Origin of the sequence: Staphylococcus taiwanensis (assembly GCA_020544305.1) — a bacterium.
Classification (GTDB): Bacteria; Bacillota; Bacilli; order Staphylococcales; family Staphylococcaceae; genus Staphylococcus; species Staphylococcus taiwanensis.
In genome coordinates this window covers 1,614,797-1,730,139 of sequence record CP058667.1, presented here as the reverse complement: position 1 = coordinate 1,730,139, position 115,343 = coordinate 1,614,797, and the positions used below count along the sequence as shown (strand labels likewise).

Below are 115,343 nucleotides of genomic sequence, written 5' to 3'. Positions count from 1 at the left end.
AAACGGAGCGATTTCAATGTCAAAATTAGTACAAGCAATTTCAGATGCAGTACAAGCAGGACAAAACCAAGACTGGGCTAAATTAGGTACTAGCATTGTTGGTATCGTAGAAAACGGTGTTGGCATTTTAGGAAAATTATTCGGTTTCTAAGTTTTAAATTATAAGTACTTTTAAAAATATAAATAAACAATACAAAGGAGATATTTATCATGGAAAAAATCGCAAACGCAGTAAAAAGTGCAATTGAAGCAGGACAAAACCAAGATTGGACTAAATTAGGTACAAGCATTTTAGATGTTATCTCTAATGGTGTAACAGAATTAAGTAAAATCTTTGGCTTCTAATCATAAAGCAATTAATAACTAATCAATTTAAAAAAGAAATGGAGCGATTTCAATGTCAAAATTAGTACAAGCAATTTCAGATGCAGTGCAAGCAGGACAAAACCAAGACTGGGCTAAATTAGGTACAAGCATCGTAGGTATCGTAGAAAATGGTGTTGGCATTTTAGGAAAATTATTCGGTTTCTAAGTTTTAAATTATAAGTCAATTTAAATGTATAAATAAAGAATACAAAGGAGATATTTATCATGGAAAAAATCGCAAACGCAGTAAAAAGTGCAATTGAAGCAGGACAAAATCAAGATTGGACTAAATTAGGTACAAGCATTTTAGATGTTATCTCTAATGGTGTAACAGAATTAAGTAAAATCTTTGGTTTCTAAATTATAGCGTTATAGACAATTTATTTAATTAAAAAAGAAATGGAGCGATTTCAATGTCAAAATTAGTACAAGCAATTTCAGACGCAGTACAAGCAGGACAAAACCAAGATTGGGCTAAATTAGGTACAAGCATCGTAGGTATCGTAGAAAACGGCGTAGGTATTTTAGGTAAATTATTTGGTTTCTAAGTTTATGACTGAGTAATCAATTTCTTAATAATAATTTGAATGGAGAGATTATAATGCAAAAATTAGCAGAAGCAATCGCAAACGCAATCCAAGCAGGACAAAACCAAGACTGGGCTAAATTAGGTACAAGCATCGTAGGTATTGTAGAAAACGGTGTTAGTGCATTAGGTAAAATCTTCGGTTTCTAATTAATCAATTTTAAAACATATATCACATAATAAAAATGAATGGAGAGATTATAATGCAAAAATTAGCAGAAGCAATTGCAAACGCAATTCAAGCAGGACAAAACCAAGACTGGGCTAAATTAGGTACAAGCATCGTAGGTATCGTAGAAAACGGTGTTAGTGCATTAGGTAAAATCTTCGGATTCTAAGTTATATGATTATAAGATGGACTAGGGCAAGCGCCCTGGTCTTTTTTTATTGTTATAAAATAATCTGGTACAATAAAAATGATTAATTGAAACGAATATAAGGATGGCAAAGATGAAGTATAACACTATTTTATTAGATTTCGACGATACTTTAGTAGATTTTTATGATGCTGAAGACAAAGCTTTTCATAATATGGCTAAACATTATTGTCATTTTCCAACTGAAGAAGACTTTCAATATTTCAAAAAAGTAAATCAAGCACATTGGGAAGCTTTTCAAAAAAATGAATTGACCAAAGATGAAGTATTGTCTAATAGATTTATAGAGTATTTTGATCATTATGGAATTAAAGTAAATGGTAAAGAAGCAGATATTTCATTTCGAGATGAATTGGCAAAGGCACCACTAAAATACTTTAATTCTACCAAAGAAACTATAAACCGATTATCTCGAAACTGTAAACTTTATATTGTTACAAACGGCGTAACAGATACTCAAAAAAGACGTATTGCTCAATTAGAATTTAAAGATTCATTTGAAGCAGTATTTATTTCAGAAGAAACAGGTTATCAAAAGCCAATGGTGGAATTCTTTGATTATATCTTTAATGAAATTGGAGAAGATAAACGTCATTACTCTATAATAGTAGGCGACTCTTTGACTTCCGATATTCTTGGAGGTAAAAATGCCAATATCGCAACGTGTTGGTTTAATGTGAGAAATAAAAATAATGAATCAAATATACATCCAGATTATGAAATTAATAATTTGAAAGATTTAGTAAGATTGGTTGAAGAATCATAAATTATAAAAAATAGAAGCGCCAAGTAGTTAATCAACATTAATCAACTACTTGGCACTTTTTAATTTAAGGCATTAATTATATTTTCTGTGCTTTTATTATTTATTTTTAGGATCCCAAACTAATACATCATGTCCTTCAGGATTCTTAGCTTGAACATCTTCAAAATTGTGGTTAAGTAAAAAATCTTTAGAGTTCTGACGTGCTATTGCTTTAATAGGCATATCAAATGATTTAGCATAATCTATTAATGTTTTACCATAGCCACGATTTTTATAATCTTCTAAAACTTCTAATTTCCATAGTAATAAGTAATCGTCATATTTAGGAAAATAAATTTCCTCAACATCACCTTTTTTCATCAAGGCCATGCGAGCGACTAAGTTTTCACCATGGAAGATACCATAGAATGGTGATTCTGCACTGGCATCAATTAACTGACCTTGTAATTCTTCAACCATATATAAATCTTTATTACCATATTCTCTAAATGCTTCAAAAAGTTTATCAGTTTTAAAATTGATATCAAGATGACGTACTTCACTCATATTGCATCTTCCCCCTTATACCTTTTCTCTTATTATAACTCAAATATTATGTAAATTTCATTTAATTATATTTTAAATTATCAGTGAAATTTGGAATACAATTTAAATTTTTAATATTTAAGCCGTTAAATTGTCAGATGGAACTATAATCTTTATACTATATGAGTAATAGTTATGTTGGAGGAGTACAAATATGGACTGTCAAGTAACATATTTTAAAGAAAAAGATTCGTTTATCTCACGATTAAAAGAAAGTGATGAACAACTATTAAAGTTTTATCAATATGATCCTATGGAGCAAAGCAGCTTTGTTAATAGATTGCAACGTCCAAATAATGGAAGAGAGCGCCAATTAGCGAACGTCATAAAAGCATATATGTCTGATTTAGTATTAACGTCTTCTCAAGAAGATAATATAAAAGCATTAGGGAATGGAGCTAAAGTTGTAATAGGTGGACAACAAGCTGGGTTATTTGGCGGGCCACTTTATACATTCCATAAAATTCTTTCAATTGTAACACTTAGTAATCAATTGAAAGGTGAACACGGGCAAGATATTGTACCGGTCTTTTGGATTGCAGGTGAAGATCATGACTTTGATGAAGTAAATCATACATATGCATTTAATGCCAAAGATGCAAAGTTGTATAAAACTAAATATCATACTATGACGCCACCTGAAACCAATGTCTCAAGATATCAATTTGATAAAGAATCAATGGTTGAAGCTTTAAATCATTTCTTTAAAACTTTAAAGGAAACTAAACACACTAAAGGACTTTATGACATGTGTATAAGTATCATTGATACAAATGATACATGGACAGATGTATTTAAAGCCTTGTTGCATGAAATTTTTAAAGAACATGGATTATTACTCATTGATGCGCAATTTGATAAATTACGTCAACTTGAAAAACCATTGTTAAAAGAAATCATTAATATACATGATGAAATTGATAATGCATTTAGAAATACACAACAGAAGACGATAAATTCTGGATTGGCACAAATGATACAAACAGATACAAACGTTCATTTGTTCCTTCATAATGATGATATGCGTCAACTGTTAACTTCAGATGATTACATGTTTAAACTAAGTAAATCTGGCACGTCATTTTCAAAAAAAGACATATTGAATTTGATAGAAGCAGAGCCGGAACGGTTTTCAAATAATGTTGTAACGAGACCAGTAATGGAAGAATGGCTGTTTAACACGGTGGCATTTATTGGAGGACCTAGTGAAATTAAATACTGGGCAGAATTAAATGAAGTATTTAAGCTTTTAAGCGTTGAAATGCCAATTGTATTACCTCGGATGAAAATGACTTATATGATGGATAGAACGTCAAAACTCATTAAGCAGTATGATCTTGAAGTCGATAATGTAATAGAAAATGGCATTGAAGAAGATAGAGCTAAATTCATACGTGCTCAAGCATCCGAAAAAGTTATTCAAGAAGTAGAGGAATTAAAAAAACAACATGCAAAAGTGTATCAACAATTGTATGATGAAGTGAATGATAATCAAGACAATATGAATTTAATATCTAAAAATAATGAAATCCATAATAAACAATTTGATTACTTAATCAAACGTTATTTGCTTAACATTGAAAGAGAAAACGAAATAAGTATGAAACACTTTAGAGAATTGGAAAATGTATTACATCCTCTCCATGGTTTACAAGAAAGAGTATGGAACGCACTTCAAATTATGAATGATTTTGGGATAGAAGTGTTCAGTCCCTCCACCTATCCACCACTTGAATACACTTTTGATCAAATTATTATAAAACCTTAATATCACTGGCTTTAGGCCCATTTTATCAGAATGATAAAATGGGCCTTTTTTTGTTTATATAAATAAATTTAAGATATTTTACAGAATTAGTGGAGGATAGTGGTGAGATGTGGTAAATTATAAATAAGGTGAGGTGATAATAATGTTCATGGGAGAATACGAGCATCAATTAGATGCTAAGGGACGTATGATAATTCCATCTAAGTTTAGATATGACTTAAATGAACGTTTTATTATCACACGAGGCCTTGATAAATGTTTATTTGGGTACACGCTTGAAGAATGGCAACAAATAGAAGAGAAAATGAAAACCTTACCTATGACTAAGAAAGATGCACGTAAATTTATGCGTATGTTTTTCTCAGGTGCCATCGAAGTCGAACTCGATAAACAGGGGCGTATCAATATCCCTCAAAATTTGAGAAAGTACGCCAAACTTACTAAAGAATGTACTGTAATTGGCGTTTCAAATCGAATTGAGATTTGGGATAGAGAGACTTGGAATGATTTTTATGATGAATCAGAAGAAAGTTTCGAAGATATTGCTGAAGATTTAATAGATTTTGATTTTTAATGGAGGAATTAACCGTGTTTCATCATATAAGCGTAATGCTCAACGAAACAATTGATTATTTAGACATCAAAGAAGACGGCATCTATGTAGATTGTACGCTTGGTGGAGCGGGACATGCACTTTATTTATTAAATCAATTGAATGACAACGGCAGATTAATTGCAATTGACCAAGACACTACTGCTTTAGAGAATGCTAAAGAAGTGTTAAAAGATCATTTGCATAAAGTCACGTTCGTACATAGTAACTTTAGAGAATTAACTGACATTTTAAAAAACTTAAACATTGAAAAAGTAGATGGTATCTATTATGACTTAGGTGTTTCAAGCCCACAACTTGATGTTCCAGAACGTGGGTTTAGTTATCATCATGATGCTAAGCTTGATATGAGAATGGATCAAACTCAAGAGCTAAGTGCTTACGAAGTTGTAAACCATTGGTCATATGAAGCGCTTGTTAAAATTTTTTATCGCTATGGTGAAGAAAAATTTTCGAAACAAATAGCAAGAAGAATTGAAGCGCATCGTGAACAACATCCTATCGAAACTACTTTAGAACTTGTTGATATCATCAAAGAAGGCATACCAGCTAAAGCAAGAAGAAAAGGTGGTCATCCTGCAAAACGTGTCTTTCAAGCTATACGTATTGCTGTCAATGATGAACTATCTGCATTTGAAGATTCAATTGAACAAGCGATTGACCTAGTTAAAATAGGGGGCAGGATTTCAGTAATTACCTTTCATTCATTGGAAGATAGGTTATGTAAGCAAATATTCCAAGAATATGAAAAAGGTCCTGATGTGCCTAGAGGATTACCAATTATTCCTGAAGCATATACACCTAAACTAAAAAGAATAAACCGTAAACCTATCACGGCAACTGATACAGATTTAGATGAAAACAATAGAGCGCGTAGTGCGAAGTTACGTGTGGCAGAAATTTTAAAATAAGGAGTAATTGAAGATGGCTGTAGAGAAAATATATGAACCATATGAAGAGACCCAGCACAATAGTATTCCGAAACAACAACCGAAATCGAAACCAGAAACACGAACAGTAACTAAAAAGGTTGTTGTCCAACTAACAAGGTTTGAAAAGTTTTTATACATAACGCTTGTTACTGCAATTGCTGTGATTGCTATCTATATGCTATCTTTAAAAATGGATGCGTATGATACGAATGGGAAAATTGCAGATTTAGATACTAAAATAGAAAAACAATCCAGTGAAAACAGCGCAATCAAATCTGAAATTAAGAAAAATTCTTCTTACCAACGCATTTACGATAAGGCAAAAGAACAAGGAATGAGCCTAAATAACGACAATGTAAAGGTAGTGCGTACTAATGGCGAAGCGAAAAATTAAAATTAGAAAAAATAAATTAGGAGCAGTCCTCCTTGTTGGTATATTCGGACTGCTCTTTTTTATATTGGTTTTAAGATATTCATATATTATGGTAACTGGACACTCAGACGGACAAAACTTAATTATGCGTGCAAATGAAACATATCTTGTTCATAGTCAAGAACAGGCTGAACGTGGAAAAATTTATGATAGAAATGGTAAAGTTCTTGCTGAAGATGTGGAAAGATATAAAGTTGTAGCGGTAATTGATAAAAGTGCTGGAAAAAGTGGGGATAAACCTCGCTATGTAGAAGATAAGAAGAAAACAGCAAAGCAATTATCTAAAATTATTGATATGAAGCCAGCAGAAATTGAAAAACGTTTAAATCAGAAAAAAGCATTCCAAGTAGAATTTGGACAAAAAGGGACAAATCTAACTTATGATGATAAACAAAAATTGGAAAAAATGAATTTGCCAGGAATTACATTATATCCTGAAACAGAGCGTTTTTATCCTAATGGAAACTTTGCTTCTCATCTAATTGGTATGGCACAAAAAAATCCAGATACAGGAGAATTAAAAGGTGCTTTAGGTGTTGAAAAAATATTTGATAGTTATCTTAGTGGTACGAAAGGTGCACTATCGTATATTCAAGATATTTGGGGATATATTGCTCCAAATTCTAAGCATGAAACATCTCCTAAACGTGGAGATGATGTCCATTTAACAATAGATTCAAATATCCAAGTATTTGTTGAAGAAGCACTGGATGATATGGTTAAAAGATATCAACCAAAAGATATGTTTGCTGTAGTAATGGATGCAAAAACTGGAGAGATACTCGCTTACAGTCAACGACCAACTTTTAATCCTGAAACAGGAGAAGACTTCGGTAAAAAATGGGCAAACGATTTATATCAAAATACGTATGAACCTGGTTCAACTTTTAAATCATATGGTTTAGCCGCAGCCATTCAAGAAGGGAAATTTGATCCAAAGAAAAAATATGAATCAGGGCATCGTGACATTATGGGTTCAAGAATTTCTGACTGGAATAAGACTGGTTGGGGTGAAATACCAATGTCTCTTGGTTTCACATATTCATCTAATACCTTAATGATGCATTTACAAGATTTAGTAGGTACAGATAAAATGAAATCTTGGTATGAAAGATTCGGCTTTGGTAAGAAAACTGGTGGTCTTTTTGATGGAGAAGCATCAGGTAATATCGCTTGGTCAAATGAATTGCAACAAAAAACGTCAGCGTTCGGACAGTCAACAACTGTGACACCAGTCCAAATGATACAAGCACAATCAGCATTCTTTAATAAAGGTAATATGTTGAAACCTTGGTTTGTTGAAGATATCTCAAACCCTATTTCTAATAAAACATTCTATAAAGGTAAAAAAGAAATAGCAGGTAAACCAATTACAGCGAATACCGCAAGTAAAGTTGAAAATGAACTTGATAAAGTAGTAAATAGTAAAAAAAGTCATGCGATGAATTATCGTATAGATGGCTATGATATTGAAGGTAAAACTGGGACAGCCCAAGTAGCTGATTCTAATGGTGGCGGTTATGTAAAAGGAGAAAATCCTTACTTTGTAAGCTTTATTGGCGATGCACCTAAGAAAAACCCTAAAGTTATCGTTTATGCTGGTATGAGTTTAGCTCAAAAAAATGACCAAGAAGCGTATGAAATGGGTGTAAGTAAAGCGTTCAAACCAATTATGGAAAATACACTTAAATACTTAAATGTAGGTTCTAAAAAGGATGAAACAAAATCTGCCCAATATAGCAAAGTGCCAAACGTAGCTGGTCAATCTACTGATAAAGCTAAAGAAAGCCTTCAATCTGAAAACTTAAAAGCTGTTGTTATCGGTAGTGGTAATACCATCAAGTCACAATCAGTAAAAGCAAATAAAAAAGTATTACCTAATAGTAAAGTTTTACTATTAACTGACGGAGATAAAACAATGCCAAATATGAAGGGCTGGACGAAAGACGACGTACTTGCCTTCCAAGAGTTGACTGGAATCAATGTGACAACGAAAGGAAACGGTTATGTAACTAAACAGTCAATAACTAATGGCACAACATTGAAAGATAGCAGTAAGATTGAAATTGAATTATCTACTGAAGATCCAGACGATTCATCTAGTGACGCAACTAGTGAATCAGATAATACAAGTCAATCATCTGATTCAGAGAAAACTGATAAATCTTCTAAGTCGGACAAATCAAATCAATCATCAAAAGATAAATCAAAATCATCGTCAGAAAGTAAAGATTCAAATAGTAAAAATGATTCAAACTAATTAAACGTAAATGTGTATGAATGAAAGGTAAGGGGCTATGACAACGACAAAATGGTAATCTTGGTCCATTCAATCATAGCTCTTATCTAGATTTCATACTTAAATTGATGTGAATTCAATTCAAAAATTGATAAACTAAAAAAGATAAAATCAAATCTAAAATTACAGAGAATTATCTTAAAAATTAAATATACATAAAGGAGAATATTATGCTTTTCATACTTGCGATTATCGCGCTACTAATTACGTTCATATTAGTACCTGTATTAATCCCGACACTTAAACGAATGAAATTTGGACAAAGTATACGTGAAGAAGGTCCACAAAGCCACATGAAAAAAACTGGTACACCAACAATGGGTGGCTTGACTTTTTTAATTAGTATTATCATTACATCAATTATTGCAATTTTCTTTGTTGATAATTCTAATCCTATTATTTTGTTATTATTTGTAACTATTGGATTTGGATTAATTGGTTTTATTGATGATTATATTATTGTTGTTAAGAAGAATAACCAAGGATTAACAAGTAAACAAAAATTCTTGGCACAAATAGCTATAGCTATTATTTTCTTTATTTTAAGTGATGTATTTCATCTTGTTGAATTTTCAACAAACTTAAATATTCCATTTACAAATATTAGTATCCCATTATCATTTGCCTACGTGATCTTTATTGTATTCTGGCAAGTTGGTTTTTCTAATGCTGTGAATTTAACAGATGGTTTAGATGGTTTAGCAACTGGTTTATCAATTATAGGATTTACAATGTATGCCATAATGAGCTTTGTTTTAGATTCACCAGCAATCGGTGCATTTTGTATCATAATGATTTTTGCATTATTAGGTTTCTTACCATATAACCTAAATCCTGCAAAAGTATTTATGGGTGATACCGGTAGTTTAGCTTTAGGCGGTATTTTTGCTACAATTTCAATTATGCTAAATCAGGAATTATCATTATTACTCGTTGGCTTAGTATTTGTGATTGAGACTGCTTCAGTTATGCTGCAAGTCTCATCTTACAAACTAACTAAAAAACGTATTTTCAAAATGACACCAATTCACCATCATTTTGAATTAAGTGGTTGGGGAGAATGGAAAGTTGTAACAGTGTTCTGGACTGTTGGTTTAATTTCAGGATTAATTGGATTATGGATAGGAGTGCATTAAGATGCTAAATTATACAGGATTAGAGAATAAAGATGTTCTTGTTGTAGGATTAGCAAAAAGTGGTTATGAAGCAGCTAAATTATTAACAAAACTAGGTGCAAATGTAACAGTAAATGATGGCAAAGATTTATCTCAAGATCCACATGCTAAAGATTTAGAAACGCTAGGCGTTAAAATAGTTGACGGTGGGCATCCATTGTCACTGTTGGAGAATAATCCTATTATTATTAAAAATCCAGGTATACCTTATACTGTTTCTATTATTAAAGAAGCATACGACCGTGGTTTGAAAATTTTAACAGAAGTTGAATTAAGTTATCTTATATCAGAGGCGCCGATTATAGCTGTAACAGGTACAAATGGTAAAACTACTACAACTTCTTTAATTGGAGATATGTTTAATAAGAGTAGATTGACAGGTCGTCTTTCAGGAAATATTGGATATGTAGCATCTAAAGTGGCACAAGAAACATCAGCTAATGAATATTTGATTACTGAGTTATCTTCTTTCCAATTATTAGGAATAGAACATTATCGCCCTCATATTGCAATCATTACTAACATTTATTCAGCGCATTTAGATTATCATGAATCATTAGAAAATTATCAAAATGCAAAAAAACAAATCTATAAAAATCAAACAGAAAATGATTATTTAATTTGCAATTATCATCAAAGACATTTAATCGAATCTGAAAGTTTAAAAGCGAAAACATTATATTTCTCAACGCAACAAAAAGTAGATGGTATATACATTAAAGATAACTTTATTATTTATAAAGGTATTAGAATTATCAATGTCGAAGATTTAGTATTGCCTGGAGAACATAATTTAGAAAATATATTAGCAGCAGTGTTAGCTTCAATTTTAGCTGGTGTACCTATTAAAGCTATTATTGATAGTTTAACGACGTTTTCTGGTATTGAACATAGACTTCAATATATAGGCACAAACCGTACGAATAAGTATTATAATGATTCAAAAGCGACGAATACATTGGCTACACAATTTGCTCTAAACTCATTTAAGCAACCAATCGTTTGGTTATGTGGTGGATTAGATAGAGGCAATGACTTTGATGAACTCATACCTTATATGAAGAATGTCCGTGTGATGGTCGTTTTCGGACAAACCCAAGAAAAATTTGCGAAATTAGGTAATAGCCAAGGAAAATTAGTAATCAAAGCTACAGATATTGAAGATGCTGTTAGTAAAGTACAAGAAATCATTGAACCCAATGATGTAGTGTTATTATCTCCAGCGTGTGCAAGTTGGGATCAGTATAATACATTTGAAGAACGTGGTGAAAGATTTATAGAAAGTTTCCGTGCACACTTACCATCTTACTAAAGGGTGTGATACTAAATGGGTGATAAGAGAAGACGTAGAACCAGTAAAGTGAGTTCTATAAAAAGTACGATTGAAAGAAGAAATCGTGAATTGAAAGATTCAAACGACCAAGAAGAAATTGATAAATATGATGATTCAGATGATTTATATAAAATTAATAAAACGAATGATAGAGAAGACCAATCTACCAATGAAAAAAATGATAAGATAAAAACATCTGACGATTCCGATAAAGAACAGCATGAAGAACAAAATAACATTCAAAATTCAAATATTACTGATGAAAAATCACAAGAAGATGATTCAAATGAGGCTGATTCAACAACTGATGAATCAACAACAGATACATCTTTGAATTCAATGGAACATGATAATGAAAAAACGAATGAGCATAAGGGAAATAAAACTAAGAAACAAACACTTAATGATAGGTTAATACGCTTTAGAGATAATCGAAGAGCAAAACAACAGGAAAAAGAAGAACATCTTGCACATTTAACACCACAAGAAAGAAGAGAACATCAAAGAAAAGTGCGTAGAATACGCCAAAAAAGAATTCAGTACATTATTATTACCATTTTAGTACTTTTAATTTTACTGTTTCTAATTTATATGTTCACGCCATTGAGTCGTATATCTAATGTGAAAATTAGTGGTAATAATAATATTAGTGACAGTAAAATTGAGAAGGCATTAGACGTCAAAGATAGTTCTCGAATGTATACTTATAGTAAAAGTAAGGGCATTAGTAATTTAAAAAAGAATGATTTGATTAAAGATGTTAAAATCGAAAAACAATTACCAAACACTTTAAAAGTTCAGATTGTTGAAAATGAAGTAGTGGGTGTTGTTAAAGATAAAAATAATTATGTGCCTGTCATAGAAGGAAACAAAGAACTTAAAAATTATGACGGTGATATCGCTGGTAGTGGGCCTATTTTAGATGGTTTCAAAGGCGATGATAAAGATAACATGATAAAAGCATTATCAAAAATGCCTTCTGAAGTAAGAAATATGATTGCAGAAATAAACTATGCACCAGAACAAAATAGCCCTAATCGTATCTTGTTATATATGAAAGATGACATGCAAGTTGTTGGTAATATGAAGACGATTGCAAATAAAATTAAATATTATCCACAAATGTCACAATCATTATCAAAAGATAGTTCAGGAAACCTCAAAAATGAAGGTTATATCGACTTATCTGTAGGTGCTTCATTTATCCCTAATAATGAAAATAGTAGCGTAGATTCGAAATCTGATCAAAATGTACGTCAAAAATCACAACAAGAAACAGATGCAAAAGATGAGTTACAAAGTGCATTAAATAAAATTAACGAACAATCAGATTCAAATAATTAAAAAATTTCGATATTAATATGTGTTTATAGTTCACAAGCTTATCGACGTATTGTAAACTAAATATAGTGTATTTTAATAGTAATTTGTCAGGAGGTGCCTATCTATGGAGGAACATTACTATGTAAGCATAGATATTGGTTCATCAAGTGTAAAAACGATAGTAGGCGAAAAATTTCACAATGGAATAAATGTGATAGGTACAGGACAAACCTACACTAGCGGTATTAAGAATGGTTTGATTGATGATTTTGACATTGCTAAACAAGCAATTAAAGATACAATTAAAAAAGCTTCTATCGCATCAGGTGTAGACATTAAAGAAGTATTTTTAAAATTACCTATCATTGGTACTGAAGTATATGATGAAGCAAATGAAATTGATTTTTATGAAGATACTGAAATAAACGGCACTCACATTGAGGATGTGTTGGAAGGTATCCGTCAAAAAAATGACGTTGCTGATACAGATGTAATTGATGTATTTCCAATTCGTTTTATTGTAGACGGTGATAATGAAGTTTCAGATCCGAAAGAACTTATTGCTAGACATTCTTTAAGAGTGGAAGCAGGCGTAATAGCTATTCACAAGTCTATTCTCATCAATATGATTAAATGTGTTGAATCATGTGGCGTTGATGTATTAGACGTATATTCAGATGCATATAACTATGGTTCGATTTTAACTGCTACTGAAAAAGAATTAGGCGCTTGTGTGATTGATATCGGTGAAGACTTAACACAAGTTGCATTTTATGAACGTGGAGAATTAGTTGATGCAGATTCAATTGAATTAGCAGGTCGAGACATTACAGATGATATTGCTGAAGAATTAAATACTACATATGAAACTGCCGAAAAAATCAAACATCAATATGGACATGCTTTTGCTAACTCGGCGTCAGACCAAGATGTATTTAGTGTTGATCAAGTAGATAGTGATGAATTAGTAGAATATACTCAAAAAGATTTGAGTAAAGTTATTGAAAGAACAATGCAAGATATCTTTGATGAAGTTTTTGATGTGTTAGTTGATTTAGGACTAACAAGAGTAAACGGTGGATTCATTGTCACTGGTGGTTCTTCAAACTTATTAGGTATTAAAGAATTATTAAATACAATGGTAAATGAAAAAATTAGAATTCATACACCATCTCAAATGGGAATTAGAAAACCAGAATTCACTTCTGCTATTTCTACTATATCTAGTAGTATCGCTTTTGATGAATTATTAGATTATGTTACAATGAGTTATCAAGACAATGATGAATTTGAAGAAGAAGTAATCGAAGATGATGAAAGAGATACTACTTCTAAATCTGGTGGATTTGACTGGTTTAAACGTAAGTCAAATAAAAATGAAGATTCTTATGAAGAAGACTACAATGAACCTCGTGAAAGAGTGGAAAAGGTAGATAATCATGATAAGTATGATAACCAGGAAGTACATCAAGATTCTGAACAACATTATGATGATGAACATGAAAAACCTCAAAAAGAAGAGGGTAAATTTAAAAAACTTATGAAATCTCTATTTGAATGATTGGCCATTAAGACTAGGAGGAAATATAAATGTTAGAATTTGAACAAGGATTTAATCATTTGGCGACATTGAAAGTCATCGGTGTAGGTGGCGGTGGTAATAACGCTGTTAACCGCATGATCGACCACGGTATGAATAACGTTGAATTTATTGCAATTAATACAGATGGACAGGCTTTAAACTTATCTAAAGCTGAATCTAAAATCCAAATTGGCGAAAAATTAACTCGCGGACTTGGTGCAGGTGCTAATCCAGAAATTGGTAAAAAAGCTGCAGAAGAATCACGCGAACAAATTGAAGATGCTATCCAAGGTGCAGATATGGTATTTGTAACTGCAGGTATGGGTGGCGGTACTGGTACAGGTGCTGCACCAGTAGTAGCTAAAATCGCAAAAGAAATGGGAGCTTTAACTGTTGGTGTTGTTACTCGTCCATTCGGTTTTGAAGGACGTAAACGCTCAACTCAAGCGGCTGCTGGTGTTGAAGCTATGAAAGCTGCTGTTGATACTTTAATCGTTATCCCTAATGATAGATTATTAGATATCGTTGATAAATCAACACCTATGATGGAAGCATTTAAAGAAGCAGATAATGTATTACGTCAAGGTGTACAAGGTATTTCAGACTTAATCGCTGTTTCAGGTGAAGTAAACTTAGACTTTGCAGACGTTAAAACAATTATGTCTAATCAAGGTTCAGCATTAATGGGTATCGGTGTATCTTCAGGTGAAAATAGAGCTGTAGAAGCTGCTAAGAAAGCTATTTCATCACCATTACTTGAAACTTCTATTGTTGGTGCACAAGGTGTGTTAATGAACATCACTGGTGGAGAATCATTATCATTATTTGAAGCTCAAGAAGCTGCAGATATCGTACAAGACGCTGCTGATGAAGATGTAAACATGATTTTTGGTACTGTAATTAACCCAGAATTACAAGATGAAATCGTTGTAACAGTTATTGCTACTGGTTTTGAAGATAAACCAACATCACAAGGACGTAAAGCTTCAAGTACTGGTTTCGGTACAAGTGCTACTTCAAGTGCTTCAACACCATCTAGTGCGTCAAAAGATGAATCATATTCACAAAATGTTTCAAGTTCACGTTCTTCTGAAAGTGTAAGCGAAAGAAGTCACTCTACTAAAGATGACGATATTCCTAGCTTTATTAGAAATAGAGAAGAAAGACGTTCTAGAAGAACTAGACGTTAATTAAAATAAGTTTAGATAACATTTCGTTGTATGGTTTTAATAAATTAAATTTTATTGAATCATTCCTATTTGGGGGAGTAGAACGACGAATTCACTTGTGAATTCCAGTTTGCTCCCTTTTTTATATACTTTAAAATAAAGTGAATATTGTTATATAATATATTTATATTCATATTTAGAGTAAAGGTTATATCATTTGAATTTTGTTAATATAGAGAAACTTAATACAAGGTGGTTTTTTCACGTGTCTGAAAAATTTGTTAAGCATCCCCATTATTTGAATTATGAATCTGATGATCTTGAAACTGTTACGCTCGGTTTCACTACGCGTGAAGGTGGATATAGTTTATATCCAGAAAATGCCTTTAACATGGCTAGATATATTGATGACGATCCAGAAAATATTACTAAACATCAAGAAATTCTTGCCGAAGCAATACATTTTAATCGTTCGAGTTGGGTCTTCCCGATACAAACGCATGAAAATAAAGTTGTAAGAGTAACACAAAATGAACAAGGTACAAATATTGATAGTATAACAGGAGCACTTCATGGCGTTGATGGTATTTATACATATGATTCTGACGTGTTACTAACAATGTGTTACGCAGATTGTGTACCTGTTTATTTCTATAGTGAAGCGCATCATTTCGTGGGTTTAGCACATGCTGGATGGAGAGGTACATTTGGACAAATCGTAGTGGAAATGTTGAAACATATCGATTTTGATTACAATGATTTAAACATTGTTATAGGACCTGCTACCTCTAATACTTATGAAATCAATGATGATATCAAATCCAAATTTGAAACATTACCAATTGATTCAACTAAATATATCGAAACACGTAAGGAAGATTGCCACGGAATCGATTTGAAATACGCTAACTCACTATTACTTCAACATAATGGTGTGCCGAAAGAAAATATTTATATTACGAACCATGCTACTTCTGAAGACTTGACTAATTTCTTTTCATATCGAGTAGAAAAAGGACAAACTGGAAGAATGTTAGCATTTATTGGACAACAATTTGACAATGCATAATTTTTAATCATTTTATCTTTAACAATCAGGGTGTAATGATGTATAAGTTGAGCAAATATTTCAAAGGTTAAATGATTTAAAAGTAAGCAAACCAGTATTTAAGAGGTTGATAATAATATGGAAGTTAAACACAATTTAGAAATAATTGATAACGAGATTAAGACTCATTTTGAAAAAAGTGTTTCAGATACTATACCAAACGTGATTGCAGTGACAAAATATGTTACAATAGAGCGAGCTAAAGAAGCTTATGATGCAGGTTTAAGACACTTTGGTGAGAATAGATTGGAAGGTTTCCATGAAAAGAAAAACGCACTTCCAAATGATGTTACGATGCACTTTATAGGTTCTTTACAATCAAGAAAAGTAAAAGATGTTATTAATGAAGTTGATTATTTTCATGCGTTAGACCGTTTAAGTCTAGCTAAAGAAATCAATAAAAGAGCGACTCATGTTATATCATGTTTTTTACAGGTAAATGTTTCTGGAGAAGAATCAAAACATGGTATTGCATTAAGTGAAGTTAATGATTTTATTGAACAATTAAAACAATATGAAAATGTCAAAATTGTCGGATTAATGACAATGGCACCATACACAGAAGATACTGAGTATATTAGACAGTTATTTAAACAATTAAGAATAAAAAGAGACGAAATTAAAAACCTTAAATTAGATTATGCACCTTGTGAATTTTTATCTATGGGAATGAGTAATGATTATACAATTGCCGTAGAAGAAGGTGCTTCATTTATAAGAATAGGGACTAAACTTGTAGGAGAATAGGAGTGAGCCCCGTGGCTATTAAAGATTTATTTAATAATTTTTTTCTAATGGAAGATGAAGAAGAAGTAGAAGGCCCTGAAGAACGTCAACGTCGTGTTGTACAAAATGAAGAAACTGAATCAAACAATGTTCAACAAAAGCAAACGCAACAATCAGAAAGACAATACAATAATCAAACAAATTTAAAATCTGTTCCTCAAAAGAAAGCATCAAGAAATTATAACTCTGAAGAAAGGAATAATCGTATGAACAATACACCATCAAAGTCTAATACTAAGAATGTAGTTACTATGAATCAATCATCTCAAGGTTACAGTACTTATGAAAGTTCAAAAATGTGCTTATTTGAACCACGCGTGTTTTCTGACACACAAGATATTGCAGATGAATTAAAAAATCGTCGTGCAACTTTGGTTAATCTACAACGCATCGATAAGGTATCTGCTAAACGAATTATCGATTTTTTAAGTGGTACAGTTTACGCTATTGGTGGCGATATACAACGTGTTGGTAGCGATATTTTCCTTTGTACACCAGATAATGTAGAAGTTGCAGGTAGTATTACCGACCATATTGAACAGATGGAAACGCAACACTACGAATAAGGAGAATACTAGATGGATGTAAGTCTTTTAGCATATATATTTAAATTTATCCTTTTTTTAGTACAAATATATTATTTCGGTATGATTATTTATTTCTTTACGTCATGGGTACCAAGTATTCGTGAGTCTAAACTTGGGGAAATATTAGCTAAATTATATGAACCTTTTTTAGAACCATTTAGAAAGATTATTCCTCCAATCGGAATGATTGATATTTCATCACTTGCCGCACTATTTGTACTTATGTTGTTCCAAGCTGGTTTAAGAAGTATCTTTACTATGATTTTAAACTATCTAATATAATATTTTATATAAATTTAAGTGAGAGGCTGAAACAATTAAACTTGTTTCAACCTCTTTTGTCATTCGAACATAGATGAATAAAGATAATTACTAATAATAATGACACTATCATTTTAAACATTTTTAACTAATAAATTTTCTTGAAAAGGCGGTGAAAAACATCGATATTTATCAGCATTTTAGAAATGAAGAACATACTTTAATAGATCAATTATTGGGGAAATGTGAACAAGTTAATCAACAGTATGCACCCGTCTTAACTAACTTTTTAGATCCAAGAGGGCAATACATTCTTGAAGTCATTGTAGGAAGTTTTGATGATATGCATGTGACATTTTTCGGTGGACAATATTCTGAAAGAAAAAGGGCAATTATAGCACCAAATTATTTTGAAGCAAATGAAGATGACTTTGAAGTGTCTTTAATTCAAATCACTTATCCTGAAAAGTTTGTAAATATACAGCATCAACATGTACTTGGTACTTTAATGTCTTTAGGAATTGAAAGAGAGCAAGTAGGTGACATTATTACTGGTAGTACGATTCAATTTGTTTTGACAAAGCAATTAGAATCATATATTATGTTGGAATTAACGAAGATTAGAGGCGCTTCAGTTAAACTTAATTCTATTCCATTTAAAGATATGATACAATCAGAAGAGAATTGGAAGATTCATAGTAGCACAGTTAGTGCACTAAGATTAGATGTCGTTTTGAAAGAAATGATTCATAAATCAAGATCTATTGCAAAACAGCTAATTGAAAAGAAACGCGTGAAAGTGAATCATACCATTATTGATTCACCTGATTTTCAAATACAAATTAATGATTTATTATCCATTCAGGGATTTGGGAGAGCTCAAATTACCGACGTGGGTGGTAAAACCAAAAAAGATAAAGTTCATATTACGTATCGAACATTGTTCAAGTAAGAATAAAAAGTAAATCATAGATAGACTTAAGGAGGATGTAGGATGCCTTTTACACCGAGTGAAATTAAAAATAAAGAATTTACAAAAGTAAAAAATGGCTTAGAACCAGCTGAAGTTAGTGATTATTTATCGCAGTTAAGTAATGAAATTGAACGCTTAAAAGAAGAAAAAAAACAACTTGAAAAAGTTGTTGAAGAGAGAGATACTAATATTAAATCTTATCAACAAGTACATCAATCAGTAAGTGATGCACTTGTACAAGCACAACAAGCCGGTGAGGAAACTAAATTAGCTGCTAATAAAGAAGCGGAAGCTATTATTAGTAAAGCACAGGCGCAAGCAGATTTAATTGTAAATGATGCAATTGAAAAAGCAAGACACTTATCTTTCCAAACTGAAGATATGAAACGTCAATCTAAAATATTCAGATCTCGTTTCCGTATGTTAGTTGAAGCACAATTAGATTTACTAAAAAATGATGACTGGGATTACTTGCTAAATTATGATATAGATGCTGAACAAGTGACTCAAGAAAATTTTCAACATTTAAATAGCCAAGATATCACATCTTCAGAACAAGCAAATGCACAATCTCAACAATCTGAATCTAGTAGTGTTGTTTCTAATGCAAGTACAAGTAATAATATTGATTCATCTCAAAGTACTAGTGCATCAACTAGCACAAGTGAATCAATCACTAACAATGCTAGCGTTATTAATAGTGAATCTACATCAAAATAAATCTATCCATATATCAAGTTAGACACGTAAGAGATAATTAACTTTTTACAGCGAGTTAGGGTTGGTGGAAGCCTAATAAAAGTCTATGTCTTATATCACTAACTTGTATAAATTAATAATTGATTTGAGAGAGCTCTAAGTTGAGTTAACAAGGGTGGTACCGCGGTAATTCCGTCCCTTTTTAATTGAACTTAGAGTTCTTTTTATATTTAAGGAGTGAAATAAATTATGAACTATAAAGATACCTTATTAATGCCAAAAACTGATTTCCCAATGCGAGGTGGATTACCAACAAAAGAACCTCAAATTCAAGAAAAGTGGGAAGCCGAAAACCAATATCAAAAGGCTTTAGATAAAAACAAAGGCAACCAATCATATATTTTACATGATGGTCCTCCATACGCTAATGGTAACTTGCATATGGGTCATGCTTTGAACAAAATCATCAAAGACATCATCGTACGCTACAAAACGATGCAAGGATTTTATGCGCCATACGTTCCAGGTTGGGATACGCACGGATTACCAATCGAACAAGCTTTAACTAAAAAAGGCGTTGATCGTAAAAAAATGTCAATTGCTGAATTTAGAGAAAAATGTAAAGAATTTGCATTAGAACAAATTGAATTGCAAAAGAAAGATTTTAAACGTCTAGGCGTTCGTGGTGATTTCAAAGATCCATATATCACTTTGAAACCAGAATATGAAGCTGCTCAAATTCGTTTATTCGGTGAAATGGCTGACAAAGGATTAATTAACAAAGGTAAAAAACCAGTTTACTGGTCACCTTCAAGTGAATCATCACTAGCAGAAGCTGAAATTGAATACCATGATAAACGTTCAGCATCAATCTATGTTGCTTTTAACGTAAAAGATTCTAAAGGTGTCGTAGATGATGATGCACAATTTATTATTTGGACAACAACACCATGGACTATCCCATCAAACGTTGCTATTACAGTCCATCCTGAACTTAAATATGGTCAATATAATGTGAATGGCAAAAAATATATCATCGCACAAGCACTTTCTGACGATGTAGCAGAAGCTTTAGAATGGGATAAAGATGCAATTCAATTAGAGAAAGAATTTACAGGTAAAGAATTAGAGTATGTTGAAGCACAACATCCATTCTTAGATCGTGTATCACTTGTAATTAACGGTAACCATGTTACAACTGATGCTGGTACAGGATGTGTTCATACTGCTCCTGGTCACGGGGAAGATGACTACATCGTTGGTCAAAAATATGATTTACCAGTTATTAGTCCTCTCGATGACAAAGGTGTATTTACAGAAGAAGGCGGACAATTTGAAGGTATGTTTTATGATAAAGCGAATAAAGCAGTTACTGACTTATTAACTGAAAAAGATGCTTTATTAAAATTAAATTTCATTACGCATAGTTATCCTCATGATTGGCGTACAAAAAAACCAGTTATCTTCCGTGCGACACCACAATGGTTTGCTTCAATCAATAAAGTTAGACAAGACATTTTAGATGCGATTGAAGCGACTGATTTTAAAGTAGACTGGGGTAAAACACGTATTTACAATATGATTCGTGATCGTGGCGAATGGGTTATCTCTCGTCAACGTGTTTGGGGTGTGCCATTACCAGTATTTTATGCTGAAAATGGTGACATTATCATGACGAAAGAAACAGTTAATCATGTTGCAGATCTTTTTGAAGAACACGGATCTAATATTTGGTTTGAAAGAGAAGCTAAAGATTTATTACCTGAAGGCTTTACTCATCCAAGTAGTCCGAATGGTGAATTTACTAAAGAAACAGACATTATGGATGTATGGTTTGATTCTGGTTCATCACATCGTGCCGTATTAGAAAATCGTCCTGAATTAAGTTTCCCAGCTGACTTATACTTTGAAGGTAGTGACCAATATCGTGGTTGGTTCAACTCTTCAATTACAACAGCAGTTGCTACAAGAGGACAAGCACCTTATAAATTCTTATTATCTCACGGCTTTGTTATGGATGGAGAAGGTAAGAAAATGAGTAAATCACTTGGTAATGTTATCGTGCCAGATCAAGTGGTAAAACAAAAAGGTGCCGACATTGCGCGTTTATGGGTAAGTAGTACAGATTACTTAGCTGACGTTCGCATCTCTGATGAAATTTTAAAACAAACTTCTGATGTTTATCGTAAAATTAGAAATACTTTAAGATTTATGTTAGGTAACGTAAGTGATTTTAATCCTGAAACAGATGCTATCCCTGAAGCTGAATTACTTGAAGTAGACAGATATTTATTAAATCGTTTACGTGAATTCACTGCTAGCACAATTAATCACTATGATAATTTTGACTACTTAAATATCTATCAAGAAGTTCAAAACTTTATCAATGTAGAATTAAGTAATTTCTATTTAGACTATGGTAAAGATATTCTTTATATCGAAGAAAAAAATGCACATAAACGTCGTAGTATGCAAACAGTGTTATATCAAATTCTAGTAGATATGACTAAATTATTAGCACCAATCCTTGTTCACACTGCTGAAGAAGTTTGGTCTCATACGCCTCATGTTAAAGAAGAAAGCGTTCATTTAGCTGATATGCCTGAAGTTGTCCAAGTAGACCAAGAATTATTAGATAAATGGAATCAATTAATGGCTTTACGTGATGATGTTAACCGTGCGTTAGAAGTTGCACGTAATAATAAAGTCATTGGTAAATCTTTAGAAGCTAAAGTGGTTATCGGTAATAATGACCAATTTAAAGCTGCGGAATTTTTACAACAATTCAATGATTTACAACAATTATTTATTGTTTCTCAAGTTGAAGTTGCTGAATCTGTAGACAACGCTGAAACATATCAATATGGTGATATCCGTATTGACCATGCTGATGGTGAGAAATGTGAAAGATGTTGGAATTTTAGTGAAGATTTAGGCGCAGTGGGCGAGTTAGACCACTTATGTCCTCGATGCCAAGAAGTTATTAAAACTTTGGTTTAATATAAAAAATATAATGTAGAATCTTTATAATATGCTCTCTTTAAAGTAGACATTTGAAAATGTAAACTTTAAAGGGAGTTTTTTATGATATATCTTTTTATAAATAAGGAATTATAAATCATAAGTAATAATTAAAATGAATATTTAATGTACCAGGAATGTTTGGCAACGAAATATAAAGGCTATTTAAGGTTATATCTAACTTTAAAGTGCTTAAGCTTTTGTTATGTGAAAAGGAGTGTATTTCATGAGTAAAATACTATTAACAGGTGCTTCTGGTTATATTGGAAGTCATTTAAAAAATCAATTAAAAGATGATCATGAAATTATTGCAATCTCTAGAAATGCTGATAATAAAGAAAATGAAACCAATGTTACGTGGAAAGCAGCCGATTTATTTGATTTAGATGAAATCACTGAAGTTATGGTAGGTATAGATACAGCAATCTATCTAGTTCATTCAATGATGCCTAACGCGAAACTAACACAGGCCAACTTTGAGGATATGGATGCGTTACTTGCAGATAATTTTGCACGTGCAGCTAAGCAACAAGGTGTGAAACACATTGTATTTATGAGTGGCATTATTCCTAGTGAAGATAATCTTTCAGCACATTTGCGAAGTCGTCTAGAATGTGAAAAAATTCTGGGATCTTATGGTATACCAGTAAGTACATTGCGTGCTGGATTAATTATAGGTGCTAAAGGAAGTTCTTACCCAATACTTAAAAGATTAGTAGAACGTTTGCCAGGTATGATTCTACCAAGTTGGGCTTATAATATGATTGCTCCAGTGGCAATTGAAGATGTAATTCATAAATTAGCAGCACTTGTAGAACGCTCACCAAAGGAAAATGAAGCTTTTGACATTTCAGGTCCTGAAATTATGAATTATAAAGAGTTAATTCAACGTACTGCAAAAGTTTTAGATAAACGTCTACCTATTATAGACTTACCGATTATACCTATTTGGGTGAGTCGTTATTGGGTTCAATTAATTTCTCAAGTTCCTAAAGAAATGGTTTACCCACTTATGAATAGCTTAGTTCATGATATGATTCCACAACCTAAGCACACACATCCGGATTTATCGTATGGCTCAATGAGTTATGAAGAAAGTGTTCGTAAATCACTTGAAGAAGAGCAAAATGAGAAACAGAAAAAAGCTAAGCAATCTAATAGTTCGAATAAAGAAAAAGCTAAAAATGAAGAGATAAAGGATGTTAGAGCAATAACACGGTTTACTATCCCTGATAATTATTCTATACAAGATGTATCTCGTGAATACGCCAAATTTATTAACAATATTACATTACATTTAGTTAAAGGAACTATAAATGAACATGAATTTAATATTAGCTTGCCTTTTATTCATAAATTTATCTTAGAAATGAAAAGGGATACACATGATTCTACTGAGAATATGATTGTATATCGAATCGTTGGCGGAGATTTAGCGTTAGACGATGAAGGTGGTAATGCTAGATTTGAATTCAGAAGAATCTTAGATAGTAATGAAGGTCTGATTGCACTTCAAGAATATCAACCTACGTTACCTTGGGTAGTCTATAAATATACTCAAGCAAATATTCATAAAACTGTAATGGATATATTTATGAAACATATGAATCGCTTAGCAGAAGAAGAAAAACAGTCTACCAAACATAAAGTTTTAGGAAATGTAGCAATATCAACTGGCGCAATTATTGGTGCAATGATAGGGTCAAAAATTTTTCAAGCACTCACAAATAAAAATTAATTAATATAATAATATGTTTACTTAAAGGACTTGAAGCATTGGATGGTGCTTCAAGTCTTTTTTAGATTCGTAGTAATCTATCTAAGCTATAGTGACGATTATGTAAAGTACGAGTTAAACTCTGTAAAATCGTAAATGACTGTGAATCTAAAGTTCAAGTTAAATCGTTGATTGAGTTAAAATCACGTCTTAATACAGAGAAATATGATTTAAATAAATAGTATAGAAATCAATACATCAAAAATAATTATTTCAACTCTTAGTTCTAAATAAAAACTTTTAGAGCAAATAAATTGCAAACTACACATAAAGACTGATAAAATTTTCGATATTTTAAGATACAATAATCATTATTAACTCTAAATTTAAGTTATAACATTTTATAAAAAATAGGAGGACGCAATGTTTCATTCGAAAAATGCTCATTTTATAAACGGTGTGACATTAAATGTCAGAAATCTAGCTATATTAAGACCTTTCTACGAAGAGGTGTTAGGTTTCGAAGTAGTTATTGAGACAACGTCCTCCGTACAGTATGAAATAGGTCAATCCAATCATTTTCTCACATTAAGTGAAGTCACTAATGGTCGAGAACCCTTGCTTTCAGAAGCGGGTCTCTTTTATATAGGTATTTTATTACCAAATATGCATGACTTAGCAGATTTATTAGTACAATTGAGTGATTATGAGATTCCTGTTAATGGTGGAGAACAAAGTGTCTGCACTTCACTATTTTTTGAAGATCCTGAAGGTAATGCATTTAAATTTTATGTCGATCATGATAGAGATTATTGGGTATATCACGATCATCAATTGCAATTAGAAATAGAAGCGATAAATGTACCATATTTACTAAATAATGTATCTAATGAACAATGGCAAGGTATCCCTAAAGGAAGTAAGATTGGTAATGTTTCTCTTAAAACAATACGAATATCTGAAGTTAAAGACTATTATTTAACATACTTTGGTCTAGAGCAATCCGCTTACTTAGATAAATTCTCTCTTTATTTATCTTCATCACATTATTATCATCATTTAGCTGTAAATCAGTGGCTTTCAAGTACAAAGCGCATTGAAAATGAAAAATCTTACGGACTTGCTTTAATTGATTTTTATTATCCTGAAACAACGCACATAGATATAAATGGACCAGACGGTATTCAATTTAGATTTAATTTTATTGAAGTAGTGTGATATTATGAAGAAATTTATATTAGCAATGGTTATAGGATGTGTCATGTTCACTGGTGGAGCATTATATGATGGTATAGATAATCAAGATATGACACAACCGACAATTCATTTTTGGGAAAAGAATCCAATGAAATTAAACACGTATGCAAAAGGTCAATGTACATATTATGTCTTTGATAGAGTTCGACAAGATGGAAAAATGATTGATAATAAATGGGGAGATGCTAAGTATTGGGCGTCTAATGCTAAGGATGAAGGCTATAAAGTGAATGAACATCCTACTTCTGGGTCGATACTTCAATATCCTAAAGGGAAACACGGACATGTAGCATATGTTGAGAAAGTAAATAAAGATGGTTCGCTAACAGTTGCGGATATGAATTTTAGAAAACCATATGAAGTAACCATACGGACTGTATTTGCATATCAAGTTGATGAATTTAATTATATTCATCCTAAAGAAAATAAGTACGCATAATATTTAAATTCATTTTTTTATAGTTATTGATTACTTCCATACTATTTATAACTGTAGCTTTTTTTATAATAGTGAGTAAGCTATAATGTAGAGTGTTGTAAAAGTGTTGATGTGTGAATGGAGGCACGTGAATGAAGAAAAAGTATTATATTGGTATATCATTAATCGTAGCGATAGCTATTTTAGTGATTGATCAAATAACAAAAAGAATTATAGCTACTACAATGAATATTGGAGATTCATATGAAGTCATACCCCATTTTTTAAATATTACATCTCATCGAAATAATGGTGCAGCTTGGGGGATATTAAGTGGCAAAATGGGATTCTTTTATATCATTACGCTAATTATATTAGTTGTATTAATTTTATTTTATATTAAAGAAGCAAAATATAATCTATTTATGCAAGTAGCAATTAGTTTACTATTTGCAGGCGCATTAGGTAATTTTATTGATCGTTTAATTAATGGAGAAGTAGTGGATTTTATTGATACTAATATCTTTGGATATGCTTTCCCTATATTTAATGTCGCGGACTCAAGCCTAACAATAGGTGTTTTATTTATTATTATTGCATTACTTAAAGATGCAACTTCAAAAGGATAGGAGGTTACGCTATGGAATCATTTGAATACAAAATAGAGAATCAAGAAACTGTAGGACAACGTATTGATAAATTACTACCCGAATATAATTCAGAATGGTCTAGAAGCCAGATCCAAGATTGGATTAAAGAAGGATTAGTGACGGTAAATGGTAAAGTCATAAAATCTAATTATAAAGTTAAATTAAATGATACTATTGTTGTTACTGAAAAAGAAATTGTCGAAGCGGATATTCAACCTGAAAACTTAAATCTAGACATCTATTATGAAGATGAAGATGTTGCAATTGTGTATAAACCGAAGGGTATGGTAGTACATCCGTCTCCAGGACATTATTCAGGTACTTTAGTTAATGGGCTAATGTATCAAATTAAAGATTTATCAGGTATCAATGGTGAAATTCGTCCAGGTATTGTACATCGAATTGATATGGATACATCAGGATTATTAATGGTCGCTAAAAATGATATTGCTCATCGAGGATTAGTAGAACAATTGATGGATAAATCAGTAAAACGTAAATATACTGCTTTAGTTCATGGTAATATTCCACATGATTATGGTACGATTGATGCGCCGATTGGTCGTAATGAAAAAGATCGTCAGTCAATGGATGTTGTTGATAATGGTAAAGAAGCGATTACACATTTTAATGTGATCGAACACTTTAAAGACTATACATTAATTGAATGTCAGTTAGAAACAGGAAGAACACATCAAATTCGTGTACATATGAAATATATTGGCTTTCCTTTAGTAGGAGATCCTAAATACGGTCCAAGAAAAACATTAGACATTGGTGGTCAAGCATTACATGCAGGTGTAATTGGCTTTGAACATCCAGTAACACATGAATATATAGAGCGTCACGCCGATTTACCGAAAGACTTTGAACAATTATTGGAAGATATTCGTTTAAGAGATGCACAAAGTTAATAATGTCAAAGTTTTGAATAAATAAGTTAGTCCTCTTTAAAGGCTGGTTTTGCAAAAATGCAGAATCAGCCTTTTTAATATTTATTCATAGTATGGTTATTTTTAAATTAAAAAATTATTACATTAATATACATTTTTGAATAGGGTTGAAACTAGACAAATTTGGTGATTATTAATTGCAAATGTATAGAGTTGAAGTTCTTCAAGTAATCAAGTTAATAAAAAAATTAAATACAAGTCGAATTTAAGAAATGTATTTTATGTGTATAAATATCAAATCATAATAATATTTAATAATTTTTATTTGTTAAATGGTTGAATTGCTAAACTAATTATGTTGCTATTTATATACAATTGATAATATAATTATTTTAAATCAAACTAATTGCAGGTAATTGATTTGAACTTGATTAGTAATAGAAATTTGGAGATGTGGATATTATGTCGAAAAGAGAAAGAAACTTCAACCATTCCTTTGGCCAAGAAAAGTCTAGAGTAAGACTTTATAAATCCGGTAAAAATTGGGTTAAAGCGAGTATTAGAGAAATTCAACTTTTAAAAACGTTAGGCTTACCATTTTTAAATAAAGATGTTGAAAATGTTAAAGATATCAAATCTAAAGAAAAAACGGACTTTAAAAAACAAGCATTTAAAACTACAGGGCTAGCGGGAGGTATATTTACCTTTGCAATGTTAAATGATCATCATGTATTTGCTGCATCCGAAACACCTATGACTTCTGAGCTTTCATCAAATAGTGGTACCGTTTCTAATAGAAATTCAACAACTATATCAAAAGCAGAAGTAACTAACTCAACTTCAAATATGTCAAGCACATCTGTAAATAGTACACATTCCACTGAAGAAGCTAATAAATTAACATCTACTGAGCATGATAGTCAGAGTAAATCATACTCGAATACAAGTAATTCAGAAAAAAGTACTGAATCTACAACAAGTAATATGTCGACTACTTCTGAACATAAAATCAGCACAAATAAAGTTTCTACATCTGAAAATAAAGAATCTCAATCATTATTTAATAAATCTAAAGATGGAAAAGAAACTAAAATTTTTGGTTCTGCTGAAAGCAATATAAAAGTTGCTAAAAGCGATATGACATCTACAGATAAGAGTGAGAATCATAAAGAATATAGTAAAGAATTATCTTCTGATAATAGAGAAAATTCTACGACATCAAAAGGTTCTGAGAATGCAAAAAGTATTCATTCAACCCATATTTTGAACTCAACAGAAAAAAGTAAATCCGAAAAGTCTGTAAGTTTAGCCAAATCAACCAGTACTACTGAAAAAGAAAATAATAAAGGTTTGGACTCAACATTAATGGTGAGTGATTCTACCAGCACTTCTACTCAAACCATGCCTAATAAGTTAAGAACATTTAGCAGATTAGCTGTGGCTACAAATAATACAAATGCGACAGTAGCTCAAGTTGCTAATAACGATCTTGTATCAATCAACAAAGATAACTTTACTGATCATTTTAATGTTAAGGATTCAGCAACTTACGACGCTTCAACTGGAATAGTCACTTTAACTCCAGATGCAAATAGTAAAAAAGGTTCTATAACTTTAAATACTAAAATTAATTCAAATAAAAGTTTCCATTTTACTGGAAAAGTTAATTTAGGAAATCGGTATGAAGGCTATTCTCCTGGAGGAGTTGTTGGTGGGGATGGTATTGGATTTGCCTTTTCACCAGGAAAAATAGATGATACAGGTAAAGAGGGTGCTGCGTTAGGTATAGGCGGATTAAATAATGCTTTTGGATTTAAATTAGATACGTATCATAATACATCTCAACCGAAAGCGGACGCTAAAGCAAATAAAGATCCATCAAATGTTGCTGGTGGAGGAGCGTTTGGAGCTTTCGTGTCAACAGATGCTTCAGGAGTTGCAACAACTGAATCGACAAATGCAGCCAAATTAAAAGTGCAGCCAACTGATAATTCATTCCAAAATTTTGAAATTGATTATAATGGTGATACTAAAGTTATGACCGTTACTTATGCAGGCCAACAATTTACAAGAAATTTATCTGATTGGTTAAAGAAAAATACAAATACAAGTAATTATGCATTATCAATCACTGCTTCAACAGGTGGTGCCCGAAATTTGCAACAACTTCAGTTTGGTACTTTTACTTACACACAAAGTGCCTCTACTGAAGTGAGATATGTTGATGCAACTACTGGAAAAGATATCATTCCGCCTAAAACATTGGCTGGTGATGTAGATAATGTAGTGACGTTAGATAAGCAAGAAAGCACAATGAATTCTCTTGGTTACCAATATAAAAGTGTAGATAGTTCAAATGCACCAACATTTAATTCAACTAATAATCAAGTAAAACTTACTAATGCTGGACAATCTGTTATCTACTATTTTAGTGACGTTACCTCTCCAACAATTAGTATGAGTAATCAAACTAATCAGGTTTTTGCGCCAATTAGTCCAGTTACTGTAACTGCTACTGATAATAGTGGAGTAGCACCAACTATCAATGTAACAGGATTACCTGATGGTTTAACATATGATCAAACAAGTAATACAATTTCTGGCACACCAACAAAAATTGGAAACTATACTGTAACTATTACAGCTACTGATAGTAGTAATCTACAAAAAACGCAAAATATTAATTGGTCAATTACTAGAAACGCAACGAGCGATTCTATTTCAACGTCAAGTAGTGATAGCCAATCAACTAGTATAACGAAATCAACAAGTGAGTCGACGTCAACTGCTAATAGTGAGAGTAATTCTATCAGTACAGAAAAAAGTCAAAGTAACTCTAGAAGTATTAGTTTATCTGACTCGACAAGTACTAGTATATCAACATTAGATAGTACATCAGCATCAACAAGTGAAAGTGACTCAAACAGTGCAAGCACATCGACAAGTACATCAACATCAACAAGCATGAGTGATTCAACAAGTGCGAGTGATTCAGATAGTACAAGTACATCGTTAAGTGAATTACAAAGTGCGAGTCTTTCAGACTCAGAAAGTGCAAGCACATCAGATAGTGTGGCAGTATCAACAAGTGTGAGTGACTCAGATAGTACAAGTACATCATTAAGTGAATCAGAAAGTGCGAGTCTGTCAGACTCATTAAGTGCAAACACGTCAGAAAGTGAATCAACATCAACAAGTGTGAGCAACTCAACAAGTACAAGCACATCAGATAGTGCGTCAACGTCAACAAGTATAAGTGACTCAGATAGTACAAGTACATCATTAAGTGGATCAGAAAGCGCGAGTCTGTCAGACTCATTAAGTGCAAGCACGTCAGAAAGTGAATCAACATCAACAAGTGCGAGTGATTCAGATAGTACAAGTACATCGTTAAGTGAATCACAAAGTGCGAGTCTGTCAGACTCAGAAAGTGTAAGCACATCAGATAGTGTGTCAGCATCAACAAGTGTGAGTGACTCAGATAGTACAAGTACATCATTAAGTGAATCAGAAAGTGCGAGTCTTTCAGACTCATTAAGTGCAAGCACGTCAGAAAGTGAATCAACATCAACAAGTGTGAGCAACTCAACAAGTACAAGCACATCAGATAGTGCGTCAACGTCAACAAGTATAAGTGACTCAGATAGTACAAGTACATCATTAAGTGGATCAGAAAGCGCGAGTCTGTCAGACTCATTAAGTGCAAGCACGTCAGAAAGTGAATCAACATCAACAAGTGCGAGTGATTCAGATAGTACAAGTACATCGTTAAGTGAATCAGAAAGTGCGAGTCTGTCAGACTCAGAAAGTGTAAGCACATCAGATAGTGTGTCAGCATCAACAAGTGTGAGTGACTCAACGAGCACAAGCACATCAGATAGTGCGTCAATGTCAGCAAGTGTGAGTGACTCAGATAGTACAAGTACATCATTAAGTGGATCAGAAAGCGCGAGTCTGTCAGACTCATTAAGTGCAAGCACGTCAGAAAGTGAATCAACATCAACAAGTGTGAGTGATTCAACAAGTGCAAGTACTTCGGATAGTGCGTCAACGTCAACAAGTGCGAGTGATTCAGATAGTACAAGTACATCGTTAAGTGAATCACAAAGTGAGAGTCTTTCAGATTCAGAAAGTGAAAGCACATCAGATAGTGTGTCAGCATCAACAAGTGTGAGTGACTCAACAAGCACAAGTACATCATTAAGTGAATCAGAAAGTGCGAGTCTGTCAGACTCATTAAGTGCAAGCACGTCAGAAAGTAAATCAACATCAACAAGTGTGAGCAACTCAACAAGTACAAGCACATCAGATAGTGCGTCAATGTCAACAAGTGTGAGTGACTCAGATAGTACAAGTACATCATTAAGTGGATCAGAAAGCGCGAGTCTGTCAGACTCAGAAAGTGTAAGCACATCAGAAAGTGCATCAACGTCAACAAGTGCGAGTGATTCAGATAGTACAAGTACATCGTTAAGTGAATCACAAAGTGAGAGTCTTTCAGATTCAGAAAGTGAAAGCACATCAGATAGTGTGTCAGCATCAACAAGTGTGAGTGACTCAACAAGCACAAGTACATCATTAAGTGGATTAGAAAGTGCGAGTCTGTCAGACTCAGAAAGTGTAAGCACATCAGATAGTGCATCAACGTCAACAAGTGTGAGTGATTCAACAAGTGCAAGTACTTCGGATAGTGCGTCAACGTCAACAAGTGCGAGTGATTCAGATAGTACAAGTACATCGTTAAGTGAATCAGAAAGTGCGAGTCTGTCAGACTCATTAAGTGAAAGCACATCAGATAGTGTGTCAGCATCAACAAGTGTGAGTGACTCAACAAGCACAAGTACATCATTAAGTGAATCAGAAAGTGCGAGTCTTTCAGACTCATTAAGTGCAAGCACGTCAGAAAGTGAATCAACATCAACAAGTGTGAGCAACTCAACAAGTACAAGCACATCAGATAGTGCGTCAACGTCAACAAGTATAAGTGACTCAGATAGTACAAGTACATCATTAAGTGGATCAGAAAGCGCGAGTCTGTCAGACTCATTAAGTGCAAGCACGTCAGAAAGTGAATCAACATCAACAAGTGCGAGTGATTCAGATAGTACAAGTACATCGTTAAGTGAATCAGAAAGTGCGAGTCTGTCAGACTCATTAAGTGAAAGCACATCAGATAGTGTGTCAGCATCAATAAGTGTGAGTGACTCAACAAGCACAAGTACATCGTTAAGTGAATCAGAAAGTGCGAGTCTGTCAGACTCAGAAAGTGTAAGCACATCAGATAGTGTGTCAGCATCAACAAGTGTGAGTGACTCAACGAGCACAAGCACATCAGATAGTGCGTCAATGTCAACAAGTGTGAGTGACTCAGATAGTACAAGTACATCATTAAGTGGATCAGAAAGCGCGAGTCTGTCAGACTCATTAAGTGCAAGCACGTCAGAAAGTGAATCAACATCAACAAGTGTGAGCAACTCAACGAGCACAAGTACATCAGATAGTGCATCAATGTCAACAAGTGTGAGTGATTCAACAAGTGCAAGTACTTCGGATAGTGCGTCAACGTCAACAAGTACGAGTGATTCAGATAGTACAAGTACATCGTTAAGTGAATCACAAAGTGCGAGTCTGTCAGACTCAGAAAGTGTAAGCACATCAGAAAGTGTATCAACATCAACAAGTGTAAGTGACTCAGATAGTACAAGTACATCATTAAGTGAATCACAAAGTGCGAGTCTGTCAGACTCAGAAAGTGTAAGCACATCAGAAAGTGCATCAACGTCAACAAGTGCGAGTGATTCAGATAGTACAAGTACATCGTTAAGTGAATCACAAAGTGAGAGTCTTTCAGATTCAGAAAGTGAAAGCACATCAGATAGTGTGTCAGCATCAACAAGTGTGAGTGACTCAACAAGCACAAGTACATCATTAAGTGGATCAGAAAGCGCAAGTCTTTCAGACTCATTAAGTGAAAGTACTTCAGAAAGTGAATCAACATCAACAAGTGTGAGCAACTCAACGAGCACAAGTACATCAGATAGTGCATCAACGTCAACAAGTGTGAGTGACTCAGATAGTACACGTACATCATTAAGTGAATCAGAAAGCGCGAGTCTGTCAGACTCAGGAAGTGCAAGCACATCAGATAGTGCGTCAACGTCAACTAGTGCGAGTGAGTCAACAAGCACAAGTACATCATTAAGTGGATCAGAAAGTGCGAGTCTGTCAGACTCATTAAGTGAAAGCACGTCAGAAAGTGAATCAACATCAACAAGTGTGAGCAACTCAACGAGCACAAGTACATCAGATAGTGCATCAACGTCAACAAGTGTGAGTGATTCAACAAGTGCAAGTACTTCGGATAGTGCGTCAACGTCAACAAGTATGAGCGATTCAACAAGTGCAAGTACATCATTGAGTGGATCACAAAGTGCGAGTCTTTCAGACTCAGAAAGTGTAAGCGCATCAAATAGTGCATCAACATCAACAAGCATGAGTGACTCAGATAGTACAAGTACATCATTAAGTGGATCAGAAAGCGCGAGTCTGTCAGACTCATTAAGTGCAAGCACGTCAGATAGTGCATCAACGTCAACAAGTGTGAGTGACTCAACGAGCACAAGCACATCAGATAGTGCGTCAACGTCAACAAGTGTGAGTGATTCAACAAGTGCAAGTACTTCGGATAGTGCGTCAACGTCAACAAGTACGAGTGATTCAGATAGTACAAGTACATCGTTAAGTGAATCAGAAAGTGCGAGTCTGTCAGACTCAGAAAGTGTAAGCACATCAGATAGTGTGTCAGCATCAACAAGTGTGAGTGACTCAATAAGCACAAGTACATCATTAAGTGAATCAGAAAGTGCGAGTCTGTCAGACTCAGAAAGTGCAAGCACATCAGATAGTGTGTCAGCATCAACAAGTGTGAGTGACTCAACGAGCACAAGCACATCAGATAGTGCGTCAACTTCAACAAGTGCGAGTGACTCATTAAGTGTAAGCGCATCAAATAGTGAATCAACATCAACAAGCATGAGTGACTCAGATAGTACAAGTACATCATTAAGTGGATCAGAAAGCGCGAGTCTGTCAGACTCATTAAGTGAAAGCACGTCAGAAAGTGAATCAACATCAACAAGTGTGAGCAACTCAACGAGCACAAGTACATCAGATAGTGCATCAACGTCAACAAGTGTGAGTGACTCAGATAGTACAAGTACATCATTAAGTGAATCAGAAAGCGCGAGTCTGTCAGACTCAGGAAGTGTAAGCACATCAGATAATGCGTCAACGTCAACAAGTGTGAGTGACTCAGATAGTACAAGTACATCGTTAAGTGAATCAGAAAGTGCGAGTCTGTCAGACTCATTAAGTGAAAGCACATCAGAAAGTGAATCAACATCAACAAGTGTGAGTGACTCAGATAGTACAAGTACATCATTAAGTAGATCAGAAAGTGCGAGTCTTTCAGACTCATTAAGTGAAAGCACATCAGAAAGTGAATTAACATCAACAAGTGTAAGTGATTCAATAAGTACAAGCACATCAGATAGTGCGTCAACATCAACAAGCATGAGTGACTCAACGAGCAGAAGCACATCAGATAGTGCGTCAACGTCAACAAGTGCGAGTGATTCAGATAGTACAAGTACATCGTTAAGTGAATCACAAAGTGCGAGTCTGTCAGACTCATTAAGTGAAATCACATCAGAAAGTGAATCAACATCAACAAGTGTGAGCAACTCAACGAGCACAAGTACATCAGAAAGTGAATCAACATCAACAAGTATGAGTGACTCAACAAGTGAAAGTACGTCAGATAGTGCGTCAGCTTCAACAAGTGTGAGCGACTCAGATAGTGCAAGCACATCATTGAGTAATTCATCATCAACGAGCCAATCAAACTCATCAAGTACAAGTACATCAATTTCTGATTCTACTTCTACATCAGTAAGTACATCAGAATCTAGAAATGGTTCACACTCAATAAGTAATTCAAATAGTACTTCAAGTTCAGGTAGTACATCATATTCAGGTTCAAATACAACATCACAAAGTCATTCAGCATCGATAAGTATGAGTAACTCAACAAGTACAAGTGCATCACATACATTGAGCACTTCGCATTCAAGTACTACATCAAATTCAATGAGTACATCTCATTCACAATTTGATTCAACTTCAAGTTCAACAAGTGCGAGTGGTTCAAACAGTGCAAGTACATCAATAAGTGGCTCAACGGCAACAAGTGTAAGTGATGTTTCAAGTGCAAGCACATCAACATCAATGTCAGAAAGTATATCAACAAGCAGTTCAGAATCACAAAGTAACACGGCTTCACAAATGCATAGCAACGCACAACATCATGATGCTAAAGATGATTTACCAGAAACAGGTGGTAGTGATTCTAACTCAACAGGATTAGTATCAACGGTTGTAGCAATGTTAGCGGGATTAGGATTAGTCAGAAAATCTCGTAAAAATAAAAAAGATAAAGGGAATAAAAAATCTGAATAAACATTAGATATTAAAATGAATATTTAAGCAACGAATGGTATGACTCAACGTTTATGTATAGTACATTTTGTAAGAGCGTGAGCTCAATTTGATAATTTAATGCTTTATATCAAATACGGTGTAGCTAACTAGCACTGAGAAGGACTTGTATTAATCTTTTCTCAGTTCTAGTCTTACTTATGGATGAAACTCAATTTAGAAAATTTCAAAAAGATATTATACAAATAATGTAAGTTAAAATAGGATGCTATGTTCATAAAGGAATACTGATTCAATCTTAACCTCAGTTCCATTTAAACTTAAAATGCTATCAATTTTTTGTTAAATAAATAGAATCATTTTGCTCATAAATTAAAAGGTTTTACTAAATAGTTTTTATAGACCAATTGGAAATTCAATTGTTAAACTACATTTTAATTTCATTCACAATCAAACAGTGTAGTTTCATTTTAGACAGTGAGTAAAGAATTCAACTAAAGCGCAGAATTTCCAAAATTTGCATTGACTTATTTCTAAAAAAGCATTAAGCTAGTAACAGTTAAAAAAGAAAACGATGTCTTTAAACGAGAGTCCAGAGAGGCTTCAAAGACAATGAGAATAATTCTATATACTCAGATGAAACAAATGACTATTTATAATAGGTAAATTTGTCAAATCAATCTAAATTTAACATGTATAAATACTTGTACATGCTGTATATAAATTAAACCTCATGTCTTTGGAAAAAGACATGAGGTTTTTTTAATAATATCAAGAGGTGAGATAATGTCTGAGCGTGTCATAATGGATGAAGCTGCAATACAACGTACTGTAACTCGCATTGCACATGAGATTCTTGAATACAATAAAGGTACAGAGAACCTTGTCTTACTAGGTATTAAAACAAGGGGCGAATTTTTAGCAAGACGTATACAAGATAAAATTAATCAAATTGAGCAGAAGACAGTTCCAACTGGTACTATTGACATTACACACTTTAGAGATGATATAGAAATTTCAAACAAACAGATCACTAAAGAAGCAATCGAAATTGATGCCGATATTACAGATAAAGTTGTAATCATTATAGATGACGTACTTTATACTGGAAGAACGGTAAGAGCTTCATTAGACGCAATTTTATTACATTCTCGACCAAATAAAATTGGTTTAGCGGCTCTTGTTGATCGAGGGCATCGTGAATTACCAATTAGAGCAGATTTTGTAGGTAAAAACATTCCAACTGCTAAAGAAGAAGCAGTTTCAGTTTATTTAACTGAGAGGGATTCATATAATGCAGTAGTAATTGAATAAAGCCTTTTAAATCAGTACGAGAGACTGAAAAAGGTGAAGTATTTAATGGTGAGTATGTAGGAAATTAAAATATCTAGATTTTATAGAACTAAAACTCACAGCAATTAAATACTTTATCGCGTATTTACAGATAAGCTAGTAATACTGTTGCTTATCGGTACTTTAGATACGGATTTTTTAGTCTCTTTACATCAATTATGTAAAGAGGCTTTTTCTATAAGAAAGGAAGAAAAATTGATGGAAAATGAACAAATGTTTGAGCGCACTGTCAAACCAGTGCTAGATGTACAAGACAAACCAAAACCGGCACAATGGGCACTGCTTAGTTTGCAACATTTATTTGCAATGTTTGGTTCTACAGTATTAGTACCATTTTTGACAGGGTTACCAATATCAGCAGCATTACTTGCGTCAGGAATAGGAACGCTACTTTATATTTTAATAACTAAGGCTAAAATTCCAGCATATTTGGGGTCAAGTTTCGCCTTCATCACGCCAATCATTACAGGATTAAGTACACATAGCCTTGGAGATATGTTGGTAGCATTATTCGCCAGTGGTGTGATGTATGTCATTATTGGAATTTTCATCAAAATAAGCGGAACAGGTTGGTTAATGCATTTATTGCCTCCTGTAGTCGTAGGGCCAGTGATCATGGTTATCGGATTAAGTTTAGCACCTACAGCGGTAAACATGGCCATGTATGAAAATTCAGGAGATATGAAAGGTTACAATTTAAGTTATTTAGTAGTAGCACTGATAACATTGCTTGTCACAATTGTAGTTCAAGGTTTCTTTAAAGGGTTCTTATCACTCATTCCAGTACTTATTGGCATAATTGTAGGCTACATCGTTTCAATCTTTATGGGGCTCGTAAAGTTCTCAACAATTGCTAAGGCACACTGGTTTGATTTTCCACATATCTATCTACCATTTAAAGATTATGTGCCATCAGTTCATTTAGGGCTCATTTTAGTAATGTTGCCTATCGTGTTTGTCACAGTAAGTGAACATATCGGACATCAAATGGTAATTAACAAAATTGTAGGACGTAATTTCTTTGAAGATCCTGGTTTACATCGCTCGATTATTGGTGACGGTATATCAACAATGTTCGCAAGTATCATCGGTGGACCACCAAGTACGACATATGGTGAAAATATCGGTGTGTTAGCAATTACAAGAATTTATAGTATTTATGTCATTGGTGGTGCAGCGGTTATTGCAATCGTCTTATCATTTATTGGAAAGTTCTCAGCATTAGTATCATCAATTCCAACACCGGTCATGGGTGGGGTTTCAATCCTACTATTCGGTATTATTGCAGCAAGTGGTTTAAGAATGTTAGTTGAAAGTCAAATAGATTTTGCTAATAATCGTAACTTAGTCATCGCATCAGTTATCTTAGTCGTTGGTATCGGTAATTTACTGATTAACTTAAAAGGTATTGGCATTAACCTTCAAATTGAAGGTATGGCCTTAGCAGCACTCTCAGGTATTATCTTAAATTTAATTTTGCCAAAAGAAAAAAAAGAACAAAAAAACTAATTTAAAACAGATTATTTATCAGGAGGCGCTTTATGAAAAACTTATTATCTATGGAACACTTATCAAACGAGGACATTTATGACTTAATTAAAACTGCTAGTGATTATAAATCTGGAAAACAAAAATTACCACAATTTGAGGGGCAATTTGTTTCTAACTTATTCTTCGAAAATTCAACACGTACAAAATGTAGCTTTGAAGTTGCAGAACAAAAACTTGGTCTTAAAGAAGTTAACTTTGAAATCAGTACATCTTCAGTCCAAAAAGGCGAGACATTATATGATACATGTAAAACATTAGAAAGTATCGGTGTTAATTTACTAGTCATAAGACATTCTCAAAATGCATACTACGAAGAGTTAGAAAATTTAAATATCCCAATCGCGAATGCTGGTGATGGTAGTGGGCAACACCCTACACAAAGTTTACTAGATATCATGACTATCTATGAAGAATATGGTTCATTCGAAGGGTTAAATATCTTGATATGTGGTGATATTAAAAATTCACGTGTAGCTAGAAGTAATTACACAAGTCTTACATCTTTAGGCGCAAATGTGATGTTCTCAAGTCCAGATGAATGGGTGGATGAAACATTAGATGCACCATATGTTCAAATTGATGATGTGATTGATCAAGTAGATATAGTGATGTTATTACGTGTGCAACATGAAAGACACGGTATAACAGGTGAAGCGAATTTTGAAGCTGATGAATATCATGAAAAATTTGGTTTAACAAAAGGTAGATATGACCAATTAAAAGAAAATGCTATAGTTATGCACCCTGCACCGGTAAATAGAGGGGTAGAAATTGATAGTGAATTAGTAGAAGCTCCAAAAGCGCGTATTTTCAAACAAATGACTAACGGCATGTATTTAAGAATGGCAGTAATCAATAAACTATTATCTGAGAGAGAGGCGTAAGTTATGAAATTAATTACAAATGCTAACATTTTAGAGAACGGTGAACTTAAACAAACATCTATCTTAATTGATGGACAATACATTAAGGCGATTGATAGTAATATTAAAGCTGATGAAAATGTAGAAGTGATTGATGCACAAGGACAATTCGTAGCACCAGGACTAATTGATGTTCACGTACATTTACGTGAACCAGGTGGTGAACACAAAGAAACAATAGAAACTGGAACTAAAGCAGCAGCAAGAGGTGGATTTACAACAGTTTGCCCTATGCCAAACACACGTCCAGTACCTGATTCAGTTGAACACATGGATCGATTACAACAATTAATAAAAGAAAATGCACAAGTTCGTGTATTACCATACGCATCTATTACAGTTCGTCAGGCTGGTAAAGAACATGTAGATTTTGAAGCTTTAGCAAGAGATGGTGCTTTTGCTTTCACGGATGATGGCGTAGGTGTTCAGGAGTCGGCGATGATGTATGAAGCAATGCAAGCAGCCGCTAAAGTAAATAAAGCAGTAGTCGCACACTGTGAAGATAATAGTTTAATTTATGGTGGTGCTATGCATCAAGGTAAACGTAGTGAAGAACTTGGGATACCTGGTATTCCTAATATTTGTGAAGCAGTTCAAATTGCAAGAGACGTACTACTTGCTGAAGCAGCTCATTGTCACTACCACGTATGTCATGTATCTACTAAAGAAAGCGTTAGAGCAATTCGTGATGCAAAAGCAGCAGGCATTCATGTTACTGCAGAAGTAACACCACATCACTTACTTTTAACTGAAGATGATGTGCCTGGAGATAATGCGATTTTCAAAATGAATCCACCTTTAAGAAGTAAAGAAGATAGAGATGCGTTATTAGAAGGGTTGTTAGATGGCACAATTGATTGCATTGCGACAGACCATGCACCTCACGCTAAAGAAGAGAAAGCACAACCAATGACGAAAGCACCATTTGGTATTGTTGGCAGTGAAACTGCATTCCCACTATTATATACACACTTTGTGAAAAATGGTGACTGGACATTACAACAATTAGTTGATTATCTAACAATAAAGCCGGCACAAACATTTGATTTACCATATGGCAAATTAGAAGAAGGTAGCTTAGCTGATTTAACAATTATTAATTTAGATGAGGAACGTGAAATTAGAGGAGAGGATTTCTTATCTAAAGCTGATAACACACCATTTATTGGATACAAAGTATACGGTAATCCAGTGTTAACAATGGTAGAAGGCGAAGTTAAATTTAAGGAGGATAAGTAAAATGCTTGAGCGACGTTATCTTGTATTAGAAGATGGAAGTTTTTATGAAGGGTATAAATTAGGCTCAAATGAGTTATCTATTGGCGAAATTGTCTTTAACACCGCTATGACGGGTTATCAAGAGACAATTTCTGACCCATCATACACTGGACAAATCATTACATTCACATATCCATTAATTGGCAACTACGGTATTAACCGTGATGACTTTGAAACATTAACACCAACTTTAAATGGTGTAGTTGTGAAAGAAGCAAGTACACATCCTAGTAATTTTAGAAAACAAAAGACATTACATGAAGTACTTGTTCAATACAAGATACCAGGCATTTCTGGTGTAGATACACGTAGTATTACACGCAAGATTAGACAACACGGCGTACTGAAAGCAGGTTTTACTGATGATAAATCAGAAATCGAACAATTAGCTACACGCTTAAAATCAGCTGGATTGCCACGCGATGAAGTAGCTACTGTATCGACAAAGACGCCTTATGTGTCAACAGGCTCAGATTTAAGTGTCGTTTTACTTGATTTTGGTAAGAAACAAAACATTGTACGTGAATTAAATTTACGAGGTTGCAATGTTACAGTTGTGCCATATGATACGAGTGCTGAAGAAATTTTAGCAATGTCACCAGACGGTGTTATGTTATCGAATGGCCCTGGAGATCCAGATGAAGTCGATGTAGCACTAGATATGATAAATGGTATCTTAGGCAAAATTCCATTCTTTGGTATATGTTTAGGACATCAGTTGTTTGCTCTATCTCAAGGTGCAACATCATTTAAGATGAAATTTGGACACCGTGGAGCTAACCACCCAGTTAAAGATTTACGCACTGGTAAAGTGGATATTACGAGTCAAAACCATGGTTATGCGATTGATAAAGATTCTTTAGAAAATACAGACCTAGAAGTCACACATATTGCTTTAAATGATGGCACAGTCGAAGGATTAAGACATAAAAAATTACCTGCCTTTTCGGTACAATATCATCCAGAAGCAAGACCAGGTCCGAGCGATTCAAACTATTTATTTGATGAATTCTTAACAATGATGAAAGATTTTAAAGAAAAGGAGCATACAGTAAATGCCTAAACGTGACGATATTCAAACCATTCTAGTAATTGGATCAGGTCCAATCATAATTGGACAAGCTGCAGAATTTGACTACGCTGGTACGCAAGCGTGTTTAGCACTTAAAGAAGAGGGCTACCGTGTCATATTAGTAAATTCAAATCCCGCAACAATTATGACCGATAAAGAGATTGCAGATAAAGTTTATATCGAACCGTTAACACATGACTTTATTGCACGCATCATTCGTAAAGAACAACCTGACGCTTTACTACCGACTTTAGGTGGTCAGACAGGATTGAACATGGCGATTCAATTACACGATAGCGGTGTATTAGAAGCAAACAATGTTAAATTGTTAGGTACTGAATTAGAATCTATTCAACAAGCTGAAGATAGAGAATTATTTAGAACATTAATGAATGACTTAAATGTACCAGTTCCAGAAAGTGATATCGTAAATACAGTTGAACAAGCATTCGCTTTTAAAGATGAAGTAGGTTATCCATTAATTGTCCGTCCTGCCTTTACCATGGGAGGTACTGGTGGCGGTATTTGTCATAATGACCAAGAGCTTAAAGAAGTGGTTAGCAATGGTTTACATTATAGCCCTGCGACACAATGTTTAATTGAAAAGTCTATCGCTGGCTTTAAAGAAATTGAATATGAAGTAATGCGTGACAAAAATGATAATGCAATCGTAGTGTGTAATATGGAGAATATTGACCCGGTTGGTATACATACAGGTGATTCAATCGTTGTTGCACCAAGCCAAACATTATCAGATGTTGAATACCAAATGTTACGTGATGTCTCACTTAAAGTAATTAGAGCTTTAGGTATTGAAGGTGGATGTAACGTTCAATTAGCTTTAGATCCACACTCTTTAAATTACTATATCATCGAAGTGAACCCACGTGTATCACGTTCATCAGCACTTGCATCTAAAGCTACTGGCTATCCAATCGCTAAATTAGCAGCAAAAATCGCAGTAGGTTTAACACTTGATGAAATGCTTAACCCAGTAACTGGAACATCATATGCTGCATTTGAACCAACATTAGATTATGTAATTTCTAAAATTCCACGTTTCCCATTTGATAAATTTGAAAAAGGAGAACGTGAACTTGGTACACAAATGAAAGCTACCGGTGAAGTTATGGCAATCGGACGTACTTATGAGGAATCATTGTTAAAAGCAATTCGCTCATTAGAATACGGCGTACATCATTTAGGTTTACCAAATGGCGAAAGTTATGATTTAGAGTATATTAAAGAACGTATTAGTCATCAAGATGACGAACGTTTATTCTTTATCGGTGAAGCGATTCGACGTGGTACGACATTAGAAGAAATTCATAATATGACAAAAATTGACTATTTCTTCTTAAATAAGTTCCAAAATATTATCAATATTGAGCATGAATTAAAAGCGCATCCTGGAGATTTAGAATATCTTAAATATGCTAAAGATTATGGATTTAGTGATAAAGTGATTGCACATCGATTTGGCATGACTGAAGAAGAAGTCTACCAATTGCGTCAAGATAATGGTATTAAACCGGTATATAAAATGGTAGATACATGTGCAGCTGAATTTGAATCAACAACACCTTATTATTATGGTACTTATGAAACTGAAAATGAATCAATTGTGACTGATAAAGAAAAAATCTTGGTTTTAGGTTCTGGTCCAATTCGTATCGGACAAGGAGTCGAATTTGACTATGCAACGGTACATGCTGTATGGGCAATTCAGAATGCTGGATATGAAGCAATTATCGTAAACAACAACCCTGAAACAGTTTCAACAGACTTTTCAATTTCAGATAAATTATACTTCGAACCTTTAACTGAAGAAGATGTAATGAATATCATTAATCTTGAACAACCTAAAGGTGTGGTCGTGCAATTTGGTGGTCAAACTGCAATTAATTTAGCAGACAAGTTAGCGAAACATGGTGTTCAAATCTTAGGTACTACTTTGGAAGATTTAAATCGCGCTGAAGATAGAAAAGAATTTGAAGCATTATTGCACACAATTGATGTGCCACAACCTAAAGGTAAGACAGCGACTTCTCCAAAAGAAGCACTTGAAAATGCCCGTGAAATTGGCTATCCAGTTGTAGTTCGTCCTTCATATGTATTAGGTGGACGTGCAATGGAAATCGTTAATAGCGATGCAGAATTAGAGAATTATATGGAACAAGCGGTTAAAGCGAGTCCTGAACATCCTGTATTAGTGGATAGATATTTAACAGGTAAAGAAATCGAAGTAGATGCGATTTCTGACGGTGAAACAGTAATCATACCTGGAATCATGGAACATATCGAACGTGCAGGTGTCCATAGTGGTGACTCGATTGCGGTATATCCACCTCAAACATTAAGCCAAGACGATATCGACACACTTGAAGATTACACAATCAAATTAGCTAAAGGTTTAAATATCGTTGGTTTAATCAATATTCAATTCGTTATTGCACATGATGGTGTTTACGTATTAGAAGTGAACCCACGTGCGAGTCGTACAGTACCATTTTTAAGTAAAATTACTGATATTCAAATGGCGCAATTAGCAATGCAAGCAATTATGGGAACTAAACTAAAAGATTTAGGTTACAAACAAGGTGTACAACCTTATTCAGAAGGTGTATACGTTAAAGCACCAGTATTTAGTTTTAATAAATTGAAAAATGTAGATGTGACACTTGGACCTGAAATGAAATCTACCGGTGAAGTAATGGGTAAAGATATGACATTGGAAAAAGCTTTATATAAAGGTTTGACTGGTAGTGGAGTAGAAGTCAAAGATCATGGTACAGTTTTAATGACAGTAAGTGATAAAGATAAAGATGAAATTGTAAAAATTGCACATCGACTTAATGAAGTAGGATATAAAATTTTGGCTACTCAAGGTACTGCAGAAAAATTAAAAGAAGATCATATTCCAGTAGAAGTGGTAGGTAAAATCGGTGGCGAAAATGATTTACTAACACGTATACAAAATGGAGAAGTTCAAATTGTGATAAATACAATGACTAAGGGTAAAGAAGTTGAAAGAGACGGATTCCAAATTCGACGTACAACTGTTGAAAATGGCGTACCTTGTTTAACATCACTAGACACAGCAAGTGCCTTAACAAATGTGATTGAAAGTATGACATTCACAATGAGAAACATGTAATAAACCAATACCCATGAAAGAGCGACATAGTGAAGATAAGTCTAACTATAATGTGAGCACTTACTTTACCTTTGTCGTTCATTTTCAAAAGGAGCTTTTAAATGAAAGACTTACCAATTATTGCATTAGATTTTGAATCTGCTGATAAAGTGAATGCATTTCTAGATCAATTTGATGAACCACTTTTTGTTAAAATTGGGATGGAATTGTTTTATCAAGCAGGTCCAGATTTAATTAAAGCAATTAAATCAAGAGGACATGATATCTTTTTAGATCTTAAATTACACGACATTCCTAATACTGTTGAAAAAGCAATGGAAGGTTTAGGAAAACTAGATGTTGATTTAGTTAATGTACATGCTGCTGGTGGTACTGAAATGATGAAAGCAGCAGTAAGAGGTTTGCACAAATATAGCAATGATACAAAGATTATCGCTGTTACGCAATTAACGTCTACTACAGAAGATATGTTGCGTAATGAACAAAATATTCAAACTACTATTGAAGAAGCGGTATTAAATTATGCTAAATTGACGCAACAAGCTGGTTTAGACGGCGTTGTATGTTCACCATTAGAAGCAGAATTACTCACGAAAGAGTTAGGGTCTGACTTTTTAAAAGTAACACCAGGTATCAGACCACAAGGGGCAGCAGTAAACGATCAAAAACGTATTACAACACCTGAAGATGCTAAACAATTAGGGGCAACACATATCGTTGTTGGACGACCAATCACACAAGCAAATCATCCAGTTGAAAGTTATAAATCAATAAAAGAAAGTTGGTTAGGTTAATATGGCAAAAGAAATAGCAAAAGCATTGCTTGATATTGAAGCAGTATCATTATCACCGAATGATTTATTCACTTGGAGTTCTGGTATTAAATCTCCAATTTACTGTGATAATCGTGTAACGCTAGCGTATCCAGAAATTCGTACAGCTATTCGTGATGGATTGAGTCAAATTATCACAGATCAATTTGAAGACGTAGATATTATTTCAGGTACAGCAACTGCAGGTATTCCTCATGCGGCTTATATCTCTGAGAAATTAAATCTACCAATGAATTATGTACGTTCTAAAAGTAAAAGTCATGGTAAACAAAATCAAATTGAAGGTGCACAAAGTAAAGGAAAAAAAGTTGTTGTAGTTGAAGATTTAATTTCAACAGGGGGCTCTTCAATTACTGCCGTTGAAGCTTTACAAGAAGCTGGTGCTGAAGTGGTAGGTGTGGTTGCCATTTTTACTTATGGTTTAGCTAAAGCAGACGAAATGTTCAATGAAATTAATGTACCGTTTTATACTTTAAGCAATTATAATGAATTAATTGAAGTTGCACGTGAAGAAGGTAAGATTTCTGAAGGGGATATAGAGACTTTAGTTGATTGGAGAGATAACTTGTAATAAGCTATGTCAAAAAGGGGATGAAGATAATGACTAATGATAGTGAAGCAAATATCTTTTATAATAAAATAAAGCATGTCAATGACTTTTTATATAGACAAGATAACTTTAAAACCCCAGATCATACAGTATCAATTGACAATAGCGTGAAACAAATGAGTGATAACGAGTCTGAAGTTAGTATGGATTCGTTTCAGCATACGAGTGATTTTTTCAAGAAAGCGAAAGCAACTTTGAGACAAAAAGGGCAAATATAAATGAAAAGTGGTACATATAGGACAAGTATTTCTCAACAAATCAGTAGGAAATAAAGTCGTATGTGTACCACTTTAATATTTATTACTTAATTTAGCGGATAAATATTTTAATTAGCACCCATCCAATAAATAAGACAATAAGCATAGCTAAAATAGGTATAATAAGATGCATCATAATAGAAAGCCTCCAATTGAACTTTAGTTTAATTTTACCTGTAAAACTGAATAAGTCAAAATTTTATGATTTCAAGTAAATCGCCATACTTTTAAATTTTTCCAAAATAATGCATAGTAGTTTAAAATGGTAATGAAAACATTTAGCACAATTAGGGGGATTAAAGTGGAAATACCTAAAATTACAACATTTCTAATGTTTAATAATCAAGCGGAAGAAGCAATTAATTTATATACAAGTCTATTTGAAAATAGTGAAATCCTAACTATGGTTAAATATGGCGAGGAAGGTCCAGGCGTACCTGGAACAGTCCAACATTCAATCTTTACTTTAAATGGCCAAGTTTTTATGGCAATTGATGCAGATAACGGTGAAGATTTACCTATGAATCCATCTATATCATTATATATCACAGTGGAAAGTGCAATGGAGATGGAACGTTTATTTAGTGGTCTCAAAAAAGAAGGTGCTATTTTAATGCCTAAAACTGCAATGCCACCTTTCAGAGAATTTGCTTGGGTTCAAGATAAATTTGGTGTGAGTTTCCAACTTGCATTACCTGAAAAGTAAAATAATTTAAATGATAAATCATAAAATGAGCTTGAAACATCTTTAAATGTTATGTGCCCTCCATAAAGTTATATTTTTAGTCCAACTTTATAGGGGGCACATTATTGTATCAAGCGCGTTTTATTTTTGTAGAAGTTAACTGATTTGAAAATGTGTTAAATTAAGCATTTATCCAATCCAGTCATTTATGTCGGGGTGAAACAACGACATGATTCTAAATTCTATTTCTCTTACGTTTATTTTTGTTTCATACTTTGAATTTTGTCATAATCTGGCGTAGCAAATAATGTTTTTTGATTATCATATGTGACAAAACCAGGTTTAGCGCCTGATGGTTTATGAACATTTCTAATTTCTGTGTAGTCTACAGGGATTTGACCAGAATTGCCGGCTTTTGAGAAATAACCAGCTATCATGGCGGCCTCTTTAATAGTTTGTTCACTTGGTGCATCATTAAGTATCACAACGTGTGAGCCTGGAATATCTTTCGTATGGAACCAAATATGAGATTTTTGAGCTTTACGATTCGTAAGATAATCATTTTGTTTGTTATTTTTACCAACTAATATAGTATCGCCATCTGAAGACACATAGGTTTGTAGTTGAATTTTTTCATTCTTTTTCTTTTTCGTATTTTTACGTTGTTTCATAAATCCTTGCTCGGCTAATTCATCTCGAATGTCGTCAATTTCATCGACTGTAATATGTTCAAGTTGTTGTTCAATATTTGCAAAGTAATCGATGTTCTCGCGTGTTAATTGAATTTGATGATCTAATTCACGTTCACGTGTTTTCATTCGATTATATTGTTTGTAATAATACTGTGCATTAACTGAAGGAGATTTCGTAGGATTCAATGGAATCGTTACTTCTTCATTATTGTAGTAATTTAAGGCAGTTACAGATTCATCTCCTTGTTTAATGCGATAGATATTTGCGGTAATTAATTCACCAAAAAGTTGTTGTGTATCCTTATCTTTTGCGCTTTCATACTCTTCTATAAGTTTACTCAATTTGTGTTGATATTTTTGAGATTGTTGTTGAACGAAACGAACAAGATCATTCGCACGTTGTTTAACACGTTCTCGTTCTCCACGAGCATCGTAAAATCGATCTAATAATTCATTAAGCGAGTCATATTCAACCATATCATCTTGAAATTGTTCTAATTTCATAAAATAAAAATCTTCTTTACCTGTATCATGGTTCTTATGGAACACAGGCATTGGTTCTTGAAGTGTTTGTGCCATTACTTCATCATAAGCTTTAGGTAATGTTTCAGAAGTCATAAATTGGTAACGATTAACAATTTCATTAGTAATAAGTGGGCTGAAACCTTCGAATGTGTTTAATAGTTGTTTAGCGATTTTACCACTATTGAAATCAATATATTTTAAAACTTCATTGCCACTAATATCATAAGGATTTAATTTATTTTGAGTTGGGGGTGCTTCATATTTGAAACCAGGCATTACTGTACGATAATGGTTCGTATTAGGAGTTAAATGCTTGAAACCTTCAATTATTTTATATGCTTCATCAACTAATAATAAATTACTGTGTTTACCCATAATTTCTAAGATAACTGTACGGTTTATCGTATCTCCAATTTCATCTTTACTCTCGATATCAATTTCAATACGGCGGTCATTGCCAATTTGACGTATCGCTCTCACAATACCACCTTCTAAATGCTTACGAAAGACGCGTGCAAACATTGGAGGATTAAATGGATTATCGTATTTTTTAGTTGTAAGATGCATTCTAGAAAAGCTAGGATGAATCGACAATAATAATTGATGGTTTTTACGATTTTGACGAATTATCATTAAGATAGTGTCATTCTCTGGTTGATTAATTTTATGAATTCGTCCTGATACTAAAAATTGTAGTGATTCCACCATTTTTTTTGTAAATAAGCCATCGTATGCCATAATTTTTTCCACCTTCAATTTAATCATTCAGTATATTGTAACATGGCAATATGCCAACGTCATGGATTAAGTTTATTGTGCACACTCTATACAATTCAAACTACAATGTGATATTATATTTAAATAATAGAAGAATAGCTTAGAGAGGTCGTAAGGCATGGATAATGAAAAAGGATTACTAATTGTTCTTTCAGGTCCTTCAGGAGTAGGTAAAGGAACTGTACGAAAAGAGATATTTGATGATCCAACTACATCATATAGATATTCTATTTCAATGACTACACGTAATATGCGTGAAGGTGAAGTAGATGGTGTAGATTACTTTTTTAAGACGAAAGAAGAATTTGAAGCACTCATTCAGGAAGATCAATTTATTGAATATGCCGAGTATGTGGGGAATTATTATGGCACACCAGTTCAATATGTCAAAGATACAATGATGGATGGCCATGATGTATTCTTGGAAATTGAAGTGGAAGGTGCCAAACAAGTTAGAAAGAAATTTCCTGACGCGCTATTTATCTTCCTTGCACCACCAAGCTTAGATCACTTGAAAGAACGTTTGGTTGGTAGAGGAACTGAATCTGACGAAAAAATTCAAAGCAGAGTTAATGAGGCACGTAAAGAAGTAGAGATGATGAATCTATATGATTACGTCGTAGTGAACGATGAAGTTCATTTAGCCAAAGAACGAATTCAATCAATTGTTGAAGCCGAACACTTAAAGCGAGAACGTGTTGAAGCTATATATAGAAAAATGTTATTGGAGGCCAAGAAATAATGTTAAACCCACCGTTAAACCAGTTACAATCTAAAATTAATTCTAAGTATTTAATTGCTACGACTGCCGCTAAGCGTGCACGTGAATTAGATGAGAAACCAGAAACAGCTTTATTAAGTGGATATCATTCAGCTAAACCAGTTGGTGAAGCATTAGAAGAAATTGCTAATGGTAAAATCACACCAATCGTATCTGAAGAATACCAAGCATAATTATATCGTTATATTTCAATAATACACATCTTGTTAGGGTGAAATTAACCTAATAAGGTGTGTGTTTTTAATTACATAAATAATTTGTGTATAATAAATTTAATATTAATCATGATAATAATCGATAGAGTAAAGGGAGAAATACGGTTATGAAACACATTCTTTTAGCTGTTACAGGTGGGATTGCGGCCTATAAAGCAATTGACTTAACTAGCAAGTTAACGCAAGCGGGATATGAGGTACGTGTGATGTTATCAAAACATGCACAAGAATTTGTCACACCATTAGCGTTTCAAGCTATTAGTAGAAATCCAGTCTATACGGATACTTTTAAAGAGGAAGATCCACAAGAAATACAACATGTGGCGCTTGGTGATTGGGCGGATGCGATTATAGTAGCACCTGCCACTGCTAATGTGATTGCTAAATTAAGCGTCGGAATAGCTGATGACATGGTCACTTCAACATTATTGGCTACTGAAGCTCCTAAATTTATTGCACCAGCAATGAATGTACATATGTATGAAAATAAACGTACCCAACGTAATATTGCAGTCTTACAAGAGGATGGTTATCACTTTATTGAACCTGGTGATGGTTATTTAGCTTGTGGTTATGTGGCTAAAGGACGTATGGAAGAACCACTTCAAATTGTTAAAGTGCTTAATGCCTTTTTCAATGAAAAGAAAACGATGGAACATAGTTCGTTTAAAGGCAAACATGCATTAGTCACAGCAGGACCAACAGTTGAAATTATCGATCCAGTTCGCTATGTTTCTAATCGCTCTTCAGGGAAAATGGGATATGCGATAGCTGAAGCGTTAAGAGATAGAGGCGCACACGTAACATTAGTTACAGGGCCTACACAACTTGCTGACCCTGTAGGTGTCGAAGTGGTGCATATTGAGAGTGCTGAAGAGATGTTTGAAGCTGTAATAACTCGATATGACAAACAAGATATTGTTGTCAAAGCGGCAGCTGTTTCAGATTATACGCCATTAGAAGTGCTTGATCACAAAATGAAAAAACAAGATGGTGATCTTGCAGTTACATTTAAACGTACAAAAGATATTTTGAAATATTTAGGTGAACATAAAACACATCAATATTTAGTTGGTTTTGCAGCTGAAACTCAAAATATTGAAAAATATGCACAAGATAAATTAAAACGTAAAAATGCTGATGTCATTATTTCAAACAATGTCGGTGATCAATCCATTGGCTTTAAATCAGACGATAATGAATTAACAATGCATTTTAAAAATAATGATTTGATTAATATTCAGAAAGGTAAAAAAGTGCAATTAGCACAACAAATTTTAGATGAATTAGAAACTAGGTGGCAATAATGATTGCAAAAGTCATTGTAGATATTCCTTCTAAGAGTGTAGACTTTAAATTTGATTATCTTATACCTAAACATTTAGAAGCATTTATTAACGTGGGGGTAAGGGTTATTGTTCCATTTGGGCCTAGAACAATTCAAGGCTATGTGATGGATATCGAAACTGAACCCAGTGCAGATATTAATCTTGATAAGTTAAAAGAAATTAAAGAAGTTCAAGATATGAAACCGGAATTAACATCTGAATTGATTCAATTAAGTGAATGGCTAAGTCATTATCACGTATCTAAAAGTATCTCAGTATTAGAAGCGATGTTGCCTAGCGCAATAAAAGCGAAATATACCAAAGTATTTGAAATTGTGAAACATAATGATATTGAAGATGAGTTGCTTAATTACTTTGATAATAATGGGCACTATAAATATAAAGATGCGCAAAAAAATGAACACTTGCCAATTTTAAATGAATTATTAAAAGACGGTTTAGTTAAAGAAGTAACGTTATTATCTCAAAATATTAAAAAGAAAACGCAACGTGCTATACGTATTACCGATGGTTATAACCCAGATGAAGTTTTAGCTAAGCTTGAAAAGAAAATGAAGCAATATGATGTTTATGCATATCTTTTAGATGAACAACATAAGACAGTATTTCTTAGAGATATGGAAGATATGGGGTTCTCAAAATCAAGTATAGATGGGTTAGTTAAGAAAGGTTTCATTGAAAAATATGACGCAGAAGTTGAACGTGATCCTTTCGCAAATCGTATATTCGAACGTGAAGAAAAGCGTACGCTTACTTCTGAACAACACGTTGCTTTTCAAAAAATTAAAGCAAAAATTGATCATAATGAACAACGCACTTTCCTATTACACGGTGTGACAGGCTCAGGTAAAACGGAAGTCTACTTACAAACGATAGAAGAAGTACTTAACAAAGGTAAAGAAGCAATGATGTTAGTACCTGAAATTGCATTAACGCCGCAAATGGTATTGAGATTTAAACGTCGATTTGGAGACGATGTAGCTGTGCTACATTCCGGATTATCCAATGGTGAGCGTTATGATGAGTGGGAAAAGATTAGAGATGGGCGCGCACATGTCAGTGTAGGTGCACGTTCAAGTATCTTTGCACCATTCAAAAATTTAGGCATTATCATTATTGATGAGGAACACGAGTCAACTTATAAACAAGAGGATTATCCGCGCTATCATGCCAGAGATATTGCAGCTTGGCGCAGCGATTATCATCAATGTCCTTTGATTTTAGGTAGTGCGACACCTAGTTTGGAGACATATGCTCGAGCTGAAAAAGGCGTATATGAATGTTTAACACTGCCATCTAGAGTTAATCAACAAGCGCTACCTACTATTGATATTGTTGATATGCGTGAAGAATTAAGTTCTGGTAACCGAACAATGTTTTCGAATGACTTAAGAGAGGCGATTCAAGAACGATTAGATAAAAATGAACAAATTGTACTATTTTTAAATCGACGGGGATATGCTTCGTTTATGTTATGTAGAGATTGTGGGTACGTACCTCAGTGTCCTCATTGTGATATTTCATTAACATATCATAAGACGACAGATCAATTGAAATGCCATTACTGCGGATATCAAGAGGTACCACCGAATAAATGTCCAAATTGTGAGAGTCCACATATAAGACAAGTAGGTACAGGTACACAACGTGTTGAAGAGATTTTAAAACAAGAATTTGATGGCGCACGTATTATTAGAATGGATGTTGATACTACTTCCAGAAAAGGTGCACATGAGAAATTACTTACTGAATTTGAACAAGGCAAAGGCGATATTTTATTAGGGACACAAATGATTGCGAAAGGATTAGATTATCCTAACATCACTTTAGTAGGGGTATTAAACGCTGACACAATGTTAAATTTACCTGATTTTCGAGCTAGTGAACGTACATATCAACTCTTGACTCAGGTAGCTGGTCGAGCGGGACGACATGAGAAACCCGGGCGAGTGATTATTCAAACGTACAATCCTAATCATTATGCAATTGAAGATGTGCAAAAAAATGACTATTTAACCTTTTATCAAAAAGAAATGGAATATAGAAAAATCGGTAAGTATCCTCCGTACTATTTCTTAATTAATTTTACTATTTCGCATAAAAATATGAAAAAGGTCATGGAGGCATCTAAGCACATTCATCAAGTTTTACTTCAACATTTAACAGATCGTGCATTAGTATTAGGCCCATCTCCTGCAGCAATTGCACGTATCAATAACGAACATCGCTTTCAAATACTCGTTAAGTATAAAAGTGAACCAGAATTATTAAAAGCACTGCAGTATTTAGATGATTATTATCATGAAGCATATATTAAAGACAAGTTAGCATTAAAGATTGATATAAATCCTCAAATTTTAATGTGAAGACATTTTTATAGTGAAATAAAAAAGAGTTACGCTCTAGGATATACCTATGCGTAACTCTTTTTCTTACTAAGTAATAAATATCTAATTACATATATACGTTTCCGTTCTCATCAGCTGGTCTAAGTAATGTAAGAATAGCACTTATAATTGCGATGATATGTGGGATACCTGTCCAACAGAATAATAAATGTAAAAGACCTGACATTGTTTTGCCAGCATAAAATTTATGAACACCGAAACCACCTAAAAATATAGCTAAAACAATATAAATAATTTTATTTACTTCCATTTTTTGCACCTCCTCATTCATTAATATTTAATATTATTTTTCTTACTTTATATTTTAATAGACTGAAAAATAAAAGCAATTAATAGAGGTCGGTAAGTATAAATTTCAGACTAAGGTCGCAATTCAAATTGAATTAAGTTATAATAATATGATGAATTTTTTCAGGAGGAGCTAAATATGGCGATACAAAAATTAGTCCAGTCAACGCATCCTGTATTAACAAAAAAAGCAGAGCGCATTTCCCAGTTTGATGCGACTTTAAAAGATTTACTACTTGATCTGGAAGATACATTATATGCTGAAGAAGCTTCCGCATTATGTGCACCTCAAATTGGTATAAGTAAGCAAGTAGCCATTATCGATATGGAATTAGAGGGATTGTTACAACTCATCAATCCAGTAATTAAGTCTGAATCTAATGAAAAGATAATTGATTTAGAAGGCTCTGTAAATCTACCTGGTGTGTATGGAGAAGTTGAACGTAGTAAAATGATTACTATAGAAGCTAATGATTTAGAAGGTAATCAAATTGAATTAACCGCATATGATGATGTAGCAAGAATGTTACTTCATATTATTGATCAATTAAACGGCATCGTATTTACTGAACGTGCACAACATTTATTAACTGATGACGAAGTGGAGGCGTATTTTGAAAATGACTAAAGTGATATTTATGGGGACACCTGATTTTTCAACAAAAGTATTAGAAATGCTAATTGCTGAGCATGATGTAATAGCTGTTGTAACACAGCCTGATCGACCTGTTGGACGTAAACGAGTATTAACTCCGCCACCTGTAAAACGTGTGGCGCAAGACTATAATTTACCAGTGTATCAACCTGAAAAATTAAAAGGCTCTGAAGAATTAGCAGAACTCTTAAATTTAGAACCGGATTTGATTGTTACCGCTGCATTTGGTCAGTTATTACCTGAAGAATTATTGAACTTGCCTAAGCTAGGTGCAATTAATGTCCATGCCTCATTATTACCAAAGTATCGTGGTGGCGCACCGATACATCAAGCAATTATTGATGGGGAAACTCAAACTGGTATCACAATTATGTATATGGTTAAAAAGCTAGATGCAGGTAATATTATTTCTCAACAAGCCATTGCAATCGAAGAAAATGATGATGTAGGTACAATGCATGATAAGTTAAGTGTTTTAGGAGCAGATTTATTGAAAGAAACGTTACCTTCTATTATAAATGGTACGAATCAAAGTATTCCTCAAGATGATACTAAAGCAACATTTGCCTCTAACATTAGTAGGGAAGATGAACGTATAGATTGGACTAAAAGTGCGCAAGATATTCACAACCACATTCGAGGTTTGTCACCATGGCCTGTAGCTTATACTACTATGGATGATGCCAATTTAAAATTATATGCTGCTCACATTATCGATAATAAAAAGGGTGAACCTGGTGAAATAGTCGAAACGACCAAAAAAGCCATAATCGTCGCTACTGGTTCGAATGACGCAGTCGCGTTAACTGATATTCAATTAGCTGGTAAGAAACGTATGCTAGCTGCAAATTATTTAAGCGGTGTTCAAGCATCGCTAGTTGGGAAAATTTTAAAATGACACAAACAGTGAGAGAAGTAGCATTTCAAACAATCCAAGAAATCTTTAATGACTATGCGTACAGTAACTTAAGAATCAATGAGGTGTTATCAGCTGGTGAAGTATCTAGTATTGATAAACCTTTGTATACTGAATTAGTATATGGGACTGTAAAACGTAAAATGACATTAGATTTTTATCTTAGACCTTTTGTTAAAACGAAGATTAAAAGCTGGGTACGACAATTATTATGGATGAGTTTATACCAATATATTTATTTAGATAAAGTGCCTAATCACGCAATTATTAATGAAGCAGTCAATATTGCAAAATATCGTGGTGGCCCTCATAACGGTAATGTAGTTAACGCGATTTTAAGAACCATCTTTAGAAGTGAATTGCCAACGCTTGATTCAATTAAAAATGAAAAACAACGTATGGCAATTGAATATAGTATGCCTAAATGGATTATTGAACATTGGATTACGCACTATGGTGTTGAAACAACACGCGAAATTGCTTCTTCATTTTTTGAACAAACAGCAAGTACAGTACGAGTTAATACAAGTATTAGTAAAGTTGAAGATGTGGTATTACAATTACAACAAGAAGGATATGAAGTTGAAATTGACGCAACAATTCCGTATTGTCTTCATTTAAAAGGGCGTCCAATTATTGAATCGGATAGTTTTATAAAAGGTAATATTTCAATTCAAGATAAAAGTTCAATGTTTGTTGGTTATTTAATGGGTGTTGAAGATAATGATGTGATTTTAGATGCATGTAGTGCACCAGGTGGTAAAGCATGCCATATAGCTGAATTATTGTCACCTAGTGGTCATGTAGACGCTACAGATGTTCATAAACATAAAATAGGTTTAATTAAAGAAAATATTAACAAATTACAACTTAAGAACATTAGAGCTTTCGATCATGATGCTACCAAACCGTATAAAGATGTATACGATAAGGTTTTGGTAGATGCACCATGTAGTGGTCTAGGTGTATTAAGACATAAACCTGAAATTAAATATGTTCAAACGCAACAAGATATACAAGACTTAGTTGAATTACAATTACAAATATTGGACAATGTTAAAGATAACGTGAAACCTGGTGGTACATTAGTGTATTCAACATGTACGATAGAACAACTAGAGAACGAAAATGTGATTTATACATTTTTAAAAAATAATAAAGAATTCGAGTTCGAGAGCATTACGCATCCGGTAACAGGTGAACAAGTGAAAACATTACAAATCTTACCCCAAGATTTTAATTCAGATGGCTTTTTCATCACTAAAATAAAGAGAAAGGAAAGTTAAGATGATAACTACTGAAAAAAAGAAGAAAAATAAGTTCTTGCCAGATTTCGATAAACAGTCGATTTACTCATTAAGATTTGATGAAATGCAAGAATGGTTAGTAGCACATGGTCAACAAAAATTTAGAGCCAAACAAATATTTGAATGGCTTTATCAAAAACGCGTAGATAGTATAGATGAGATGACGAATCTTTCAAAAGAATTGCGTGAGGTATTAAAAGACAACTTTGCAATGACTACGCTATCAACAGTCGTTAAACAAGAAAGTAAAGATGGTACAATTAAATTCCTATTTGAATTGCAAGATGGATACACGATTGAAACCGTATTAATGCGCCATGATTATGGAAATTCAGTTTGTGTAACAACTCAGGTGGGTTGCCGTATTGGTTGTACATTCTGTGCCTCAACATTAGGCGGTTTGAAACGTAATTTAGAAGCGGGAGAAATTGTTTCTCAAGTATTGACAGTACAAAAGGCTTTAGATGCAACAGACGAAAGGGTATCTCAAATTGTTATAATGGGTATCGGAGAGCCTTTTGAGAACTATGATGAAATGATGGATTTCTTACGTATAGTGAATGATGATAACAGTCTTAACATCGGTGCTCGTCATATTACGGTTTCAACATCAGGTATTATTCCACGTATTTATGATTTTGCTGAAGAAGATATCCAAATTAACTTTGCAGTCAGCTTACATGCAGCTAAAGATGAAATTCGTTCTAAATTAATGCCAATTAACCGAGCTTATCACGTAGATAAATTAATGGAAGCAATTAAGTATTATCAAGAAAAAACAAATCGCCGTGTAACATTTGAATATGGGTTGTTTGGTGGCGTGAATGACCAGTTAGAACATGCACGTGATTTAGCACACCTTATTAAAGATTTAAACTGCCATGTCAACTTAATCCCAGTGAACCATGTACCAGAACGTAATTACGTTAAAACACCAAAAGATGATATTTTTAAATTTGAAAAAGAACTCAAGAGATTAGGCATCAATGCTACAATTAGAAGAGAACAAGGATCAGATATTGATGCAGCATGTGGACAATTAAGAGCTAAGGAACGACAAGTAGAAACGAGGTAATCACAATGCTAAACGCACAATTTTTCACAGATACTGGACAACATAGAGATAAAAATGAAGATGCAGGTGGTATTTTTTATAACCAAACTCTCCAACAATTATTAGTATTATGCGATGGTATGGGCGGTCATAAAGCAGGGGAAATTGCAAGTCAGTTTGTTACTTATGAACTTCAAAAACGTTTTGAAGATGAAAATTATATAGAGTATGAACAAGCCGAAACTTGGTTGCGTTTCAATTTGAAAGATATTAATCGTGAATTATTTGATTATGCTCAACAAAATGAAGCATATAGAGGCATGGGTACAACATGTGTTTGTGCCCTCGTATTTGATAAACAAATTGTAGTAGCGAATATTGGAGATTCAAGAGCTTATGTTATAAATTCTAGAGAAATTGAACAAATTACTTACGACCACTCATTTGTAAATCACTTAGTGATGACAGGTCAAATTACAGAGGAAGAAGCTTTTACACATCCTCAACGTAATATTATTACCAAAGTAATGGGTACGGATAAACGCGTAAGTCCAGATATTTTCACTAAACGTATAACTTATTATGACTATATCATGTTGAACTCAGATGGATTAACGGATTATGTAAGAAATCAACGTATACTTGAAGCTTTTAATGAACCTAAAACAATAGAACAACATGGTGAACAATTAATTCAATTAGCGTTACATCATCAATCTAAAGATAACATCAGTGTTCTAATAGCATCTATTGAGGGTGATAGTATATGATTGGAAAGTTAATTAGTGATCGTTATAAAGTAGTTGATAAACTTGGTGGCGGTGGTATGAGCACTGTTTATTTAGCTGAGGATACGATATTAAATCGAAAGGTCGCTATTAAAGCAATTTCTATTCCTCAAAACGAAAAAGAAGAAACAATGAAACGTTTTGAAAGAGAAGTAAATAATGCTACACAACTGTCACATAAAAATATCGTAGAAGTTTACGATGTTCAAGAAGATGAAGAGTGTTTCTTTCTTATTATGGAATATATAGATGGACCTACACTTTCGGAATATATACATAGCCATGGACCACTCAATGTTGATACAGCGATTGAATTTACTGAACAGATATTAAATGGTGTAAAACAAGCGCACGAAAAGCGTATTATACATCGCGATATTAAACCGCAAAATATATTAATTGATAAAAATAAAACATTAAAGATATTTGATTTCGGTATTGCGAAAGCTTTAAGCGAAACGTCAATGACGCAAACGAATCATGTATTGGGAACGGTACAATATCTATCACCTGAACAGGCAAAAGGTGAGACAACGAATGAATCAACGGATATTTATTCAATCGGTATTGTGCTATATGAAATGATTGTGGGCGAACCACCATTCAATGGAGAAACGGCAGTAAGTATTGCAATCAAACATATACAAGACACAATTCCAAATATCACAGATTTACGACCAGACATACCTCAAGCACTTAGTAATGTTGTATTAAGAGCAACTGAAAAAGATCCTGACAATCGTTATCAAAATGTTAAGGAAATGAAGGATGATTTGAGTAGCGTTTTAGCTTCTAGTAGAGAGAATGAGAAAAAGCATTCGCTTGAAAATGATGAAACGGATACTGTCTCTATAGATAAAAATGAAATAAAAAATAAGATGCAAGAACAATCGGAGCAAAAAGATATAGCACATACAATGCAAATTCCTATTGTTAATGAGCGTAAATTTCAAACAACAGAGTCTCTAATTTATGAACCACCGAAGAAAAAACGTTCAAAAAAGAAGAAGTTTGCGATTGCACTTATTTTAATATTTTTATTGGTTAGTCTATTTGGTTTTATTGCTATCGGGATGTTCGGCGATAAATATTCGGAAATGCCTGATTTGAAAGGTAAAACTGAAAAAGAAGCTGAAAAAATATTGCATAAATCACATTTAGAAATTGGACATATTTCAAGAGATTATAGTGACGATTATGCTGAAAATAAAATAATTAAATCAAGTCCTAAATCTGGAGAACGCATTAATCAACATGAAAAAGTAGATATAGTATTATCTAAAGGTCCAGAAAAAGCAAAAATGCCTAATCTAATTGGTATGAAAAAAGACGAAGCACTAGCTAAACTAAAACAATTAAAATTGACGCATGTGAAGATAGAACAAGCATACAATAATCAAATACCTAAAGGGGCTATTGCTAAACAAAGTATTAATCCAGATAATTATGTACGTGTTAATAATCATCAATTAACGCTTACTGAATCTCTAGGCATCAAAAAGGTTTATATTAAAAATTATGAAAAGAAAGATTATCAAACAGCGAAAAAAGAACTTGAAAAAAGTGGTCTTAAAGTACAGGTAACGACAGCATCAAGTGATAATGTTAAGAAAGATATGATAATCTCACAAAATCCTAAAGATACTGAAGTTGAAGAAGGTAGTACCGTTCAATTAGTTGTATCAAAAGGCAAAGACACTTCAGACGATGATAGTGCTAAAGATAAGGAAAAAAGTGATGCTAAAGATGATAAGAAAGATGACGCAAAAACATCATCTAAAGTGAAGAATTACACTGAAACATATCACATTCCATATACTGGGGATGACGATGAGAGTCAGAAAGTTCAAGTATATGTAAGAGATAAAGATAATAGTGGAACCTCAGCAATTCAAACATATAGTATAAAAAATGATAAAACGATTACCATCCCATTGAAAATTCAAGAAGGCTCAGATGCTGGTTATACAATAAGAGTCGATGGTGATGTAATTGCTGATAAAGATATAGATTATTAAATTTTTGAAAATCCTTCAATCATTAAGCGATATGAGCGCTTAAGATTGAATGATTTACTTTTATATTTATAAAGACTATAAAAGTATTATGTAAACTAATGACCAGTTCTTAATTATTTTAAAAGAGTTTCGAGAATTTAATAATTGAGTTTATATTGATGTTTCTTTCACATACCAATATACAATATACTTCTACATATGATATTTAGTAAGGTTTTGCTATAATAATTAAGTATAAATATTAAATAAGAGGTGTCATTTTGGAAACTGGACGTATTATCAAATTAATAAGTGGCGTTTATCAAGTTGATGTTGATGGACAATTATATGATACAAAACCTCGTGGGTTATTTAGAAAAAATAAATTTTCACCAATAGTTGGGGATATTGTAGATTTTGAAATTCAAAATACCAACGAAGGCTATATTCACCATGTACATGATAGACGTAACGCTTTAAAACGCCCCCCAGTAAGTAATATCGATGGTTTAATCATCGTCATGAGTGCTGTAGAACCTTCCTTTTCAACGCAATTATTAGACCGTTTTCTAGTTATAGCGCATTCTTATGATTTACAGCCAAGTATATTAGTTACTAAAAAAGACTTAGCCTCTGAAGCTGAAATACAACAAATAAATAATTTATTAGAAATCTATAAAAATATAGGTTATGATACTCAATTTGTCGGAAAGAATAGCAATAAACAAGATGTAGTTACATCTTGGCCATCTGGTTTAATTGTATTAAGTGGACAATCAGGGGTTGGTAAATCTACATTTATTAATGCATTTAACCCGGAATTAAATTTAGAAACCAATGACATTTCTAAATCCTTAAATCGTGGTAAGCACACTACAAGACATGTTGAACTTTTTGAAAGAGAATCAGGATTTATTGCAGACACACCTGGATTTAGTGCACTTGACTTTGATCATATTGAAAAAGATGATATTAAACATTATTTTAAAGATATAAATGATTATGGAGAAGCATGTAAATTTAGAAATTGTAATCATATTAAAGAACCTAAATGCAATGTGAAGCAACAATTAGAAGACGGGACATTAGCACAATTTCGCTATGATCACTATATTCAACTTTTTAATGAAATTTCAAACAGAAAGGTAAGATATTAATGACTAAAATATATCCCTCACTATTATCAGCGGATTTTTTAAATTTAAAAGATGAAATTGAAAAATTGGAAGAAGCACAAGTAGATGGTTTACATTTTGATGTTATGGATGGTCAATTTGTACCTAATATCTCAATTGGTCTACCAATACTAGAAGCGGTTCGTTCAGCGACGAAATTACCGATTGATGTACATTTAATGATTGAAGAACCTGAAAAATATATAGAAACTTTTGCAAATAAGGGTGCTGATATGATATCAGTACATATTGAAGCAACGCCACACATTCATCGTGCATTACAAATGATTAAAAATGCGGGAAAAAAAGCAGGTGTTGCAGTAAATCCTGGAACTTCAGTAGAATCAATATTACCGGTTTTAGAAATCGTTGATTATGTATTAATCATGACGGTAAATCCTGGTTTTAGTGGGCAATCCTTTATTGAAGCATGTGCTACAAAAGTTAAAACATTACGAGATTATAAACAATCTGCTAACTTATCATTTGATATTGAAGTAGATGGGGGTATTAATGATGAAACCATTCAAGTTTGCGAAAAAAATGGTGCCACAATGTTTGTAACGGGTTCTTATTTCTTTAAACAAGATAATTATCGCAAAGTGATTGACCAGCTGAAAGGTTGATATAAAGATGAACATTAATTTGTTATGTAGTGATCGATATTTACCCAATGCGCTGTTTGATAATAGGAAAAATGAACAATGGGCTGGCATTGATAGAGGTACGCTCATACTTGTCAATCATCACATAACACCTGTATTTAGTGTGGGTGACTTCGATTCAGTATCTAATGATGAACGTGAAGAATTAAAAAAAGTTTTAGATATTCATCCTGTTAAAGCTGAAAAAGATGATACAGATTTAGCATTAGGTGTAGAAGAAGCAGTTGAAAGAGGATATACACACATCCGTATTTTTGGTGCGACAGGTGGACGATTAGATCATTTTATGGGCGTCCTACAAATTCTACAAAAACCTTTCTATAATGAACAAAACATTAAAATTATTATTGAAGATCAACAAAATGAAATCCAATTGTTGAATAAAGGGACATATCAAGTAAGCCAATCTAATAGTTATAAATATATTTCATTCATTCCAGTCAATGGGGAAGTTACACTTTCGCTATCAGGTTTTAAATATAATTTAGATCATCAACATTTGGAAATTGGTTCGACCCTTACTATTTCTAATGAAGTAGAAGCAAATGTTGCGCATATAGATGTAGAATTGGGACAAATTTTACAGATTAGAAGTAACGATCTTAAAATGAGCAAATAAAAAAATGCCTTCACCACATATGAAGGCATTTTTTAGTGCATTATATTTATTAAACTCTAGTAACTTTACCAGATTTTAAAGCACGAGCAGAAACCCAAACTTTTTTAGGTTTTCCGTCAACTAAAATTCTAACTTTTTGAAGGTTAGCATTAAATCTGCGTTTGTTCGCATTTAAAGCGTGTGAACGATTATTACCAGTCGATGCTTTACGACCTGTTACGAAACATTCTTTACCCATCAGAGTACCTCCTTTAATAAATATAAATACACTTGACTACTTATATACTTAAATAAGATACCATATCTCAAAATTTAAAGCAATAAAATAAAAGACAATTTAAGTTAAAATGTTTTGAAATATTTAATTTATGGTATAATTGTAAGCTGAGGAGTTATGTAATATATATTATTTTTATTTAAGTTTATTTATGGAAGAATCGGTTATCTTCAACTAAGAATATAATTGTAAATTCGTTTTAGTTTCGTCATTTTAAACATAATTCAGGAGGAATATGAAGATGACAATAGAAATCTCAAATGACTATGGTAAAATCGATATCTCAAATGAAGTCATTGCTTCAGTAGTAGGCAGTAAAGCTGTCGAAAGTTATGGCATAGTAGGGATGGCATCTAGACAACAAGTTAGAGATGGTATTGCTGAAATCCTTGGACATGAAAATTATGCTAGAGGCATCGAAGTGAAAGAAAACAATGGTGTCATTGATATAGATATGTATATTATTGTAAGTTATGGCGTGAAAATTTCCGAAGTAGCTAACAATGTTCAATCATCCGTTAAATATACATTAGAAACGTCACTTAATGTTAAAGTGAACTCAATTAATATATTTGTACAAGGTGTAAGATTAAATAATAAGGGCAAGAAGGTATAGGAGGACTTAGCACGATGATTAGCAAAATTAATGGTAAATTATTTGCCGATATGATTATACAAGGGGCACAGAATTTATCTAATAATGCAGATTTGGTTGATTCTCTAAATGTATACCCTGTGCCAGATGGCGATACAGGGACTAATATGAATCTAACTATCACTTCAGGGCGTGAAGAAGTAGAAAATAATTTATCTCAAAGTATTGGAGAACTAGGTAAGACGTTTTCTAAAGGGTTACTTATGGGTGCTCGAGGTAATTCTGGAGTGATTTTATCTCAATTATTTAGAGGTTTTTGTAAAAATATCGAAGAAGAAAGTGAAATTAACGCACAACAATTAGCAAGTAGTTTCCAAGCTGGTGTTGATACTGCATATAAAGCAGTAATGAAACCTGTTGAGGGAACAATCTTAACTGTAGCTAAAGATGCCGCAAATGCAGCAATCAATAAAGCTGAAGAAACAGACGATTGTGTTGAAGTTATGGAATATACGATAGCTGAGGCAGGGAAGTCACTCAATAATACACCTAATCTATTACCAGTATTAAAAGAAGTTGGTGTAGTTGATAGTGGCGGTAAAGGATTGTTATGCGTATATGAAGGTTTCTTAAAAGGCCTAAATGGTGAAACGATTGAGGCTAAAAAAGAAAAACTTAATACCGAAGAATTAGTTCATGAAGAACACGATTTTCATGGAGTTATCAATACTGAAGATATTAAATATGGCTATTGTACAGAAATGATGGTTCGTTTCGGTAAAGATAAAAAAGCTTTTGAAGAACAAGAATTTAGAAATGATATGAGTAAATTTGGAGATTCATTATTAGTCATCAATGATGATGAAATTGTTAAAGTTCATGTACATACTGAAACACCTGGTGAGGTTTTCAATTATGGACAACAATATGGTGAATTAATCAAATTAAAAGTTGAAAATATGCGTGAGCAACATCGTGAAGTCATTCGAAAAGAAAAACAAAATCACCATTCTGATCAAAGCAATCAACCGAACACTGTAGAAACGGCTATTATTGCTATTTCAATGGGAGAAGGCATTTCAGAATTATTCACGTCTATGGGTGCAACACATATTATTAGTGGCGGCCAAACAATGAACCCTTCAACAGAAGATATTGTGAAAGTCATTGAACAATCTCAATGTAAACGTGCTATAATCTTGCCTAATAATAAAAATATAAGAATGTCTAGTGATCAAGCTGCACAACTCGTCGAAGCTGATACGATAGTTATTCCAACAACATCGATACCCCAAGGTATTGCAGCATTATTCCAATATGATCCTGAATCATCATTAGAAGATAATCAATCACATATGACTACAGCACTTGAAACAGTTAAATCTGGTTCAATTACCTTTGCTGTTCGTGACACAAAAATTGATGGCGTTGAAATAAAAAAAGGCGCGTTTATGGGTTTAGCTGAAAGTAAAATCGTGACTAGTAATAAGGATGAATTTGCAACAGTAACTGGCTTATTAAATGAATTATTATCTGATGATAGTGAAATCTTAACAATTATTACTGGTGAAGATGCTAATGAAGACATTTCTACGCAGTTAATTGACTGGGTTGAAACAGAATACCCAGATGTTGAGGTTGAAGAACACAATGGTGGCCAACCAATCTATCAATACTTATTCTCAGTTGAATAATAAACTATAGCTATTAGTCCCTATTATCGTAAGTAAGGTTATTAATATTTACGAAATAGGGACTTTTTATTTTTTTGAAAATAAAATGTATAGAAATAAATCTATTTAATAATGTAATTTTAAATATCAAAAAACTAAAAAAGAAATCTTTACAAAAAAATATAGTAAATCATATAAAAATTAGTATAAAATAAATGTATTACTATTTAGGAGGAAATAAATGGGAAATACATTTTTATTTGTTATTATATTTATTTTATTTAGTGTTTTGTTCTTTATTTTAAAAAGTAAAAAACGAGTCATAGCTATTATCGGTCTAACATTAATTGTGGCTGGCGTTAGTAATACATACAATCATCATATTGCAAATGCGCAAACGGGTGCCTTAAAAAAGGAAACTGTCAAATACGTTAGAGATGTAGATGGTGACACTGTTCAATTATTATATAAAGGTAAAGTAACAACTTTCAGATTGTTACTTATCGATACACCTGAAACTAAAGATCCTCGTAAACCTGTTCAAAAATATGGACCAGAGGCAAGTCGTTTCACTACTACTATGTTAGCAAATGCACGTACAATTCAGGTGCAATTTGACAGAGGTCAAAAAACAGATAAATATGGACGTTATTTAGCTTATGTGTATGCTGATGGAAGAATGGTAAATGAAGCGGTAGTAAGACAAGGTCTAGCTAGAGTCACTTATATTTATCCACCTAACAATACTTTTGAACAAATGTTGAAAGCGAGTCAATCCAAAGCACAAGCTGAAAAATTAAATATTTGGAGTACACAAACAGTTACTAAAAAGAATACGAAACCAAGCTCAGTAACTACATCTCCAAAAGTAACAACGCCTAAAGCAAGTGTTCCTAAAACATCAACAACAAAGACGAGTAAATCAAAGGAATACTATAAAAACTGTACGTTAATGAGGAAAAAATATCCTAATGGCGTATCAAAAAAACATCCTGCTTATCGTGCAGCATTGGATAGAGATAAAGATGGATGGGCATGTGAAAGATAATTCAATAATTGTCATACTTAAAGCCTGCGATATGTCATTGTCGCAGGCTTTGAACATGTTATGTCAATGCACTAGAAAAATATAGACACACAACTGAAAGATTATAAAAGGTTTCAGAATCAATAAATTAGCCTAATCATGATAAAATGAATAATAAGATTATAAATATTAGGTGAGGAAGCTATGTCTAAGGTCAATTTAATTGAAAGTCCATATCCGCTTCAAAGTATCAAAGGACTGGGGCCAAAACGTATTGCATTATTAGAAGAACTGAATATCAATTCCGTAGAGGACTTAATTTTATATTTACCAACGCGTTATGAAGATAATACGGTCGTTGATTTAAATGCTGCTGATGATCAATCTACTGTTACAGTAGTAGGTCAAGTTTATTCAGTACCTACAGTAGCTTTTTTCGGGAGAAACAAATCAAAATTAACAGTTCATTTGATGGTAGATAATATTGCTGTTAAATGTGTCTTTTTCAATCAACCTTATTTAAAAAAGAAAATTGAATTACATGGCACTGTAACAGTTAAAGGCAAGTGGAATCGAGCTAAACAAGAAATAAATGGTAATCGGATGTTCTTCGACAACCAAAATCAAGATCCTTCTGAAGAGAAGTTAGAGCCTGTTTATCGTATCAAAGAAGGCATTAAACAAAAACAAATGCGTGATATGATTCATCAAACACTTCAAGACGTGACTATTCATGAATGGTTAACTGATGAGTTACGCCAAAAATATAAATTAGAAACATTAGAACATACTATTATGACCTTGCATCAACCTAAACATCGTGAAGATTTATTGAGAGCGCGTCGTACATATGCTTTTACTGAACTATTTATGTTCGAACTGCGTATGCAATGGCTAAATCGTTTGGAAAAGACATCTGATGAAGCCATCGAGATTGATTATGATATTCATAAAGTTAAAGATTTTATCGCAACATTACCCTTTGAATTAACCGATGCTCAAAAAACGAGTGTAAATGAAATCTTTCGTGATTTGAAAGCGCCGATAAGAATGCATCGATTATTACAGGGAGATGTAGGTTCAGGGAAAACGGTAGTTGCAGCAATTTGTATGTATGCACTTAAAACAGCAGGATATCAATCTGCACTTATGGTCCCGACAGAAATTTTAGCCGAACAACATGCTAATAGTTTGACGGAATTGTTTGGAGATCATATGAATGTGGCACTTCTTACCGGTTCAGTAAAAGGTAAGAAACGACGTGTCTTATTAGAACAACTTGAGAATGGCACAATAGATTGCTTAATTGGTACGCATGCATTGATACAAGATGATGTCACATTTCAAAATGTGGGGCTAGTTATTACGGATGAACAACATCGATTCGGTGTGAATCAACGTCAACTTTTAAGGGAAAAAGGTGCGATGACGAATGTTCTATTTATGACAGCCACACCCATCCCTAGAACATTAGCTATTTCAGTATTTGGAGAGATGGATGTTTCTTCAATTAAACAGCTTCCTAAAGGGCGTAAACCGATTATTACAAATTGGGCTAAACATGAGCAATATGACCAAGTGCTTGCACAAATGACAGCTGAGTTGAAAAAAGGTCGTCAAGCCTATGTGATTTGCCCACTTATTGAAAGTTCTGAGCATCTAGAAGATGTACAAAATGTCGTAGCTTTATATGAATCACTCCAGGAATATTATGGTACAGGACGAGTTGGATTGCTACATGGCAAAATGCCTGCTGAAGAAAAAGACGATGTCATGACACGTTTTAGTCAACATGAAATTGATATTCTCGTTTCAACCACAGTTGTTGAGGTAGGGGTCAATGTACCTAATGCGACATTTATGATGATTTATGATGCAGATCGCTTTGGATTATCAACATTGCATCAATTACGAGGTCGTGTCGGCCGAAGTGAACATCAAAGTTATTGTGTATTAATTGCATCACCTAAGACAGAAACAGGCATTGAACGTATGACAATTATGACTCAAACGACAGATGGTTTTGAATTAAGTGAACGTGATTTAGAAATGCGTGGTCCTGGAGATTTCTTTGGTGTGAAACAAAGTGGATTACCGGACTTTATGGTTGCTAATATTGTTGAAGATTATCGCATGCTTGAAGTGGCTAGAGATGAAGCAGCTGAATTAATTCAATCAGGTGAGTTCTTTACAGATACTTATGTTCATTTACGTGAGTTTATCGATCAGAATTTACTACATATGAGCTTTGACTAAGTAGTAAGGTTCCGCCTTTTCAAAAAATAAAATCAATGAAATATAATATTTGTTGAGCTTCTTAAATAGAAAGTGTTATGATATGTGAGGAATGTTTAAGACTTGGTACTAAATTCACGTTTAAGAGGGAGAACAACACATGAAATTAAAAAAAGTTGAGCGTCGTCAAGCAATACAGAAGGCGATTGAATTAAACCCCTTTATTACAGATAGTGAATTGTGTGAGCAATTTGAAGTAAGTATACAGACGATACGTTTGGATCGGACTAATCTTAATATTCCTGAATTACGTAAGCGTGTTAAATTAGTAGCTGAACAGAATTATGACCAAATTCGAGCTCTAGAAGCGAATGAAGTAGTCGGAGATTTAATTCAAGTAGAACCCGATGTCTCTGCGCAGTCTATGATTGAAATAGCAGAGGATTCAGTTTTTATGAAATCACAAATTGCTCGAGGTCACATATTATTTGCACAAGCGAATTCACTTTGCGTAGCTGTAATCGATAATCCTACTGTACTAACACAGGAGAGTAACATTAAATTTATAAAAAAAGTGAAGTTACATGATACTGTTAGAGCAGAAGCACATGTTGTAGAAAAAACATCACAACACTATTTAATAGAAGTAAAGTCATTTGTTAAAGATACTATCGTGTTCAAAGGAACATTTAAAATGTTTTATATAAGTGAGGATGTAAAAAATGGTTAAAATTGCTATAGATATGATGGGTGGCGATGATGCACCTGGCATTGTTTTAGAAGCGGTTGAAAAAGCGGTTAATGATTTTAAAGATTTAGAGATTATTTTATTCGGAGATAAAGCGCAATATACTTTAAATCATGAGCGTATAGAATTTAGACATTGCACTGAAAAGATTGAAATGGAAGATGAACCAGTAAGAGCCATTAAACGTAAAAAAGATAGTTCAATGGTACGCATGGCTGAAGCAGTGAAAAACGGTGAAGCTGACGGTTGTATTTCTGCAGGTAATACTGGCGCATTAATGTCTGCGGGATTATTTATTGTTGGGCGTATTAAAGGTGTCGCTCGACCAGCACTAGTCGTCACATTACCTACTATAAATGGCAAAGGATTTGTCTTTTTAGATGTAGGTGCCAATGCAGATGCTAAACCAGAACATTTACTTCAATATGCTCAACTAGGTAATATTTATGCACAAAAAATTAGAGGCATAAGTAATCCGAAAGTTTCATTATTAAATATTGGTACGGAACCAGCCAAAGGTAATACTTTGACAAAAAAATCGTATCAATTACTTAAAGAAGATGGTAGTTTCAATTTTGACGGTAATATAGAAGCTAAGACATTGATGGAGGGCAATACCGATGTTGTCGTAACTGATGGTTATACCGGTAATATGGTACTAAAAAATATTGAAGGTACGGCAAAATCTATAGGAAAAATGTTAAAAGAAACGCTGTTTGCTAGCTTGAAAAATAAATTAGCTGCTGCAGTATTAAAGAAAGATTTAAATACTTTTTCTAAAAAATTAGATTATGCAGAATATGGTGGTTCAGTCTTACTAGGCTTAGATGGAACAGTTGTAAAAGCGCATGGTGGCTCTAATGCACGTGCATTTTATTCTGCGATTCGACAAGCTAAAATTGCAGGCGATGCTAAAATTGTCGATATAATGAGAGAAACGGTGGGTGACGATAATGAGTAAGATTGCAATTGTTTTTCCAGGGCAAGGTGCCCAAAAAGTAGGAATGGCTAAAGATTTATACAATGAAGAGTCTAATGCTACGGATATTTTAAACAATGCACAACACGCAGTTGATTTCGATTTATTAGAAACAATGTTTACTGACAGTGAGAGTAAATTAGGAGAAACTGAAAATACACAACCTGCATTATTAACACATAGTATTGCCTTATTGAATGCATTAGAAGGTGTAAATGCTGATTTTACAATGGGGCATAGCCTAGGTGAATATTCAAGTTTAGTAGCTGCTGGTGTATTAAAGTTTGAAGACGCAGTGAAGATTGTGCGTAAACGTGGTCAATTAATGGCTCAAGCTTTTCCTAATGGTGTTGGTAGTATGGCAGCTGTATTAGGTTTAAGCTACGAAGAAGTGGATAAAATTTGTAAAGATTTATCAACATCAGAAGAATTAATTGAACCTGCGAATATTAACTGTCCTGGACAAATTGTAGTATCTGGACATAAGTCATTAATTGACAAATTAGTAGAGGAAGGTAAATCTTTAGGTGCTAAACGTGTGTTACCTTTAGCGGTATCAGGTCCATTCCATTCATCTATGATGCAAGTTATCGAAAAGGATTTTGAATCCTATATCGATCAATTTGAATGGCATGATGCACAGTTCCCAATTGTACAAAATGTACATGCACAAGGAGAAACAGATGCTGACATCATCAAACAAAATATGGTTAAACAATTGTACTCACCAGTTCAATTTATTCAGTCAACAGAATGGTTGATTGATCAAGGTGTAGATCACTTTATCGAAATAGGTCCAGGCAAAGTGCTATCTGGTCTAATTAAGAAAATTAATCGTGATGTAAAACTTACATCAATTCAAACTCTCGAAGATGTGAAAGGTTGGAATGAAAATGTCTAATAAGAACGCATTAGTTACTGGTGCCTCAAGAGGTATTGGTCGCAGTATCGCATTACAATTAGCTGAAGATGGTTTTAATGTAGCGGTAAACTACGCAGGAAATAAAGAGAAGGCGGAAGCGGTTGTAGCTGAAATTAAAGACAAAGGTGTAGAAAGCTTTGCTATTCAAGCCAATGTAGCTGAAGGCGATGAAGTAAAAGCAATGATTAAAAAAGTAGTTAATCAATTCGGTTCTATAGATGTACTTGTTAATAATGCTGGCATAACACGTGATAATTTATTAATGCGAATGAAAGAACAAGAGTGGGACGATGTTATTAATACAAACTTAAAAGGAACATTTAACTGCATTCAAAAAGTAACACCTCAAATGTTACGTCAACGTAGTGGTTCGATTATTAACCTATCTAGTATTGTTGGTGCTATGGGTAATCCTGGACAAGCAAATTATGTAGCAACAAAAGCAGGTATTGAAGGCTTAACTAAATCAAGCGCACGTGAATTAGCGTCACGTGGCATTACAGTAAATGCTGTAGCACCTGGTTTTATTGTGTCTGATATGACAGATGCTTTAAATGATGATTTAAAAGCACAAATGTTAGAACAAATTCCATTATCACGATTTGGTGAAGATAAAGATATTGCCTATACAGTTGCTTTCTTAGCTTCTGAACGTGCGAAATATATCACTGGACAAACAATTCATGTTAACGGTGGTATGTACATGTAATTTTATTGTTCATAACTTAATTTAATTATGAACTAATATTATCTAAACCACATGATAAGGAAGTATTTTTATACTAATAATTATTATAAAGTATGCTTAATAAACACTTGTTTTTTACCCTTTAAAATGGGAAAATATAGTAGTCTATGGATAGACACTTTTAAAGGAGGTGAATCGACGTGGAAAACTTCGATAAAGTAAAAGATATCATCGTTGACCGTTTAGGTGTAGACGCTGATAAAGTAACTGAAGATGCATCTTTCAAAGATGATTTAGGCGCTGACTCACTTGATATCGCTGAATTAGTAATGGAATTAGAAGATGAATTTGGTACTGAAATTCCTGATGAAGAAGCAGAAAAAATCAACACTGTTGGTGATGCTGTTAAGTATATCAATAGTCTTGAAAAATAAAAAACTTACATCTGAGTCGTCTACAAGATGGCTCAGATTTTTTTCATAAGAATCAATCGAGAATAAACATATTGGAGGTTCTAAAGTGACAAACCCAAAGAAAATAGAGATGGTAAACGACTTTCAACAGCAATTTTCGAATAAAATGAATGAACTTGGTTTTACATATAACAATACTGATTTATATCAACAAGCATTCTCACATTCGAGTTTTATTAATGATTTTAATATGGATCGTTTAGCTCATAATGAACGTCTCGAATTTTTAGGAGATGCGGTATTAGAATTGACGGTATCACGCTACCTTTTTGATAAACATCCAAATTTACCAGAAGGTAATTTAACTAAGATGCGTGCAACTATCGTATGTGAGCCCTCACTTGTAATATTTGCAAATAAAATTGAGCTAAACCAATTAATTCTATTAGGTAAAGGTGAAGAAAAAACCGGTGGCAGAACACGTCCGTCGTTAGTGTCAGATGCTTTCGAAGCATTTGTAGGCGCTTTGTATTTAGATCAAGGTTTGGATGTCGTTTGGCAATTTGCTGAGAAAGTGATTTTCCCTTATGTAGAAGATAATGAATTAATTGGTGTTGTGGATTTCAAAACGCAATTTCAAGAGTATGTGCATAGCCAAAATCGTGGTGATGTCACTTATCGTTTAATTAAAGAAGAAGGTCCGGCTCATCACCGATTATTTACTTCTGAAGTTATTTTAGAACAAGAAGCTATCGCAACTGGCCAAGGCAAGACAAAAAAAGAATCAGAACAAAAAGCAGCAGAAAGTGCATATACTAAATTAAAAAAAACTAATAATTAATGATATATGTCATCCATCTGTTAAAAGTATTAAATATTGTCCTCTTCTCAACAAGAATGAGTATGAATGGTTAACAAGGAGAATAGTATGGTGTATTTAAAATCAATCGATGCCATAGGTTTCAAATCTTTTGCGGATCACACAAATGTCCAATTTGATAAAGGTGTGACTGCAATCGTCGGACCAAATGGTAGCGGAAAAAGTAATATAACTGATGCCATTAAATGGGTATTAGGTGAGCAATCCGCAAAATCATTACGTGGCTCAAAAATGGAAGATATTATTTTCTCAGGTGCAGAACATCGTAATGCTCAAAATTATGCCGAAGTACAATTGAAATTAGATAACAAAGCTAGACAATTACAAGTTGATGCTGATGATATTGTAGTTACTCGTCGTTTATATCGAAGCGGTGAAAGTGAATATTATTTAAATAATGATAAGGCACGTTTACGAGATATTACAGAATTGTTTTTAGATTCTGGATTAGGAAAAGAAGCATTTAGTATTATTTCTCAAGGTAGAGTAGATGAAATACTAAATGCAAAACCTATTGATAGACGTCAAATATTAGAAGAATCAGCAGGGGTACTAAAATATAAAAAGCGTAAGGCAGAATCGCTTCAAAAATTAGACAGTACAGAAGATAATTTATCGCGTGTAGAAGATATACTTTATGATTTAGAGGGACGTGTGGAACCACTTAAAGCTGAAGCCTCTATTGCTAAAGAGTATTTACAATTATCTAAAGAAATGAAACATAGTGATGTCATTGTAACGGTTCATGATATTGACCAATATTCAGAAGATAATCGTGAATTAGACCATAGATTAAATGAATTAAAAAGTCAGCAAGCTGAAAAAGAAGCGAAACAAGCCCAATTAGGTCAATACTTGCAAAAGCAAAAATCAAAACGACAACACATAGACTCAGACGTGGAACGTTTGAATTATGACTTAATTAAAGCGACTGAAGCGTATGAAAAATATACGGGTCAGTTAAATGTGTTAGAAGAAAGAAAACGTAATCAATCCGAAACGAATGCACGATTTGAAGAGGAATTAGAAAATTTGTCTGAAGCATTAACAAATGCACAAAAGGAAAAAGAAGCAATCGTTAACCAATTGACCTCACTGAAAGAAAAGCGTAAGCAAATTAATAATGACGTTCATCACTATGAATCACAACTTTATGTTTCTGATGAACAACATGATGAAAAATTAGAATCAATTAAAAATAATTATTATGAGTTAATGTCAGAACAATCTGATGTAAATAACGATATACGTTTCTTAGAGCATACAATTAAAGAAAATGAAGCGAAAAAGACACGTTTAGATTCGCGTTTAGTAGAAGCGTTTAATCAACTTAAAGCAATCCAAACAGACATAGTTAACACTGATAAAAAATATAAAGATACGATGAAACAACTGGCTCATGTTGAAAGTGAAATTAAAAAAACAGAACAACAACTGTCAGAGGCAAAACGTGTGCAATCAGAATTTGAAGATAAGTTATATCAAGCATATCGTTATACCGATAAAATGAGAGCTAGAATTGAAAGCTTAGAAACACAAGAAGAAGATTATACGTATTTCTTTAATGGTGTTAAACATGTTTTGAAGGCTAAAAATCAATCGTTGCAAGGTATTCATGGAGCTGTTGCTGAAATCATTGATGTACCTTCAGAACTCACTCAGGCTATTGAAACCGCGCTAGGTGCATCATTACAACATATCATAGTAGATACTGAAAAAGATGGTCGTCAAGCGATTCAATTTTTAAAGCAAAAAGGCTTGGGACGTGCCACTTTCTTACCATTAAATGTTATACAATCAAGACATTTAACACATGATGTTAAACAAATAGCACAAAATAGTAGCGGGTTTATTAATATTGCATCAGATGCGGTTAAAGTAAAAGCGCAATATCAATCGATTGTAGAAAATTTACTTGGTACCACAATCATTGTTGATCATTTAAAAAATGCTAATGAGTTAGCAAGAGCTATTAAATATAAAACACGAATCGTTACATTAGAAGGCGATATTGTGAATCCTGGTGGCTCTATGACTGGTGGTGGCGCACGAAAAACGAAAAGTATCCTTTCACAAAAAGATGAATTGACAACGATGCGCAAACAGCTAAAAAATTATGAATCACAAACAAAAGACTTTGAACAACAATTACAAGAACAAAAAAATAAAGTAGAAACGTTTAGTGATTCATATTTCAAATTAAGTCAACAATATAATGAAGTAAAAGAACAATCTCATAATGAAGCACTTGAATTAGATCGTCTAAAAACGCAAGAAGCACACATTAAAGATGAACATGAAGAGTTCGAGTTTGAAAAGAACGATGGTTATCAAAGTGAGAATAGTCGTATTACTCTATCTGAAAAGCAAGCACGTTTAGCTTCAATCAAAGAAGAATTACAACAATTAGAAGCTGATATCGAAAGATTTACGAAGTTATCTAAGGAAGGCAAAGAAAATACGACACAAATACAACAACAATTAAACCAAAAACGTTCTGATTTAGCAGTAGTCAAGGAACGTATTAATGCTCAAAATGATTCATTAGAACGAATAGATAAACAAATTTCAAATACCCAACAACAATTGCAAAATGTTGAAGAAAAAATAGAACTTTTCAATTCTGATGACATGATGGGTCAACAAGCTTTTGATAAGTTAAAAGATAATATTAAAGAGAAAGAACAATTACGTGAATCGATTACTAATCAATTAAAAGAATTAAAAAAACAACGTGTAGATGTAAATGAGGATGTTGAAATTCACGAGGCGCAACTTCAAGAATGTCATCAAGATTTACTGTCTATTGAAAGTTTCTATCAAGATATTAAAGCACAACAATCAAAACTGGATGTACTAATCAATCATGCTATAGACCATTTAAATGATGAATATCAATTAACAGTTGAACGTGCTAGAAACGAATATCAATCAGAAACACCCATTGATGCTTTAAGAAAAAAAGTTAAACTCACTAAAATGTCGATTGAAGAATTGGGTCCAGTTAATATAAATGCAATTGAACAATTTGAAGAAATTAATGAAAGATATACATTCTTAAATGAGCAACGCACGGATTTAAGAGAAGCCAAACAGACGCTTGAACAAATTATTAATGAAATGGATCAAGAAGTAAAAGGACGCTTCAAAGATACATTCTTGCAAGTGCAAGCGCATTTTACTACAGTATTTCAGTCGTTATTTGGTGGCGGACATGCTAAATTAGAACTAACAGATGATGACTACTTATCGGCAGGTGTAGATATAATTGTTCAACCACCAGGTAAGAAGCTACAACACTTATCTCTTTTAAGTGGTGGTGAACGTGCTTTAAGCGCAATTGCATTATTATTTGCGATTTTAAAAGTACGTTCTGCGCCATTTGTTATACTAGATGAAGTAGAAGCGGCACTCGATGAAGCTAATGTCATTCGCTATGCCCAATTTTTAAAAGAATTATCCATTCAGACGCAATTTATCGTTATTACACACCGAAAAGGTACAATGGAATATTCAGATCGATTATATGGTGTCACAATGCAAGAGTCAGGCGTTTCTAAATTAGTAAGTGTAAATTTAAATACAATAGATGAGGTAATGAAGGAGGAGCAAGCATGAGTTTCTTTAAAAGATTAAAGGATAAGTTTTCGACTAAATCAACGGACGATATTGAACAGGAATTATCTGAAGATGAAAGTACTCAAAGTAGTGATTCTTCTCAAGATGAAAGTTCGAGCGAACCAGCTCCTAAAAAGAAACCACGTAAATTAAGCGAAGCAGATTTCGATGATGATGGATTAATTTCGATAGAAGACTTTGAAGAAATTGAAGCTCAAAAAATGGGCGCCAAATTCAAAGCAGGATTGGAAAAATCACGTCAAAACTTCCAAGAACAACTTAATAATTTAATTGCACGCTATAGAACAGTAGATGAAGATTTCTTCGAGGCACTTGAAGAAATGTTTATTACTGCTGATGTTGGTTTTAATACAGTTATGCAATTAACGGAAGAATTACGTACAGAAGCACAACGTCGTAATATTAAAGAAACTGAAGATTTACGTGAAGTTATTGTTGAAAAGATTGTAGAAATCTATCATCAAGAAGATGATCAATCAGAAGCAATGAATCTTGAAGACGGACGATTGAATGTCATTTTAATGGTTGGTGTCAACGGTGTTGGTAAAACAACGACAATCGGTAAACTAGCGCATAGATATAAAATGGAAGGCAAAAAAGTCATGCTTGCAGCTGGAGATACATTCAGAGCAGGTGCAATTGACCAACTACAAGTTTGGGGTGACCGAGTAGGCGTTGAAGTGATTCGTCAAAGTGAAGGTTCAGACCCTGCTGCAGTCGTTTATGATGCGATTAATGCTGCTAAAAATAAAGGCGTTGACATTTTAATCTGTGATACAGCAGGTCGTTTACAAAATAAATCTAATCTCATGCAAGAATTGGATAAAATGAAACGTGTTATTAGTCGTGCTGTACCAGACGCACCTCATGAAGCATTATTATGCTTAGATGCTACAACAGGTCAAAATGCATTATCACAAGCACGTTCATTTAAAGAAGTGACAAATGTATCTGGTATTGTCTTAACTAAATTAGATGGTACTGCCAAAGGTGGTATTGTACTTGCAATTAGAAATGAGCTTCATATTCCAGTTAAATATGTAGGCTTAGGTGAAAAACTTGATGACTTACAACCATTCAACCCAGAAAGTTACGTTTATGGCTTATTCGCAGATATGATAGAACAAAATGAAGATATTCCAGATGAAGTTGCTGAATTAGATTTTAACAATGAGGATCATCCACATGGGGAAAAATGATTTAGTTAAAACACTTCGTATGAATTATTTGTTTGACTTTTATCAATCATTACTTACTGAAAAACAAAGAAATTATCTTGAGTTATTTTATTTAAAAGATTACTCTTTAAGTGAAATCGCAGAGACATTTGATGTGAGTAGACAGGCAGTTTATGATAATATAAGAAGAACTGGCGATTTAGTAGAAGACTATGAGTCTAAGTTAAATTTATATGAAAAGTTTGAACAACGCCGTAAAATATATGATGAAATGAAACAATCGATTAATGATTCAAAACAATTAGAACAATATATCAATCAATTAGAAGAACTTGAATAATAGAGATAAAGGAGGGCAATTGATATGGCATTTGAAGGATTATCCGATCGTTTGCAAGCTACGATGCAAAGAATGCGTGGTAAAGGTAAAGTTACTGAAGCAGATATTAAAGCAATGATGCGTGAAGTACGTCTTGCTTTACTTGAAGCCGATGTTAACTTCAAAGTAGTAAAAGAGTTTGTAAAAACTGTTTCCGATCGTGCCTTAGGATCAGATGTAATGCAATCATTAACACCTGGTCAACAAGTCATTAAAATTGTACAAGACGAATTAACTCAATTAATGGGTGGAGAAAATACATCGATTACAATGGCCAATAAACCACCAACAGTTGTGATGATGGTTGGTTTACAAGGTGCAGGTAAAACAACTACTGCAGGTAAATTAGCGCTATTAATGCGTAAAAAATATAATAAAAAACCGATGTTAGTTGCAGCTGACATTTATCGACCTGCAGCTATTAACCAATTACAAACAGTAGGTAAACAACTTGATGTACCAGTTTATAGTGAAGGCGATCAAGTTAAACCACAACAAATTGTCGAGAATGCTTTAAAACATGCCAAAGAAGAACATTTAGACTTTGTCATCATCGATACAGCTGGTCGTTTACACATTGATGAAGCGTTGATGAATGAACTTCAAGAAGTGAAAGAAATCTCTAAACCAAATGAAATTATGTTAGTTGTAGATGCCATGACTGGTCAAGATGCCGTTAATGTTGCACAATCATTTGATGATCAATTAGATGTGACTGGTGTTACATTAACTAAATTAGATGGCGATACACGTGGTGGTGCTGCATTATCTATTCGTTCTGTTACACAGAAACCAATCAAATTTGTTGGTATGAGCGAGAAGATGGATGGATTGGAATTATTCCATCCTGAACGTATGGCATCTCGTATATTAGGTATGGGTGACGTTCTTAGCCTTATTGAGAAAGCACAGCAAGACGTCGACCAAGAAAAAGCTAAAGATTTAGAAAAGAAAATGCGAGAATCTTCATTTACATTGGATGATTTTTTAGAACAGTTAGATCAAGTTAAAAACTTAGGACCACTTGACGACATCATGAAAATGATTCCTGGTATGAATAAAATGAAGGGTATGGATAAATTAAATATGGACGATAAACAAATCGACCATATAAAAGCGATTATCCAGTCTATGACGCCAAGTGAGAGAGAAAATCCAGCTTCGTTAAATGTTTCTAGAAAAAAACGTATTGCTAAAGGTTCTGGTCGTTCATTACAAGAAGTGAATCGATTAATGAAACAATTTAATGATATGAAGAAAATGATGAAACAATTTAGTGGTGGTAGTCGTAAAGGTAAAAAAGGTAAACGTAGCCAAATGGAAAATATGTTAAAAGGCATGAACTTACCATTTTAATGAAGCTATAATGAATATCGAACGCATTTTGATTAGCGTTCGATATTTTTCTGTTTATTGAAAGTGGAAAGTATTTCATAAATCTATTTTCAAAGGTTCGGCCTAGCTCAAGCTAGTCCATAACCAAATCTACGATTTATTTCATAAATCTAGCTAAAGGATCGCCTGAGCTAAAGCTCATGCATAACCAAATCTACGGTCTTGAAAAAACCTAGATTTGGTAAAGAAAAAAGTCTTTACAAACTATCAAGTTACTGTTAATATTATTTCTTGTAGAAAATAAAAAGTAAAAGATTTAAAGGAGAGTTTTATATATGGCAGTTAAAATTCGTTTAACTCGTTTAGGTTCAAAAAGAAATCCATTCTATCGTATCGTAGTTGCAGACGCACGTTCACCACGTGATGGTCGTATTATCGAACAAATCGGTACTTACAACCCAGCTAGTGTTAATGCGCCGGAAGTTAAAATTGACGAAGAATTAGCATTAAAATGGTTAAAAGACGGTGCTAAACCAACTGATACAGTTCACAATATCTTATCTAAACAAGGTATTTTAAAAACATTTGATGAACAAAAACACGCTAAATAATTTAGCTTAAACTTTATATTAAAGTTTCTTAAGGCGCCATTTCGTGGCGCCTTTTTCAATACTGAAATATTCATGTTAATATTAAAGAAATAAATTATTGTATTAAGAGAGGTGCGACTATGCAAGTTGAAGTGGGTCAAATTGTAAACACTCACGGTATTAAAGGTGAAGTTAAAGTTAAATCGAATTCGGACTTCACAGAAACGCGTTTTCAACCTGGAGAAAAATTAACAGTAAAACATAATAATAATGAAATTCAATTAACTGTCACTTCATATCGTGTACATAAAGGGTTTCATATGCTTAAATTTGAAGGCATTAGTAACATTAATGATGTTGAACACTTTAAAGGTGACTATTTGTATCAAGAACGCGATCACGAAGATATTGAACTAGCAGAAAATGAGTTTTACTATTCAGATATTATAGGATGCACCGTATTTGATGATGAAGACACTCCTATTGGTCGAGTCATCAATATTTTTGAGACTGGCGCAAATGATGTTTGGGTCGTTAAAGGAGATAAAGAATATTTAATTCCTTATATCGCAGATGTTGTTAAAGCTATAGATGTTGAAAATAAATCAATTCGCATTACACCTATGGAAGGATTGTTAGACTAATGAAGATTGACTACTTAACATTGTTTCCTGAAATGTTTGAAGGTGTGCTTAATCATTCTATTTTGAAAAGAGCTCAAGAGAAAGACATTATTGATGTCAATACAATTAATTTTAGAGATTATGCGATTAATAAGCATAATCAAGTCGATGATTATCCGTTTGGTGGAGGACAAGGTATGGTTCTTAAACCTGAACCCGTATTTAATGCGATGAAAGATTTACATCGTAGTGAAGATACGCGTGTTATCTTAATGTGTCCTCAAGGTCGCCCCTTTTCACAAAGTATTGCACAAGAATTAAGTGAAGCTGAGCATATCGTATTTATTTGTGGCCATTATGAAGGGTACGATGAACGTATCAGAGAGCATCTTGTGACGGATGAAATTTCAATGGGAGATTATGTCTTAACAGGTGGAGAGTTACCTGCTATGACCATGACAGATGCCATTGTGCGCTTAATTCCTGGTGTATTAGGAAATCAACAATCTCACCAAGATGATTCTTTCTCAGATGGCCTATTAGAGTTTCCTCAATACACACGTCCTAGAGAATTTGAAGGTATGACAGTTCCTGACGTTTTATTATCAGGAAATCACGCACATATTGAAAAATGGCGACATGAGCAAAAAATTATTCGTACATTGAATAAACGACCGGATTTATTACAACATTATCAGCTAACTAAAGATGATAAAGAAATTATAGAAAACTATAAAAAGCAATTGAAAAACAATTAGTATTATGCTAATATAAATCAAGTGTGAAAAGACACTAAAAATCACTATGATCCGCTGCTATATGTATGTCTAGGCAAGAACATAGGTTGAAGGAGAGTATATAAATGAGCAATCATAAGTTAATCGAAGCAGTAACTAAATCACAATTACGCACAGACTTACCATCATTCCGTACTGGTGACACTTTACGTGTACACGTACGTATCGTTGAGGGTACTCGTGAACGTATCCAAGTATTCGAAGGTGTTGTAATCAAACGCCGTGGTGGAGGAATTTCAGAAACTTTCACAGTTCGTAAGATTTCTTCAGGTGTAGGTGTGGAACGTACATTCCCATTACACACTCCAAAAATCGAAAAAATCGAAGTTAAACGTCGTGGTAAAGTACGTCGTGCTAAATTATACTACTTACGTAGTTTACGTGGTAAAGCTGCTAGAATCCAAGAAATTCGTTAATCAGCAGACTAAAGATATGACAAAGATGTGGGTTAGTTACAACGCATATCTTTCAGAAAAAGATTTCCAGTTTATTCTAAGAAGAATAGACCGGAAGTCTTTTTTTGGTTCTATAATAAAATTAGACTGAAGACTCAATGTCTCCAGTCCAATTTATTGTAAAGTCTTATTAATCCATTACGCATTATACTTTCTTTTTAACCATAAACTAAAGATGATACTGCCAACAAGGCCCATCACACTTATTATCATTAACGGATAGAAATATGGTGGAGTATAGGTTAAACGTATATGTGTATCATTTTTACTTACTGGTATTGCTGTCATAATACCATTTGCCTGTTTGACTTCCACTTTTCTACCATCGACTGTGGCATGCATTCCTTTAGCATATGCTGTCGGTAAAATCACATAGCCTGAAGACTGTTTAGGTTTAGTTATCGTGTAGCCATTGCGATTGCTTTTAACTTTGACAGGAGTTAAATCATTTGATGCATGTTTTAAAGTGCGATAATTTTCGCCGTAAATACCTTTTATAGATAAACGATAATTACCTTTTGATAAATGAACTTTCAACGCATCTGAAGATTTCACACGCATGGTCACAGGTGTGACGAAACGACGATATTTATAACTAAGTGGATTACGATCTTGTGCATATTCATTTACGCCAACAGTGTGTGCTTTATCTGGTGAAAGTAATTCTACATCCATTTCAACATACATATCTTTATATTGAGTCGCCATGGACTTCGGTAAAGCTAACGTAATCCCACCATCATTTTTATGAACGGTTACATGGTTATTTTTATGCCAAGTAGCATCATTTGTAGACATTTGTGCATTATTCAGTAAATTCTTATTCGCTTTGAATGAAGTATTGGTTTTTACTGATTTATCATTAAAGACGACGCCTTGTAACATTGCCTGTTCTCGATCTATTGGTGACTTAAGGTCACTTGCGTCATATACTTTATCGGTAACGTGAGCCGCAGGATAGTCGATAGTATTTGTGGAATGTATTAATTTGTCTTTGCCGTTCTTAATGGTCTCTGCCTTTTCAAAGCCATAAGGCATATTCAAATCGTTTGGATGACGGAAACGATCATGGACGTTCCATAATGCTTCTAAGTTAGCGCGATTACCTAAATAGCGATAGGTACTGTTTTTATCAACGGGCATATTAATTTGCATTTGCTTATCATAATAGTTCAAAATAGCTCCATCGAAAATGCTAGAATATAATGAAATACCATTATAGTGATAAATAAATGGTGAATTCAAAGCATACATAGACATATAATCTATACGATGAAAAGGATCATTAGCATGTTTATCATTTAAAGTATCAATCTTTTTAGCTAGTGCTTGATTATGGTAGCTAGAATCATTCATGAAATGAGTTGTGGCTGTATAAGGCTTGATGGTGCGTGCGCTTGAATCATGAGTCATAATCACTTGTTGACAGAAGAAGAGAAGCACAATCCCTACAAGTACAATGGGCTTACTGAGCAATTGTTTTTTATAAACAAGTAATGCCAGCACAATAATGATAAATAAGGCCACAATCATCCAATTTACAAAATTATCAGCGATGATATATCGAATGGTGCCTAAAATGAATATTGGAATAGCAGCGAATAAATACTGGAACATCGTCAATTCTGATAAGTGATGAATATACAAGGCAATCAATGCACTAGTAGATAGTACTAGGAAATATACCCAACGACGTTGTGGTAATGAAAATCCATTAAAAGCACTATCAAAATATTGAGATAATGAACCAATGAGTAAGAACCAAGTAATAATAGCAAATATTTTATAGTAATAATGTTTATATAGTTTAGGCGTTAATAGAGCGACCAAGGCAATTAATGAAATAGTGACATAAAATCCATTAGAAAAGATGTAATAATTATTTTTAGTTAAATCTGTAAATAAAGTTATTTTAAAATCATTATTCTGCTGACGATCATTATTTAAAAATGAGGATACCCCAGTATAAAAACCTAAGATACTAGAAAGTAACGCTAATATTGTACCTATGGATAATAGATAAAATTTTTGCCAACGTGTGACGATATCGTAACGATATTTAAATATCGTTCGTAATACAAAATAGATACCTAAGACAATTGCTTGGTAATAGCTAAAATAGAAATTAGAAAATAACGTTAAAGCTACGGCAAAAATGAATAGGCCAATTTTACCGCGTTGAAATAGTCGTTCCATACCCCATAACGACAAGGGTAATAAAATTAACAAATCGCCGTAAAAGGACCACGTAAAGTTATAATAAAGTACTACAGTTGATGCACCATATAAAATTGTTGCTATTAAAAGTGGTGCAGGTTTTAATTTTAAATATCTAAAATAATAAAACGCACAAATAAAAGTAATGACAGTACGTGCATATGCCACGACAAGCTGATTTGTAGGCCAAAAACTAATTTCTTGTGGCTGCCAATGTAATATATGTTCACCAAGCCAGACCACAATGAAATTAGCCCACATCATAGGTGATAAGGAATAGTAGTAGGCTAATCCTTTAACGTAATCTCCACCCAAACCAAAAGATTGATCATAAAATCCTTTAAAATGAGAAAAATGGTCGTATAAATATAATTGGAAAGGCATCATTTGTCTGAAACCATCTCCAGAACCACTAAATACAGCGCCATCTTTCACGTAATCTCGAATAAACGGATAATATATTGTTAAAGATACAAGATTAGCAATTATAAATATGAAACCAAGCGTCCACAAAGGTTTCGTCCAAATTTTCTTAATCAATTTATTTCCTCATCTTTCTCTTTTTTGAATTACTAAATCTTACAAATAGAATGCTAATGATGATACTTACTAATGAAATAAAAATCATCGTATTCCAATAAGGTGGTTGATATTTAATTGTGATGTTTTTAGCATCTTTATCAACGTGCACACCAGTCATCATATAGTTGACTTTAAATGGGGTGACGCGTGTACCATCGACGTAGGCACGCATACCTTCACGGTAAGGTATGTTAATGGTTGCCACACCTTTAGTATGTTTAGCTAATGATACTTCAACACCATTTTTAATATCTTTATATTCAGAGTTGAAATCTGCATGTTGATGTGCTTTTTTTAGCGTATCATAATTTTCGCCATTTAATTGCTGTAAATCCATATAAAATTCACCATTTGGTGATAACATAATCTGAATATCACCATTTTTATCGGGTTGTGTGCGATATAACTGAGTATCAACCCCAGTACGATACGTTGAATTATTAAATAGACGATTGTTAGCGTAATTATTTACAGCTACAGTATAATTGCTGTCAGGATTGCCACGTTTAATTTTCATAGTGACATAGAAATCATCATATTTCTGGCGTAAAGATTTAGGTAAATGCAATTTGACAGTGCCACCATTACCACCAACAACTTTATATTTATTGTGACCAAGTTGTTTAATATTGTGATATTGAATGGTTGATTTAGACAGTAAATTTGGTGTTTTAGAATTATATGACGTACCTTTACCATCAATCACTACGCCATCTAACATGGCATGTTCTCTATCCATGACTGTTTTTAAAGAGTTACTATTATAAATATGATTTGTAACTTTCACTGAAGGTAGATTAAGCGTGTTCTCATATATAGTATACTGTCCACTTGTTTTTACTTTTTGAAAATAGGCCGGCAAATTACCTTGATAATTTTTTAACATCATGTATCGAATTGAAAATAAGCTTGCAATATTTTGACGACCATTCGTTGATTGATAACGACTTAACGATTCTTCAGCAAGATTAATCTTTAAGTTATCATAATAATAATCAAGAATATTGTGATGGAAGATACTTGAATATAAACTTAAGCCTTTGAAGTGCTGGTACATCGGCGTGTTATCTTGTTCATTAACGCGCCAATCTATACGTTCATCTTCATGTTTACTCGTATTCATCTCTTTAACAAGCGCACGTTGTAAATCTGAACTATAAAGACTTGAATTAATATAGAATGTATTGGCACGATCTTGATGATCCTTAAAATAAATTTGATTTTTAATAAAGACAATGGAAACCATTAAACTAAGTATAATAATTGATACACCAAATAAATAACTTAAATTTAGACGATATTTTCTATCTTTTAACATTAAAATAAGTAAACCTATTAAAGAAACAATAGGCACAAGTACGAGCCACGCTACGAATTTGTGATAGGTAATCGCACTCGCAAATATGATTATTTCAGCAATAATATTACTAAAAATATATGTTTTAATTTTCAATGTTCTGAAATATTTCAGGAATAAACCAATTAATATCGCTGAATTAAATGAAAGTATAAAGTGCCAGCGTTTTTGAGGTGCTGAAAAGCCATTGAACACTTGATCTATAAATGGTACAAAGCTTAGTAGAATAAATACAAGCGTTAGTATAGCGAATAAACGATAGTAATAATGTTTATAAAGTTTAAAACACAATAGCGCTTGTATTGTTATAAATAGTAATACAATCAAATAATTATCAAAGAAGATATTTGTATTGATGTTTAACTTTTCAAAGGTATTAACTGTTCCTGAAAAGGGTACACGACGATTGTTGATGAAACTTTGTGCACCGTGAAAAAACATAAATAAACTATTACCTAGCCCAAGTAAAGCACTGATACATAAAAACAGAAATGCTTTACCACGTGAAACGATATCTTTTGGATGTCTAAAGATTAGTCGAATAAATATATAACCTGCACCGATAAGGCATAGATAATATGCAAAATAAAAATTATTAATCATTAATAATGTCACTGTAACAATAAACAGGCCGAATTTTTGCTTTTGCAAGACACGTTCAATCGATAGTAATAATAAGGGCATCCAAATAAACACATCACTAAAGAATGGCCAATAAACTGTAAAGCGATAATAAAGCGGTGACATTACAAAGAGAAAAGCCATAATGATACTAATCCAAGTATTGCGAGAGATAAATTTGCTATATAAATAGGTACAGTACATCGCGATACTCGCTTTTAAGATTGAAATGATTAGCGCATTAATCATCCAAAAAAGAAGACCTTGCGTATTTATATGTATAAATGTTTTCAAAATGATTATAACAATCACATTTAAGATAAATAGTATATTTGTTGAAAAATAATAACTTAAATCAGTGAAGAAATCTCCACCCAATCCAAAATCAGTAGCATAGAAAAGATTGCCATGACTCCACTTTTCAAATAAAAACATTTGAATTGGCACCATTTGTTCAATACCATCATTTGGTCCAGTGAATAATATACCGTCATGAATAAAGCGATAAATAATGTAACTATGTCCTAGTAGAGATAATACTAGAAATAAACTTATGTAAATTAATATTTTCTTCATATTTAACCTCTAAATTTAGGAAGTGATTTTTATATAACAACATATTAATTGTAGGGGATAGGTTATCGGATTAAAAGTAATTATGCTTTGATGAATGGCAAATTTACAGTACTTTAACGTTTTAAATAATGAATGCTAAAATAGAGGTTGAATTTAAGTTAAAGTGGTTATCGTTTTTCTTTTCGAGTATAATCAAAAAGTTGAAATAGAATTAATTGAAAGTAAGGTGAATAATTATGCCAATTCAATGGTATCCAGGACATATGGCCAAAGCCAAACGTGAAGTGACAGAACAACTTAAGAAAGTTGATGTTGTCTTTGAATTAGTTGATGCACGAATTCCATATAGTTCTCGTAATCCAATGATTGATGAAGTAATTAAGCAAAAACCACGTGTGGTTATTCTAAATAAAAAAGATATGTCAAATCTAAATGAGATGCAGAAATGGGAACAATTCTTTATCGAAAAAGGATATTATCCTGTAGCAGTGGATGCGAAACATGGTAAAAATTTAAAAGGTGTGGAAACCGCTGCTATTGAAGCAACAAAAGAAAAATTTGAGCGAGAAAAAGCTAAAGGACTTAAACCTAGAGCGATTAGAGCAATGATTGTTGGTATACCGAATGTCGGTAAATCAACATTAATTAATAAGTTAGCAAGAAAGAATATAGCTCAAACAGGAAATAAGCCAGGTGTAACCAAACAACAACAATGGATTAAGGTTGGTCAATCTCTTCAATTGTTAGATACGCCAGGTATTTTATGGCCTAAATTCGAAGATGAAATTGTTGGTAAGAAATTAAGCTTAACAGGTGCAATTAAAGATAGCATTGTTCATTTAGATGAAGTTGCTATTTATGGTTTACAGTTCTTACTTAAACATGATTTAGATGGCTTCAAACAACATTATAAAATTGATGTACCAAGTGACGCAGAAATATTAGAATGGTTTGATGCGATTGGACGTCGACGCGGACTTTTACAAAGAGGTAATGAAGTAGATTATGAAGCGGTGATTGAACTTATCATTAATGATGTACGCAACGCTAAAATTGGTACTTATTGCTTCGACTTATATGCAGAAATGAAGAGTGAATTAGACAATGACGCAAACAATTAATGAAGTAAAAGGTATATTGGCTGAGATTAAATCGATAGAGGAATTAGATCAACACGATTTAAACAAAGATACCCGAAAAGGTGTTCAACTAAATATTGAAAGACGACGCAAACAACTTTTAAAAGAAAAAGAAATCATAGCGCATTACAATGTAATGAAACAATATGAGACTGAGTTGTTAAGTTCAAATTCAAAAGCGTTAATCTGTGGGATAGATGAGGTCGGTCGCGGACCATTAGCAGGACCAGTTGTAGCATGTGCAGTAATCTTGAATGAAGGGCACCAATATTTGGGATTGGATGATTCGAAGAAAGTTTCGGCCACTAAAAGAGAACGATTAAACTGTCAACTTAAAGATGGTGTATTAGATTATGCATATGGAATTGCCAGTCCAGATGAGATTGATAAGCTAAATATTTATAATGCCACAAAACTTGCCATGAAACGAGCTTTAGATCAATTAAGTCATCGACCTAATCACTTATTAATTGATGCAATGACATTAGATACACCAATTCCTCAAACTTCAATTATTAAAGGTGATGCAAAAAGTGTATCGATAGCGGCGGCAAGTATTATGGCAAAAGAATATCGAGATGCGTTGATGAAAGATATTGCGAAAGATTATCCTGGTTATGACTTTGATAAAAATGTAGGTTACGGAACTAAAAAACATCTTGAAGGCTTAGCTAAATTAGGTATTACACCACACCATCGTAAAAGTTTTGAACCAGTAAAATCTATGTTGTAATTATTTGAATTTTAAATTTATTGCAAAAAGTGGAACACTTTCAGTTTACAATAGCGCTTTCATTTTTTATAATTGTAAATGAACTTAACCTAAGAAGCAGGAGGATGGAAGATGAATATCCACGAGTATCAAGGTAAAGAAATATTTCGTTCAATGGGCGTAGCAGTTCCAGAAGGACGAGTAGCATTTACTGCTGAAGAAGCAGTGGAAAAGGCGAAAGAATTAGATTCAGAGGTTTATGTGGTTAAAGCACAAATCCACGCTGGGGGTAGAGGTAAAGCAGGTGGTGTTAAAATTGCTAAATCACTATCTGAAGTTGAAACTTACGCTAATGAATTATTAGGTAAACAATTGGTTACACACCAAACTGGACCAGAAGGTAAAGAAGTGAAACGCTTATATATCGAACAAGGTTGCGATATTCAAAAAGAATATTACGTTGGTTTTGTTATCGACCGTGCAACTGACCGTATCACTTTAATGGCTTCTGAAGAAGGCGGTACTGAAATTGAAGAAGTTGCTGCTAAAACTCCAGAAAAAATCTTTAAAGAAACAATTGATCCAGTGGTAGGTTTATCACCATATCAAGCACGTCGTATTGCTTTCAATATTAATATTCCAAAAGAATCAATTAATAAAGCAGCGAAATTCTTAATTTCTTTATACAACGTATTTATCGAAAAAGATTGCTCTATCGTTGAAATTAACCCATTAGTAACTACTGGTGATGGTGAAGTGTTAGCGTTAGATGCAAAAATTAACTTCGATGATAACGCGTTATTCAGACATAAAGATATCCAAGAATTACGTGACTTAGAAGAAGAAGATCCAAAAGAAATCGAAGCATCTAAATATGACTTATCATACATCGCATTAGATGGTGATATTGGTTGTATGGTAAACGGTGCTGGTTTAGCTATGGCAACAATGGATACGATTAATCATTTTGGTGGAAATCCGGCTAACTTCCTAGACGTAGGGGGCGGCGCTACGAAAGAAAAAGTTACTGAAGCATTCAAAATCATTTTAGGTGATGACAATGTTAAAGGTATCTTCGTAAATATCTTTGGTGGAATCATGAAATGTGATGTCATCGCTGAAGGTATCGTAGCAGCAGTTAAAGAAGTCGAATTAACTTTACCATTAGTTGTACGTTTAGAAGGTACAAATGTAGAACGCGGTAAAGAAATCTTAAATGAATCAGGATTAGCAATTGAACCAGCAGCTACAATGGCTGAAGGTGCACAAAAAATTGTTAAACTTGTTAAAGAAGCGTAAGGAAAGGATGGGAACACTAAGATGAGTGTATTTATAGATAAGAATACTAAAGTAATGGTACAAGGTATCACAGGGTCTACTGCCCTTTTCCATACAAAACAAATGCTTGATTACGGCACACAAATTGTTGCAGGGGTAACACCAGGTAAAGGTGGACAAGTCGTTGAAGGCGTTCCAGTTTACAATACAGTTGCAGAAGCTAAAGAAGAAACAGGTGCAAACGTATCAGTAGTTTATGTTCCAGCACCATTTGCTGCTGATTCAATTCTAGAAGCAGCTGATGCAGATTTAGATATGGTAATCTGTATTACTGAACATATTCCTGTTGTGGATATGGTTAAAGTTAAACGCTATTTAGAAGGTAGAAAAACACGTTTAGTAGGACCAAACTGCCCAGGCGTTATCACAGCTGATGAATGTAAAATTGGTATCATGCCAGGTTATATTCATAAAAAAGGTCATGTAGGAGTAGTTTCTCGTTCTGGTACTTTAACTTATGAAGCAGTTCATCAATTAACTGAAGAAGGCATTGGACAAACAACTGCTGTAGGTATTGGTGGGGACCCAGTTAACGGTACTAACTTCATCGATGTACTTAAAGAATTCAATGAAGATGAAGATACTAAAGCTGTTGTAATGATTGGTGAAATTGGTGGTACAGCTGAAGAAGAAGCAGCTGAATGGATTAAAGCGAATATGAACAAACCAGTTATTGGTTTCATTGGTGGTCAAACAGCACCTCCAGGTAAACGTATGGGTCATGCCGGTGCGATTATTTCTGGTGGTAAAGGTACTGCAGATGAAAAAATTAAAACATTAAATGAATGTGGTGTTAAAACTGCAGATACACCTTCAGAAATCGGTACTACATTAATCGAAGCAGCTAAAGAAGCTGGTATTTATGAAGAATTATTAACAATTAAATAAATATGAATAATTTCTAATTAAACATTGCCTAGACTCTTATTGACAGTCTCTATTCGAAGTTGATATTAAATTTATTAATTTCGAATGGAGACAATCAATTGTTACAGAGTCTAGGTTTTTGTTTTTTTTTATATAGTTTTGCAAAATTTATTAACAATTTTATTGAATAGTGATATTCTAATTATAAATAAGTATTAAGGAGTAAACATCATGATATTAAAACAACACAGATAATAAATTTCTTTCATTTAGAAATAATCAATGAATAAAGCATCAATAAATGAAAGAGAGCTCAAAAAAATGAAATTTACTAAATTGAATATTAACGAATATAGATCCTTTGTAGAACAACAATTTTCGCATTATACTCAGATTGAAGAGTTATATAAATATAGGAAAGCACGAAATTTAGGGGTTCATATTGTCGGTGTCAAAGAAAGCGGTAACGTAGTTGCTGCCTGTTTATTAACAGATGCACGTATATTTAAGGTGTTTAAATACTTTTATACCCATCGAGGACCAGTGATGGATTTTACTAATTTAGCGTTAGTTGAATTTTTCTTTAAAAAATTAACGAATTATGTACGTATGCGAAGAGGTGTTTTCATACTAGTTGACCCTTATGTCTTGGAGAATATAAGAAGTGCTGACGGTGAGATTATAGAACACTTTAACAATAAACAGTGGTTCAAGGTGATGTATAAATTAGGATACCAACATCAAGGTTTTACAACTGGCTACTCAGCTATGAGTCAAATAAGATGGCATTCTATATTAGATTTAAAAGATAAAAGTGAACAACAATTATTAAAAGACATGTCATATCAAACCAGACGTAACATTATGAAGACAATTGAAATGGGTGTGCAAATTAAAACTTTATCAATAAAAGAAACTAATAGATTTTATCGACTGTTTCACATGGCTGAAGAAAAACATGGTTTTCATTTTCAAGAAGAACCTTATTTCAAACAAATGCTTGAAATTTATGGTGATAAAGCATGTATGAAGTTAGCTTATATTGATTTAAATAAATATATAAATTTATTAAAGCAACGAGCGATAGAATTAGAAGAGAAAATGACTAAAATTAAACAATCATTAAACGTGAATGCTAATTCAAAAAAGACAAAAACAAAATATCAGCAATTAAATCAACAACTAGAAAGCCTTTATAATAAAATAGCAAAAACTGAACAATTAATCATTACGGATGGTACATTACTTGATTTAGCTGCTGCATTGTTTATTTATAACAATCACGAAATGTACTATTTATCAAGTGGTTCTAATCCTAAATACAATGAATTTATGGGTGCCTATTGTCTACAATGGGATATGATACGCTACGCAAAAGAGAAAGGCATAGAGCGTTATAATTTCTACGGCATAACTGGCGACTTTGGTGAGGATGCAGAAGATTATGGTGTTCAACAATTTAAAAAAGGATTCAATGCATTTGTAGAAGAATATGTAGGCGATTTTATTAAGCCAGTAAATAAATTGTTGTATAAATTATATAGGAAATAATAAATGAGGTAGAGATGATATAGATATAAATCTCTACTTTTTACTTTTATAAAAGCTAGTTTACATAAGTAAATCTTCTATTTTACTCATTAAGTTTTAATTTTATTTCGATAATGAAATGTATTTATAATGAAATATCAAATTGACAGAATTACTTTATAATGAGATTAAAGGAGAAGACATCATGACTAACAACGATGAATTATTATTAAAAATGCGATGGGTTGGTTATTCTACCCATCAGATACACCACTTACTTTCGTTATATCCTGACTATTTTAATTTGTCTTATAAAGATCAAAAAGATACTTTAAGGATATGGGATGAAATATACAATCATAATAAGCTAATAGACAAATTTATTGATATAGATTTAAGTGAAATTTTAACCTTCTTAAAAGATAATGATGTGAGATATGTTACATTCTTAAACCCCAATTATCCTAAGCTACTTAAAGAAATATACGATTTTCCTCTTCTCATATTTTACCGTGGAAATGTAAAGTTATTAAATTCTACTAATACTCTAGGTGTTGTTGGGTCTCGCACTGCTACTAATTATTCTGCAAGAGCATTACAATATTTATTTCCTCATTTTAAACGAATACCACTAACGATTATATCTGGATTAGCTAAAGGTGCAGATAGCTTAGCACACCATTTTGCAATAAAATATCAACTTCCTACAATAGCTGTATTAGGATATGGACATATGATACATTATCCGAAAGAAACACTAAAGTTACGCAATATTATTGAAGAGAAAGGGCTTGTTATTAGTGAATATCCACCATTTAAAAAGATTGCTAAACATCACTTTCCACAACGTAATCGTCTGATAAGCGGTCTTTCTAGAGGTGTACTAATTACTGAAGCACGGGTGAAGAGTGGTAGTCAAATTACTATAGATTGTGCGCTAGAACAAAATCGAAATGTTTATGTATTACCTGGATCAATATTTAATCCTTTAACAAAAGGTAACTTACTACGTGCTCAAGAAGGTGCTATGATTATATCCGAGGCAGAAGATATATTATATGATTATCATATACTGTAATTAAATAAGTTGTGTCTTGAATGGTTAAAACTTACATTTCTCAATAAGAATATTTGTGTAATTTATATTACTAAATTTAATTAATGATTGAATAAAAATTGCGTTAAAAGAATTTAAAGATTGACAAAATCAAAATTAACCGTTTATCATTTATCTTTAGTACTCGAAAAAGCAAGGGGGAATTCACTTTGGCAGATAATTTAGTCATAGTTGAGTCGCCTGCAAAAGCTAAAACCATTGAAAAGTATTTAGGTAAAAAATATAAAGTAATAGCTTCTATGGGACATGTGAGAGACTTACCAAGAAGTCAAATGGGTGTCGATGTAGAAGATAACTATGAACCAAAATATATTACAATTCGCGGTAAAGGTCCTGTTGTTAAAGACTTAAAGAAATATGCTAAGAAAGCGAAAAACGTTTTTCTTGCAAGTGACCCCGACCGTGAAGGTGAAGCGATTGCTTGGCATTTATCAAAAATTTTAGAACTTGACGATTCAAAAGAAAATAGAGTTGTATTTAATGAAATTACAAAAGATGCAGTAAAAGAAAGTTTCAAACATCCTCGTGGTATAGAAATGGATTTAGTAGACGCGCAACAGGCACGTCGTATTTTAGATAGACTAGTTGGTTATAATATTTCTCCAGTATTATGGAAGAAAGTAAAAAAAGGATTATCAGCAGGTAGAGTTCAATCAGTCGCATTAAGATTAGTGATTGATCGTGAAAATGAAATTCGTAATTTTAAACCTGAAGAATATTGGTCAATTGAAGGAGAATTTAGATATAAAAAATCTAAGTTTACTGCTAAGTTTCTACATTATAAAAATAAACCTTTTAAATTGAAAAATAAGAAAGACGTTGAGAAGATCACAGCTGAATTAAATGGTGACGAATTTGAAATCACTAATGTAAACAAAAAAGAAAAAACTAGAAACCCAGCTAACCCTTTTACAACGTCTACACTACAACAAGAAGCTGCACGTAAATTAAACTTTAAAGCACGTAAAACGATGATGTTAGCACAACAATTATATGAAGGTATTGACCTTAAAAGACAAGGTACAGTTGGTTTAATTACTTATATGCGTACCGATTCTACTCGTATTTCTCAAACAGCTAAGGATGAAGCTAAGTCTTACATTGAGGAGAAATATGGTAAAGATTATATTTCGAATAGAACAGCTAAAGGTAAGCAAGGAGATCAAGATGCCCATGAAGCTATTCGTCCAACGAGTACGTTACGTACACCGGACGAAATGAAAGCATATTTAACTAGAGACCAACATCGTTTATATAAATTGATTTGGGAAAGATTTGTAGCTAGCCAAATGGCCCCAGCAATTTTAGACACGGTAGCTTTAGATGTTACACAAAATGACATTAAGTTTAGAGCTAATGGTCAAACAATTAAATTTAAAGGTTTCATGACTTTATATGTTGAAGCGAAAGATGATAAAGAGAATGATAAAGAAAATAAATTGCCGAATTTAAGCGAGGGCGATAAAGTAACTGCTACTCAGATTGAACCAGCACAACACTTTACTCAACCGCCTCCACGTTATACAGAAGCACGTTTAGTTAAAACTTTAGAGGAACTAAAAATCGGTAGACCTTCAACATACGCACCTACGATTGATACTATTCAAAAACGTAATTACGTTAAACTTGAAAGTAAACGATTTGTACCTACTGAACTAGGCGAAATTGTATATGAGCAGGTTAAAGACTATTTCCCTGAAATTATTGATGTAGAGTTTACAGTAAACATGGAAACTTTACTTGATAAAATTGCCGAAGGAGATATTGGCTGGCGAAAAGTAATTGATAATTTCTATGGAAGTTTCAAATTAGATGTTGAACGTGCTGAAGATGAAATGGAAAAAGTAGAAATTAAAGATGAACCAGCTGGGGAAGATTGTGAAGTATGTGGATCACCAATGGTTATCAAAATGGGACGTTATGGTAAATTTATGGCTTGTTCAAACTTCCCGGATTGTAGAAATACTAAAGCAATTGTAAAAACCATTGGTGTTAAATGTCCTAAATGTAAAGATGGCGACGTAGTTGAAAGAAAATCTAAGAAAAATAGATTGTTTTACGGTTGTTCAAATTATCCAGATTGTGACTTTATCTCATGGGATAAACCTGTAGGTCGCGACTGTCCTAAATGTAATCACTACTTAATGGAACATAAAAAAGGACGTAGTTCACAAGTAATATGTTCAAACTGTGATTATAAAGAAGAAGTTCAAAAATAGAAAAATAATTTTTTAGGAGGGTGACTATGAGTCAAAAAGTTAATGTCGTTGGTGCAGGTTTAGCTGGTTCAGAAGCAGCTTATCAATTAGCACAGCGTGGAATTAAAGTAAACTTAATAGAAATGCGTCCTGTTAAACAAACACCAGCACACCATACTGATAAATTTGCTGAATTAGTTTGTTCTAATTCATTACGTGGTAATGCACTGACTAATGGTGTAGGTGTCTTAAAAGAAGAAATGAGACGCTTGGATTCACTTATTATAGCTGCAGCTGATAAAGCTAGAGTGCCTGCTGGAGGTGCTTTAGCGGTTGATAGACATGATTTTTCGGGTTATATTACTGAAACATTAAGAAATCATCCAAACGTGACAGTTTTAAATGAAGAAATTCATAGTATTCCTGAAGGTCATACGATTATTGCAACAGGTCCATTAACAACTGAGAATTTGGCTAAAGAAATTGTTGATATTACCGGTAAAGACCAATTGTATTTTTATGATGCAGCTGCTCCAATTATCGAAAAAGAGTCAATTGATATGGATAAAGTGTATTTAAAATCACGTTATGATAAAGGCGAAGCCGCTTATTTAAATTGTCCTATGACTGAAGAGGAGTTTAATCGTTTCTATGGCGCTGTGCTTGCAGCGGAAGTAGCACCTACTAATGAATTTGAAAAGGAAAAATACTTTGAAGGTTGTATGCCATTTGAAGTGATGGCTGAACGCGGTCGTAAAACATTATTGTTCGGACCAATGAAACCAGTTGGGCTTGAAGATCCTAAAACTGGTAAACGCCCATTTGCAGTTGTGCAATTGAGACAAGATGATGCAGCGGGCACCTTATATAACATTGTTGGTTTCCAAACTCATTTAAAATGGGGAGCTCAAAAAGATGTAATCCAATTAATTCCAGGATTAGAAAACGTAGATATCGTACGATATGGTGTGATGCATCGAAACACATTTATAAATTCTCCTGATGTTTTAAATGAGAAATATGAATTAATTAATGAAGATAGAATTCAATTTGCTGGACAAATGACTGGGGTTGAAGGCTATGTTGAAAGTGCTGCAAGCGGTCTTGTAGCAGGCATTAACTTAGCGCATAAACTATTAGGTAAAGGTGAAGTCATTTTCCCTAGGGAAACAATGATAGGTAGTATGGCTTATTATATTTCGCATGCTAAAAATGAAAAGAATTTCCAACCAATGAATGCTAACTTTGGATTGTTACCTTCACTTGAAAAACGTATCAAAGATAAAAAAGAAAGATACGAAGCTCAAGCAAATAGAGCTTTAGAATATCTTGAAAATTATAAGAAGACACTATAAAATTTATATGAAATTTTAATTAAAATAAAAGACTATTTATTCGATATATTAAATAATTCTCAAAAGATTTTGAATTCTATAGCTAATTATTTTAGTCCCCTTTATATTATATGCTACAATGCATATGATGGAGGGGATTTTTAAGTGGAAGAAATCCAAGAAATATTCTTAAATATGCTTAAAGTTGAAAGAAACTTCTCCGCCCATACCTTAAAATCATATCATGATGATTTAGTACAATTTAATCTTTTTTTAGATCAAGAATTGCTAGATCTTAAAACATTTGAATATAAAGATGCAAGAAATTATTTGAGTTTTTTGTATTCTCAAAATTTGAAACGAACTACTGTATCACGGAAAATTTCTACATTAAGAACGTTTTATGAATTTTGGATGACGCAAGATGAAACGATCGTTAATCCATTTGTACAGTTAGTTCATCCTAAAAAAGAACAATATCTACCACAATTCTTTTATGAAGAAGAGATGGAGGCTTTGTTTAAAACAGTTGCGAAAGATTCTAAAAAAGGGTTAAGAGATAGAGTTATTTTAGAATTATTATATGCGACTGGGATTCGAGTTTCAGAATTAGTGAATATTCAACTCAACGATATTGATATGTCTTTGCCTGGTGTGAAAGTACTAGGAAAAGGTAATAAAGAACGTTTTGTTCCTTTTGGAGAATTTTGCCGTCAAAGTATTGAACAATACTTAAATGAGTTCAAACCTATTCATAATGTTAATCACTCATTTCTTATTGTAAATCTTAAAAGTGAGCCTATTACTGAAAGAGGCGTTAGATACGTCCTTAATGATATTGTCAAACGTACAGCTGGTGTTACTAATATACATCCACATAAGCTCAGACATACATTTGCTACACATTTATTGAATCAAGGAATGGATTTAAGAACTGTTCAATCTTTACTTGGTCATGTCAATCTTTCTACGACTGGAAAGTATACACATGTATCGAATCAACAATTACGTAAAGTGTATTTAAATGCACATCCTCGAGCGAAAAAGGAGAGTAAATAAATGAGTAAAACATCATTACATGCAACAACAATTTATGCAGTAAGACATAATGGTGAAGCGGCTATGGCTGGTGACGGTCAAGTAACACTTGGTGAACAAGTGATAATGAAACAAACTGCTCGTAAAGTTAGAAGACTTTATGAAGGTAAAGTGTTAGCAGGATTTGCCGGAAGTGTTGCTGACGCATTCACTCTATTTGAAAAATTCGAAACTAAACTACAACAGTTTAGTGGTAATTTAGAGCGTGCAGCAGTTGAACTAGCTCAAGAATGGCGCGGTGATAAACAACTACGTCAACTTGAAGCGATGTTAATCGTTATGGATAAAGATGCAATATTGGTTGTTAGTGGTACTGGTGAAGTTATTGCTCCAGATGATGATTTGATTGCAATTGGATCTGGTGGTAACTATGCACTCAGTGCGGGTAGAGCTTTAAAACGACACGCTAGCCAATTATCTGCTAAAGAAATGGCTTATGAAAGTTTGAAAGTTGCATCTGACATTTGTGTATTCACAAATGATAACATTATTGTGGAAACGCTATAATTTTCAAAAAATGGAAATGAATATAAATGGACATACATTTAGTTGGAGGTAAAAATATATGGATGCAAACGGTATTAAATTGACACCTAAAGATATCGTATCTAGATTAAATGAATATATTGTTGGTCAAGACGACGCAAAACGTAAAGTTGCGATTGCGTTAAGAAATCGATATAGAAGAAGTCTACTTGATGAAGAAACGAAACAAGAAATTGCACCTAAGAATATCTTGATGATAGGGCCAACGGGTGTAGGTAAAACTGAAATAGCACGACGAATGGCTAAAATTGTTGGTGCACCATTTATTAAGGTGGAAGCGACTAAATTTACTGAAGTTGGCTATGTTGGTCGTGATGTTGAGAGTATGGTAAGAGATTTGGTTGATGTTGCAGTGCGATTGGTTAAAGTTCAAAAGAAATCTCTAGTTAAAGATGAAGCAACTAATAAAGCTAATGAAAAGTTAGTTAAATTATTAGTACCTAGTTTAAAGAAAAAAGCATCTCAAAATAATAATCCATTAGAATCTTTATTAGGAGGCGCACTTCCAAACTTTGGTAATAATGAAGAAGAGGAAGAAGAAACGCCAACAGAGGAAATTAAAACTAAACGTTCTGAAATCAAAAAACAACTTCTAGATGGTAAACTAGAGGAAGAGAAAGTAAGAATAAAAGTTGAACAAGACCCGGGTGCACTAGGCATGTTAGGTACTAATCAAAATCAACAAATGCAAGATATGATGAGTCAACTTATGCCGAAACGCAAAGTTGAGCGTGAAGTGCCTGTAAAAACTGCTCGTAAAATTCTAGCTGACGACTTTGCAGATGAATTGATTGATCAAGAAACTGCAAATCAAGAAGCATTAGAATTGGCTGAGCAAATGGGTATCATATTTATTGATGAAATTGACAAAGTAGCAACTAATAACTCGAATAGTGGCCAAGACGTATCTCGTCAAGGCGTTCAAAGAGACATCTTGCCAATCCTCGAAGGTAGCATGATTCAAACTAAGTATGGTACTGTAAATACTGAACATATGCTATTTATTGGTGCTGGGGCGTTTCACGTTTCTAAACCAAGCGACTTAATTCCTGAATTACAAGGACGTTTTCCAATTAGAGTAGAACTTGAAAGTTTAACAGTTAATGATTTCTATAGAATTTTAACTGAACCGAAACTCTCTTTAATTAAGCAATATGAAGCGTTGCTTCAAACTGAAGATGTTACGGTGAACTTTTCTGAGGAAGCGATTACAAGATTAGCTGAAATGGCATATCAAGTTAACCAAGATACTGATAACATTGGAGCACGTCGTTTACACACAATATTAGAAAAAATGCTTGAAGATTTATCTTATGAGGCACCAAGCATGCCAAATGCAGTTGTAGATATAACACCACAGTATGTTGATGATAAGTTGAAATCTATTTCAACTAACAAAGATTTAAGTGCATTTATTTTATAATATAAATAAAGGAGAAATTTTATGAGCTTATTATCTAAAACTAGAGAATTAAATACACTATTACAAAAACATAAGGGTATTGCAGTTGACTTTAAAGACGTTGCTCAAACAATAAGTAGCGTTACTGTAACAAACGTATTCATTGTTTCACGTAGAGGTAAGATTCTAGGTTCAAGTTTAAATGAATTACTTAAAAGTGAAAGAATTAACGAAATGTTAGAAAGTAAACATATTCCAAGTGAATATACTGAATTATTAATGGATGTTAAACAAACTGAATCTAACATTGATATCGATAATGAATTAACTGTATTTCCACCAGAAGATAAAGAAGTATTTATCAATAGCCGTACTACAGTCTTCCCAATTTTAGGTGGCGGTGAAAGACTAGGTACATTAGTGTTAGGTCGCGTTCAAGACGATTTTAATGAGAATGATTTAGTATTAGGTGAATATGCAGCAACAGTTATTGGTATGGAAATCTTACGTGAAAAACACAATGAAGTTGAAAAAGAAGCACGAGATAAAGCTGCTATCACTATGGCAATTAATTCATTATCTTATTCTGAAAAAGAAGCAATCGAGCATATCTTTGAAGAGTTAGGTGGTAATGAAGGATTATTAATCGCTTCTAAAGTAGCTGATAGAGTTGGTATTACACGCTCAGTAATCGTTAATGCTTTACGTAAACTTGAAAGTGCCGGTGTGATAGAATCACGATCCTTAGGGATGAAAGGTACATTTATTAAAGTGAAAAAAGAAAAATTCTTAGACGAATTAGAACGTAATAAATAGAAGCCAGTTTTAGTTACTATTTTATAAACTTATATTTAAACACTGTTGATTGATAATATTTAAGAATCAGCAGTGTTTTTTCGTGATTTAATCGTAATTACTGTTAAATAAGGCATTGCGTTGAAGTTAATTATGTGATATCATTATTGACGGCTATAAAGCCAATACACACATAAGAAACGAAAATATAGAGGGTGCAATCATTATTATATGTATTGTCTTTATATTAGTTTGTTATGGAGGTAAAAAACCAATAGGAGGAATTTAAAATGGCAGTAATTTCTATGAAACAATTACTAGAAGCTGGTGTTCACTTCGGTCACCAAACACGTCGTTGGAACCCAAAAATGAAAAAATATATCTTCACTGAAAGAAATGGTATTTATATCATTGACTTACAAAAAACAGTGAAAAAAGTTGAAGAAGCTTATAACTTCATTAAACAAGTATCAGAAGATGGCGGTAAAGTCTTATTCGTAGGTACTAAAAAACAAGCACAAGAATCAGTTAAAGCTGAAGCAGAACGTGCTGGACAATTCTATGTTAACCAAAGATGGTTAGGTGGAATTTTAACTAACTATAAAACAATTTCTAAACGTATTAAACGTATTTCTGAAATCGAAAAAATGGAAGAAGACGGTTTATTCGACGTTTTACCTAAAAAAGAAGTTGTTGAACTTAAAAAAGAATATGACCGTTTAATCAAATTCTTAGGCGGTATTCGTGATATGAAAACGATGCCTCAAGCATTATTCGTAGTTGACCCTCGTAAAGAGCGTAACGCGATTGCTGAAGCACGTAAATTAAATATTCCTATCGTTGGTATCGTTGACACTAACTGTGATCCTGATGAAATTGATTACGTTATCCCAGCGAACGATGATGCTATACGTGCCGTTAAATTATTAACTGGTAAAATGGCTGACGCTGTCTTAGAAGGTCAACAAGGTATTTCTAACGATGAAGTAGCTGCAGAACAAAACGTCAATTTAGATGAAAAAGAAGAAACTCAAGAAGCAGAATCAACTGAAGAAAACACTACTGTTGAATCAAACTAAGATATAGTTTAAATGGGTGATAAGATGTAATGCTTATCGCCCTTTTTTCAAATAATAAATTAAATGTTTCATAGTTCAGTCTTAATGAAACCTTTATTATATTCAACTTAGTAAATGATTGTGTTGGCATACGAAAAGTATTCAACACTAAACACAATTTTAAAAAAATAATAATTAAATGATAATAGAGATTGGAAATTATAGTAGCTTTAATGGTAATATTTAATTATCATCTATTATCACAATTAGAAATATTGGAGGAATAATTAATGGCAATTTCAGCAAAACTTGTTAAAGAATTACGTGAAAGAACTGGCGCTGGTATGATGGATTGTAAAAAAGCGCTAACTGAAACTGATGGTGACATCGATAAAGCGATTGATTACTTACGTGAAAAAGGTATCGCTAAAGCAGCTAAAAAAGCGGACCGTATCGCTGCAGAAGGTTTAGTACATGTAGAAGTTAAAGGTAATGAAGCTGCAATCGTTGAAATCAACTCTGAAACAGACTTCGTTGCGCGTAACGAAGGTTTCCAAGAATTAGTTAAAGAAATTGCTAATCAAATACTTGATAGCAAAGCTGAAACAGTTGACGCTTTATTAGAAACTAAATTATCAAGTGGTAAAACAGTTGACGAAAGAATGAAAGAAGCAATCTCAACTATCGGTGAAAAATTAAGCATCCGTCGTTTCGAAATCAGAACTAAATCTGACAATGATTCATTTGGTGCATACTTACACATGGGTGGACGTATCGGCGTATTAACAGTTGTTGAAGGTTCTTCTGATGAAGAAGCAGCTAAAGACGTTGCTATGCACATTGCTGCTATTAATCCTAAATATGTTTCTTCTGACCAAGTAAGTGATGAAGAAATTAACCATGAAAAAGAAGTATTAAAACAACAAGCATTAAATGAAGGTAAACCTGAAAATATCGTTGAAAAAATGGTTGAAGGTCGTTTACGTAAATATCTTCAAGAAATTTGTGCAGTTGACCAAAACTTCGTTAAAGATCCAGATCAAACAGTTGAAGCTTTCTTAAAATCAAAAGGTGGAAAACTTGTAGACTTCGTTCGTTATGAAGTAGGCGAAGGCATGGAAAAACGTGAAGAAAACTTTGCTGACGAAGTAAAAGGACAAATGAAATAATCTGTCGACATGATTAAACAAGAAAGAAGGCACCTTTGAGGTTTTCTACTATAAAGTATAGCTTTATGTTAGAAGACGCGTTCGTGTCTTCTTTACTTGTATATATTACATATTTTCAATAGAGAGGAAAAAACAATGGCGCAAACTTCTAAATATAAACGTGTAGTACTAAAACTTAGTGGTGAAGCACTTGCAGGAGATAAAGGTTTTGGTATTAATCCAATTATCATTAAAAGTGTAGCAAAACAAGTTGCTGAAGTAGCTAAAATGGATTGTGAAATCGCTGTAATCGTTGGCGGTGGAAATATTTGGAGAGGTAAAACTGGTAGTGATTTAGGTATGGACCGTGGAACAGCTGACTATATGGGTATGCTTGCTACTGTTATGAACGCTCTTGCTTTACAAGATAGTTTAGAACAATTGGAATGCGACACACGTGTTTTAACTTCAATTGAAATGAAACAAGTTGCAGAACCATATATTCGCCGTCGTGCAATCAGACACTTAGAGAAAAAACGTGTTGTTATATTTGCAGCAGGTATTGGTAATCCTTACTTCTCTACAGATACAACTGCAGCATTACGTGCAGCAGAAGTAGAGGCTGATGTTATTTTAATGGGTAAAAATAATGTTGATGGTGTTTATTCTGCAGACCCTAAAGTTGATAAAAATGCAGTGAAGTATGAGCATTTAACACATATCCAAATGTTACAAGAAGGATTACAAGTTATGGACTCAACAGCATCTTCATTCTGTATGGACAACAATATTCCTTTAAACGTTTTCTCAATTATGGAAGAAGGAAATATCAAACGTGCAGTATTAGGTGAAAAAATAGGTACATTAATAACTAAATAACTAGAGGTGTAATTACTATGACTGACATTATTCAAGACACTAAAGCTCGTATGAACAAATCAATCGATAACTTATCACGTGAATTAGCAAATATTAGTGCAGGTAGAGCAAATTCAAATTTATTAAGTGGTGTAACTGTTGATTACTATGGTGCTCCTACACCAGTACAACAATTAGCTAGTATTAACGTGCCGGAAGCGCGATTATTAGTTATCTCTCCATATGATAAATCATCAGTTGCTGATATTGAAAAAGCGATTTTCGCTGCTAATTTAGGTGTTAATCCTACAAGTGACGGTGAAGTTATTCGTATCACTGTACCTGCTTTAACAGAAGAACGTCGTAAAGAATTAGTTAAAAATGTTAAAAAAATTGGTGAAGATGCGAAAGTATCTATCCGCAATATTCGTCGTGATATCAATGATCAATTGAAAAAAGACGAAAAAAATGGCGACATTACTGAAGATGACTTAAAAAGTCAAACAGAAGATGTTCAAAAAGCTACTGACAATTCAATTAAAGAAATTGATAAGTTAGTAGAAGATAAAGAAAAAGACATTATGTCTGTTTAATAAGTTCGACATTAATTTAATTATTCAAATAATGTGTAAGTTTTATCATAATTTTACTTTCGACATTATAATGAATTATTTTAGTCTAAACTGTACCAATTCAGACTTTGGTACAGTTTTTTAATTTGCTTATTCAATGCCATTATCGAGTATGATAAAATGATAGATGATTTCTTAAATAACTAATATAATATAACAGAGATGATCAGGCTCGGAGGAAAGACCATGTTTAAAAAGCTAATAAAAAGAAATAAGACTAAAATCAGTCACAATGATGATTTAGATTTACATAATTTACCTGAACATGTAGCAATAATCATGGACGGAAATGGACGTTGGGCTAGAAAGCGTAAAATGCCTAGAATTAAAGGTCATTACGAAGGTATGCAAACTATTAAAAAAGTAACACGAGAAGCAAGTGATTTGGGCATCAAATATTTAACTTTATACGCTTTTTCAACTGAGAATTGGTCTAGACCTGAAAGTGAAGTTAATTATATCATGAATTTACCTGTTAATTTTTTAAAGACATTTTTACCAGAACTTATTGAAAAAAATGTAAAAATAGAAACAATTGGTTTTCTAAATGCAGTACCTCAAAAGACTATTGAAGCAATTGAGCATGCAAAAGAAAAAACAAAAAACAATACAGGTTTGAAACTAATATTTGCTATCAATTATGGTGGTCGTGCTGAAATTGTTCAAAGTATGAAATCAATTTATGATGAGCTTCAAAACAATGGTCAAGATAGTAATGCCATCAACGAATCTATGATTACGAAACATTTAATGACGCATCCATACCCAGATCCTGAATTATTAATTCGCACTTCTGGTGAACAGCGTATTAGTAATTTTCTAATATGGCAATCTTCTTATAGTGAATTCATTTTCAATGAGAAGTTATGGCCGGATTTTAATGGTGAAGAACTAAAAAATTGCTTAAAAATATATCAATCTCGCCAAAGACGCTTTGGAGGGTTAAGTAAGGAGTAGCGTATGAAAGTAAGAACTTTAACAGCAATTATTGCATTACTCATCTTTCTACCCATTTTATTAAAGGGTGGAACTGTGTTAATGTTGTTTGCCTATTTATTAGCACTAATCGCATTGAAAGAATTGTTAAATATGAATATGATTAAATTTCTTTCTGTTCCAGGCATTTTTAGTGCGTTGGCATTAATTATCATTATGTTGCCACAAGCTGCTGGTGATTGGGTTAGTGATATTCAATTAAAAAGTTTAATCGCAATGAGTTTTATTTTACTAAGTTATACCGTTCTTTCTAAAAATAGATTTAGTTTTATGGATGCTGCATTTTGCTTAATGTCAGTGGCATACGTTGGTATTGGATTTATGTACTTCTATGCGACGCGTTCAGATGGATTACATTACATATTGTATGCATTTTTAGTTGTATGGTTAACAGATACAGGTGCGTATATTTTTGGACGATTGATGGGTAAACATAAATTATGGCCCGTTATTAGTCCTAATAAAACGATTGAAGGTTTTATTGGTGGACTGATTTGTAGTTTAATCGTTCCATTAATCATGTTATTCTTTGTAGATTTTCACTTGAACATATGGTTATTATTGTTAGTAACAATTATTCTCAGTATGTTTGGACAACTTGGTGATTTAGTTGAATCAGGATTTAAACGCCATTTTGGTGTTAAAGATTCAGGTAGAATTTTACCAGGACATGGTGGTATATTAGATCGCTTTGATAGTTTCATGTTCGTATTACCGTTACTCAACATTTTATTAATACAAATGTAGTACTATTTTCATGTTTTATTTATATATGAAAAATCTATAGTGATATAATTGAGGAGTTAATGAGTTCACATTTAACTAGACATACTAGATAATGTAATTCTTAACTCCTTTTCTAAAAGTAAAAATTCTTGAATAATATAACTGAATCATAGATAATCTACATCATTCGAGTAAATAGTTGTAGAAAATTAAAAAATAATTGAGGTGTAGCAAGTGAGTACTTTAATCACTATAGTCTCATTTATCATCGTTTTTGGTGTACTAGTAACAGTGCATGAATATGGACATATGTTCTTTGCAAAACGTGCAGGTATTATGTGTCCAGAGTTTGCGATTGGTATGGGACCCAAGATATTTAGTTTCCGAAAAGATGAAACGTTATACACAATTCGCTTATTACCTGTAGGTGGATATGTAAGAATGGCGGGCGATGGATTAGAAGAGCCACCAGTTGAACCAGGTATGAATGTAAAAATTAAACTTAACGAACAAGATGAAATCACGCATATTATTTTGGATGATCAACACAAATTCCAAAAAATTGAAGCTATTGAAGTAAAAAAATGTGATTTCAAAGATGATTTATATATTGAAGGTATCACAACATATGATATGGAACGTCATCACTTTAATATTGCTAAAAAGGCTTACTTTGTAGAAAATGGTAGTTTGATACAAATTGCCCCTAGAGATCGTCAATTTGCACATAAAAAACCATTACCTAAATTTTTAACCTTATTTGCAGGCCCATTATTTAACTTTTTATTAGCACTAGTGTTATTTATTGCGCTAGCGTATTTCCAAGGTACGCCAACAACGACAGTTGGACAATTGGCTGATAATTATCCAGCTCAAAAAGCAGGATTAAAAGCTGGCGATAAAATTGAACAAGTAGGCAAATATAAAATTGATAACTTTAGCGAAATTCAAAGTGCAGCTAATAAAATTAAAGATAATAAAACACAATTGAAGTTTGAACGACATGGTCAAACTAAGACAGTAGATATTACCCCTAAAAAGCAAGTGGTCAAACAAACAAAATTAAACTCACAAACAAATTATGTTTTAGGTTTCCAACCACAAAATGAGCATACGCTTATCAAACCAATTGCAGTTGGATTTGACCAATTTGTTAAAGCTAGTACATTGATCTTTGAAGCGGTAGGCACGTTAATAGCTAGTATTTTTACAGGTCAATTCTCATTAGATATGTTGAATGGTCCAGTGGGTATTTACCATAATGTGGATTCAATAGTAAAACAAGGCATTATTGCTCTAACATATTACACAGCTTTATTAAGTGTGAACTTAGGTGTTATGAACTTATTGCCTATACCAGCACTTGATGGTGGTAGAATTTTATTTGTTATTTACGAAGCGATTTTCAGAAGACCACTTAATAAAAAAGCGGAAACAGTTATCATTGCAGCTGGTGCTATCTTCGTAGTCATTATTATGATATTAGTGACATGGAACGATATTCAACGCTATTTCTTGTAAATTTAGGAGGATTATAAGATATGAAACAATCAAAAGTATTTATTCCAACGATGAGACAAGTGCCTGCTGAAGCAGAAGCACTGAGTCATCAATTATTATTAAAAGCAGGATTAATTAAGCAAAGTACAAGTGGTATTTATAGTTACTTGCCTCTTGCATCTCGTGTGTTGAATAACATTTCTAAGATTATTCGTGAAGAAATGGAAAATATCGATGCGGTTGAAATTTTAATGCCAGCGCTACAACAAGCAGAATTATGGGAAGAATCAGGACGTTGGGGTGCTTATGGTCCAGAACTAATGCGTTTGAAAGATCGTAATGGACGTGAATTTGCTTTAGGACCAACACACGAAGAAGTTGTAACATCTATTGTACGTGATGAACTTAAATCATATAAGCAGTTACCACTTACTTTATTCCAAATTCAATCTAAATTCCGTGATGAGAAACGACCACGATTTGGATTGTTACGTGGTCGAGAATTCATTATGAAAGATGCTTATTCTTTCCATGCAGATGAAGCATCTTTAGATGAAACATATAATGATATGTATAACGCTTATAGTCGTATATTTAAGCGTGTGGGTATTAATGCACGTCCAGTCGTTGCAGATTCAGGTGCAATTGGTGGTAACCATACGCATGAATTTATGGCGCTAAGTGCAATTGGTGAAGATACAATCGTCTTCAGTGAAAATAGCGATTATGCAGCGAATATTGAAAAAGCGGAAGTTGTTTATCATCCAAATGAAAAGCACACACAAGTAGCAGAATTAGAAAAAATCGAAACGCCTAATGTTAAAACTGCGCAAGAATTAGCTGACTTTTTAAATCGCCCGGTTGATGAAATCGTAAAAACAATGATTTTTAAAGTTGATGGGGAATTCATTATGTTCTTAGTACGTGGACATCATGAATTGAATGACGTTAAAGTTAAAGCGTACTTTGGAACAGATAATGTTGAAATGGCTACACAAGATGAAATTGTGAATTTATTAGGTGCAAATCCTGGTTCACTAGGTCCAGTGCATGATAAAGAAATTAAAATTGTTGCTGATAATTATGTCAAAGATTTAAATAATTTGGTAGTAGGTGCGAATGAAGATGGTTACCACTTTATCAACGCTAATATTGATCGCGACTTTAAGATTGATGAATATGGAGATTTCCGTTTCATTTTAGAAGGAGAACAATTAAGTGATGGTTCTGGTGAAGCAAAATTTGCTGAAGGTATTGAAGTTGGGCAAGTGTTTAAATTAGGTACGAAATATTCAGAAGCGATGAATGCTACATTTTTAGATAATCAAGGTAAAGCGAAACCATTAATTATGGGATGCTATGGTATCGGTGTTTCAAGAACATTAAGTGCTATTGTAGAGCAAAATAATGATGAAAATGGAATTATTTGGCCTAAGACTGTTACACCATTTGATTTACATTTAATTACGATTAATCCTAAAAAAGAGGAACAACTTGAATTAGGTAATCAATTGTATGCGCAATTACAAAAACAATATGATGTACTTTATGACGATCGTAAAGAACGCGCAGGCGTTAAATTTAATGATGCAGATTTAATCGGCTTACCAATTCGTATCGTAATAGGTAAAAACGCTGCCGAAGGTATTGTTGAAGTGAAGGTACGTCGAACAGGTGAAAGTGAAGAGGTACACATTGATAATCTTGAAGCGCACATTGAATCACTATACAATAATCTATAATTAAATAAGTACATTGACATAAGGCTGGGACAAACTTTTTTGTCGCAGCCTTGATTCATTTTTTGAAATCTTTGATGCTTTTTATAATGATTATGACAATGATTAGCAATGAATAGAGTTTGAATTTTTAAGAAAAGAATTAAACGATACATATGAAAAAAACAGTTCGAAGTAGTATAATAGAAATCAAGTTTTTAAATTCAACATGACAAAATGTGACTATAAATATTGAATTATAAAGTAAGAAATAAGGTGGTTATTCGTCGTGGCAATGACTAATCAGGAAAAATTTAAAGTACTCGCCGATCAAATTAAAATTTCTAATCAATTAGATAGTGAAATTATTGAAAAAGGTGAATTAACGCGAGTTGATGTATCGAATAAAAATAGAACATGGGAATTTCAAATAACATTGCCATATTTCCTTTCACATGAAGATTATCTACTTTTTACAAATGCAATTACTGAGGAATTTAAAGAGATTGCGAAAGTAGAATGGCATTTCACAATTCAAAATACAAGCAATCAAGATGAACATGCGATTAAATATTTTGGTCATTGTATTGAACACACTGCTTTGTCACCGAAAGTTAAAGGTCAACTTAAACAAAAACGTTTAATTATGTCAGGTAATGTTTTGAAAGTGATGACATCAAATGATATTGAGAGAAATCACTTTGATAAAGTTTGTAATGGTAGTTTGGTAAAAGCTTTTCAAAAATGTGGATTCGATATAGATAAAGTCGTCTTTGAAACTGACGATACGAATTCTTATGATGATTTAGCTTCACTTGAAGCACATATTCAAGAAGAAGATGAGAAAAGTGCTAGAGAAGCTACTGAAAAAATGGAAAAAATCAAAGCTGAAAAAGCGAAACAACAAGATAACAATGAAAGTAATGTTGACAAATGCCAAATTGGTAAACCTATTCAAGTTGAAAATATTAAGCCAATTGAATCCATTGTAGAAGAAGAATTTAAAGTAGCGATTGAGGGCGTTATCTTTGATATTAACCTTAAAGAATTGAAAAGTGGACGCCATATTGTTGAATTAAAAGTAACGGACTATACTGATTCATTAGTGTTAAAAATGTTTACAAGAAAAAATAAAGATGATTTAGATCATTTCAAAGCATTAAGTGTAGGTAAATGGGTCCGTGCACAAGGTCGAATTGAAGAAGACACTTTCGTCCGTGATCTAGTAATGATGATGTCAGATATCGAAGAAATTAAGAAAACACCTAAACAAGATAAAGCAGAAGATAAACGCGTTGAATTCCATTTGCATACATCAATGAGCCAAATGGATGGGATACCTAATATTAGTGCATATGTAGCGCAAGCAGCGGATTGGGGTCATAAAGCAATCGCTGTAACTGATCACAATGTCGTACAAGCGTTTCCAGATGCGCATAACGCTGCTGAAAAGAATGGCATCAAAATGATTTATGGCATGGAAGGTATGTTAGTTGATGATGGTGTACCAATTGCCTATAAACCAACTGATCGTGATTTAAAAGAAGCCACTTATGTCGTATTTGACGTCGAAACAACTGGATTATCCAATCAGTACGATCAGATTATTGAATTAGCTGCTGTAAAAGTTAAAGACGGAGAGATTATAGATAAATTTGAACGTTTCAGTAACCCACATGAAAAATTATCGGAAACAATTATTAATCTAACGCATATTACTGACGATATGTTAACCGATGCCCCTGAAATTGATGAAGTCTTAACCGAATTTAAATCGTGGGTTGGCGATGCTATCTTTGTAGCACATAATGCGTCATTCGATATGGGCTTTATTGACACAGGTTATGAAAGACTTGGGTTCGGACCTTCAACAAATGGCGTTATCGATACGCTTGAATTGTCTCGTACCATTAACACCGAGTATGGTAAACACGGTTTAAATTTCTTAGCTAAAAAATATGGCGTCGAACTCACACAACACCATAGAGCCATTTATGATACAGAAGCTACTGCTTATATTTTCATCAAAATGGTGCAACAAATGAAAGAACTCGGTGTGACTAATCATAAAGATATTAATCAAAAACTTTCTAATGAAGATGCATATAAACGTGCTCGTCCAACGCACGTGACATTAATTGTTCAAACGCAAGAAGGGCTTAAAAATCTATTTAAAATTGTTAGTGCATCATTAGTTAAATATTATTATCGTACTCCGAGAATTCCACGGTCATTACTTAATGAATATCGTGAAGGCATTCTAGTTGGTACGGCTTGTGATGAGGGTGAATTATTTACTGCAGTAATGCAACGTGATCAATCAGAAGTTGAAAAAATCGCGAAGTATTATGACTTTATTGAAGTTCAACCACCAAAACTTTATCAAGATTTGATAGATCGAGAGTTAATACGTGATACGGAAACATTATATGAAATTTACGATCGTATCCTTAAAGCCGGTGAAAGTACTGGTATTCCTGTTATAGCAACTGGAAATGCACATTATTTATTTGAACATGATGCCGTAGCTAGAAAGATTCTTATCGCTTCACAATCAGGTAATCCACTCAATCGTTCTACTTTACCTGAAGCACATTTTAGAACTACAGATGAAATGTTGGATGAGTTTCATTTTCTAGGTGAAGACAAAGCTTATGAAATTGTTGTCAAGAATACGAATGATTTAGCTGATCGAATAGATAAAGTTATACCTATTAAAGACCAATTATTTACACCCCGTATGGAGGGTGCAAACGAAGAAATTAGAGAATTAAGTTATGCAAACGCAAAGAAACTTTATGGTGAGGAATTACCTCAGATTGTAATCGACCGACTTGAAAAAGAATTGGCAAGTATTATTGGTAATGGTTTCTCAGTAATTTATTTAATCTCTCAGCGTCTCGTGAAAAAATCATTAGATGATGGCTACTTAGTAGGTTCCCGTGGTTCGGTCGGTTCAAGCTTTGTAGCGACCATGACTGAAATTACTGAAGTTAACCCGCTTCCACCGCACTATATTTGTCCTAATTGTAAAACAAGTGAGTTCTTTGATGATGGTTCCGTAGGTTCAGGATTTGACTTGCCTGATAAACAATGTAGTACCTGTGGCGCTGACCTCATTAAAGAAGGTCAAGATATTCCTTTCGAAACATTCCTAGGATTTAAGGGGGATAAAGTACCTGATATCGACTTAAACTTTAGTGGTGAATATCAACCGAATGCACATAACTATACGAAAGTACTTTTTGGAGAAGACAAAGTATTTAGAGCAGGTACAATAGGTACTGTTGCTGAAAAGACGGCCTTCGGATATGTCAAAGGGTACTTGAATGACCAAGGTATTCATAAACGTGGGGCTGAAATTGATCGATTAGTTAAAGGTTGTACAGGTGTGAAACGTACAACAGGACAACATCCTGGTGGTATTATCGTTGTTCCAGATTATATGGATATTTATGATTTCACGCCAATTCAATACCCAGCGGATGACCAAAGCGCATCTTGGATGACGACACATTTTGATTTCCACTCAATTCATGACAATGTTTTGAAATTAGATATATTAGGGCATGATGATCCTACTATGATTCGTATGTTACAAGATTTGTCTGGTATTGATCCTAAAACAATTCCTGTCGATGATAAGGAAACAATGCAAATTTTCAGTAGTCCTGAAACATTAGGCGTTACTGAAGAAGAGATACTTTGTAAGACTGGTACGTTTGGTGTGCCTGAGTTCGGT

At 33.2% G+C, this 115,343-nt stretch carries 99 protein-coding genes (1 of these 99 cut by a window edge); 93 read left to right on the top strand and 6 right to left on the bottom strand.

Annotated elements, in window-relative coordinates:
* The first annotated feature begins 16 nt into the window (after window positions 1-16).
* The 8 genes from HYI43_08140 (at window position 17) to HYI43_08105 (ending at window position 2,095) form a co-directional block, all read left to right on the top strand.
* The gene (locus HYI43_08140) at window positions 17-151 is read left to right on the top strand and encodes a phenol-soluble modulin PSM-beta-3 (protein UDI78517.1); all 135 of its coding nucleotides are present in this window, start codon (window positions 17-19) and stop codon (window positions 149-151) included.
* A 59-nt stretch (window positions 152-210) separates the two neighbouring features.
* Window positions 211-345: a phenol-soluble modulin PSM-beta-2 gene (locus tag HYI43_08135; protein ID UDI78516.1), complete on the top strand. Its 135-nt coding sequence runs from the start codon at window positions 211-213 to the stop codon at window positions 343-345.
* 52 nt (window positions 346-397) lie between these two features.
* Window positions 398-532: a phenol-soluble modulin PSM-beta-3 gene (locus tag HYI43_08130; GenBank protein UDI78515.1), complete on the top strand. Its 135-nt coding sequence runs from the start codon at window positions 398-400 to the stop codon at window positions 530-532.
* A 59-nt stretch (window positions 533-591) separates the two neighbouring features.
* Window positions 592-726 carry a phenol-soluble modulin PSM-beta-2 gene (locus tag HYI43_08125; protein ID UDI78514.1) on the top strand — a complete coding sequence of 45 codons (135 nt, stop codon included), beginning with the start codon at window positions 592-594 and terminating at the stop codon, window positions 724-726.
* 53 nt (window positions 727-779) lie between these two features.
* Window positions 780-914 (top strand): phenol-soluble modulin PSM-beta-3, encoded by a 135-nt coding sequence (locus HYI43_08120; protein UDI78513.1) that lies wholly within the window; start codon window positions 780-782, stop codon window positions 912-914.
* Window positions 915-967: 53 nt separating this feature from the next.
* On the top strand, window positions 968-1,102 hold the full coding sequence (locus HYI43_08115) for a beta-class phenol-soluble modulin (GenBank protein UDI78512.1): 135 nt from the start codon (window positions 968-970) through the stop codon (window positions 1,100-1,102).
* 53 nt (window positions 1,103-1,155) lie between these two features.
* Window positions 1,156-1,290, top strand: coding sequence for a beta-class phenol-soluble modulin (locus HYI43_08110; protein UDI78511.1), 135 nt, complete (start codon window positions 1,156-1,158; stop codon window positions 1,288-1,290).
* A 112-nt stretch (window positions 1,291-1,402) separates the two neighbouring features.
* Complete coding sequence (locus HYI43_08105; GenBank protein ID UDI78510.1) at window positions 1,403-2,095, top strand: noncanonical pyrimidine nucleotidase, YjjG family; 693 nt, start codon at window positions 1,403-1,405, stop codon at window positions 2,093-2,095.
* A 96-nt stretch (window positions 2,096-2,191) separates the two neighbouring features.
* Here the strand turns inward: HYI43_08105 and HYI43_08100 are convergent, their stop codons facing one another.
* Window positions 2,192-2,641, bottom strand: coding sequence for an N-acetyltransferase (locus tag HYI43_08100; GenBank protein UDI78509.1), 450 nt, complete (start codon window positions 2,639-2,641; stop codon window positions 2,192-2,194).
* A gap of 193 nt (window positions 2,642-2,834) precedes the next feature.
* On the opposite strand from HYI43_08100, the gene bshC reads away from it, so the two are divergent.
* The 33 genes from bshC to HYI43_07935 all read left to right on the top strand — a co-directional run bounded on the left by bshC (window position 2,835) and on the right by HYI43_07935 (window position 47,913).
* On the top strand, window positions 2,835-4,448 hold the full coding sequence (gene bshC / locus HYI43_08095; GenBank protein UDI78508.1) for a bacillithiol biosynthesis cysteine-adding enzyme BshC: 1,614 nt from the start codon (window positions 2,835-2,837) through the stop codon (window positions 4,446-4,448).
* A 142-nt stretch (window positions 4,449-4,590) separates the two neighbouring features.
* Window positions 4,591-5,022 carry a division/cell wall cluster transcriptional repressor MraZ gene (mraZ, locus tag HYI43_08090; protein UDI78507.1) on the top strand — a complete coding sequence of 144 codons (432 nt, stop codon included), beginning with the start codon at window positions 4,591-4,593 and terminating at the stop codon, window positions 5,020-5,022.
* A 14-nt stretch (window positions 5,023-5,036) separates the two neighbouring features.
* Complete coding sequence (gene rsmH, locus HYI43_08085) at window positions 5,037-5,972, top strand: 16S rRNA (cytosine(1402)-N(4))-methyltransferase RsmH (GenBank protein ID UDI78506.1); 936 nt, start codon at window positions 5,037-5,039, stop codon at window positions 5,970-5,972.
* Between the two features lie 13 nt (window positions 5,973-5,985).
* On the top strand, window positions 5,986-6,387 hold the full coding sequence (gene ftsL / locus HYI43_08080; GenBank protein UDI78505.1) for a cell division protein FtsL: 402 nt from the start codon (window positions 5,986-5,988) through the stop codon (window positions 6,385-6,387).
* Entirely contained in the window at window positions 6,368-8,686 is a 2,319-nt protein-coding gene (locus HYI43_08075) for a penicillin-binding protein (GenBank protein UDI78504.1), read from the top strand. The genes ftsL and HYI43_08075 overlap by 20 nt, the downstream gene beginning before the upstream one ends.
* A gap of 209 nt (window positions 8,687-8,895) precedes the next feature.
* Entirely contained in the window at window positions 8,896-9,861 is a 966-nt protein-coding gene (locus HYI43_08070) for a phospho-N-acetylmuramoyl-pentapeptide-transferase (protein UDI78503.1), read from the top strand.
* A gap of 1 nt (window position 9,862) precedes the next feature.
* Complete coding sequence (locus HYI43_08065) at window positions 9,863-11,212, top strand: UDP-N-acetylmuramoyl-L-alanine--D-glutamate ligase (protein UDI78502.1); 1,350 nt, start codon at window positions 9,863-9,865, stop codon at window positions 11,210-11,212.
* A 15-nt stretch (window positions 11,213-11,227) separates the two neighbouring features.
* Window positions 11,228-12,577, top strand: coding sequence for an FtsQ-type POTRA domain-containing protein (locus HYI43_08060; protein UDI78501.1), 1,350 nt, complete (start codon window positions 11,228-11,230; stop codon window positions 12,575-12,577).
* 103 nt (window positions 12,578-12,680) lie between these two features.
* Entirely contained in the window at window positions 12,681-14,117 is a 1,437-nt protein-coding gene (ftsA, locus tag HYI43_08055) for a cell division protein FtsA (GenBank protein UDI78500.1), read from the top strand.
* A 29-nt stretch (window positions 14,118-14,146) separates the two neighbouring features.
* On the top strand, window positions 14,147-15,328 hold the full coding sequence (gene ftsZ, locus HYI43_08050) for a cell division protein FtsZ (protein ID UDI78499.1): 1,182 nt from the start codon (window positions 14,147-14,149) through the stop codon (window positions 15,326-15,328).
* A 244-nt stretch (window positions 15,329-15,572) separates the two neighbouring features.
* Window positions 15,573-16,376, top strand: a complete 804-nt coding sequence (gene pgeF, locus HYI43_08045) for a peptidoglycan editing factor PgeF (GenBank protein ID UDI78498.1) — start codon at window positions 15,573-15,575, stop codon at window positions 16,374-16,376.
* Between the two features lie 117 nt (window positions 16,377-16,493).
* On the top strand, window positions 16,494-17,162 hold the full coding sequence (locus HYI43_08040) for a YggS family pyridoxal phosphate-dependent enzyme (GenBank protein UDI78497.1): 669 nt from the start codon (window positions 16,494-16,496) through the stop codon (window positions 17,160-17,162).
* An 11-nt stretch (window positions 17,163-17,173) separates the two neighbouring features.
* Window positions 17,174-17,767: a cell division protein SepF gene (locus HYI43_08035; GenBank protein ID UDI78496.1), complete on the top strand. Its 594-nt coding sequence runs from the start codon at window positions 17,174-17,176 to the stop codon at window positions 17,765-17,767.
* Between the two features lie 12 nt (window positions 17,768-17,779).
* Window positions 17,780-18,070: a YggT family protein gene (locus tag HYI43_08030; GenBank protein ID UDI78495.1), complete on the top strand. Its 291-nt coding sequence runs from the start codon at window positions 17,780-17,782 to the stop codon at window positions 18,068-18,070.
* Window positions 18,071-18,221: 151 nt separating this feature from the next.
* Window positions 18,222-19,001 (top strand): RNA-binding protein, encoded by a 780-nt coding sequence (locus tag HYI43_08025; GenBank protein ID UDI78494.1) that lies wholly within the window; start codon window positions 18,222-18,224, stop codon window positions 18,999-19,001.
* Between the two features lie 42 nt (window positions 19,002-19,043).
* Complete coding sequence (locus tag HYI43_08020; protein UDI78493.1) at window positions 19,044-19,742, top strand: DivIVA domain-containing protein; 699 nt, start codon at window positions 19,044-19,046, stop codon at window positions 19,740-19,742.
* Window positions 19,743-19,970: 228 nt separating this feature from the next.
* Window positions 19,971-22,721, top strand: a complete 2,751-nt coding sequence (gene ileS / locus HYI43_08015; GenBank protein ID UDI78492.1) for an isoleucine--tRNA ligase — start codon at window positions 19,971-19,973, stop codon at window positions 22,719-22,721.
* A 247-nt stretch (window positions 22,722-22,968) separates the two neighbouring features.
* The gene (locus HYI43_08010) at window positions 22,969-24,480 is read left to right on the top strand and encodes an NAD(P)H-binding protein (GenBank protein UDI78491.1); all 1,512 of its coding nucleotides are present in this window, start codon (window positions 22,969-22,971) and stop codon (window positions 24,478-24,480) included.
* Window positions 24,481-24,882: 402 nt separating this feature from the next.
* Entirely contained in the window at window positions 24,883-25,677 is a 795-nt protein-coding gene (locus tag HYI43_08005) for a VOC family protein (protein UDI78490.1), read from the top strand.
* 4 nt (window positions 25,678-25,681) lie between these two features.
* Window positions 25,682-26,155 carry a CHAP domain-containing protein gene (locus tag HYI43_08000; GenBank protein UDI78489.1) on the top strand — a complete coding sequence of 158 codons (474 nt, stop codon included), beginning with the start codon at window positions 25,682-25,684 and terminating at the stop codon, window positions 26,153-26,155.
* Window positions 26,156-26,286: 131 nt separating this feature from the next.
* Complete coding sequence (lspA, locus tag HYI43_07995) at window positions 26,287-26,763, top strand: signal peptidase II (GenBank protein UDI78488.1); 477 nt, start codon at window positions 26,287-26,289, stop codon at window positions 26,761-26,763.
* 11 nt (window positions 26,764-26,774) lie between these two features.
* The gene (locus HYI43_07990) at window positions 26,775-27,698 is read left to right on the top strand and encodes an RluA family pseudouridine synthase (GenBank protein UDI78487.1); all 924 of its coding nucleotides are present in this window, start codon (window positions 26,775-26,777) and stop codon (window positions 27,696-27,698) included.
* Between the two features lie 441 nt (window positions 27,699-28,139).
* Entirely contained in the window at window positions 28,140-36,194 is an 8,055-nt protein-coding gene (locus HYI43_07985) for a KxYKxGKxW signal peptide domain-containing protein (GenBank protein ID UDI79291.1), read from the top strand.
* A 765-nt stretch (window positions 36,195-36,959) separates the two neighbouring features.
* Window positions 36,960-37,487, top strand: a complete 528-nt coding sequence (gene pyrR / locus HYI43_07980) for a bifunctional pyr operon transcriptional regulator/uracil phosphoribosyltransferase PyrR (GenBank protein ID UDI78486.1) — start codon at window positions 36,960-36,962, stop codon at window positions 37,485-37,487.
* A 237-nt stretch (window positions 37,488-37,724) separates the two neighbouring features.
* Window positions 37,725-39,035 carry a uracil permease gene (locus HYI43_07975; protein UDI78485.1) on the top strand — a complete coding sequence of 437 codons (1,311 nt, stop codon included), beginning with the start codon at window positions 37,725-37,727 and terminating at the stop codon, window positions 39,033-39,035.
* Between the two features lie 32 nt (window positions 39,036-39,067).
* Window positions 39,068-39,961: an aspartate carbamoyltransferase catalytic subunit gene (locus HYI43_07970; protein UDI78484.1), complete on the top strand. Its 894-nt coding sequence runs from the start codon at window positions 39,068-39,070 to the stop codon at window positions 39,959-39,961.
* Between the two features lie 3 nt (window positions 39,962-39,964).
* On the top strand, window positions 39,965-41,239 hold the full coding sequence (locus tag HYI43_07965; protein UDI78483.1) for a dihydroorotase: 1,275 nt from the start codon (window positions 39,965-39,967) through the stop codon (window positions 41,237-41,239).
* 1 nt (window position 41,240) lies between these two features.
* Window positions 41,241-42,341 carry a glutamine-hydrolyzing carbamoyl-phosphate synthase small subunit gene (gene carA / locus HYI43_07960; GenBank protein ID UDI78482.1) on the top strand — a complete coding sequence of 367 codons (1,101 nt, stop codon included), beginning with the start codon at window positions 41,241-41,243 and terminating at the stop codon, window positions 42,339-42,341.
* Complete coding sequence (carB, locus tag HYI43_07955; protein UDI78481.1) at window positions 42,334-45,507, top strand: carbamoyl-phosphate synthase large subunit; 3,174 nt, start codon at window positions 42,334-42,336, stop codon at window positions 45,505-45,507. The genes carA and carB overlap by 8 nt, the downstream gene beginning before the upstream one ends.
* Window positions 45,508-45,608: 101 nt before the next feature.
* Window positions 45,609-46,301 carry an orotidine-5'-phosphate decarboxylase gene (gene pyrF, locus HYI43_07950; GenBank protein ID UDI78480.1) on the top strand — a complete coding sequence of 231 codons (693 nt, stop codon included), beginning with the start codon at window positions 45,609-45,611 and terminating at the stop codon, window positions 46,299-46,301.
* A 1-nt stretch (window position 46,302) separates the two neighbouring features.
* Window positions 46,303-46,911, top strand: a complete 609-nt coding sequence (locus tag HYI43_07945; protein UDI78479.1) for an orotate phosphoribosyltransferase — start codon at window positions 46,303-46,305, stop codon at window positions 46,909-46,911.
* Window positions 46,912-46,940: 29 nt separating this feature from the next.
* Complete coding sequence (locus tag HYI43_07940; protein UDI78478.1) at window positions 46,941-47,168, top strand: hypothetical protein; 228 nt, start codon at window positions 46,941-46,943, stop codon at window positions 47,166-47,168.
* Between the two features lie 340 nt (window positions 47,169-47,508).
* A complete protein-coding gene (locus HYI43_07935) occupies window positions 47,509-47,913 on the top strand; it encodes a VOC family protein (protein UDI78477.1) in 405 nt (134 codons plus the stop codon).
* 236 nt (window positions 47,914-48,149) lie between these two features.
* Here the strand turns inward: HYI43_07935 and HYI43_07930 are convergent, their stop codons facing one another.
* Window positions 48,150-49,847: an NFACT family protein gene (locus HYI43_07930; GenBank protein UDI78476.1), complete on the bottom strand. Its 1,698-nt coding sequence runs from the start codon at window positions 49,845-49,847 to the stop codon at window positions 48,150-48,152.
* A gap of 157 nt (window positions 49,848-50,004) precedes the next feature.
* On the opposite strand from HYI43_07930, the gene gmk reads away from it, so the two are divergent.
* The 4 genes from gmk (at window position 50,005) to priA (ending at window position 54,597) form a co-directional block, all read left to right on the top strand.
* On the top strand, window positions 50,005-50,628 hold the full coding sequence (gene gmk / locus HYI43_07925) for a guanylate kinase (GenBank protein UDI78475.1): 624 nt from the start codon (window positions 50,005-50,007) through the stop codon (window positions 50,626-50,628).
* On the top strand, window positions 50,628-50,840 hold the full coding sequence (locus tag HYI43_07920; GenBank protein UDI78474.1) for a DNA-directed RNA polymerase subunit omega: 213 nt from the start codon (window positions 50,628-50,630) through the stop codon (window positions 50,838-50,840). The genes gmk and HYI43_07920 overlap by 1 nt, the downstream gene beginning before the upstream one ends.
* A gap of 149 nt (window positions 50,841-50,989) precedes the next feature.
* Window positions 50,990-52,189: a bifunctional phosphopantothenoylcysteine decarboxylase/phosphopantothenate--cysteine ligase CoaBC gene (coaBC, locus tag HYI43_07915; GenBank protein ID UDI78473.1), complete on the top strand. Its 1,200-nt coding sequence runs from the start codon at window positions 50,990-50,992 to the stop codon at window positions 52,187-52,189.
* A complete protein-coding gene (gene priA, locus HYI43_07910; GenBank protein ID UDI78472.1) occupies window positions 52,189-54,597 on the top strand; it encodes a primosomal protein N' in 2,409 nt (802 codons plus the stop codon). The genes coaBC and priA overlap by 1 nt, the downstream gene beginning before the upstream one ends.
* 88 nt (window positions 54,598-54,685) lie before the next feature.
* Here priA and HYI43_07905 read toward each other — a convergent pair whose 3' ends face one another.
* Entirely contained in the window at window positions 54,686-54,889 is a 204-nt protein-coding gene (locus HYI43_07905) for a TM2 domain-containing protein (protein ID UDI78471.1), read from the bottom strand.
* 177 nt (window positions 54,890-55,066) lie between these two features.
* On the opposite strand from HYI43_07905, the gene HYI43_07900 reads away from it, so the two are divergent.
* The 9 genes from HYI43_07900 to HYI43_07860 all read left to right on the top strand — a co-directional run bounded on the left by HYI43_07900 (window position 55,067) and on the right by HYI43_07860 (window position 64,103).
* On the top strand, window positions 55,067-55,555 hold the full coding sequence (locus tag HYI43_07900; GenBank protein ID UDI78470.1) for a peptide deformylase: 489 nt from the start codon (window positions 55,067-55,069) through the stop codon (window positions 55,553-55,555).
* Window positions 55,548-56,480: a methionyl-tRNA formyltransferase gene (locus HYI43_07895; protein ID UDI79290.1), complete on the top strand. Its 933-nt coding sequence runs from the start codon at window positions 55,548-55,550 to the stop codon at window positions 56,478-56,480. The genes HYI43_07900 and HYI43_07895 overlap by 8 nt, the downstream gene beginning before the upstream one ends.
* Complete coding sequence (rsmB, locus tag HYI43_07890) at window positions 56,477-57,784, top strand: 16S rRNA (cytosine(967)-C(5))-methyltransferase RsmB (protein UDI78469.1); 1,308 nt, start codon at window positions 56,477-56,479, stop codon at window positions 57,782-57,784. The genes HYI43_07895 and rsmB overlap by 4 nt, the downstream gene beginning before the upstream one ends.
* Before the next feature lies 1 nt (window position 57,785).
* A complete protein-coding gene (gene rlmN, locus HYI43_07885) occupies window positions 57,786-58,880 on the top strand; it encodes a 23S rRNA (adenine(2503)-C(2))-methyltransferase RlmN (protein UDI78468.1) in 1,095 nt (364 codons plus the stop codon).
* A gap of 5 nt (window positions 58,881-58,885) precedes the next feature.
* Window positions 58,886-59,629, top strand: coding sequence for a Stp1/IreP family PP2C-type Ser/Thr phosphatase (locus tag HYI43_07880; GenBank protein ID UDI78467.1), 744 nt, complete (start codon window positions 58,886-58,888; stop codon window positions 59,627-59,629).
* Window positions 59,626-61,665, top strand: a complete 2,040-nt coding sequence (gene pknB, locus HYI43_07875; GenBank protein ID UDI78466.1) for a Stk1 family PASTA domain-containing Ser/Thr kinase — start codon at window positions 59,626-59,628, stop codon at window positions 61,663-61,665. Before HYI43_07880 ends, pknB begins: the two co-directional genes overlap by 4 nt.
* A gap of 260 nt (window positions 61,666-61,925) precedes the next feature.
* Window positions 61,926-62,801, top strand: a complete 876-nt coding sequence (gene rsgA, locus HYI43_07870) for a ribosome small subunit-dependent GTPase A (protein UDI78465.1) — start codon at window positions 61,926-61,928, stop codon at window positions 62,799-62,801.
* Window positions 62,801-63,445 carry a ribulose-phosphate 3-epimerase gene (gene rpe, locus HYI43_07865; protein UDI78464.1) on the top strand — a complete coding sequence of 215 codons (645 nt, stop codon included), beginning with the start codon at window positions 62,801-62,803 and terminating at the stop codon, window positions 63,443-63,445. Before rsgA ends, rpe begins: the two co-directional genes overlap by 1 nt.
* Before the next feature lie 7 nt (window positions 63,446-63,452).
* Window positions 63,453-64,103: a thiamine diphosphokinase gene (locus HYI43_07860; GenBank protein ID UDI78463.1), complete on the top strand. Its 651-nt coding sequence runs from the start codon at window positions 63,453-63,455 to the stop codon at window positions 64,101-64,103.
* 49 nt (window positions 64,104-64,152) lie between these two features.
* Here HYI43_07860 and HYI43_07855 read toward each other — a convergent pair whose 3' ends face one another.
* Window positions 64,153-64,341, bottom strand: coding sequence for a 50S ribosomal protein L28 (locus tag HYI43_07855; GenBank protein UDI78462.1), 189 nt, complete (start codon window positions 64,339-64,341; stop codon window positions 64,153-64,155).
* 280 nt (window positions 64,342-64,621) lie between these two features.
* Here HYI43_07855 and HYI43_07850 point away from each other — a divergent pair, with 280 nt between their 5' ends.
* The 18 genes from HYI43_07850 (at window position 64,622) to rplS (ending at window position 83,497) form a co-directional block, all read left to right on the top strand.
* Window positions 64,622-64,996, top strand: coding sequence for an Asp23/Gls24 family envelope stress response protein (locus tag HYI43_07850; GenBank protein UDI78461.1), 375 nt, complete (start codon window positions 64,622-64,624; stop codon window positions 64,994-64,996).
* Window positions 64,997-65,010: 14 nt separating this feature from the next.
* The gene (locus tag HYI43_07845) at window positions 65,011-66,669 is read left to right on the top strand and encodes a DAK2 domain-containing protein (protein UDI78460.1); all 1,659 of its coding nucleotides are present in this window, start codon (window positions 65,011-65,013) and stop codon (window positions 66,667-66,669) included.
* A gap of 220 nt (window positions 66,670-66,889) precedes the next feature.
* On the top strand, window positions 66,890-67,696 hold the full coding sequence (locus HYI43_07840; GenBank protein UDI78459.1) for a thermonuclease family protein: 807 nt from the start codon (window positions 66,890-66,892) through the stop codon (window positions 67,694-67,696).
* Window positions 67,697-67,879: 183 nt separating this feature from the next.
* The gene (gene recG / locus HYI43_07835; GenBank protein ID UDI78458.1) at window positions 67,880-69,931 is read left to right on the top strand and encodes an ATP-dependent DNA helicase RecG; all 2,052 of its coding nucleotides are present in this window, start codon (window positions 67,880-67,882) and stop codon (window positions 69,929-69,931) included.
* 139 nt (window positions 69,932-70,070) lie between these two features.
* Window positions 70,071-70,640: a transcription factor FapR gene (fapR, locus tag HYI43_07830; protein ID UDI78457.1), complete on the top strand. Its 570-nt coding sequence runs from the start codon at window positions 70,071-70,073 to the stop codon at window positions 70,638-70,640.
* The gene (gene plsX, locus HYI43_07825; GenBank protein ID UDI78456.1) at window positions 70,633-71,619 is read left to right on the top strand and encodes a phosphate acyltransferase PlsX; all 987 of its coding nucleotides are present in this window, start codon (window positions 70,633-70,635) and stop codon (window positions 71,617-71,619) included. Before fapR ends, plsX begins: the two co-directional genes overlap by 8 nt.
* Complete coding sequence (fabD, locus tag HYI43_07820; GenBank protein UDI78455.1) at window positions 71,612-72,538, top strand: ACP S-malonyltransferase; 927 nt, start codon at window positions 71,612-71,614, stop codon at window positions 72,536-72,538. The genes plsX and fabD overlap by 8 nt, the downstream gene beginning before the upstream one ends.
* Window positions 72,525-73,268 (top strand): 3-oxoacyl-[acyl-carrier-protein] reductase, encoded by a 744-nt coding sequence (gene fabG / locus HYI43_07815; GenBank protein UDI78454.1) that lies wholly within the window; start codon window positions 72,525-72,527, stop codon window positions 73,266-73,268. The genes fabD and fabG overlap by 14 nt, the downstream gene beginning before the upstream one ends.
* A 179-nt stretch (window positions 73,269-73,447) precedes the next feature.
* Window positions 73,448-73,681 carry an acyl carrier protein gene (locus HYI43_07810; GenBank protein UDI78453.1) on the top strand — a complete coding sequence of 78 codons (234 nt, stop codon included), beginning with the start codon at window positions 73,448-73,450 and terminating at the stop codon, window positions 73,679-73,681.
* Between the two features lie 85 nt (window positions 73,682-73,766).
* Window positions 73,767-74,501: a ribonuclease III gene (locus HYI43_07805; GenBank protein ID UDI78452.1), complete on the top strand. Its 735-nt coding sequence runs from the start codon at window positions 73,767-73,769 to the stop codon at window positions 74,499-74,501.
* Between the two features lie 87 nt (window positions 74,502-74,588).
* A complete protein-coding gene (smc, locus tag HYI43_07800) occupies window positions 74,589-78,158 on the top strand; it encodes a chromosome segregation protein SMC (GenBank protein UDI78451.1) in 3,570 nt (1,189 codons plus the stop codon).
* Entirely contained in the window at window positions 78,155-79,378 is a 1,224-nt protein-coding gene (gene ftsY, locus HYI43_07795) for a signal recognition particle-docking protein FtsY (protein UDI78450.1), read from the top strand. The genes smc and ftsY overlap by 4 nt, the downstream gene beginning before the upstream one ends.
* On the top strand, window positions 79,365-79,697 hold the full coding sequence (locus HYI43_07790) for a putative DNA-binding protein (protein ID UDI78449.1): 333 nt from the start codon (window positions 79,365-79,367) through the stop codon (window positions 79,695-79,697). Before ftsY ends, HYI43_07790 begins: the two co-directional genes overlap by 14 nt.
* Before the next feature lie 24 nt (window positions 79,698-79,721).
* On the top strand, window positions 79,722-81,092 hold the full coding sequence (ffh, locus tag HYI43_07785) for a signal recognition particle protein (protein ID UDI78448.1): 1,371 nt from the start codon (window positions 79,722-79,724) through the stop codon (window positions 81,090-81,092).
* Between the two features lie 314 nt (window positions 81,093-81,406).
* On the top strand, window positions 81,407-81,682 hold the full coding sequence (gene rpsP / locus HYI43_07780) for a 30S ribosomal protein S16 (protein ID UDI78447.1): 276 nt from the start codon (window positions 81,407-81,409) through the stop codon (window positions 81,680-81,682).
* Between the two features lie 119 nt (window positions 81,683-81,801).
* Window positions 81,802-82,305, top strand: coding sequence for a ribosome maturation factor RimM (gene rimM / locus HYI43_07775; protein UDI78446.1), 504 nt, complete (start codon window positions 81,802-81,804; stop codon window positions 82,303-82,305).
* Window positions 82,305-83,042, top strand: coding sequence for a tRNA (guanosine(37)-N1)-methyltransferase TrmD (trmD, locus tag HYI43_07770; protein ID UDI78445.1), 738 nt, complete (start codon window positions 82,305-82,307; stop codon window positions 83,040-83,042). Before rimM ends, trmD begins: the two co-directional genes overlap by 1 nt.
* A 104-nt stretch (window positions 83,043-83,146) precedes the next feature.
* A complete protein-coding gene (gene rplS, locus HYI43_07765; protein UDI78444.1) occupies window positions 83,147-83,497 on the top strand; it encodes a 50S ribosomal protein L19 in 351 nt (116 codons plus the stop codon).
* A 177-nt stretch (window positions 83,498-83,674) separates the two neighbouring features.
* Here the strand turns inward: rplS and HYI43_07760 are convergent, their stop codons facing one another.
* Together HYI43_07760 and HYI43_07755 are read right to left on the bottom strand one after the other, a co-directional pair.
* Window positions 83,675-86,293 (bottom strand): YfhO family protein, encoded by a 2,619-nt coding sequence (locus HYI43_07760; GenBank protein ID UDI78443.1) that lies wholly within the window; start codon window positions 86,291-86,293, stop codon window positions 83,675-83,677.
* Window position 86,294: 1 nt separating this feature from the next.
* A complete protein-coding gene (locus HYI43_07755; GenBank protein ID UDI78442.1) occupies window positions 86,295-88,889 on the bottom strand; it encodes a YfhO family protein in 2,595 nt (864 codons plus the stop codon).
* Between the two features lie 236 nt (window positions 88,890-89,125).
* Between HYI43_07755 and ylqF the strand changes: the two genes are divergently transcribed.
* The 21 genes from ylqF to HYI43_07650 all read left to right on the top strand — a co-directional run.
* Window positions 89,126-90,010, top strand: coding sequence for a ribosome biogenesis GTPase YlqF (ylqF, locus tag HYI43_07750; protein ID UDI78441.1), 885 nt, complete (start codon window positions 89,126-89,128; stop codon window positions 90,008-90,010).
* Window positions 89,994-90,761 (top strand): ribonuclease HII, encoded by a 768-nt coding sequence (locus HYI43_07745; GenBank protein UDI78440.1) that lies wholly within the window; start codon window positions 89,994-89,996, stop codon window positions 90,759-90,761. The genes ylqF and HYI43_07745 overlap by 17 nt, the downstream gene beginning before the upstream one ends.
* 111 nt (window positions 90,762-90,872) lie before the next feature.
* On the top strand, window positions 90,873-92,039 hold the full coding sequence (sucC, locus tag HYI43_07740; protein UDI78439.1) for an ADP-forming succinate--CoA ligase subunit beta: 1,167 nt from the start codon (window positions 90,873-90,875) through the stop codon (window positions 92,037-92,039).
* A 21-nt stretch (window positions 92,040-92,060) separates the two neighbouring features.
* Window positions 92,061-92,966 (top strand): succinate--CoA ligase subunit alpha, encoded by a 906-nt coding sequence (gene sucD / locus HYI43_07735; GenBank protein ID UDI78438.1) that lies wholly within the window; start codon window positions 92,061-92,063, stop codon window positions 92,964-92,966.
* A gap of 300 nt (window positions 92,967-93,266) precedes the next feature.
* A complete protein-coding gene (locus HYI43_07730; protein ID UDI78437.1) occupies window positions 93,267-94,496 on the top strand; it encodes an aminoacyltransferase in 1,230 nt (409 codons plus the stop codon).
* A gap of 184 nt (window positions 94,497-94,680) precedes the next feature.
* On the top strand, window positions 94,681-95,553 hold the full coding sequence (gene dprA, locus HYI43_07725; GenBank protein ID UDI78436.1) for a DNA-protecting protein DprA: 873 nt from the start codon (window positions 94,681-94,683) through the stop codon (window positions 95,551-95,553).
* A 188-nt stretch (window positions 95,554-95,741) separates the two neighbouring features.
* Window positions 95,742-97,811, top strand: coding sequence for a type I DNA topoisomerase (topA, locus tag HYI43_07720; protein UDI78435.1), 2,070 nt, complete (start codon window positions 95,742-95,744; stop codon window positions 97,809-97,811).
* A 26-nt stretch (window positions 97,812-97,837) separates the two neighbouring features.
* Window positions 97,838-99,145 (top strand): FADH(2)-oxidizing methylenetetrahydrofolate--tRNA-(uracil(54)-C(5))-methyltransferase TrmFO, encoded by a 1,308-nt coding sequence (gene trmFO, locus HYI43_07715; protein UDI78434.1) that lies wholly within the window; start codon window positions 97,838-97,840, stop codon window positions 99,143-99,145.
* A gap of 144 nt (window positions 99,146-99,289) precedes the next feature.
* Window positions 99,290-100,183 carry a tyrosine recombinase XerC gene (gene xerC, locus HYI43_07710; protein ID UDI78433.1) on the top strand — a complete coding sequence of 298 codons (894 nt, stop codon included), beginning with the start codon at window positions 99,290-99,292 and terminating at the stop codon, window positions 100,181-100,183.
* Window positions 100,184-100,729, top strand: a complete 546-nt coding sequence (gene hslV / locus HYI43_07705; protein ID UDI78432.1) for an ATP-dependent protease subunit HslV — start codon at window positions 100,184-100,186, stop codon at window positions 100,727-100,729.
* A gap of 58 nt (window positions 100,730-100,787) precedes the next feature.
* Window positions 100,788-102,191: an ATP-dependent protease ATPase subunit HslU gene (hslU, locus tag HYI43_07700; protein ID UDI78431.1), complete on the top strand. Its 1,404-nt coding sequence runs from the start codon at window positions 100,788-100,790 to the stop codon at window positions 102,189-102,191.
* Between the two features lie 21 nt (window positions 102,192-102,212).
* Window positions 102,213-102,986 (top strand): GTP-sensing pleiotropic transcriptional regulator CodY, encoded by a 774-nt coding sequence (codY, locus tag HYI43_07695; GenBank protein ID UDI78430.1) that lies wholly within the window; start codon window positions 102,213-102,215, stop codon window positions 102,984-102,986.
* Between the two features lie 269 nt (window positions 102,987-103,255).
* Window positions 103,256-104,044, top strand: coding sequence for a 30S ribosomal protein S2 (rpsB, locus tag HYI43_07690; protein ID UDI78429.1), 789 nt, complete (start codon window positions 103,256-103,258; stop codon window positions 104,042-104,044).
* A gap of 269 nt (window positions 104,045-104,313) precedes the next feature.
* Window positions 104,314-105,192, top strand: coding sequence for an elongation factor Ts (locus HYI43_07685; protein ID UDI78428.1), 879 nt, complete (start codon window positions 104,314-104,316; stop codon window positions 105,190-105,192).
* 135 nt (window positions 105,193-105,327) lie between these two features.
* Window positions 105,328-106,050, top strand: a complete 723-nt coding sequence (locus HYI43_07680; GenBank protein UDI78427.1) for a UMP kinase — start codon at window positions 105,328-105,330, stop codon at window positions 106,048-106,050.
* A 17-nt stretch (window positions 106,051-106,067) separates the two neighbouring features.
* Complete coding sequence (gene frr, locus HYI43_07675; GenBank protein ID UDI78426.1) at window positions 106,068-106,622, top strand: ribosome recycling factor; 555 nt, start codon at window positions 106,068-106,070, stop codon at window positions 106,620-106,622.
* A 225-nt stretch (window positions 106,623-106,847) separates the two neighbouring features.
* The gene (locus HYI43_07670) at window positions 106,848-107,618 is read left to right on the top strand and encodes an isoprenyl transferase (GenBank protein UDI78425.1); all 771 of its coding nucleotides are present in this window, start codon (window positions 106,848-106,850) and stop codon (window positions 107,616-107,618) included.
* A gap of 3 nt (window positions 107,619-107,621) precedes the next feature.
* Entirely contained in the window at window positions 107,622-108,404 is a 783-nt protein-coding gene (locus HYI43_07665; protein ID UDI78424.1) for a phosphatidate cytidylyltransferase, read from the top strand.
* Window positions 108,405-108,617: 213 nt separating this feature from the next.
* Window positions 108,618-109,904: an RIP metalloprotease RseP gene (gene rseP / locus HYI43_07660; GenBank protein UDI78423.1), complete on the top strand. Its 1,287-nt coding sequence runs from the start codon at window positions 108,618-108,620 to the stop codon at window positions 109,902-109,904.
* A gap of 20 nt (window positions 109,905-109,924) precedes the next feature.
* Window positions 109,925-111,625: a proline--tRNA ligase gene (locus HYI43_07655; GenBank protein ID UDI78422.1), complete on the top strand. Its 1,701-nt coding sequence runs from the start codon at window positions 109,925-109,927 to the stop codon at window positions 111,623-111,625.
* Between the two features lie 271 nt (window positions 111,626-111,896).
* Window positions 111,897-115,343: the 5' portion of a PolC-type DNA polymerase III gene (locus tag HYI43_07650; protein UDI79289.1), read on the top strand. The gene runs 864 nt beyond the window's last position; 3,447 of the gene's 4,311 nt are visible here — the first part of the coding sequence; it begins with the start codon at window positions 111,897-111,899; the stop codon falls past the right edge of the window.

What these genes read in the sequence shown, in the direction of transcription:
- rpsB (UDI78429.1), top strand. Translation starts at nt 103,256, where the DNA reads ATGGCAGTAATTTCTATGAAACAATTACTAGAAGCTGGTGTTCACTTC.
- frr (UDI78426.1), top strand. Translation starts at nt 106,068, where the DNA reads ATGACTGACATTATTCAAGACACTAAAGCTCGTATGAACAAATCAATC.
- HYI43_07900 (UDI78470.1), top strand. Translation starts at nt 55,067, where the DNA reads ATGGCGATACAAAAATTAGTCCAGTCAACGCATCCTGTATTAACAAAA.
- HYI43_07895 (UDI79290.1), top strand. Translation starts at nt 55,548, where the DNA reads ATGACTAAAGTGATATTTATGGGGACACCTGATTTTTCAACAAAAGTA.
- hslU (UDI78431.1), top strand. Translation starts at nt 100,788, where the DNA reads ATGGATGCAAACGGTATTAAATTGACACCTAAAGATATCGTATCTAGA.
- pyrF (UDI78480.1), top strand. Translation starts at nt 45,609, where the DNA reads ATGAAAGACTTACCAATTATTGCATTAGATTTTGAATCTGCTGATAAA.
- plsX (UDI78456.1), top strand. Translation starts at nt 70,633, where the DNA reads ATGGTTAAAATTGCTATAGATATGATGGGTGGCGATGATGCACCTGGC.
- lspA (UDI78488.1), top strand. Translation starts at nt 26,287, where the DNA reads ATGAAGAAAAAGTATTATATTGGTATATCATTAATCGTAGCGATAGCT.
- HYI43_07655 (UDI78422.1), top strand. Translation starts at nt 109,925, where the DNA reads ATGAAACAATCAAAAGTATTTATTCCAACGATGAGACAAGTGCCTGCT.
- HYI43_08110 (UDI78511.1), top strand. Translation starts at nt 1,156, where the DNA reads ATGCAAAAATTAGCAGAAGCAATTGCAAACGCAATTCAAGCAGGACAA.
- pyrR (UDI78486.1), top strand. Translation starts at nt 36,960, where the DNA reads ATGTCTGAGCGTGTCATAATGGATGAAGCTGCAATACAACGTACTGTA.
- HYI43_07985 (UDI79291.1), top strand. Translation starts at nt 28,140, where the DNA reads ATGTCGAAAAGAGAAAGAAACTTCAACCATTCCTTTGGCCAAGAAAAG.
- mraZ (UDI78507.1), top strand. Translation starts at nt 4,591, where the DNA reads ATGTTCATGGGAGAATACGAGCATCAATTAGATGCTAAGGGACGTATG.
- ftsY (UDI78450.1), top strand. Translation starts at nt 78,155, where the DNA reads ATGAGTTTCTTTAAAAGATTAAAGGATAAGTTTTCGACTAAATCAACG.
- HYI43_08020 (UDI78493.1), top strand. Translation starts at nt 19,044, where the DNA reads ATGCCTTTTACACCGAGTGAAATTAAAAATAAAGAATTTACAAAAGTA.
- HYI43_07755 (UDI78442.1), bottom strand. Translation starts at nt 88,889, where the DNA reads ATGAAGAAAATATTAATTTACATAAGTTTATTTCTAGTATTATCTCTA.
- sucC (UDI78439.1), top strand. Translation starts at nt 90,873, where the DNA reads ATGAATATCCACGAGTATCAAGGTAAAGAAATATTTCGTTCAATGGGC.
- HYI43_08115 (UDI78512.1), top strand. Translation starts at nt 968, where the DNA reads ATGCAAAAATTAGCAGAAGCAATCGCAAACGCAATCCAAGCAGGACAA.
- HYI43_07965 (UDI78483.1), top strand. Translation starts at nt 39,965, where the DNA reads ATGAAATTAATTACAAATGCTAACATTTTAGAGAACGGTGAACTTAAA.
- HYI43_07970 (UDI78484.1), top strand. Translation starts at nt 39,068, where the DNA reads ATGAAAAACTTATTATCTATGGAACACTTATCAAACGAGGACATTTAT.
- ylqF (UDI78441.1), top strand. Translation starts at nt 89,126, where the DNA reads ATGCCAATTCAATGGTATCCAGGACATATGGCCAAAGCCAAACGTGAA.
- HYI43_08120 (UDI78513.1), top strand. Translation starts at nt 780, where the DNA reads ATGTCAAAATTAGTACAAGCAATTTCAGACGCAGTACAAGCAGGACAA.
- dprA (UDI78436.1), top strand. Translation starts at nt 94,681, where the DNA reads ATGACTAACAACGATGAATTATTATTAAAAATGCGATGGGTTGGTTAT.
- HYI43_08060 (UDI78501.1), top strand. Translation starts at nt 11,228, where the DNA reads ATGGGTGATAAGAGAAGACGTAGAACCAGTAAAGTGAGTTCTATAAAA.
- HYI43_07930 (UDI78476.1), bottom strand. Translation starts at nt 49,847, where the DNA reads ATGGCATACGATGGCTTATTTACAAAAAAAATGGTGGAATCACTACAA.
- HYI43_08065 (UDI78502.1), top strand. Translation starts at nt 9,863, where the DNA reads ATGCTAAATTATACAGGATTAGAGAATAAAGATGTTCTTGTTGTAGGA.
- HYI43_07680 (UDI78427.1), top strand. Translation starts at nt 105,328, where the DNA reads ATGGCGCAAACTTCTAAATATAAACGTGTAGTACTAAAACTTAGTGGT.
- hslV (UDI78432.1), top strand. Translation starts at nt 100,184, where the DNA reads ATGAGTAAAACATCATTACATGCAACAACAATTTATGCAGTAAGACAT.
- HYI43_07920 (UDI78474.1), top strand. Translation starts at nt 50,628, where the DNA reads ATGTTAAACCCACCGTTAAACCAGTTACAATCTAAAATTAATTCTAAG.
- rimM (UDI78446.1), top strand. Translation starts at nt 81,802, where the DNA reads ATGCAAGTTGAAGTGGGTCAAATTGTAAACACTCACGGTATTAAAGGT.
- ffh (UDI78448.1), top strand. Translation starts at nt 79,722, where the DNA reads ATGGCATTTGAAGGATTATCCGATCGTTTGCAAGCTACGATGCAAAGA.
- carB (UDI78481.1), top strand. Translation starts at nt 42,334, where the DNA reads ATGCCTAAACGTGACGATATTCAAACCATTCTAGTAATTGGATCAGGT.
- sucD (UDI78438.1), top strand. Translation starts at nt 92,061, where the DNA reads ATGAGTGTATTTATAGATAAGAATACTAAAGTAATGGTACAAGGTATC.
- gmk (UDI78475.1), top strand. Translation starts at nt 50,005, where the DNA reads ATGGATAATGAAAAAGGATTACTAATTGTTCTTTCAGGTCCTTCAGGA.
- fapR (UDI78457.1), top strand. Translation starts at nt 70,071, where the DNA reads ATGAAATTAAAAAAAGTTGAGCGTCGTCAAGCAATACAGAAGGCGATT.
- rlmN (UDI78468.1), top strand. Translation starts at nt 57,786, where the DNA reads ATGATAACTACTGAAAAAAAGAAGAAAAATAAGTTCTTGCCAGATTTC.
- ileS (UDI78492.1), top strand. Translation starts at nt 19,971, where the DNA reads ATGAACTATAAAGATACCTTATTAATGCCAAAAACTGATTTCCCAATG.
- HYI43_08040 (UDI78497.1), top strand. Translation starts at nt 16,494, where the DNA reads ATGGAAGTTAAACACAATTTAGAAATAATTGATAACGAGATTAAGACT.
- recG (UDI78458.1), top strand. Translation starts at nt 67,880, where the DNA reads ATGTCTAAGGTCAATTTAATTGAAAGTCCATATCCGCTTCAAAGTATC.
- HYI43_08005 (UDI78490.1), top strand. Translation starts at nt 24,883, where the DNA reads ATGTTTCATTCGAAAAATGCTCATTTTATAAACGGTGTGACATTAAAT.
- fabD (UDI78455.1), top strand. Translation starts at nt 71,612, where the DNA reads ATGAGTAAGATTGCAATTGTTTTTCCAGGGCAAGGTGCCCAAAAAGTA.
- HYI43_08070 (UDI78503.1), top strand. Translation starts at nt 8,896, where the DNA reads ATGCTTTTCATACTTGCGATTATCGCGCTACTAATTACGTTCATATTA.
- smc (UDI78451.1), top strand. Translation starts at nt 74,589, where the DNA reads ATGGTGTATTTAAAATCAATCGATGCCATAGGTTTCAAATCTTTTGCG.
- priA (UDI78472.1), top strand. Translation starts at nt 52,189, where the DNA reads ATGATTGCAAAAGTCATTGTAGATATTCCTTCTAAGAGTGTAGACTTT.
- HYI43_07860 (UDI78463.1), top strand. Translation starts at nt 63,453, where the DNA reads ATGAACATTAATTTGTTATGTAGTGATCGATATTTACCCAATGCGCTG.
- trmD (UDI78445.1), top strand. Translation starts at nt 82,305, where the DNA reads ATGAAGATTGACTACTTAACATTGTTTCCTGAAATGTTTGAAGGTGTG.
- HYI43_07730 (UDI78437.1), top strand. Translation starts at nt 93,267, where the DNA reads ATGAAATTTACTAAATTGAATATTAACGAATATAGATCCTTTGTAGAA.
- HYI43_07975 (UDI78485.1), top strand. Translation starts at nt 37,725, where the DNA reads ATGGAAAATGAACAAATGTTTGAGCGCACTGTCAAACCAGTGCTAGAT.
- HYI43_07855 (UDI78462.1), bottom strand. Translation starts at nt 64,341, where the DNA reads ATGGGTAAAGAATGTTTCGTAACAGGTCGTAAAGCATCGACTGGTAAT.
- HYI43_08140 (UDI78517.1), top strand. Translation starts at nt 17, where the DNA reads ATGTCAAAATTAGTACAAGCAATTTCAGATGCAGTACAAGCAGGACAA.
- rsmB (UDI78469.1), top strand. Translation starts at nt 56,477, where the DNA reads ATGACACAAACAGTGAGAGAAGTAGCATTTCAAACAATCCAAGAAATC.
- HYI43_07665 (UDI78424.1), top strand. Translation starts at nt 107,622, where the DNA reads ATGAAAGTAAGAACTTTAACAGCAATTATTGCATTACTCATCTTTCTA.
- HYI43_07790 (UDI78449.1), top strand. Translation starts at nt 79,365, where the DNA reads ATGGGGAAAAATGATTTAGTTAAAACACTTCGTATGAATTATTTGTTT.
- HYI43_07940 (UDI78478.1), top strand. Translation starts at nt 46,941, where the DNA reads ATGACTAATGATAGTGAAGCAAATATCTTTTATAATAAAATAAAGCAT.
- codY (UDI78430.1), top strand. Translation starts at nt 102,213, where the DNA reads ATGAGCTTATTATCTAAAACTAGAGAATTAAATACACTATTACAAAAA.
- HYI43_07905 (UDI78471.1), bottom strand. Translation starts at nt 54,889, where the DNA reads ATGGAAGTAAATAAAATTATTTATATTGTTTTAGCTATATTTTTAGGT.
- HYI43_07850 (UDI78461.1), top strand. Translation starts at nt 64,622, where the DNA reads ATGACAATAGAAATCTCAAATGACTATGGTAAAATCGATATCTCAAAT.
- rpe (UDI78464.1), top strand. Translation starts at nt 62,801, where the DNA reads ATGACTAAAATATATCCCTCACTATTATCAGCGGATTTTTTAAATTTA.
- HYI43_07880 (UDI78467.1), top strand. Translation starts at nt 58,886, where the DNA reads ATGCTAAACGCACAATTTTTCACAGATACTGGACAACATAGAGATAAA.
- ftsL (UDI78505.1), top strand. Translation starts at nt 5,986, where the DNA reads ATGGCTGTAGAGAAAATATATGAACCATATGAAGAGACCCAGCACAAT.
- HYI43_07745 (UDI78440.1), top strand. Translation starts at nt 89,994, where the DNA reads ATGACGCAAACAATTAATGAAGTAAAAGGTATATTGGCTGAGATTAAA.
- HYI43_08030 (UDI78495.1), top strand. Translation starts at nt 17,780, where the DNA reads ATGGATGTAAGTCTTTTAGCATATATATTTAAATTTATCCTTTTTTTA.
- trmFO (UDI78434.1), top strand. Translation starts at nt 97,838, where the DNA reads ATGAGTCAAAAAGTTAATGTCGTTGGTGCAGGTTTAGCTGGTTCAGAA.
- fabG (UDI78454.1), top strand. Translation starts at nt 72,525, where the DNA reads ATGAAAATGTCTAATAAGAACGCATTAGTTACTGGTGCCTCAAGAGGT.
- ftsZ (UDI78499.1), top strand. Translation starts at nt 14,147, where the DNA reads ATGTTAGAATTTGAACAAGGATTTAATCATTTGGCGACATTGAAAGTC.
- coaBC (UDI78473.1), top strand. Translation starts at nt 50,990, where the DNA reads ATGAAACACATTCTTTTAGCTGTTACAGGTGGGATTGCGGCCTATAAA.
- carA (UDI78482.1), top strand. Translation starts at nt 41,241, where the DNA reads ATGCTTGAGCGACGTTATCTTGTATTAGAAGATGGAAGTTTTTATGAA.
- HYI43_07840 (UDI78459.1), top strand. Translation starts at nt 66,890, where the DNA reads ATGGGAAATACATTTTTATTTGTTATTATATTTATTTTATTTAGTGTT.
- rpsP (UDI78447.1), top strand. Translation starts at nt 81,407, where the DNA reads ATGGCAGTTAAAATTCGTTTAACTCGTTTAGGTTCAAAAAGAAATCCA.
- rplS (UDI78444.1), top strand. Translation starts at nt 83,147, where the DNA reads ATGAGCAATCATAAGTTAATCGAAGCAGTAACTAAATCACAATTACGC.
- HYI43_08100 (UDI78509.1), bottom strand. Translation starts at nt 2,641, where the DNA reads ATGAGTGAAGTACGTCATCTTGATATCAATTTTAAAACTGATAAACTT.
- HYI43_08000 (UDI78489.1), top strand. Translation starts at nt 25,682, where the DNA reads ATGAAGAAATTTATATTAGCAATGGTTATAGGATGTGTCATGTTCACT.
- HYI43_08130 (UDI78515.1), top strand. Translation starts at nt 398, where the DNA reads ATGTCAAAATTAGTACAAGCAATTTCAGATGCAGTGCAAGCAGGACAA.
- bshC (UDI78508.1), top strand. Translation starts at nt 2,835, where the DNA reads ATGGACTGTCAAGTAACATATTTTAAAGAAAAAGATTCGTTTATCTCA.
- HYI43_08125 (UDI78514.1), top strand. Translation starts at nt 592, where the DNA reads ATGGAAAAAATCGCAAACGCAGTAAAAAGTGCAATTGAAGCAGGACAA.
- HYI43_08075 (UDI78504.1), top strand. Translation starts at nt 6,368, where the DNA reads ATGGCGAAGCGAAAAATTAAAATTAGAAAAAATAAATTAGGAGCAGTC.
- HYI43_08105 (UDI78510.1), top strand. Translation starts at nt 1,403, where the DNA reads ATGAAGTATAACACTATTTTATTAGATTTCGACGATACTTTAGTAGAT.
- ftsA (UDI78500.1), top strand. Translation starts at nt 12,681, where the DNA reads ATGGAGGAACATTACTATGTAAGCATAGATATTGGTTCATCAAGTGTA.
- HYI43_08135 (UDI78516.1), top strand. Translation starts at nt 211, where the DNA reads ATGGAAAAAATCGCAAACGCAGTAAAAAGTGCAATTGAAGCAGGACAA.
- pknB (UDI78466.1), top strand. Translation starts at nt 59,626, where the DNA reads ATGATTGGAAAGTTAATTAGTGATCGTTATAAAGTAGTTGATAAACTT.
- HYI43_07990 (UDI78487.1), top strand. Translation starts at nt 26,775, where the DNA reads ATGGAATCATTTGAATACAAAATAGAGAATCAAGAAACTGTAGGACAA.
- HYI43_07685 (UDI78428.1), top strand. Translation starts at nt 104,314, where the DNA reads ATGGCAATTTCAGCAAAACTTGTTAAAGAATTACGTGAAAGAACTGGC.
- HYI43_07670 (UDI78425.1), top strand. Translation starts at nt 106,848, where the DNA reads ATGTTTAAAAAGCTAATAAAAAGAAATAAGACTAAAATCAGTCACAAT.
- HYI43_07945 (UDI78479.1), top strand. Translation starts at nt 46,303, where the DNA reads ATGGCAAAAGAAATAGCAAAAGCATTGCTTGATATTGAAGCAGTATCA.
- HYI43_07845 (UDI78460.1), top strand. Translation starts at nt 65,011, where the DNA reads ATGATTAGCAAAATTAATGGTAAATTATTTGCCGATATGATTATACAA.
- HYI43_08010 (UDI78491.1), top strand. Translation starts at nt 22,969, where the DNA reads ATGAGTAAAATACTATTAACAGGTGCTTCTGGTTATATTGGAAGTCAT.